General features: G+C 59.2%; 90 protein-coding genes and 2 pseudogenes. 29 read left to right on the top strand and 63 right to left on the bottom strand.

Annotated features, from left to right (window positions below):
• Both PHU01S_RS13140 and PHU01S_RS13135 read right to left on the bottom strand, forming a co-directional pair.
• Window positions 1–413: 5-oxoprolinase subunit C family protein (locus tag PHU01S_RS13140; RefSeq protein ID WP_507763350.1), on the bottom strand; the 413-nt coding region annotated here is incomplete at its 3' end.
• A 294-nt stretch (window positions 414–707) separates the two neighbouring features.
• The gene (locus PHU01S_RS13135) at window positions 708–1,604 is read right to left on the bottom strand and encodes a helix-turn-helix transcriptional regulator (RefSeq protein ID WP_127507943.1); all 897 of its coding nucleotides are present in this window, start codon (window positions 1,602–1,604) and stop codon (window positions 708–710) included.
• Window positions 1,605–1,730: 126 nt separating this feature from the next.
• Between PHU01S_RS13135 and fabF the strand changes: the two genes are divergently transcribed.
• A complete protein-coding gene (gene fabF / locus PHU01S_RS13130; protein ID WP_127507941.1) occupies window positions 1,731–3,059 on the top strand; it encodes a beta-ketoacyl-ACP synthase II in 1,329 nt (442 codons plus the stop codon).
• A gap of 137 nt (window positions 3,060–3,196) precedes the next feature.
• On the opposite strand, the gene pxpB is transcribed toward fabF, so the two are convergent.
• Window positions 3,197–3,955, bottom strand: a complete 759-nt coding sequence (gene pxpB / locus PHU01S_RS13125; protein ID WP_127507939.1) for a 5-oxoprolinase subunit PxpB — start codon at window positions 3,953–3,955, stop codon at window positions 3,197–3,199.
• A gap of 266 nt (window positions 3,956–4,221) precedes the next feature.
• On the opposite strand from pxpB, the gene PHU01S_RS13120 reads away from it, so the two are divergent.
• Genes PHU01S_RS13120 through PHU01S_RS13100 form a run of 5 tightly spaced genes read left to right on the top strand, consistent with a single transcriptional unit; the run spans window position 4,222 to window position 9,633 of the window.
• The gene (locus tag PHU01S_RS13120) at window positions 4,222–5,103 is read left to right on the top strand and encodes an ATP-binding cassette domain-containing protein (protein ID WP_048744749.1); all 882 of its coding nucleotides are present in this window, start codon (window positions 4,222–4,224) and stop codon (window positions 5,101–5,103) included.
• The gene (locus tag PHU01S_RS13115; RefSeq protein ID WP_127507937.1) at window positions 5,094–7,352 is read left to right on the top strand and encodes a hypothetical protein; all 2,259 of its coding nucleotides are present in this window, start codon (window positions 5,094–5,096) and stop codon (window positions 7,350–7,352) included. The genes PHU01S_RS13120 and PHU01S_RS13115 overlap by 10 nt, the downstream gene beginning before the upstream one ends.
• A gap of 3 nt (window positions 7,353–7,355) precedes the next feature.
• Window positions 7,356–7,943 carry an RNA polymerase sigma factor gene (locus tag PHU01S_RS13110; RefSeq protein WP_021881956.1) on the top strand — a complete coding sequence of 196 codons (588 nt, stop codon included), beginning with the start codon at window positions 7,356–7,358 and terminating at the stop codon, window positions 7,941–7,943.
• Window positions 7,927–8,772 (top strand): hypothetical protein, encoded by an 846-nt coding sequence (locus PHU01S_RS13105; protein ID WP_048744746.1) that lies wholly within the window; start codon window positions 7,927–7,929, stop codon window positions 8,770–8,772. The genes PHU01S_RS13110 and PHU01S_RS13105 overlap by 17 nt, the downstream gene beginning before the upstream one ends.
• Before the next feature lie 18 nt (window positions 8,773–8,790).
• Window positions 8,791–9,633 (top strand): ATP-binding cassette domain-containing protein, encoded by an 843-nt coding sequence (locus PHU01S_RS13100; protein WP_021882385.1) that lies wholly within the window; start codon window positions 8,791–8,793, stop codon window positions 9,631–9,633.
• Here the strand turns inward: PHU01S_RS13100 and PHU01S_RS13095 are convergent.
• A complete protein-coding gene (locus tag PHU01S_RS13095; protein ID WP_127507935.1) occupies window positions 9,614–11,068 on the bottom strand; it encodes a vWA domain-containing protein in 1,455 nt (484 codons plus the stop codon). The two genes, PHU01S_RS13100 and PHU01S_RS13095, sit on opposite strands and share 20 nt — an antisense overlap.
• Window positions 11,069–11,260: 192 nt before the next feature.
• Between PHU01S_RS13095 and PHU01S_RS13090 the strand changes: the two genes are divergently transcribed.
• A complete protein-coding gene (locus tag PHU01S_RS13090; protein WP_127507933.1) occupies window positions 11,261–11,563 on the top strand; it encodes a hypothetical protein in 303 nt (100 codons plus the stop codon).
• 279 nt (window positions 11,564–11,842) lie between these two features.
• Here PHU01S_RS13090 and PHU01S_RS13085 read toward each other — a convergent pair whose 3' ends face one another.
• The 9 genes from PHU01S_RS13085 to PHU01S_RS13045 form a co-directional block, all read right to left on the bottom strand.
• Window positions 11,843–12,451 (bottom strand): hypothetical protein, encoded by a 609-nt coding sequence (locus PHU01S_RS13085; RefSeq protein ID WP_127507931.1) that lies wholly within the window; start codon window positions 12,449–12,451, stop codon window positions 11,843–11,845.
• Window positions 12,452–12,523: 72 nt separating this feature from the next.
• Complete coding sequence (locus PHU01S_RS26325) at window positions 12,524–12,763, bottom strand: hypothetical protein (RefSeq protein ID WP_218032448.1); 240 nt, start codon at window positions 12,761–12,763, stop codon at window positions 12,524–12,526.
• 107 nt (window positions 12,764–12,870) lie between these two features.
• Window positions 12,871–13,794 (bottom strand): amidoligase family protein, encoded by a 924-nt coding sequence (locus PHU01S_RS13080; protein WP_164763062.1) that lies wholly within the window; start codon window positions 13,792–13,794, stop codon window positions 12,871–12,873.
• A gap of 426 nt (window positions 13,795–14,220) precedes the next feature.
• Window positions 14,221–15,264, bottom strand: coding sequence for a galactose/methyl galactoside ABC transporter permease MglC (gene mglC, locus PHU01S_RS13070; protein ID WP_048744764.1), 1,044 nt, complete (start codon window positions 15,262–15,264; stop codon window positions 14,221–14,223).
• A gap of 31 nt (window positions 15,265–15,295) precedes the next feature.
• Window positions 15,296–16,807 (bottom strand): sugar ABC transporter ATP-binding protein, encoded by a 1,512-nt coding sequence (locus tag PHU01S_RS13065; protein ID WP_049869380.1) that lies wholly within the window; start codon window positions 16,805–16,807, stop codon window positions 15,296–15,298.
• A gap of 237 nt (window positions 16,808–17,044) precedes the next feature.
• Window positions 17,045–18,091 carry a galactose ABC transporter substrate-binding protein gene (locus PHU01S_RS13060; protein ID WP_048744733.1) on the bottom strand — a complete coding sequence of 349 codons (1,047 nt, stop codon included), beginning with the start codon at window positions 18,089–18,091 and terminating at the stop codon, window positions 17,045–17,047.
• Between the two features lie 120 nt (window positions 18,092–18,211).
• Complete coding sequence (locus tag PHU01S_RS13055) at window positions 18,212–19,183, bottom strand: substrate-binding domain-containing protein (protein ID WP_164763061.1); 972 nt, start codon at window positions 19,181–19,183, stop codon at window positions 18,212–18,214.
• Window positions 19,176–20,984 carry a sensor histidine kinase family protein gene (locus tag PHU01S_RS13050; protein WP_246029223.1) on the bottom strand — a complete coding sequence of 603 codons (1,809 nt, stop codon included), beginning with the start codon at window positions 20,982–20,984 and terminating at the stop codon, window positions 19,176–19,178. The genes PHU01S_RS13055 and PHU01S_RS13050 overlap by 8 nt, the downstream gene beginning before the upstream one ends.
• A gap of 8 nt (window positions 20,985–20,992) precedes the next feature.
• Window positions 20,993–22,648 carry a response regulator gene (locus PHU01S_RS13045; RefSeq protein WP_048744730.1) on the bottom strand — a complete coding sequence of 552 codons (1,656 nt, stop codon included), beginning with the start codon at window positions 22,646–22,648 and terminating at the stop codon, window positions 20,993–20,995.
• Between the two features lie 401 nt (window positions 22,649–23,049).
• On the opposite strand from PHU01S_RS13045, the pseudogene PHU01S_RS27015 reads away from it, so the two are divergent.
• Window positions 23,050–23,412 (top strand): annotated as a pseudogene (locus PHU01S_RS27015) (YdeI/OmpD-associated family protein); the annotation flags it as partial.
• 158 nt (window positions 23,413–23,570) lie between these two features.
• Here PHU01S_RS27015 and PHU01S_RS13035 read toward each other — a convergent pair.
• The 7 genes from PHU01S_RS13035 to PHU01S_RS13005 form a co-directional block, all read right to left on the bottom strand.
• On the bottom strand, window positions 23,571–24,533 hold the full coding sequence (locus PHU01S_RS13035; RefSeq protein ID WP_048744728.1) for an aldolase catalytic domain-containing protein: 963 nt from the start codon (window positions 24,531–24,533) through the stop codon (window positions 23,571–23,573).
• A gap of 114 nt (window positions 24,534–24,647) precedes the next feature.
• Window positions 24,648–26,177 (bottom strand): leucyl aminopeptidase, encoded by a 1,530-nt coding sequence (locus PHU01S_RS13030; protein WP_048744726.1) that lies wholly within the window; start codon window positions 26,175–26,177, stop codon window positions 24,648–24,650.
• A gap of 75 nt (window positions 26,178–26,252) precedes the next feature.
• On the bottom strand, window positions 26,253–27,626 hold the full coding sequence (locus PHU01S_RS13025) for an ATP-binding protein (RefSeq protein ID WP_048744724.1): 1,374 nt from the start codon (window positions 27,624–27,626) through the stop codon (window positions 26,253–26,255).
• Window positions 27,626–28,114 (bottom strand): ATP-binding protein, encoded by a 489-nt coding sequence (locus PHU01S_RS26140; RefSeq protein WP_174806367.1) that lies wholly within the window; start codon window positions 28,112–28,114, stop codon window positions 27,626–27,628. The genes PHU01S_RS13025 and PHU01S_RS26140 overlap by 1 nt, the downstream gene beginning before the upstream one ends.
• 103 nt (window positions 28,115–28,217) lie before the next feature.
• A complete protein-coding gene (locus PHU01S_RS13015; RefSeq protein ID WP_127507915.1) occupies window positions 28,218–29,498 on the bottom strand; it encodes an anti-sigma factor domain-containing protein in 1,281 nt (426 codons plus the stop codon).
• Window positions 29,495–30,310 (bottom strand): RNA polymerase sigma factor SigI, encoded by an 816-nt coding sequence (sigI, locus tag PHU01S_RS13010; protein WP_232312799.1) that lies wholly within the window; start codon window positions 30,308–30,310, stop codon window positions 29,495–29,497. Before sigI ends, PHU01S_RS13015 begins: the two co-directional genes overlap by 4 nt.
• Window positions 30,311–30,427: 117 nt before the next feature.
• The gene (locus PHU01S_RS13005) at window positions 30,428–30,853 is read right to left on the bottom strand and encodes a hypothetical protein (protein WP_049869367.1); all 426 of its coding nucleotides are present in this window, start codon (window positions 30,851–30,853) and stop codon (window positions 30,428–30,430) included.
• Between PHU01S_RS13005 and PHU01S_RS26320 the strand changes: the two genes are divergently transcribed.
• Complete coding sequence (locus PHU01S_RS26320; RefSeq protein WP_218032449.1) at window positions 30,734–31,081, top strand: hypothetical protein; 348 nt, start codon at window positions 30,734–30,736, stop codon at window positions 31,079–31,081. The genes PHU01S_RS13005 and PHU01S_RS26320 overlap by 120 nt on opposite strands.
• Here PHU01S_RS26320 and PHU01S_RS13000 read toward each other — a convergent pair.
• The 4 genes from PHU01S_RS13000 to leuB all read right to left on the bottom strand — a co-directional run bounded on the left by PHU01S_RS13000 (window position 30,991) and on the right by leuB (window position 33,722).
• Window positions 30,991–31,206 (bottom strand): hypothetical protein, encoded by a 216-nt coding sequence (locus tag PHU01S_RS13000; RefSeq protein ID WP_021878421.1) that lies wholly within the window; start codon window positions 31,204–31,206, stop codon window positions 30,991–30,993. The genes PHU01S_RS26320 and PHU01S_RS13000 overlap by 91 nt on opposite strands.
• Window positions 31,207–31,229: 23 nt before the next feature.
• Window positions 31,230–31,682 carry a hypothetical protein gene (locus PHU01S_RS12995; RefSeq protein WP_127507913.1) on the bottom strand — a complete coding sequence of 151 codons (453 nt, stop codon included), beginning with the start codon at window positions 31,680–31,682 and terminating at the stop codon, window positions 31,230–31,232.
• A gap of 219 nt (window positions 31,683–31,901) precedes the next feature.
• Complete coding sequence (locus tag PHU01S_RS12990) at window positions 31,902–32,450, bottom strand: peroxiredoxin (RefSeq protein WP_021878419.1); 549 nt, start codon at window positions 32,448–32,450, stop codon at window positions 31,902–31,904.
• A gap of 195 nt (window positions 32,451–32,645) precedes the next feature.
• On the bottom strand, window positions 32,646–33,722 hold the full coding sequence (leuB, locus tag PHU01S_RS12985) for a 3-isopropylmalate dehydrogenase (protein ID WP_048744718.1): 1,077 nt from the start codon (window positions 33,720–33,722) through the stop codon (window positions 32,646–32,648).
• A 216-nt stretch (window positions 33,723–33,938) separates the two neighbouring features.
• Here leuB and PHU01S_RS12980 point away from each other — a divergent pair, with 216 nt between their 5' ends.
• Window positions 33,939–34,514 carry a GNAT family N-acetyltransferase gene (locus PHU01S_RS12980; protein WP_127507911.1) on the top strand — a complete coding sequence of 192 codons (576 nt, stop codon included), beginning with the start codon at window positions 33,939–33,941 and terminating at the stop codon, window positions 34,512–34,514.
• Between the two features lie 162 nt (window positions 34,515–34,676).
• Here PHU01S_RS12980 and PHU01S_RS12975 read toward each other — a convergent pair whose 3' ends face one another.
• The 4 genes from PHU01S_RS12975 to ilvB form a co-directional block, all read right to left on the bottom strand.
• Entirely contained in the window at window positions 34,677–36,221 is a 1,545-nt protein-coding gene (locus tag PHU01S_RS12975) for a 2-isopropylmalate synthase (RefSeq protein WP_048744715.1), read from the bottom strand.
• Window positions 36,222–36,372: 151 nt separating this feature from the next.
• The gene (gene ilvC, locus PHU01S_RS12970) at window positions 36,373–37,365 is read right to left on the bottom strand and encodes a ketol-acid reductoisomerase (RefSeq protein ID WP_048744713.1); all 993 of its coding nucleotides are present in this window, start codon (window positions 37,363–37,365) and stop codon (window positions 36,373–36,375) included.
• Window positions 37,366–37,598: 233 nt separating this feature from the next.
• Window positions 37,599–38,090, bottom strand: a complete 492-nt coding sequence (ilvN, locus tag PHU01S_RS12965) for an acetolactate synthase small subunit (RefSeq protein WP_049869364.1) — start codon at window positions 38,088–38,090, stop codon at window positions 37,599–37,601.
• Window positions 38,087–39,835, bottom strand: a complete 1,749-nt coding sequence (gene ilvB / locus PHU01S_RS12960; protein WP_048744711.1) for a biosynthetic-type acetolactate synthase large subunit — start codon at window positions 39,833–39,835, stop codon at window positions 38,087–38,089. The genes ilvN and ilvB overlap by 4 nt, the downstream gene beginning before the upstream one ends.
• Before the next feature lie 642 nt (window positions 39,836–40,477).
• Here ilvB and PHU01S_RS12955 point away from each other — a divergent pair.
• Entirely contained in the window at window positions 40,478–40,936 is a 459-nt protein-coding gene (locus PHU01S_RS12955; RefSeq protein ID WP_127507909.1) for a GNAT family N-acetyltransferase, read from the top strand.
• A gap of 32 nt (window positions 40,937–40,968) precedes the next feature.
• Here the strand turns inward: PHU01S_RS12955 and PHU01S_RS12950 are convergent, their stop codons facing one another.
• The 5 genes from PHU01S_RS12950 to PHU01S_RS12930 all read right to left on the bottom strand — a co-directional run bounded on the left by PHU01S_RS12950 (window position 40,969) and on the right by PHU01S_RS12930 (window position 44,272).
• The gene (locus PHU01S_RS12950) at window positions 40,969–41,358 is read right to left on the bottom strand and encodes a hypothetical protein (RefSeq protein WP_176587493.1); all 390 of its coding nucleotides are present in this window, start codon (window positions 41,356–41,358) and stop codon (window positions 40,969–40,971) included.
• A gap of 230 nt (window positions 41,359–41,588) precedes the next feature.
• On the bottom strand, window positions 41,589–41,948 hold the full coding sequence (gene rplT, locus PHU01S_RS12945; protein ID WP_048744710.1) for a 50S ribosomal protein L20: 360 nt from the start codon (window positions 41,946–41,948) through the stop codon (window positions 41,589–41,591).
• Between the two features lie 49 nt (window positions 41,949–41,997).
• Window positions 41,998–42,198, bottom strand: a complete 201-nt coding sequence (gene rpmI / locus PHU01S_RS12940; RefSeq protein WP_021881591.1) for a 50S ribosomal protein L35 — start codon at window positions 42,196–42,198, stop codon at window positions 41,998–42,000.
• 28 nt (window positions 42,199–42,226) lie between these two features.
• Window positions 42,227–42,790 (bottom strand): translation initiation factor IF-3, encoded by a 564-nt coding sequence (gene infC, locus PHU01S_RS12935; RefSeq protein ID WP_083436217.1) that lies wholly within the window; start codon window positions 42,788–42,790, stop codon window positions 42,227–42,229.
• Between the two features lie 240 nt (window positions 42,791–43,030).
• A complete protein-coding gene (locus PHU01S_RS12930; protein ID WP_049869842.1) occupies window positions 43,031–44,272 on the bottom strand; it encodes a glycosyltransferase family 2 protein in 1,242 nt (413 codons plus the stop codon).
• A 612-nt stretch (window positions 44,273–44,884) separates the two neighbouring features.
• Here PHU01S_RS12930 and PHU01S_RS12925 point away from each other — a divergent pair.
• Window positions 44,885–45,451, top strand: coding sequence for a phosphatase PAP2 family protein (locus PHU01S_RS12925; protein ID WP_049869363.1), 567 nt, complete (start codon window positions 44,885–44,887; stop codon window positions 45,449–45,451).
• Between the two features lie 97 nt (window positions 45,452–45,548).
• Here PHU01S_RS12925 and trmB read toward each other — a convergent pair whose 3' ends face one another.
• Together trmB and PHU01S_RS12915 are read right to left on the bottom strand one after the other, a co-directional pair.
• Window positions 45,549–46,340: a tRNA (guanosine(46)-N7)-methyltransferase TrmB gene (gene trmB, locus PHU01S_RS12920; RefSeq protein WP_048744707.1), complete on the bottom strand. Its 792-nt coding sequence runs from the start codon at window positions 46,338–46,340 to the stop codon at window positions 45,549–45,551.
• Between the two features lie 154 nt (window positions 46,341–46,494).
• On the bottom strand, window positions 46,495–46,689 hold the full coding sequence (locus PHU01S_RS12915) for a hypothetical protein (protein ID WP_048744705.1): 195 nt from the start codon (window positions 46,687–46,689) through the stop codon (window positions 46,495–46,497).
• A 315-nt stretch (window positions 46,690–47,004) separates the two neighbouring features.
• Here PHU01S_RS12915 and mnmL point away from each other — a divergent pair.
• The 4 genes and pseudogenes from mnmL to PHU01S_RS12895 form a co-directional block, all read left to right on the top strand.
• Window positions 47,005–47,961 (top strand): annotated as a pseudogene (gene mnmL / locus PHU01S_RS12910) (tRNA modification radical SAM protein MnmL/YtqA); the annotation flags it as partial.
• A gap of 176 nt (window positions 47,962–48,137) precedes the next feature.
• Window positions 48,138–48,731 (top strand): tRNA 5-(aminomethyl)-2-thiouridylate-methyltransferase MnmM, encoded by a 594-nt coding sequence (mnmM, locus tag PHU01S_RS12905; protein WP_127507907.1) that lies wholly within the window; start codon window positions 48,138–48,140, stop codon window positions 48,729–48,731.
• Window positions 48,732–48,748: 17 nt separating this feature from the next.
• Complete coding sequence (locus PHU01S_RS12900) at window positions 48,749–49,147, top strand: VOC family protein (protein ID WP_048750048.1); 399 nt, start codon at window positions 48,749–48,751, stop codon at window positions 49,145–49,147.
• Window positions 49,148–49,211: 64 nt separating this feature from the next.
• Window positions 49,212–50,186: a type I phosphomannose isomerase catalytic subunit gene (locus tag PHU01S_RS12895; protein ID WP_049869361.1), complete on the top strand. Its 975-nt coding sequence runs from the start codon at window positions 49,212–49,214 to the stop codon at window positions 50,184–50,186.
• 211 nt (window positions 50,187–50,397) lie between these two features.
• Here the strand turns inward: PHU01S_RS12895 and PHU01S_RS12890 are convergent, their stop codons facing one another.
• Window positions 50,398–52,188: a B12-binding domain-containing radical SAM protein gene (locus PHU01S_RS12890; RefSeq protein ID WP_127507905.1), complete on the bottom strand. Its 1,791-nt coding sequence runs from the start codon at window positions 52,186–52,188 to the stop codon at window positions 50,398–50,400.
• A 250-nt stretch (window positions 52,189–52,438) separates the two neighbouring features.
• Window positions 52,439–53,983, bottom strand: a complete 1,545-nt coding sequence (locus PHU01S_RS12885) for a stalk domain-containing protein (protein ID WP_049869360.1) — start codon at window positions 53,981–53,983, stop codon at window positions 52,439–52,441.
• Window positions 53,984–54,164: 181 nt separating this feature from the next.
• Between PHU01S_RS12885 and PHU01S_RS12880 the strand changes: the two genes are divergently transcribed.
• Window positions 54,165–54,638, top strand: coding sequence for a cupin domain-containing protein (locus PHU01S_RS12880; RefSeq protein WP_127507903.1), 474 nt, complete (start codon window positions 54,165–54,167; stop codon window positions 54,636–54,638).
• Window positions 54,639–54,779: 141 nt separating this feature from the next.
• Here PHU01S_RS12880 and PHU01S_RS12875 read toward each other — a convergent pair whose 3' ends face one another.
• On the bottom strand, window positions 54,780–55,886 hold the full coding sequence (locus PHU01S_RS12875; RefSeq protein WP_127507900.1) for a M24 family metallopeptidase: 1,107 nt from the start codon (window positions 55,884–55,886) through the stop codon (window positions 54,780–54,782).
• Window positions 55,887–56,056: 170 nt separating this feature from the next.
• Between PHU01S_RS12875 and PHU01S_RS12870 the strand changes: the two genes are divergently transcribed.
• A complete protein-coding gene (locus PHU01S_RS12870) occupies window positions 56,057–56,266 on the top strand; it encodes a hypothetical protein (RefSeq protein WP_049869355.1) in 210 nt (69 codons plus the stop codon).
• Between the two features lie 166 nt (window positions 56,267–56,432).
• Window positions 56,433–57,182, top strand: coding sequence for a type I methionyl aminopeptidase (gene map / locus PHU01S_RS12865; protein ID WP_127507898.1), 750 nt, complete (start codon window positions 56,433–56,435; stop codon window positions 57,180–57,182).
• Window positions 57,183–57,317: 135 nt separating this feature from the next.
• Here map and PHU01S_RS12860 read toward each other — a convergent pair whose 3' ends face one another.
• Window positions 57,318–58,736, bottom strand: coding sequence for a S41 family peptidase (locus PHU01S_RS12860; RefSeq protein WP_048750005.1), 1,419 nt, complete (start codon window positions 58,734–58,736; stop codon window positions 57,318–57,320).
• A 264-nt stretch (window positions 58,737–59,000) separates the two neighbouring features.
• On the opposite strand from PHU01S_RS12860, the gene PHU01S_RS12855 reads away from it, so the two are divergent.
• Complete coding sequence (locus tag PHU01S_RS12855) at window positions 59,001–59,801, top strand: Cof-type HAD-IIB family hydrolase (protein ID WP_021880578.1); 801 nt, start codon at window positions 59,001–59,003, stop codon at window positions 59,799–59,801.
• A gap of 74 nt (window positions 59,802–59,875) precedes the next feature.
• Here the strand turns inward: PHU01S_RS12855 and PHU01S_RS12850 are convergent, their stop codons facing one another.
• The 3 genes from PHU01S_RS12850 to PHU01S_RS12835 form a co-directional block, all read right to left on the bottom strand.
• Window positions 59,876–60,940, bottom strand: a complete 1,065-nt coding sequence (locus tag PHU01S_RS12850; protein WP_049869841.1) for a sulfate/molybdate ABC transporter ATP-binding protein — start codon at window positions 60,938–60,940, stop codon at window positions 59,876–59,878.
• Window positions 60,941–61,264: 324 nt separating this feature from the next.
• Entirely contained in the window at window positions 61,265–61,900 is a 636-nt protein-coding gene (locus tag PHU01S_RS12840) for a YigZ family protein (protein WP_127507894.1), read from the bottom strand.
• Window positions 61,901–61,926: 26 nt separating this feature from the next.
• A complete protein-coding gene (locus PHU01S_RS12835; protein ID WP_127507892.1) occupies window positions 61,927–63,276 on the bottom strand; it encodes a glucose-6-phosphate isomerase in 1,350 nt (449 codons plus the stop codon).
• Between the two features lie 262 nt (window positions 63,277–63,538).
• Here PHU01S_RS12835 and PHU01S_RS12830 point away from each other — a divergent pair, with 262 nt between their 5' ends.
• Entirely contained in the window at window positions 63,539–64,438 is a 900-nt protein-coding gene (locus PHU01S_RS12830; protein WP_127507890.1) for an NAD(P)-dependent oxidoreductase, read from the top strand.
• A 374-nt stretch (window positions 64,439–64,812) separates the two neighbouring features.
• Here the strand turns inward: PHU01S_RS12830 and ppnP are convergent, their stop codons facing one another.
• The 4 genes from ppnP to PHU01S_RS12810 form a co-directional block, all read right to left on the bottom strand.
• Window positions 64,813–65,130 carry a pyrimidine/purine nucleoside phosphorylase gene (ppnP, locus tag PHU01S_RS12825; protein WP_021879478.1) on the bottom strand — a complete coding sequence of 106 codons (318 nt, stop codon included), beginning with the start codon at window positions 65,128–65,130 and terminating at the stop codon, window positions 64,813–64,815.
• A gap of 203 nt (window positions 65,131–65,333) precedes the next feature.
• Complete coding sequence (gene tkt, locus PHU01S_RS12820) at window positions 65,334–67,352, bottom strand: transketolase (protein WP_049869349.1); 2,019 nt, start codon at window positions 67,350–67,352, stop codon at window positions 65,334–65,336.
• Window positions 67,353–67,523: 171 nt separating this feature from the next.
• On the bottom strand, window positions 67,524–68,420 hold the full coding sequence (gene purU / locus PHU01S_RS12815; protein ID WP_048747081.1) for a formyltetrahydrofolate deformylase: 897 nt from the start codon (window positions 68,418–68,420) through the stop codon (window positions 67,524–67,526).
• Window positions 68,421–68,652: 232 nt separating this feature from the next.
• Window positions 68,653–69,780, bottom strand: a complete 1,128-nt coding sequence (locus tag PHU01S_RS12810) for a deoxyribonuclease IV (protein WP_048747083.1) — start codon at window positions 69,778–69,780, stop codon at window positions 68,653–68,655.
• Window positions 69,781–69,980: 200 nt separating this feature from the next.
• Here PHU01S_RS12810 and PHU01S_RS12805 point away from each other — a divergent pair, with 200 nt between their 5' ends.
• From PHU01S_RS12805 to PHU01S_RS12795, 3 genes are all read left to right on the top strand, one after another.
• Window positions 69,981–70,418: a DUF2621 domain-containing protein gene (locus PHU01S_RS12805; RefSeq protein ID WP_048747085.1), complete on the top strand. Its 438-nt coding sequence runs from the start codon at window positions 69,981–69,983 to the stop codon at window positions 70,416–70,418.
• Between the two features lie 67 nt (window positions 70,419–70,485).
• A complete protein-coding gene (locus PHU01S_RS12800; RefSeq protein WP_048747087.1) occupies window positions 70,486–70,986 on the top strand; it encodes a LytA/YqiH family protein in 501 nt (166 codons plus the stop codon).
• A 24-nt stretch (window positions 70,987–71,010) separates the two neighbouring features.
• Window positions 71,011–71,916, top strand: coding sequence for a TIGR01777 family oxidoreductase (locus PHU01S_RS12795; RefSeq protein WP_049869347.1), 906 nt, complete (start codon window positions 71,011–71,013; stop codon window positions 71,914–71,916).
• Here PHU01S_RS12795 and PHU01S_RS12790 read toward each other — a convergent pair.
• The 11 genes from PHU01S_RS12790 to fsa form a co-directional block, all read right to left on the bottom strand.
• Window positions 71,913–73,805, bottom strand: a complete 1,893-nt coding sequence (locus PHU01S_RS12790) for a DUF6382 domain-containing protein (protein ID WP_127507888.1) — start codon at window positions 73,803–73,805, stop codon at window positions 71,913–71,915. The two genes, PHU01S_RS12795 and PHU01S_RS12790, sit on opposite strands and share 4 nt — an antisense overlap.
• Before the next feature lie 19 nt (window positions 73,806–73,824).
• Window positions 73,825–74,430, bottom strand: a complete 606-nt coding sequence (locus tag PHU01S_RS12785) for an A24 family peptidase (RefSeq protein ID WP_127507886.1) — start codon at window positions 74,428–74,430, stop codon at window positions 73,825–73,827.
• Between the two features lie 94 nt (window positions 74,431–74,524).
• Window positions 74,525–75,508, bottom strand: coding sequence for a TadE/TadG family type IV pilus assembly protein (locus PHU01S_RS12780; protein ID WP_048747089.1), 984 nt, complete (start codon window positions 75,506–75,508; stop codon window positions 74,525–74,527).
• Between the two features lie 89 nt (window positions 75,509–75,597).
• The gene (locus PHU01S_RS12775) at window positions 75,598–77,871 is read right to left on the bottom strand and encodes a hypothetical protein (protein WP_218032447.1); all 2,274 of its coding nucleotides are present in this window, start codon (window positions 77,869–77,871) and stop codon (window positions 75,598–75,600) included.
• Between the two features lie 100 nt (window positions 77,872–77,971).
• A complete protein-coding gene (locus tag PHU01S_RS12770; protein WP_048747092.1) occupies window positions 77,972–78,628 on the bottom strand; it encodes a hypothetical protein in 657 nt (218 codons plus the stop codon).
• Window positions 78,621–78,821 carry a Flp1 family type IVb pilin gene (locus PHU01S_RS12765; protein WP_049869340.1) on the bottom strand — a complete coding sequence of 67 codons (201 nt, stop codon included), beginning with the start codon at window positions 78,819–78,821 and terminating at the stop codon, window positions 78,621–78,623. The genes PHU01S_RS12770 and PHU01S_RS12765 overlap by 8 nt, the downstream gene beginning before the upstream one ends.
• 54 nt (window positions 78,822–78,875) lie before the next feature.
• Window positions 78,876–79,757, bottom strand: a complete 882-nt coding sequence (locus PHU01S_RS12760) for a type II secretion system F family protein (RefSeq protein WP_053086988.1) — start codon at window positions 79,755–79,757, stop codon at window positions 78,876–78,878.
• A gap of 17 nt (window positions 79,758–79,774) precedes the next feature.
• A complete protein-coding gene (locus PHU01S_RS12755; protein WP_246029222.1) occupies window positions 79,775–80,620 on the bottom strand; it encodes a type II secretion system F family protein in 846 nt (281 codons plus the stop codon).
• A complete protein-coding gene (locus PHU01S_RS12750) occupies window positions 80,595–81,788 on the bottom strand; it encodes a TadA family conjugal transfer-associated ATPase (protein WP_083436470.1) in 1,194 nt (397 codons plus the stop codon). Before PHU01S_RS12750 ends, PHU01S_RS12755 begins: the two co-directional genes overlap by 26 nt.
• A 113-nt stretch (window positions 81,789–81,901) precedes the next feature.
• Window positions 81,902–83,023, bottom strand: coding sequence for a P-loop NTPase family protein (locus PHU01S_RS12745; RefSeq protein ID WP_127507880.1), 1,122 nt, complete (start codon window positions 83,021–83,023; stop codon window positions 81,902–81,904).
• A 143-nt stretch (window positions 83,024–83,166) separates the two neighbouring features.
• The gene (fsa, locus tag PHU01S_RS12740; RefSeq protein ID WP_021880812.1) at window positions 83,167–83,829 is read right to left on the bottom strand and encodes a fructose-6-phosphate aldolase; all 663 of its coding nucleotides are present in this window, start codon (window positions 83,827–83,829) and stop codon (window positions 83,167–83,169) included.
• Between the two features lie 104 nt (window positions 83,830–83,933).
• On the opposite strand from fsa, the gene PHU01S_RS26315 reads away from it, so the two are divergent.
• Window positions 83,934–84,158 carry a hypothetical protein gene (locus PHU01S_RS26315; RefSeq protein ID WP_127507878.1) on the top strand — a complete coding sequence of 75 codons (225 nt, stop codon included), beginning with the start codon at window positions 83,934–83,936 and terminating at the stop codon, window positions 84,156–84,158.
• A gap of 70 nt (window positions 84,159–84,228) precedes the next feature.
• Here PHU01S_RS26315 and PHU01S_RS12730 read toward each other — a convergent pair whose 3' ends face one another.
• Window positions 84,229–86,025 carry a M3 family oligoendopeptidase gene (locus PHU01S_RS12730; RefSeq protein WP_048747564.1) on the bottom strand — a complete coding sequence of 599 codons (1,797 nt, stop codon included), beginning with the start codon at window positions 86,023–86,025 and terminating at the stop codon, window positions 84,229–84,231.
• Between the two features lie 164 nt (window positions 86,026–86,189).
• Here PHU01S_RS12730 and PHU01S_RS12725 point away from each other — a divergent pair, with 164 nt between their 5' ends.
• Window positions 86,190–86,393 (top strand): YycC family protein, encoded by a 204-nt coding sequence (locus PHU01S_RS12725; RefSeq protein ID WP_021880809.1) that lies wholly within the window; start codon window positions 86,190–86,192, stop codon window positions 86,391–86,393.
• Complete coding sequence (locus PHU01S_RS12720; RefSeq protein WP_021880808.1) at window positions 86,380–86,616, top strand: hypothetical protein; 237 nt, start codon at window positions 86,380–86,382, stop codon at window positions 86,614–86,616. The genes PHU01S_RS12725 and PHU01S_RS12720 overlap by 14 nt, the downstream gene beginning before the upstream one ends.
• Window positions 86,617–86,796: 180 nt before the next feature.
• Here PHU01S_RS12720 and PHU01S_RS12715 read toward each other — a convergent pair whose 3' ends face one another.
• The 4 genes from PHU01S_RS12715 to PHU01S_RS25775 all read right to left on the bottom strand — a co-directional run bounded on the left by PHU01S_RS12715 (window position 86,797) and on the right by PHU01S_RS25775 (window position 88,315).
• Entirely contained in the window at window positions 86,797–87,519 is a 723-nt protein-coding gene (locus PHU01S_RS12715) for a DUF2225 domain-containing protein (protein ID WP_127507876.1), read from the bottom strand.
• Window positions 87,520–87,534: 15 nt separating this feature from the next.
• Window positions 87,535–87,933, bottom strand: a complete 399-nt coding sequence (locus PHU01S_RS12710; protein ID WP_049869336.1) for a globin domain-containing protein — start codon at window positions 87,931–87,933, stop codon at window positions 87,535–87,537.
• A complete protein-coding gene (locus PHU01S_RS26310) occupies window positions 87,926–88,078 on the bottom strand; it encodes a hypothetical protein (protein ID WP_218032446.1) in 153 nt (50 codons plus the stop codon). Before PHU01S_RS26310 ends, PHU01S_RS12710 begins: the two co-directional genes overlap by 8 nt.
• A 75-nt stretch (window positions 88,079–88,153) precedes the next feature.
• Window positions 88,154–88,315 carry a hypothetical protein gene (locus tag PHU01S_RS25775; RefSeq protein WP_157054040.1) on the bottom strand — a complete coding sequence of 54 codons (162 nt, stop codon included), beginning with the start codon at window positions 88,313–88,315 and terminating at the stop codon, window positions 88,154–88,156.
• A 54-nt stretch (window positions 88,316–88,369) separates the two neighbouring features.
• Between PHU01S_RS25775 and spoVV the strand changes: the two genes are divergently transcribed.
• The gene (gene spoVV / locus PHU01S_RS12705) at window positions 88,370–89,437 is read left to right on the top strand and encodes a dipicolinic acid transporter SpoVV (RefSeq protein ID WP_127507874.1); all 1,068 of its coding nucleotides are present in this window, start codon (window positions 88,370–88,372) and stop codon (window positions 89,435–89,437) included.
• A gap of 81 nt (window positions 89,438–89,518) precedes the next feature.
• Entirely contained in the window at window positions 89,519–90,316 is a 798-nt protein-coding gene (locus tag PHU01S_RS12700) for an NAD kinase (protein WP_048747565.1), read from the top strand.
• An 84-nt stretch (window positions 90,317–90,400) separates the two neighbouring features.
• On the opposite strand, the gene PHU01S_RS25770 is transcribed toward PHU01S_RS12700, so the two are convergent.
• On the bottom strand, window positions 90,401–90,606 hold a 206-nt coding region (locus PHU01S_RS25770), incomplete at its 5' end, for a hypothetical protein (RefSeq protein WP_048747559.1).

The following is a 90,606-nucleotide window of genomic DNA, read 5'->3' as shown; positions in this document are numbered from 1 at the left end:
GCGCGGACATCGGCGCTCCGGCTGCCGAGCACCGGCGGCTCGGCGATGCCTCCGGCGACGGCGAGATAGGCGCGGCAGCCGCGGGGCGCCCTGCCGATCTCCAGAAGCCGGCCGGGCATCACATAGACGGTCCGCCACGGCGGCAGCGGAACGCCGTCCACGCTTGCCTCCATGTCCGCGCCGGCAAGGGCGCAGAGCAGGCCGTCCTTGCCTGCCCGTAGAGAGGGTCCCGACATCGTCATCTCGAGCGCCGCGGCATCCCTTCGGTTGCCGGCCAGCAGATTGGCGGCCTGCAGCGACCAGCAATCCATCGCGCCTCCAGCCGGCACTCCCTGCGAGCGCCAGCCCGGCCTTCCCCGATCCTGGACTTCGAGCAGCATGCCCGCCTTGACGATTTCAAGCTCCGTTCGCACAGCCCCCACCTCCCGCAACGATTCGACGGCCCAAGCAGCCTGCCCCGAAAGCATCGGCCGTCTGTCCAACTTCGCCAGCATCCGCTCCGGACTCTGCGGAGCAGTCGGCATCTGCAGCGGCCGACAGCTCATCCGCTCGCCTGCGCCCTGCCTGCTCGGATGGCAACAGATTCCACCTTACCAGTGTAGCTCAGCCTCTCCGGATAAGCTATCCAAGGCTGCGGCCGATCGCCTGTGCGGCTGCCCGCAGCTCCATCCCGGCTGCCGTTCCGGCACCTGCCGCCACGGCAGCGCTCATGACTCTCCATCGGACGCTTGCCGTCCATTTCCCCCGCTCGCCAAGCTCCTGCCTGTCTCCATCAGCCGAGCCATCTTGCGGTCCGTCCCCGTATCCGGCGCCGGCGTATAAATGCTGCAGCGAAGATCCTGCCCGCCTTGAACGCGCAGGCTCGTCAGCTGGAACTGCATCCGTCCCGCCTTGGCATGCCGGAATTCCAGGATGACCTCCGGCGCGGTGCTGACCCGGCTCTCCTCCCACAGCTCCCCGAACCGGGGATGCTTGGCCTCCATTTCCCGAATGAAGCCCTCATACCAGTCGTCATCCGCATACTGCCCGTAATAGGAACGGAAGATAGCCAAGTAGCCGCGCACGAATTCATCCCAGTTGACGGCCAGCCGCTGCAGCTCCGGACGGGTGAACAGCAGCTGGATCATGTTCCTCGCGTCGGGCGGAATAATCCCGAAGTCGAGAAATACTTTGGCGGCGGCTTCGTTCCAGCCGACGATTCGGCATCTCCGGTCCGAAAAGACAGCCGGACAGCTGACAAGCTGGTCCGCAATCAGCCGCAGCGCGGGCGACAGCTCCTGCGGACGGGATTCGGGGGCGAGCTCCTCGCCCTCCGCTGTCCCCTCCATCGCCAGCGCAGCCAAATACCGCCGCTCGTCGGCATTCAGGCGCAGCGCCTTGGCGACCGCATCCAGCACCGAAGCCGAGACGCGGATATCCCGTCCTTGCTCTAGCCAGGTGTACCAGGTCGCGCTGACGTCAGCCAGCTGAGCCACCTCTTCCCTTCTCAATCCAGGCGTGCGCCTGCGGCCCCCTGCCGGCAGTCCTGCCGCCTCGGGAGAGAGCGCCATCCGCCGCGATTTCAAAAAAGCCGATAAAGCCTCCAGCCTTGCTTTCCGGTTCATTGATGTCTCCTTTCGCCCTCCATATGCCTTATCCGGGTAGTGTTTATTCTAGTATAAACGACAACTTGTACTAGGATAACAGCTATGCCAAACTGCATGTAAAGCAAAGCCGAGGAGGAATTTCACATGAAGCCAGCTACATCCGAAAACCGTGAATACAGGGCCGCGGAATCGCCATCCCGGCCTGCGGAGCATCAGCGCGGTACGGCATCCGGCGGCCGCCGCGTCGTCATTACCGGCATGGGAGCGGTAAGCCCGCTCGGCTGCAGCGTGCCGGCGCTCTGGGAAGGCTTGTCCGCCGGACGCTCCGGAATTCGGCGAATCGATGCTTTCCCGTCGGAGACCGGCCGCGATGCCATTGCCGGAATCATCCCGGAGTGGGACGGCGAAGCCCGTTTCGGCCGCAAGGAAGCCCGGAAAATGGACCGTTTCGTCCAGTTCGCCTTGGCCGCGGCCGAAGAAGCGGTCCGCCAGGCAGGCCTATCGGCGGAGCAGCTGTCTTCGGAGCGGGCAGGGGTATATGTCGGCTCGGGCATCGGCGGCATCGGCACGCTGATCGAGCAGGCCCGCATCCTGGAGGAGAGAGGTCCCGGCCGCGTCAGCCCGGCGCTCGTTCCGATGATGATTGCAAATATGGCGGCGGCCATGATCAGCATCCGCTACGGGACGCTCGGCCCGTCGCTCGCTCCCGTAACCGCCTGCTCGATCGGCAATACGGCAATCGGCGAAGCCTTCCGTCTGATCCGCTTCGGCGGAGCGGACATCGTGCTGGCCGGCGGCGCCGAAGCGGCGCTGACGCCTGTCGCGCTCGCCAGCTTCGGCAACGCGACTGCCCTCGCCTCTCCTGTAGGCGATCCCGCCGCGGCCAGCCGTCCCTTCGACGCGCTCCGCACCGGCTTCGTCATGGCCGAAGGAGCCGGCATCGTCGTCATGGAGCCGCTGGAGCATGCCTTGGCGCGCGGAGCGGAGCCGCTGGCCGAGGTGATCGGATACGGCGCCACCTCCGATGCCTATCATATCGTAGCTACGGAGCCCGCCGGCCGCGGGGCCGCCGCCGCGATGAGGCTGGCGATGGCCGAAGCCGGTCTGGCGCCTGACGATATCGGCGTCATCAGCGCCCATGCCACCGGCACCGGCGTCGGCGATCTGTCCGAGACCGCAGCGATCAAGAGCGTCTTCGGAGACGATGCCTACCGGATTCCCGTCACGGCCAACAAATCCATGACCGGGCATATGCTCGGAGCGGCAGGCGGCGTGGAGGCCATCGCCCTGGTCCAGATGCTGCGCGAAGGCCTCGTCACGCCCACTGCGAACCGGACCCACCCCGATCCCCAATGCGATCTCGACTATGTGCCTCTTCACGCGCGCAAGGCGGAGCTCCATGCCGGCCTATCCAATTCCTTCGGCTTCGGCGGACATAATGCGGTCATTGCGCTGTCCAGATACGAGGAATAACGGCTCTTCCAATATGGCGCAGCAGGGACGCGTTCGGTACCGCCGGAATCCGCTGGAGCCGGGCTGCCGGCCGCTCCTGCGAGCTGTTCGACGTCATACCATCCAATGAAGCGACGGACCGGTCTTGCGCCTGCGGCTTATTCCGGTACGAACCGGACACGGTCGCCCGCTTGCAAAAGCGAAGGCCTTTCCCTTCCAAAATCCGCAAGCCTGGCTTCTGTGCGTCCGATCAGCTGCCAGCCGCCGGGAGATGCCGACGGATACACGCCCGTCTGCCCGCCGCCGATGCCGACCGATCCTGCCGGCACCAGCGGACGGGGCGAGCTTCTGCGCGGCTGGGCCAGCTCCGGCGGCAGCCCGTCCAAATAAGCGAAGCCCGGCAGGAAACCGATCATGACGACCCGGTAGAGGGGAGCGGAATGAAGACGGACGAATTCCTCCGCCCCGAGGCCGCTGCGGAATGCCGCTTCCTCCAGATCGGGACCGTCTGCGCCGCCGTAGCGGACCGGAATCCGGACGATGGCGGCTTCCTCCCGACTTCCCCTTGAGGGCTGCGCCGCCAATCGTTCCCTCATCATCTCGCCGGCAAGCTCATAAGGAAGAAGCAAGCCCGTGCCCGGATAGTCCGGGCCGGGCTTCATGCTTTTCATGAGCCGAACGGGATCGTACACGGCAAGCAGAGTTTCGTAGGCGGGAACGGCGTCGAGCAGCCAGCTCCATCGCGCCTCCTCCAGCCAGCGGGCGGCGGAGGCCAGTCGATCCTGCAGCGGCGCTCCATCCGGATCTGCCTGATGCAGGCTGATCATCATCGCACGGTCGCCCGCCGGCTCGACCTTATGGGCGCAAGGAGCCGGACTTCGCCTGCCTATTGCTTTCTTCTCCTGTTTTTCATCCATTTTCAACTATCCTCCCTGCAGCTTCCCGCTATCCTTCAGCTCCCCAAAAGCCTGCTTTCCAAGCCGGTCCGCAACGTCGATCTCTTTCTTCTATTCTTATATTAGTCCTTGCCTCGGCCGAATCCTTCATCCCGGAACGGCCGGCATCGTCGCCTGGCAGCCGGCTGGCCGCTCCCTCCCCACTGGCAGGCGGCGGAATGTTATAATGGAGGACAAAGAAACTTTTTGACACGGACAGTCGTCATTTGCGCAGGAGGATCAACACTATGCTTTCCGTCCATACGCTTGGAAAACAATATAAAGACCGGTGGGCTCTTCGGCCCCTGTCCCTTGAGCTCGGCAAAGGCATGCACGGCCTGCTCGGACCGAATGGCGCCGGCAAGTCGACGCTCATGCGCCTGCTGGCTGGACTGCTGCCGCCGACGACCGGCGACGCGATGCTCGGAGGAAGCTCCGTCCGGGATTTCAAGGTCAACGGAAGCAGGATCGGCTATTTGCCGCAGACGGTGCGGATGCTTCCTCAGTTTTCCGCCCGCAAGTGGCTGGCCCATGCCGCCTCTCTTCAGGGAGGCAGCCGCGCCGAGCGGATGCGGCGGGTGGAAGAGGTGCTGGAGCAGGTCAATCTCCGCCAGGAAGCCGACGAGCCGGCGCGCTCCTATTCGTACGGAATGATCAAGCGCTTGGGCGTCGCCCAGGCGCTGCTCGGCTCCAAGGATCTGCTGATCGTCGACGAACCGACGGCAGGGCTCGATCCCGAGGAGCGGATCCGTTTGAGACGGGTGCTGGCCGAGGCGGCCGCGACCCGGGTCGTGCTGCTCTCCACGCATGTGCTCGGCGACATCGGGGCAAGCTGCCGCGAGGTCATCGTGCTCGGCGAGGGCAGGCTCCTGCATCATGGCAGCACGGAAGGGCTGGCCGGGTTCGCGGAGGACCGGACCTGGTCCTGGGAAGCATCCGAAACGGAATGGCGCCGGATGCCGCTTGAAGGCCTGTTGTCCGCGAGACGCACCGAGGAAGGCATCCGCTGCCGGGCGTTATGCGACCGCCCTCCGTCTCCGTTCGCGGAGCGGGTGGCGCCGACGCTGGAGGAAGGCTATCTTGCGCTTGTCAGCCGCAGCAAGGAGGACGCGGACGCCTCATGGCTGTGATTTTCAGGCAAGCCGCATTGGAACTGAAGTCTCTGCTGCTGCTGCGCTGGACGCTGCTGCTTCCGTTCGGAGCCGGCATATGGATGCTCCTGCATACGTATTCGCCCAATCCGTTGTCGTCGCAGGACGTCAATCTGTACGCCTCCTCCACGCATGCGATGCTGCTGACGCTGACCACCGCGATTCCGCTGCTGCTCGGCGTCCTGCTCGTTCGCAGAGATCTGCTGCATCCTTCCGGCGAGTGGCTGTTCCGGCTTCCGCTGAGCGCATGGGGCTGGATGTGCGCCAAATGGATCGGCGGCTTCCTCTACATGTCTCTCTATATCGCCGCCATCAACGCCGCTTATGCGGTCTCCGCACTCCGCCACGCCTTGCCGCTGGCCTCCATGGCGTCGGAGATTGGAAGGTTCGCCCTCCTGTATGTGCAGTCCTACGGAATTTCGCTTGCCCTCGGGCTGTTTCTCGGTTCCCTGCTGCCGCTGCGTTTCTCGCTTCCCGCCGCGTTCTGCGCATGGGTGTTCGGCTCGCTGTTCCTTCAAGCCTATGTCGTGAAGGTTTATCAATGGGTTTGGCTGAAGGCGTTCTACCTCCAGCCGCTGCTGGATTCCGATCTGGCCGGGCATGAGGTCTGGTCGTCCGTGCTGGCAGGACCCGAGCTTCGCCGCCTGGCCCCGTTCATGGCGTTCTCCGCGCTGGTCCTGCTGACGGCGGCAAGCGCCTTGCTCGGCAGGGCCAAGCCGCCCCTTCGCCCAAGAAAGCCATGGCTCGTCTCCATCGCCATGCTGCTTGCGGCCGGAGCCGCCTTCATTCCCTATGCCTCGCTTGTATCCGATCGGACGGAGCATATGGAATCGCTGGCAGCAGCAGCTCCCGCTCTCGGCCAGGTGAAGGATCAGAACGCCTACCGGTTCCAGTTGGACAGCATGAAGCTTCATATCGCTCGCCGGGCGGGAGGAAGTGTGGAAGCCGATGCGGAGCTGTCCGTTCCGACCCCCCGGGGCCGGCTCGAGGCGGCGGACGGCCGAAGCAAGCTTCAATACAAGCACCCGGGCGAGATGACGCTGCTGCTGTATCCTTCGATGTCTGTGCGGTCGGTCCGGATCAACGGCAACCCCGTCTCCTGGGAACGCACCGGGGATCAGCTCCGAATCCGCGAAAGCCTGCTTGATCCGGCCCTGCCCGTCCAAAGCGTGGAAGTCGGCTACGAAGGGGATTGGAACGAATGGCTGATCGGCAGCAGCGGCAGCGAAAGCTTCCTCGCCTTCTCCCGGGGAGACGGGCTCTACCTGCCGGCAAGCATCGGATGGTATCCGCTTCCCGGCGGCGACAGCCTGCTTGCAAAGGATGCCGACGGCTCCCTGATGGATCGGCCGGGCTCCTCCCTCGTCAAGCCGATTGCCTACGACCTGACGATGGAAGGCTTCCGCAGCTCCCTGTTCGCGACGATTCCGCCAGCCGGCGGCAGCGGCAGCAAGCTTCAATTCCAAGGAAGCGCCCGGGACGGCATTACCGTCATCGGAGGCCGCTTCTCGGTCGTGCAGGATCCGGAATCCGCGCTGTCCATCATCACGACTCCCGGCAATATCCGGGAAGCGGAGAAGTTCCTCGACCGGTTCCGCCAGAGGCGGGAAGGCCTGCTCGAGGCAGCAGGCAGCTTGGCTCCGCTGCGCCAGGTCTTTTTCTTCCCGATGGATCTGATCGGCTCCCCTGCCGAATCCGCCATCAAGACCCGCTCGTGGTATGCGGAGAACGACACCTTCTTCATCCCCGAGACGGAACACCGCAATCTTGACAGCTACGCGGAGGACGCGATGAGCTCTCTGCTTCTCTTCGGCGATACGGGCCGCGGAGCCGAGCCCGTGCGCAACAGGCGCGGCAGCGTCCCGCAGGAAAAGGAATCCATGGCGCTCGAGATCCGGACCGCTTATGCTTATCTGTACAACCGGGAACGGGGGTCGGCATCCGCCTACCGCCTTGAAGCGGCCGGCACTCCTTATTGGGAAGCCATCCGCAAGCTGATCGACGCCGCATACGAACGAGGCCATGCCTCGCTGATCCGGGAGACGCTGTCCCGTCTCCGGGAGCGCGGACTCGCCTTGCCCGAGCCGGCTCGGACGCCGGCGGGAGAACGTTCCGCGGCTTCGTACACGCCCCGGATTACATTGAAGGAATTCATGCAGGAATGGAACCGGCTCATGCCGGAGGACAGCCTGCCGACCATAAACGATCAAGCCGGCAAGGAGGAATGAACCGTGACGGACGAAGAGCTGGTCCAGGGAATGATGGAAGGAGACCAGGCCTGTTTCGAAGCTTTGGTGCACCGCTACCACGCCCCTTTGTCCGGGTTCCTGCAGCGGCAGCTGAAGGATCCCGGGAGGGCGGAGGATGTTGTGCAGGAAACGTTTCTCAAGCTGATCCGGCAGCTCAAGGACCGGAGAAATCCCGAGAACGTGCAAGCCTGGCTGTATCGGGTGGCCATGAACCAATGCCGCGACTATTGGAAGAGCTCCGCTTACCAGACCGACCGCAACCGTTTCGGAGAGCCTCCGGAACGCAAGGACGAGCGTCCTTCGGTCGTGGAGCTTGCCGAACGGCAGGAAACGCGCCGCGAGATCAGCCAATCGCTCGAGGAGCTGCCGCAGGTGCAGCGGGAGGTCGTCATGCTGCGCTTCTATCAGGATTTGAAGCTGCAGGATATTGCCGACGTGCTTCAGTTGCCGCTCGGATCGGTCAAAACCCATTTGTACAAAGCGCTTCGCAGGCTGAAGACAAGGCTGGCGGGCGACAAGAACGCGCGGGTGCGCGCAGAGGGAGGGAAGCAAGATGGAATTGCCGAATGACAAGGAATGGATGGAGCTGGAGAAGGAACTGCGGGAGCCTCTGTCTTCCCTGACGGTCCGTCCCGTGACGGCCCAGGATACGACCCGCCTGCTCGCGGCGCTGCAGCCGGCCTTCGACGGGCTGAAGCCGGCGCTCGGCGGAGGCTCGGCGGCCGATTGGCGGGCGGAAGCCTCCTCGGCGCATAAGCGCCCGTCTCTGGCCAAGCTGCTTCGCACGCAGCTGAGCGCCTACTCGAGAGCATACTGGCTGGCAAGCCTCGGCGTATTCCTGATGCTGCTCTATGTGCTCCCGGCAGGCATGGAAGAGGAAGGCTGGTCCGGCCTGACGGACATCAGCAGCAAGCTGTCGCTGTTCCTGCCGATGATGTTCCTCTCCGGACTGCTGTACAGCTTCCGCAGCTGGAACAAGGAAATGCGAACGGTCGAGAGCATCACTCCCTACCCGCCGGCTCTGCTGCTCATGGCCAGAGTCATGATCGTCGGCGGATTGAACGTCCTCTTCGGAATCGCTGCCTCGCTGTACATGGCTACCAGAATGGACAGCTTTCCCGTCCTTCCGTTCATGCTGCAATGGATGTCGCTGATTCTGCTTATCGCGGGAGGAGCCTCCTACGTCATGCTGCGCGCAGGCGTCAAGATGGCGTTTGTCATGGGATCGGTGTTCTGGATGGCGTGGAATGTGATGGAGTATGCGCTGCGCTCCCCCGTCTCCGGGCAAGCGGCTCCGGATGCGATCCGCAACGCCATCTACTGGAGCTGCCTTGGAGCGGGCGCGCTCATGACGCTGCTGTCCTACAGACGCAGCCTCGTCATCAAAAGGGTCGTATAGGGAGGCCGTGACTTCGCCATGATCGAACTGAGCGGCATTCGCTGGCAAAGGAGGAGCTTCGTCCTTCAAGTTCCGCGTCTCGTGCTGAAAGAGGGCATTACCGTGCTGTCGGGATCCAACGGTTCGGGCAAGTCCTCCCTGCTCCAGCTGCTGGCGACGGCCGAATTCCCAGACCGGGGCTCCATCCGCTACGGGACGCTGACTCCCGACAGGGACCTTGCCTCCATCCGGGCTTCGATCGGTTATGTGCCTACCGGCCTGGAGCTGTACGAGGATATGAAAACCGAGCGTCTGCTCAAGTATTTATCCGAGCTCAAGGGAGAAGCCGGAATGACGGAGACGGACAAAGTGATTGCCCAGTTCCAGCTGGAGCCTTACCGGCGCCGCGCCATCAAGACGCTGCCGCAAGGCATCCGCCAGCGGATCGCGCTCGCCCAGTCCGTCATCGGCTCGCCGGATTATCTGTTTCTGGACGAGCCGCTCAACGCGCTGGACTCGCTGGAGAGGCTGCGCTTCATTCGTTTTCTTGCCTTGTATGCCCGCAAGAGAACGGTCGTCGTGTCCTCGCATGAGCTGAACGAATGGGAAGCCTGGGCTACCCGCGTGCTGTGGCTTCATGAAGGCAGGCCGGGATTTCTCGGCTCTGCCCGCGAATGGACCGGAGGGCTTCCCCTCTCGGTCTGGCAAGGCACGGTCGATGCCTCCCGCTATGCCTTGCTGCCTGCGGAATCGATGCTTCAGGTACGACCCGAAGGAAATTGCCGCCGGGTCCGCATCATATCCGCGGAATCCCCCGGACCGGAGTTCGAGGCCATGGAGCCGACTCTGGAGGATGCGTATTTCATCCGATCGAGGCGCTGACGTAACGGCCGATCAGATCCGCAAGCAGATCGTTGAGCGGCATGATCTGCGGGGTGACGCCCTCCGGCTTCTTGTGGCTGTCGCCGATGCCGCTGTCGTCCGTCAGGAACACATAGGTTCCTCCGGTCGCGACGGCAAGCGTGCGCATGAGCATCTCCGTCTCCAGATCCGCCCCGCTGGCGGCGACCGGAATGATGCGGATGCCTTGCTTCGCCGCCTCGGCCGCCATCAGGCGGATCCGCTCCGCCGCCGCTTGTTCCCGATGCGGCGGAGCGTCGAGCACGAGCAGAAGCAGGCGCGCCCTCGCGCTCTTGCTCCAATCGTGGCCGGAGACGGCGTTCTCCAACGCCTCGTCCACTGCCTCCGGGTAGTCCTGGCCGCCGTCCGCTTCCTGGGCCGCGATGCGTCCCTGAGCCTCGACGACATCGGTCGTGAACGGGAACGGCCTCACGACGTATTCATCATGCCGGTCCCGGTAAAAATTCGGGCTTACCCTGATTTCGAGGGTTTGCCCGTTTTTCTTTTTCACCTGACGGACGACGTTGCTCAGCTCTTCCGACAAATACTTCAGCTCGTCGGCCATCGAGCCGGTCGCATCGACCATGAGCATGAGATCGAGCACCTCGGACGGCTGCGTGCCGCTTCCGTCCAGGCTGATCGCCGCCGTCCCGGCTTTCCAGTCCGATTGCTCCAGCGTCCGGGACGCCGGACTGCCGCCATCCGGAGAAGCCTTGACCCGGCAGGAGGAAGCTTCCGGAGAGAAGCCGCCATTGGACTGGCCATTGTCTTCCAATTCGCCTGTGCCTTGCGGAGCGGCCGGTTCATCCCCGAAGCCCTCCCGCCCGATCAAGTCCCGGGAAGACGCCAGCGCCGCGAACAGATACGCTCTGCCCGTATTGTCCGTCCGGGCCGACCAGCCGTCATCCTGTCCGCATTGGAGCCTGACCGGAACGTCGACGGCCGGCGAGCCGTCCCGTGTGACGCTGACGACCATCCGATAGCGGGTATCGAATCCCCAGAGCCGGATGTATCCGCTCCCTTCTCCGCCGCTGCTCAGGTCCTTCCACTTGCTCCAAGCCGCATGATCATTCCATTCGCCGGCCGTCAGCATGCCCGGCTGAGGCTCGGGATTGCTTTTTTTGTTTTCTGCCGGAAGGCTTTCGCCCATCTCCGACTGGGCGATGCTTATGTCCTTGGAACCTTTGGATTTCTTCGAAGGTCCGTTGTCCATGGCTCCCTCTCCGGCTGAAGAAGCCATTGCCTGAGAGGCTGCATCGCCGCTTACTGCCGCAGGCGCACGGCTATGGGAGCCGGTATCTGCGGATATCCCGTGCCGTTCCCCGCCGGCCTCCGAAGAGCATCCGGCCAGCAGGATCAGGACGGCAAGCCCTGCCGCCATGCTGCCTTTCGCGCGTTTTTCTCTCTTCAGCCGCATCGTGAATCCCCCCAAAGCTCAGCAAACAATTGGATTCTCCATCCATATCCGCTGTTTTCGTCCAGACGCCCCGGGCAGCCAAAAGGTTGCAATGCGGACTGTCCGTCCTTACAATCGGAAACAGATCTAATCGCGGGTCCATCCTGAAAAAACAAACCTGCACCTGAATCCATTTCTAGGAGAGAATGCGCAATGGAAACCTACCGGCTGCTGACGCTTGAGATTGAACATGGGGAATGGACACGCCGCCTGAACATGGAATCGGCCGATCTGGTCGTCGTGACGGAGGCTGGATCCCGCCTTTGGTATGTCGATGTGAATGGAATCCGGGACGAGGAGCTGCTCGATTATTTCTATACAGCCGCCGATATCCAGATCAGCCTGATCGCACGGACAACCGACGGCAGGGCGCTCCAGGGCCTGGCCTACTTCCATGCCAACAAAGCCCACCATGCCGCCGCTCTGCGCGGGGATGGTGAGCTTCGAGGACTGTAGAATTCATGGGGCAGGCCAGATGCCCTTTAATGCCTGCCCTGCTGAACTAAATGCAGCGGCGTATCCGTGCGGATCGTCGCTTCGGATTAGCCTAGATACGAGAATCCAGGGAGGCAGGGATTAAGAATCGTGCTCAGCGCTGTTCCAGCTCGCTGACCTTGTCCTCCAGCTCCCTCACTCTTCGGGTCAGCTTATATACCGGCCAATACAACACAATCAGCATGACCACCGTAGAGATTATTTGCCCGGTCGAATACATCTCTTTTCCTCCCCTGCAAGCTATGCCAACCTGCTCCCAATCCCGGCCAGACGGTCCAGCAAGGCCGACAGCTCCAGCGCCTGAAGCTGCTCCAGCAGCTGCGTCTTGGGACTGGCGTGGCCGGTCAGCGACGAAGCCGCCGATAAATCCGTCAACAGGGCTGCATTCCATTCCGCGCCCCTCTTCAGCTTGCGGACAAGCGCTTCATCCGCGATGCCGCCTCCGTCAGCCAGCTTGATTGCCTCCGCCTGCAGCCGCTGCGCGTCGGGATGGCCTCCGGCCACACGAAACCAATAGTTCGCGTTGCCGTAATCCCCTTCCATCCGATGCATCATCCCGTGCAGATAGCTTCCTTCGGTCGTATCCAGATTCTGCGCCAGCTCATGGGAACGATCCAGGCTGCCGTTCCACAGATGCAGGCCGGACACAAGCGCCAGCAGGCGCAGCCGTTCCTCTCCGCCGGTTTCGGCGGCCTCCGGTTCGAGCAGCTCCGCCTCGGCGCGATCAAGCAGGCGTTCCAGCTCGCCGCTGCCTCCGGCTCCGTCCGGAGCTAGCGGAAGCCGGCTGCGCTGGCCGCGCAGCTCTTTCCATGTCGATGCCAGCTCTTCCTTCCTCTTGCCGATGTCCATATTCAATCGCTCCTTTTTCGTCCTTGAATTGAAGCCGCATCCGCATAGCCCGGAAGCGGATGATCCATCGATTTAATTCAAGTTATTCTCGAGAACGAAAAAATGGCCGAAAATGCCTACAACGCTGATCTCGCCGCCGTCTTCGAGCTGCGTCCGCGCTTGCATGTACGCAATGTAGTTGCCAATCTGCTCCGAACTGGATTTTTTGGAGCCCGGCAGGCACTCCGGATCATACACCAGGCATTTGACTCCATGCTCCTGGCTCAAGTAACGATGATAATCATCATCCGACGGTACGGTAAAAGCCGCCATCAACAGCAGGATGATGAATAGATACCCCAGATGACGAGCCTTGATTTTCCGTCCCTCCCATGCTGCTAGGCGTCTGCATTCTCGAATTGAATCGATTGTATCGAAATCTATCGGATTTGGATTCTTTCATTTGGATGGAATCTTTCCCATCCCGAAGCCGTGGGGCGCCAATCATATTCCCATTGCTCTCCTCCCGGAAATTCAATGACCGTTCTCAGACCGTCCGGTACGGGAAGGATGTGGTGCAGCTCCGCCTCTGGCGCCAGCATGGCGATCAAAGGCGTGAATACGGGAATCATGGCTTCCTCCAGCCACATTCTCTCCTTGAACCAGCGCGGCGGCTCGATAGGAGGAGGATATCCGCCAAACGGCGCGTTCAGCGCGGCTGCCAGCTCCTCGGGATTATCCGGCAGAGCGGCTCCGGCTCCTACGGCTGCGACGAAACGCAGGCAGAGCTCCACCGTGCGCATGATTTCCCCATAATCAAGAGAGCCGTTGGCATAACGGATCTCGACCGTTCCGATGTCGAACCAGGGCCGGATATTAATGCCGCAGCGATGCGATTGCGGCCTGCCGAAATGCCTGACGGCTAGCGGATCATGGCTGGATCGGAATGCTTCGGCCATGGCCTTCGCGACAGGCGGGCAGTACAGCCTTCGATGCGGACTCGACCCAAGCAGCCTGGCAAGCGCATCCTGGCATCGCAGCGCCGCTTCAAGAAGAGGCAGCAGGATGCTCTCGCCGTATGCAGCCAGCTCCACATGCACATGGAGTCCGCAGCTCCAGTTCGCGGCGGCGCCTTGAGCGGCCAGCCGATCCAGCATGATGCGGAGCTGGCCGCGGTCCTCCCAGCGCAGCGGCGGCGGCTTCAGCTCGCTGCCCGACTTCATGCCGGTCTCGTCGATCTGCTTCTCGTCCAGCGACATGATCCAGCCCGGCAGCAGCTCCAGCTCCTGCGGCCTGCCTCCGATAAATTCGATTTCAACTCCAAAACGCAGCTCTTTCCACTGGTTTTCCAAGTCCGTTGTCATGCTTCTCCTCCTTTTTTTGATCCTCCGGTTAATAAGAGAACCAAATAGGAAGGCGGGCCTCGAGATTAACGAGGAATTTTGTCTCTCATCATCGATCGCACCTCCTGCCTGCATGAAGAAGCATTCTTTCTTCTTTATCGAGCTTCTCAGCCGTTTGTGAAGATCGTTGTCCCTTAAAGGATTCTTTGCCTTCCGATTCAATCCCTCGTGTTTTTTCGCCGCCGCCGAAAAAGTTCATATTTTCTTCCTTGTCTCCAGGGTTCCAGCATGCTTTTACCTTATTATACCATCCCAAGTCTTGTAAGTGGCCATCGCCATTTTCGTCGAAGCCTGATTCTTTGGAGAGGCTGACCTCTATTGATCTCCATAATCGAAAACGGCAGCCGCATGGCTGCCGTCTCCCGTTCCTCTACGCCGGAATTCCGATTAGCGTTTCGCTACATACTTGCGGATGTCGAAAGCGACCGCCGCGACGATGATCAGCCCTTTGATGATCAGCTGCCAATACGGGCTGACGCCGATGAACGTAAGGCCGTAGTTGATGACGCCGAAGATGAGGACGCCGGCCATGATGCCCGGCACGGTGCCGATGCCGCCGGCCGTCGATACGCCGCCGACGACGCAGGCTGCGATGGCGTCCAGCTCGTACATGTTGCCGGTGTTGTTCGTCGCTCCGCCGGTACGGGCAGCCTCAAGGACTCCGCCTACGCCATACAAGGCTCCGGCGATCGCATAAATGAAAATCAGATTGCGGGCAACGTTGATGCCCGATACATGTGCGGCTTGGACGTTGCCGCCGATGGCGTACATGTTTTTGCCCAGCCGTGTTTTGTTGAACAGAATCCAGCAGACGATGCCGATTCCGATGGCGATCAGGACAATATACGGCAGCGTGTAGCCGCCTCCGAAGTCGATATAACCCGAGCCTAGCTTCTTGAAGTCATCCCGCAAGCCGGCGATAGGCTGCGAGTTGTTGGGATCGCTGTCGAAATACAGCGAGTTGAGTCCATACACCGCCACCATGGTGCCGAGGGTAGCGATGAACGGAGGCACCTTCAGCTTGGCGATGATGAAGCCGTTGACGCAGCCGACGAGCACGCCGGCCAGGATGCCGATGAGAATCGGCCAGCCGATCCAAATTTCATGCAGGTCGGGATAGAACTTGCTCGCGTATTTGTCCATCTGCAGCATGGATGCCGAGACGACAGCCGTGAGGCCGACGACCCGTCCCGCCGACAAGTCGGTGCCGCCTGTAATGAGGATGAAGCCTGCTCCAAGAGCGATGATCGCCCGGGTGGAATTCTGCTGCAGAATATCCCGCAGAGTCGAGTAGGCGAGGAAGTTCGGGTCCATGATCGCGATTGCCACGACCAGCAGGATCAGGACGAGGAAGATCGCTCTCTGCGTGACGAGATATTTCAGGTAGTCAAGGACGGCCCGGCCGGCCGGTTTCTTGGCTGGAGTATTCATTTGCGTGCTCATAGTCGTTCATTCCTTTCTGCTAAGCCATCCGCTGCTGCGCGGCGAGGCGCATGATTTCCTGCTCCGTTGCCTTGCGGCCGTCGAGAATGCCGGTCATCCGGCCCTCGCTCATGACCATGATCCGGTCCGACATGCCGAGCAGCTCCGGCATCTCCGAGGAGATCATGATAATGCTGCGGCCCTGCTTCGCGAGCTCGGCGATGATCGTGTAGATTTCGAATTTGGCCCCGACGTCGATGCCGCGGGTAGGCTCATCGAGCAGCAGGATATCCGGATCGGTAAGCAGCCATCTGGCGAGCAGCACCTTCTGCTGGTTGCCACCGGACAGGTTGCGGATCTGCGTGTCCACGTTCGGTGTTTTCGTACGGAATCGGGCGACATTCTCAGCCGCCTCCCTGCGTCCCTTCTTCTCGTCGATGAGGCCGAAGGCGTTGCGGTAGCGCCCCATGTTGGCGACAATCGTGTTCTCATAGACGGATAGCACCGGGAAAATGCCGGTCGTGCGGCGCTCTTCGGTGAGGAGCGCGATTTTATGCTTTTTGGCGTCAGCCGGCGATTTGATGGCTACTTTCTTGCCGTCGATGGAGATCGTGCCCGTCTTGAGATGCCGCAGGCCGAACAACGCTTCGATCAGCTCCGTGCGCTGGGCGCCGACCAGGCCTCCGACTCCGAGGATTTCCCCTCGGCGCAGCTCAAAGCTTACATCCTTGAAAGACATCGGATTGGAGGAGGTCAGCCCCTCGGCCTTCAAAATGACCGACGATGGCGTATTCGACCGCTCCGGGAACCGCTCGCTCAAATCGCGGCCCACCATGCGGCTGATGATCAGATCCGTCGTCAGTTCCTCGGCATCCCAGGTGCCGACGTATTTGCCGTCCCTCATAATGGTGACTTCATCCGAGATCCGCAAAATTTCCTCCATTTTATGCGAGATATAAATGATGGAAACGCCGCGGCTCCTCAGCTTGTGGATGATTTCGAACAGCTGCTCGACTTCGTTGCCCGTCAAGGAAGAGGTCGGCTCGTCCATGACGATGACCTTGGAATGGAAGGAGACGGCTTTCGCGATTTCCAGCGACTGGATTTTGGATACGGACAGCGACCCGGTCAACTCATGGGGGTCGATGTCCAGGTTCAAATCCTGCAGCAGCTCTTTCGTGTCGCTCAGCATGCGCCTGTGGTCCACGAACATGAGCCAGTGCATCGGAAAACGGCCCAGCCAAATATTTTCCATGACGTTGCGATGCGGAACGGGATGGAGCTCCTGGTGGATCATGGACACTCCGTGCGAGAGAGCAGCTTTGGAGTTGGGAATATCCACCCTCTCGCCGCCGAGGAGAATTTCTCCTTCATCCGGCTTGTAGATGCCGAACAGACATTTCATCAGGGTGGATTTGCCGGCTCCGTTCTCTCCCATCAGCGCATGCACTGTGCCGGGCCGAACCTTGAGGTTGACCTTGTCGAGCGCCTGCACGCCGGGGAAGGCTTTGGATATGCCTCTCATTTCGAGCAAATAGGGTGAGCTGATCATCGCTGCACCTCCTTGATTACGTTCTAGGTTCTGGCGCGGGCCACAGCCCGGCCATTTCCAGCCTGCCATGGCTGCGAACGCGTCGAACGGCTCCGCCGTCTGCAAGACGGCAAAAGACGATTTCATCGCCTGACCGAATCGCCGCTCGGGGACAGGCTCCCGTCAAGAGAGCAAAAGGGCCCGCTTGTTCAAGCCGCGAGCCCTTCGCGTTTCTATTTCCTGCATGGAGACTCAGAATTACTGAGCGTCGGCTACATTGTCCTTGGTGATCTTTTTGTAGGCGATCCAGACGTATTTGCCGTCCGTAATGTCGTAGCCCGTATTGTCCTTCGTAGGCGTCTCGCCTTTGGCCAATGCCGTCGCCAGCGCAACCGTAGCCGCGCCCTGGTTTTTGGCGTCGTTGAGCACCGTGCCGAGCAAAGTGCCGTCCTGCAGCGCCTGAATGGCCGGGGCCGTCGCATCCACGCCTACGACCGGCATGAACTTGCTGCCTGTGAAGTAGCCGCCTGCCTTGAGGGCTTCGATCGCGCCCAAGGCCATGTCGTCATTGTTCGCGAGAACCGCTTCGATTTTGTCGCCGCGGGCTGCGAGCCAAGTCTGCATCTTATCCTGGCCTTTGGTGCGGTCCCACATCGCCGTATCCTGCTCCAGCTTCTCGACCTTGATGCCTGCGTCCTCGATCGCCTGGATGGAGTACTTCGTGCGCAGCTCGGCATCCTGATGCCCCGGCTCGCCCTGCAGCATGACATACTGCAGAATGCCGTCCTTGTTCTTGTCCGCTTCCGGATGGGCTTTCCAGTAGTCGACGATGAGCTGGCCTTCCAGCGTGCCCGATTCCTCGGCTTTGGCGCCGACGTAGTAGACTTTATCCCATTTGTTCATGTCTTCGGCGACCGGCTCCCGGTTCAGGAAGACGACCGGGATGTTGGCCGGCTTGGCTTTGTCGATGATGACGCCGGCTGCCGTGCGGTCAACCGGATTGATCGCCAGAGCCTTGTATTTCTTGGAAATGAACAGATCCACTTTATCGTTCTGCGTCGCCTGGGCATTCTGGCTGTCGACGATATCCAGCTCCGCCTTGTCCTTGGCCGCGTTCGTCATCGCATTCCGGACGCCTGTCATGAAGGTATCGTCGAACTTATAGATCGCCACGCCGATTTTCGGCTTGTCGCCGCCGCCGTTGCCGCTTCCGGCGTCGCTGCCGCTGTTGTTGTTCGAGCCGCAGCCCGCAGCCGTAACCATGACCGCCGCCATCACTATGGCCAATGTCGCTCTTTTTTTCATATCCTTTGACCTCCCGGTTCTGTTCTCCTCTTTATTATGAAAGGGTTTGCAGAAGATTCGAATAGAAGATTTTCATCTGTTTTATCAAAATCTTCATGTGATTCGGCTCGGATCCTCCTTTCACTTTACGAAAGGGAACAGAAGCTTCTGATTGTCCATCCAGAACATGCTGTCCGGATTCACGACCTTCGTATCCAGCGTGACGGTGCGGTCGGCATGGCCGCCTTCCAGCAGCTCATGCGCCTGCTGCATGCCGAGATACCCGGCGTTGAAGCCGCTCTGCACGACGAGAATGTCGATGATTCCGTCCTGAAGCAGCTCCAGCTGAGGAACCTCGCTGCCGAAGCCGACGATCTTGACGCGGCTGGACAGCCCCCGCTTCACGGTTTCCTGCGCGGTGCTGAGCACTCCCTGCTCCTGCAGGGCGACTACGCCGTCAGCCTGCTCCATCAGCAGGCGCGCCGCTTCGGCGCAGCCGTCCGGGGAGCTTCCGCAGGAATAGCCGGTATGCACCGTAATTTCTTTGTGTCTCCCCAAAGCCTCCACGACCCCCAGCTCCCGCTGCTCATATCCCGGAGCCGCGGAATCCGAGCCGAGCAGCGAAACGATTCCTTTGCCATGCAGCAGCTCCGCCATCGCCTCGCCGGCCATCCTTCCCGCTTCGCGGTTGTTGATCGATATGCTGCTCGCGACCCCCTCGACCGGGTAGGTGTCGTTCAGCGTCACGACCGATGCCCCCGCCTTGCCCGCTTCCGCGGCAATGAGCCGGAGCTGCTGCTCGCTGTCGGGGTCAAGCAGAAGGACCGACGCGCCCAGGGCGATCGCCCTTTGCGCAGCCTTGAGCTGGCCCTCCTCGCCGGAGTCGCTGACGTTGGCGTCCATATAGAGGAGCTGGCTGCCGTATTCCTTCGCCGCCGCCTCCGCCCCAAGCCGGATGGAATCGGCAAGCGCCCCGCTTCTCTGCGGAGCGATGAGCGCGATCTGCGCTTCGGCAGGCTTCTCCTTGCTTGCGGCGCCCGCGCATCCCGAGGCGGCAGCGGCCAGCAAGAGCAGAGACAGCCATCCGCACGCCGCGGCCAAACTTCTATTCATGGTCATCGACCTCCTTGATCGCCGGCATCCGGACCCATACGACCGTTCCTTCCTCCAGCTCGCTCTTGAATTCCAGGCCGTACGGCGCTCCGTAATAAAGCCGGATGCGGTCATGGATGTTCCTCACCGCCACTCCGGAGCCTTTGCCCGTCGCCGAAGGCTCGCGCCCCGCATCCGGCACGGAAGCTCCGTGCAGCAGCAGGGCTGCCTTGACGGAATCCATCCCGGCTCCGTTGTCCTCGATCCGGAACACGAGCATCCCGTCCACGACGTCCGCGGAGATGTCGATCGTTCCCTCCTCCACGGAATATTCCAGTCCATGCTCGATCGCGTTCTCGATCAAGGGCTGGAGCACGATTTTCGGCGTCATGCAGGCTTCCGCTTCCTCGGTAGCGGTAATGGAGAACCGGAACTTGCGTCCGAAGCGCATCTGCTGGATGACCAGATAATGATGGGCGTGCTCAAGCTCGTCGCGGGCCGAAATGACATTCTGCCCTTTGCTCAGGCTGATCCGGAACAGCTTGGAGAGCGAGGTGATCATCGTGACGACCTCTTCTCCCCGGCTCATCGCGGCCATGCGGACGACGGAGTTCAGCGTATTGTACAGGAAATGGGGATTGATCTGGGCTTGCAGCGCTTCCAGCTCATGCTTGCGCTTCGATTCCTGCTCCTGGACGATCTGCTTCATCAGCTGGCGGATCTTATGGATCATCAGGTTGAACCGGCGAGACAGCCGCTCCACCTCAAGCGGCCCCTCGACCGGCAGCTCCACGTCGAAGTTGCCCCTCTCCACGGCCCGCATCGTCCGCTCCATGCGCTTGATGGGACGGACGATGGACATCGCGAGCAGCATGCTGACGAGCACGACAAGCACGAGAACGCCGGCCACGACGCGGACGAGATAGCGGTTGACCTCCTCGCGGCTCGTCAGGATATCGTCCATGTACGAAACCCCGATGATTTTCCAGCCGATATTGGCGACGGATTTGACGGTGATGAGACGCTTGTTCCCGTTCATGTCCTCCACATAGTCCGAAGAAGCGACGAGCGCCTGCTCGACATTCTCGCTTTTGAGCCCCATATAGATGAGCTGCTGCTGGGGATGGTAGACGATGTTGCCTGCGCCTTCGTCGATGATATAGGCATAACCGCGATGGCCGAGGCTGATCCGGCTGCACAGCTCGTCGATCTGCTTGAAGTTCATGTCCACGAGCAGGATCACCTCCTGCGGCTGGCCGTCGCGGACGACGGTGATCCGCTTGCTCATGGATACGACCCACTGGTAGGAGCCTTTGTATAAATTCTGGATATGGGGGAGCGAAAAGCTGAGATGATCCGGCACCCGGACCGCCGCCTGGAACCATCCCTGGCCGGTCGCGTTGGCGCTCGGCCTGAGAGCGGCTGCAGGACGGTTCTTGAGCAGCTTGCCGCCGCTGTCGAACAGCGTGATCGAGACGATGTCGTCGCGGCTGCCCATCAGCGTGTCCAGCTGCTTGTCCACCTGCTGGCCGTCCCATTCGCCGTTCTTCAGCATGTTGACCTCGATGGCTCTGTAAAAACCGGCCATGCCGCTGATATAGTCCTCCAGGTTGTAGCTGACCTGGTCGACCGTCTGCCTGGCGGCAAGAAAGGCGCTCCGCTCGGTGGAAGCCGAAAATTTCTCGTGGAGAAGGACGGCTACGGTCGTAATCGCGACCACGATCATGATGGAGAAGGACCAGATGACGATGGACTGGATGCTGCTCACCCGCGATTTCCGCAGCTTCTGCTTGATCCAGCCCGGCATTTCCAGCCGGAACATTCCGCCCCTCATCCTTCCTGTCCGGACGGACTGACGTCCTTCATCCGGCTCCGGTATTCCTTCGGCGTGCTGCCGGTATGTTTCTTGAAGCAGAAGCTGAAGTAATTCGGCTCGGAGAAGCCGATGCGCTCGGCGATCTCGAACGCTTTGAGCTCCGTCGTCCGAAGCAGCTCCTGCGCCCTTTCCATGCGAAGCTGCATGACGTATTGGAGGAAGGTCAGCTTGACCTCCTTCTTGAACAAGCCGCAGAAATAGCCGGCGCTGATATGAAGATGGGAGCATACCATCGGAATCGACAGATCCGAGTCATGAATGCGTTCCCGTGTAAAGGACATCGCCTCTTCGATCAGATCGCGGTAGGCATGCTGCCGCTTCCCGGAGATTTTGCCCATGACGGCCCCGCACATCTCCGTTATCCAGCGGCGGGCTTCGGCCAGCCCGGTCATCCGGACGAGCTCGGCATAGGGCTGGAAGCCGGCGCCGAGCACATCCTCCATGTCGACGTCGGAGGACTGGGCGGTACGCCAGACCGTCGTCAGCACCTCGCTCAAGTAGAGCTGGATGCCGCTCGAAGCATGCTCCGCCCTGATCTCCCCGAAGATCGTCTCAAGGACCGTTTCCAGCTCCTCCGGGGTTCCGACCTTCAGGCAGCGGGACAGAGCCTGCTGCCGCAGCTCATCGAGCAGCAGAGGAGAGGAGCCTCGCCTCTCCACATCCTCGATGAACAGAATTCGGCCGGTGCCGGGAACGAGCCGGTAATCCAGCGCGAGCAGAGCCTCGTCGTACGATGACTTGATGCCGCTCAGCCCGCCCTTGGCCGCTCCGGAGCCGATCGTGACAGGCATGCGCAAATAATGCTCGACGCTGCGGACGATATGCTCCAGAGCGTTTTGCAGCCTCTCCTTCCAGGACTCGTCCGTCTTGCCGAAGCCAAGCAGAACGACATGGTCCTGATGGATGAACGCCGTTCCGAATTCCCTGCCCTCCCATATTTCCCCGGCAATATTGAGCACGGCGAACAGCTTGAGATCGACATCAGGAGAAGTTCGCAGAGATTGGACCGCCTGAGCAGGCAGCTCCGCCTCCGCTGCGGCGCTGTCCAGACTGATGACCGAAACGGAGCAGCCCTCTCCTTCCAGGCTCAAGCCGTAATGGCGGGCCTTATCCCGGATGACCGGCTCCGGAAGCTTTCGGTGCAGCAGGGAGGAAAGGAAGTTGGCCTTCAGCAGGGGAAGGCTCGTATGATAATGCTCCTTGAGCTTGCGCATGTCCTCCCGCTCTGCGATTTCAAGCTCCATGCGCGTTTGCAGCTTATGCAGCAGCTCGGTCAGGCTCGCAGCCGAGAACGGCTTGAGCAAATATTCGTCCACGCTGAGAGAGACGGCTTGCCGGGCATAATCGAACTCGTCGTAGCCGGTCAGGATGACCGTTTTGACAAGAGGCGATTCGGCCTTCAGCCTGCGGACCAGCTCCATCCCGTCGACGAACGGCATCCGAATGTCTGTAATGACGACATCAGGCTCCAGGCGCTGGGCAAGCTCAAGCGCTTCCAGGCCGTTCTCGGCTGTGCCCGCTACGGTGAATCCGCAGGCTTCCCAATCGATCTCGCTCAGCAGGCCTTCCCTCACGTCGGCTTCGTCATCGGCCAGCAATACGCGGTACATCCCGATTCCTCCTTATGGCAAGCGGCTCGCCTTAGGTCATGAAGCCGCTCTCATTTTGCTTTTGCAAGCTTCCCGTGGGAAGCTTCATCAAGATATCAGGTTATGCCGCGGCTGTAAATCTCCTCTTTTTCGTCGGGCGGGACCGCTTCCATCCAGAAGGCTCCCTCTGACTCGGACTAAAGTTGCGGAACGGGCTTGGACCCGCTTTAGATTTGCCGGTTTGCCGAACTCGGCGGTATTTTCGGGAGTTTATACGGATGCATGACAGACTGTTGTCCTCGATCTTTTTTAATACCTATAGGAATAAAATCCAAATCAATGAACAGTCGAAGGAGTTTATTGTATGGAAATTGAAAATCCCGTTCAAATAAATTCGAGAGAAGAGTTGAGAATCTGGCTTCAGGAAAAGCTCATGGACGGAACTGAACAACGAACGTGTTCGCCGCCTCGCAAAGCTGGGGTTGATGAGAGACGAGGGAAGAAAGGCTCTTCCCGATGTGGACCCTGACTCTTTTCGGATAGATACGGAGATGGAGCAGCGGCTAAAGGAGGATAAACAGGCATATGAGAATTTCAGGCGGGTTCGAATCGATACGACACAGAGCCATAAAAATCAGTCCGAATCGTTCAAGGACAGATTGGACAAATTCATAGCCTGCGCGAGACAAAACAAAAGGTACGGTCAGTGGCATTATAATGACGGCTGCGGGTTGATTAAAGATGCGCTGGAGTATGCTTCTTGCATTAGAGAGCCCACACATTGAAGAAGCTCCCTTCTTGCGCAAAAGATATCATAGAAAAAGCCCGCCTGCGCTTTCGTCATGAAAGCACAAGCGGGCTGTACCTGCAAATCATGGGCCCATCCATCGCGGTCAGCCATTCCGGCACGACAATCACCAGAATCGCATGCCCTGCCGGGAGATTACTTGGAATGAAGAATCTCCGGCGTTGTAAGCTGATCGTAGAAATCGACGATGTTGTCCTTGTTGTCGGAGCTGCGCAGCGCCATCGCGGAACGCGGATGCTCGTCGAGCAGGCCGGTGATCATGTACGGCATGATGTAGCCCCATTCTTCCTTCTCGCGAAGAGGAATCATGTGCTTCTCGATCATTTCGAGCACGGGGCGCACTTCGTATTTCGTATTCGGAAGATGCGATACGAGCAGCTCCGTGTTGCAGTTGCCGGCGGCGCGGCCCATGCCGTATACGGAGGTGTCGAGGAATTCCACGCCTTTGTCGACAGCGAGCAGCGTATTGGCAAAAGCAAGCTGCTGATTGTTGTGCGTATGCACGCCCAGCTTCTTGTTCGGCAAATGCTGCTTGAATTTGTCGATCAGGTAAGCCATGTCGTTCGGCTTGAGGCTGCCGTACGAGTCGACGACGTAGACCACGTCGACGACGCTCTCGCGGATGGCTTCGAATGCCTCGATCAGCTGATTTTCCATGACGTTCGACAGCGCCATGATGTTGAGCGTCGTCTCGTAGCCGCGTTCATGGAACAAGGACACGAGCTCCAGTGCCTTGTCCACATCCTGGATGTAGCAGGCGACGCGGATCAGATCCAGCATGCTGTCGACGCGAGGCAGAATATCCGCTTCGTCCACTCGGCCGATGTCCACGAGCGCGGACAGCTTCGTATTCCCTTTGTTCGGGATGACTTTGCGCAGGAAGTCATCGTTCAGGAAGCGCCAAGGACCGGCAGAGTCGGCACCCTTGAGCAGCTTGGGCGAATTCTTGTAGCCAATCTCCATATATTCAACGCCGGCCTCATCCAGGCTGCGATACAAATCTTGCACAAACTCAATGCTGAAATCCCAGTTATTGACAAGACCTCCATCACGGACCGTGCAGTCGACGATTTTGCTGATGCTGTTTTTGGAAGACATGGGCACAGAACTCCTTCATCATAAACTTTCTTACTATAATACGGGAAAACGGTGAAGAACGCAAAGGCAAACCGAGTCCCGCATGCCGGCATCCCGGCATGGTGATGTCCGTCTCTATCCTCGGAGCAGCAGCTCCGCAAGCGTCCGCGTCATGACTCCGGTCGCGCCCTTGGTTTCCCAGCCTCGTGCGCGGCTGATCCAAGCCGTACCGGCGATGTCGATGTGAAGCCAAGGCTTCTCTTCCGCGAAAGCCCCGATGAACATGCCGGCGATGCTGGCCGCAGCGTAGCTGCCGCCTTTGTTCTTCAGGTCGGCGGCCTCGGAATCGAGCTGCTTCCGGTACTCCGGATAGGCCGGCAGCGGCCACACCCGCTCGCCGGACCGCTTGGAGGCTTCCTGCAAGCCGCTCAGCAGCTCGTCGTCGTTGCCCATGATGCCGGAGGTGATATCGCCGTAAGCCGCCACGACCGCGCCGGTCAGCGTCGCGACATCGACAAGCTTTGTCGCTCCCCGCCGAATAGCTGTCGTAAGGCCGTCCGCCAGCACGATGCGTCCCTCCGCATCGGTGTTGACGATTTCCACCGTCATGCCGTTCATCATCGTCACGACGTCTCCCGGCTTGAAAGCCCGGTCGGAAATCATGTTCTCCGCCGCTGGAATGACCGCCACCACGTTGACCTTCGGCTTCTCGATTGCGATGATGCGCATCGCTCCGAGCACGGCTGCCGCCCCGCCCATATCCATGATCATGTCTTCCATTCCCGCGATCCGCTTCAAGGAGTATCCGCCCGTATCGAAGGTGACCCCTTTGCCGACGAGGCCCCATTTCTCCTCGCTGCCGGGATCGCCCTCATAATGGAGCACGATCATTCGCGGCTGATGCTGGCTTCCCTTGCCTACCGCGAGCAGTCCGCCCATGCCCTGCTCGTGGGCGCTCCACTCGTCGATGACTTCGCAGTCCAGGCCGTACTCGGCTGCAAGGCGTTCCGCATGTTCGGCGAGCGCCTCCGGAATCAGCTCATTCGCCGGAAGATGGACGAGATCCCTGGCCTCGGCGACCGCTTCGGCCATGACGATGCCCCGTTGGACGCCCGCTTCCCACTGCTTCCGCAGATCGGCATCGACGCCGTCTGGAAGATGGACAGCCAGCTCCGCCGAAGCCTGCTCCTTGGGAGCTCCCGTCGTTTTGGTCCGGTCATAGGCCCCGAGCAGGATGCCCTCCGCCAGAGCCTGGCCGGCTTGAGCCGTCGTGCAGCCGCTTGTTCCGCCGTACAGCTGCGCCGTTACGAGCAGCCTTGCGGCAGAGGCGCGGCTGGCGCGGACTTCCTTGGAAGCCAACGCTCCGAGGCGGCGGATGTCGTCCGCATCCAGAGTGCCGGAGGACAAGCCGATGAATGCCGCGCTGCCTGCGGGATGAAGCCCGAGAAGAGGCATCGTCTGCCCGGGCTGGCCGCTTTTGAGCAGCCCTTTGGACGCCAGTGCCTGAACCGCTTGCCGAATGGCCGGAACGGAGAGCGGATCCTCTTCCTGGCCGGCTGCTGTTGCATCGTTCTCTTCCTGCAGGCCGGCAGCATCCACCGGCCGAATGATCAGCTCCCAATCCTGGTTGGATTGAGGCTCCGTATATTTCAACTTGATTTTCATTGTTGTCATCCTTTCCCTATCCCGTCTATTAAAAAGCAAAAAAACGGGAGCTTGTACCCTCCCGATTTTAAGCCCTTACTCTGCGATTGGCAAATAAACGGTGAACACCGTGCCTTGACCGGCAGAGCTGGTAACGCGGATCGTGCCGCCGTGATTGCGGATGATCCGGTAGCTGACCGACAAGCCGAGACCCGTGCCGGACTCCTTGGTCGTAAAAAAAGGATCGAACAGACGGTTTAGCGTCGAACGATCCATTCCTTTGCCGTTGTCCTTGACGGTGATTTCGGCAAATCCGGCTTGTCTTCGCAGCACCACATCGATCCTTCCGGGCCTCTCCCCGTTCAGCTCTCCGATGGCATCCATCGCATTCTTGAATATATTCAGAACGACCTGCTTGATCTGCTTGACGTCGATGGAGACCAGCATGTCGACTTCATGCGATTCCAGGTAAATCTCGCAATTGTGCAGGAGCGCCTCGCTCTCGCTGAGCAGGCTGACTTCTTTGAGCAATGATGTCAGGGAGATGGTTTGCTTCATCGGTGCCGTAGGCTTGGAGGAGTTGAGGAACTCATAGATGATGTCGTTGGCCCGGTCGATCTCGGCCACCATGATCTTGGCGTATTCTTCTTTGCCCAGCTCGACCAGATGAGGCCGGAGCAGCTGGATGAATCCCCGTATCGAGGTCAGGGGATTGCGTATTTCATGCGCGATGGATGCGGCGATCTTGCCGAGCATCGCCAGCTTGTCGTTCTGGTATGCCGTCTGCTCGATCTGCTTGTACTCGGACACGTCCTTCATGCTGATCAGATAATCGCCGTCCAGCTGCTCGCTGGAGGTGGCCGTAATCAGCAGATGTCGTCCGCTGCTGTCCTGGAACTCGAAGTATTTGTTTCGGCGAAGGATGATTTCCCGGTAGAGCCTCACCAGCAGCCGCCTCGTCGTGCGGCTCAGCTGCTGATGCCTCAAAATATCGAGGATGCTGCAGCCGATCAGCGTTTTGCGGGGAACGTCCAGGAATCTCGCCATCTGCAGATTCATGAACGTCAGCATGTTGTCGTTGTCGAAGAGGGCGATGCCGCTGTCCATATGCTGCAGGACATTCTCATACTTGCTCTTGACCCTCTCGAAGGAACGATAAGAGCGGGAGAGCATCTCCCGCATCTCCGTGTACCTCTGATCCGGCGTCCGCTCCTGCTGATGCCGGAACCGGTAGGCGACCATCAGCTCGATCAAAAAAAGAAAGGATCGGTTGTACAGTTCCAGCGCTTCCTCCGACTCTACGTTGAGGACGATGTTGCGCATGCATTCTTCATGGACGGCTATAACCTCTTCGGGACCGATATTGTGAAAGGTCTTCCCAAGTTCCGTAGCTTGATAGAGCGAAGCCTCGCTACCGCTGCGGATGTATTCGGCAAGCGCCGGAAAATAGCGCTTTCGAATTGCCTGCATTAACTCTGCTCCTCTCCTGTGGCGAACAGCTGAAGCTGCACCGGCGTAGAGTCCATGTAGTAGGAGGGAGGCAGCCACTTGCGGAAAGTAATGCAGGTGCCGACTCGGCGGGTAATGGCCATATCCCATTCCTCGGACCAGAGCGATTTCCATTCTTCCTCCATCTCGGGGGAAAAATCGCTGCTGCCGATCAAGGACCATTCCATTCCGGTTTCACCGGAATCGCCCCTTACCCGTCCCATCAGCATTTGGCTCCTTTGATGCATTTCCACGAAACAGCCTGACAATTCCGATATGGCGTACGCGATCCGCGTCTGGTCGATGATACCGAAGCCGAGATCCCTCGCAAGCTCTCTGCCTCTCTGGCGAGCCTTGATGGCATCCTTGACATTGTTGATGTTGAACAATTCCATCTCCATGTACGAGTCCGCCCCCCCCGTTCCATTCTGGATGCTTGGATACGTGTTCAAGCCGTCGTATTCGTACATTTATCATAGGTTTCGCCAATATCAGTGTCAATCGGAAATAATGTCGAATATTGCTAGTTTCGGAAGCATCAGGATAGGTGCGGAGCGGGCTTCCGGCGCGGGGTCAATTCGGCTTGCGCTGTTCGTTATGGCCGCGCTGCTGTCCGGCATGCCGTTCCATTTCTTCATGACGGCGCTTCAAGGCTTCCTCAATCTCTGCTCTTCGTTTCTCCCTTGCTTTGCGCGCCTTGTCATCCAGTTTTGCGCGTGCGGCTTCAGCTTTTTCCTTCAGCAGCTTTTCGGCCTCGAGGCGCTTCCGTTCCGGATCGCCGAACGATTTATGATCTCCGCCCTGCCAATGCCGATGCTCCGCCCGCTGTCTGGAATCGCGAATCCGCTCGGCGCCCGACCTGTCCCCTGCCCCGGCTGCATCCCGCTTGAATGCCTTCGCTGACGGCTTGGGAGACGCTGACGGCTTGGGAGACGCTGACGGCTTGGCCGATTGCTGGCGGACGGCTGCGCCGGCAGGCCGCTCCTGGGGAGCTGGAGATGCCTTTCGTACGGGAGATGCGGGAGGAAGCGCGGTCGCAGCGACTTTCTTCTCGCGTTCAAGCTGCTCCTGCAGCTTCTCGCTGCCGATTTTTTGGCTGTCGCCGACCAAAGCGTCCACGCCTCCGTCCCAGGAGAGGACTTCCCGAATCGCCCCGCTGCGGAATTGATCCAGACTGACATTGTAGCCCTGGCTCTTGGCCAGCAGATACACCGTCATTCTGCCCGTGGACAAGCCTTTGGCGGCCGCCGCCTCCCGAACCGCCTCGGTGGATTCCAGCGAGGTGACATGGATTCCGGAAGCTTGGGCGGAACCGGCTGCGCTCAGCAGCGCCTGCTCGGCCTGCCGGCTCAGCTGCGCCACCGCATTGCCCGCTCCCGCATCCAGCTTGACTCCGGCCAGGATGACTTCCGCTCCGCCGCCGCTGCCCAGATAGGAAGATTCCGCCAGTCTCCGGGCCAGCAGCTCCATGACCTTTTCGGCGGGCAGCCCCTCGTATTGAAGTCCTTCCACGAACGGAAGGGCATCGTCGTTCATCGCCTCCAGCTTGCGCACGTTCAGTTCGCGGTCCACGCCGATTTCAAAGCTGGGATTCACATCCAGGCTGAGGTAAGCGACCACCGGGTGAGCCTCGGCCCGAGCCGCCCAGAAAGCAGGCAGGGCGATCAGAATCAGAATGACGGCGGCGGGAATGAGGCCCTTGGGCATTCTGAGCAGCTTCCGCTGTGCTGTAAGGACGATCTCTTGGCCGATTCTCTCGTCTCCGAGCCCCCTCACTTTCCGGAAGCCGCCTTCTTGCGTCAGCACGACCAGCTTGTTGCCTCTGGCCTCCATGACGATGCCTCTGCTGCTCACAGCCCTGTCCCTCCTGCCTTCTTCTCGATTTGCTCCTTGAGCGCTTCTATATGTATATAATGCTTCAAATAGGGGTACCGCCCGTGGACGAGCAGCGATACGGCGATCAAATATTTCCGGTTGCGCTCGATCGTCTTGCGCGACACGCCGGATAGTTCCGTAAGCTCCTTGACCGGCAGCCGCCGGGTAGCCAGCAGGACGCTGAACAAGCGGTCCTGCTTGGCCAGCTTCGCCGCGATTCCCTGCAGAAGAATCCGGGAATCCTCATGCTTCGGAGATGATTCCGCCAGATCCGCGAATCGGATTCCGTAGGCTGCCAGCTCAGCCGTGAATTCCATGATTTCCTGGCGCCTCTCCTCTGCTTCCTGATCCTGGTTGAAGCGGAGCACCGCCTGCCTGTTGAACGCGAGGGAATAAAACGTCTCCTCTTCTTCCTCCATTTGGAAGGAGCCGGCCGGCAGGGAGCGGATATGCCGCTGTTCCTTGCGGACATGATCGATAAGCCGCCGGCGGATGACCGTCTCGGCGAATCCCGCGAACGAACGGCCGGATTCCGGCGAGAACTGGCTGATCGCTTCATCGAAGGCGATCAGCGAAATGCTGAACTCGTCATCCCGGGAAGGATCGACATATCGCTTGCAGAATCGGCTTGTGACCTTCAGGATAAAGGGCCGGTAGTCGGCGATCAGGCGTTCCCGGGTTGTCCTGTCCCCATCCTGCGCTTGCTTGATCAGCCGGTTCAGCGAATCCGCCTTGTGCCCGGACTCCTCTTTGCGCCTGGCTGAAAGCCCAAGCCATCTTTTGAACAGCATCAGCAGCAAGGGCTGCACCTCGCTTTGTCTATATCATTCGGAGGCAACGCTCCGTTAATGGGAGTGGACGAAAATAAAAAATGCCTCCTGCATCCAGGAGGCATTGAATGGCATCGGTCAGCAGAATCCCTCGGAAGCCCGCTTGGCTTTGAGCTTGTTGCGGCGAAGATTCAAAATCGCCAGCCGCTTCTTCAGCTCTTCTTCCCATGCGTGGTCCCCGAGCTGCTTGGAAAAGCTCAGCAGGTCCAGAGCCATGTCGATCTGGCTGGCCACCACGTCCATCGGATCCTCATGATCGTGGTTGACACAGTTCTCGAAGATGGACTTTCCTTTCTGGTCCACGTAATCCTGGAAGTCGACTTCCGTCACTCCGTCGCCATGCGCATATTCAGCCAATATTTCATATTCGCTCTCTATCATATAATGAATATCCACACGATGGCAAACCGGGCAGAACAAAATAGGGACGTTATGGATGTGAGTCCGGTAATGCCTGAGCGTGCCTTTGGTTCCAATCATGCTTGCTCCGCAGCAGAAACTCATGGTATTTCCCTCCTTGAACTGCCTTTGGCCTATACCTTCCTAGCTTCGGTTTCTTCGCAACAGGTATGGAAATTGTATTCGATGCGGCACCGCATCATTCCTGCGCCCTCTGCTGCTCCTTTGCCGCTGAATTCCGCTCAAAGCGGATTGGGCGGCGGGACTTCGGTCGGCGAATCCGGAATCGGTCCCGGTTCGGACGGCAAGTCCGGAATCTCCGGCACCGGCTGAGGGCCGGGTTGAATCTCCGGAGCGGAAGGCTCGGGCCGAATCTCCGGCTCCTTTGGCGGTTCGACTTCTGGCGAGGCCGGAGGGGCGATCTCCGGCTTGGGCTCTTCCCGGTTGTAGTCCGGCATGACAGTCATTCCTCCCTGTCCAATCATTCGTATTGGTTATCTTTAACCGCCTGGCGCCCGCCGGACGCAGCCTCGCTCAAAAAAGGCATCCGTTCCCTTTGGAGCTCGCGTATTTCCCTCGTAATAGCCCGCACGAGCTCCTCGATTTCTGCCGCTTCTTCCAGCCCGACGCTGATCGGAGCCGTGTCCATGACCGTCTTGTCCGCTCCGCCCTCCGGCAGCAGGACCGATTCATCCGATGCAGCCTTTTCAGCCGCCTTCAGCGCCTCTGCTCCCTCTCTCAAAGCGCCCAGCAGCTCCGAGGCCCTTTGGGTCAATTGCTCCACGCGGCGGGTTCTTTCATCTGCCGCTCCCATCAAATGCTCGGTTTTGGCCAGCATTTTCCTGACACGCTCCAAGCCGCTTCGAACCGCTTCGGCGCCATCCGCATGCCGAGCGGAATAGATGCCGGTCGGTTCGGCCGGTTCTGAATGCAAGCTGCCCGCCTCCTTCTGAGTACAAGGTCTAGGTCTATATAGAAAGACGTTGAAAAGGCCAAAGTGGATGTTTTGTCCTGTCTTCAACTATACTCAAATACCCTTTCGATATCCAGATTAACCCAGATGGGCGTTCTCCATAGCTGGAATGCCCGAGGCGGGTCGACAGCACGAACAAAAAAGCCAGGGCGTATGCCCTGGCTTGTCTGCTTGCGAAGGTCAGTTCGTGACGAGGTTCTTGTCGCCCGGCTTCCAGTTCATCGGGCAGAGACCGCCGGATTGGAGCGCTTGAAGGACGCGAAGCGTTTCTTCTACGCTGCGGCCTACGTCGTTGTGGTTGACGACTTGGTATTTCAGCTCGCCTTCCGGATCGATGATGAAGAGACCGCGCAGGGCAATGCCTTCCTCTTCGATCAGGACGCCGTAGTCGCGGGATACCTGCTTCGTGATATCGGCGGCGAGAGGGAAATTCAGCTTGCCCAAGCCGTTGTCGTTCTTAGGCGTGTTGATCCACGCCTTGTGGCTATGGATGCTGTCGATGGATACGCCGAGAATCTCGGTGTTAAGCTTCGTGAATTCGGAAGCCGCATCGCTCAGCGCAGTAATTTCAGTCGGGCATACAAAGGTGAAATCAAGCGGATAAAAGAAGAACACCAGCCATTTGCCGCGATAATCCGAAAGGGATACCTTGCCGAATTGCTGTCCTTGGCCGTCAACGGTCTCCATCGTGAAATCCGGAGCCGGGCGGCCGACCAAACGTTCTGCCATAGGTCTATTTCCTCCTCGACGCGTGAAGCGTGCAGTTTCTTGTCCTGTTCAAACAAGATGATATCATTCCATCCGAACGGAGTCAAAATCGGTTGAAAGGATGACTTGACCGACATAACAAGCTGGAATTCGGAATTCTTGACTCTATTCTGCAAGGCGGGCTTCAGTATTCGGGTTCCATTCGGAAAGGCGGGATCAGCGGATCGCTTCTACAATAAGCCGTCCCATTTCTTCCGTTCCGATCGCCTTGGATTTGTCCACAGCGATATCGCCTGTACGGTGGCCGGCATCGAGAACTTCCTTGACCGCGTCCTCTATCGCCTGCGCCGCGTCCGCATAGCCGAATGTCAGACGGAACATGAGCGCGACGGACAGAATGGTCGCGATCGGGTTGGAGATGCCTTGGCCAGCGATATCCGGCGCCGAGCCGTGGACCGGCTCGTACAGGCCGAAGCTGCCTTCGCCGAGGGAAGCGGAGCTCAGCATGCCGATGGAGCCCGTCAGCATGGCAGCCTCGTCGCTCAGGATATCCCCGAACATGTTCTCCGTCACGATGACGTCGAAGCTCGACGGACGGCGAAGCAGCTGCATGGCGCAGTTGTCGACGAGCACATGCTCAAGCTCCACCTCCGGATACTCCGGCGCGATCCGGTTCACGACCTCGCGCCAGAGGCGGGAAGTCTCCAGCACGTTGGCTTTGTCGACGGAGGCAAGCCGCTTGCCGCGCGTCATGGCGATGTCGAACGCCTGGCGCACGATGCGCTCCACCTCCTGCACGTTGTACACGCAGGTGTCGACCGCCTCTTGGCCATGCTCTCCCTCGCGGCGGAATTTCTCGCCGAAGTAGATGCCGCCCGTCAGCTCGCGCACGACGATCAGGTCGGTACCCTCCAGCACTTCCGGCTTCAAGGTCGAGGCATCCTTCAGGCAGTCGAACACTGTCGCCGGGCGGATGTTGGAGAAGAGCCCGAGCGCCTTGCGGATGCCGAGAAGCCCGGTTTCCGGACGGAGCTCCTTGGTGTTGTTGTCCCATTTCGGCCCGCCTACCGCGCCGAGCAGGACGGCATCCGCCTTCTGGCAAATTTCCAGTGTTTCCTGTGGAAGCGGAGTTCCTTTCTCGTCGATGGCGATTCCGCCGAACAGGCCATGCTCGAATTCAAAGCGGTATTCGTACAGCTCTTCGACTTTCTTGATCACCTTGATGGCTTCGCCGACGACTTCCGGTCCGATTCCGTCGCCCGCGATCACCGCGATTTTCTTTACTTCTGCCATAATGGACACGCTCCCGTCTTCTTCTCAACGATTGATAATCACTATCAACAGTTGTACCACATCGCGCTATAAGGCTCCAAGATAGGATAGCTATCGGTTTGATAGGCATAACCTATAGGTACCGTCAGCCGCCGACCTTCCCCTTTTGTCAGCGGCATTTGTTTCCAATTGTCTCTATCGGAAGTATAATCAGCTATAAAAAAGGCGGTCGAAACGATGAACCCGATCCTGATTGATTTCCCGACAAGCGTCGAGACGGAACGCCTCGTAATGAGGATGGCGCAGCAAGGAGACGGCCCGATGATGAGCGAGACGATCAACGCCTCCCTCGACGAGCTCAGAGCCTGGATGTCCTGGGCTCAGTCCCCCCATAGCGTCGAGCAGGCCGAGCTGAATTCGCGGGAATCGGCGATACGGTTCCTCAAGCGGGAGAAGCTCCGTTTTGTCGCCTTGGAGAAAGAAAGCGGGCAGATGGCGGCATGCGTCGGCCTTCATCATATCGACTGGAACGCCCGCGCATTCGAAATCGGGTACTGGGCGGACAGCCGCCGCGCCGGCAATGGGTACGTGACCGAAGCGGTAGCCGCCATATGCGGCTTCGCCTTCGTCCACCTGGAAGCACGCCGCCTGGAAATCCGCTGCGACAGACTCAATGCGCGGAGCCGGGCGATTCCGGAGAAGCTCGGCTTCCGCCTCGAAGGCATCCTGCAGCAGAGCGAGCTGTCGGCGGACAGGACCGAGTGGCGGGATATGTGCGTTTACGCGAAGCTGAAAGCGGACCCAAGCAGCTGACGCTAATTTTACAAGCAGCTCACGACTTATTTTCAAAAGAGCTTGCAGCTTGTTTTCAAAAGCAGCTGACAGCTCGATTTCATAAGCTTCTGAAGCCACGCGCAAAAAAAGCGCCTGCCCCGATGGGCAGGCGCTTTTGGCCTTCATACCGTTCAGCAAACGTCAGATCAGGCTCATCCGGTCGCGGCGGCCCGGCGCCTTGCGCTTCTCGATAAGGCGGTTGAGCGCATCCGCGTAGGCGCGCGCGCTCGCTTCAAGAATGTCCGTGCTTACTCCGCGGCCTTGCGCCGACACGCCATCCTGCAGCAGCACGACATGGACCTCGCCGAGCGCGTCCTTGCCATGGGTAACCGACTTGATGGAGTAGTCCTCCAGCTCGACCGCTTCTCCGGTCACGAGGTCGATCGCGTTGAACAGCGCGTCGACAGAGCCGTTGCCCTCCGCCGTGCGCGTCTGCACGCCCTGCCCCTCGACCTTGATCGAGACCGTGCCCTTCGGCGTAGAGCGGTTGCCGTAATGGACCTCCACCGTCTCCAGGGCATAGATTTCCGGCGTGTCGACCAGCTTCTCCTCCAGCATCGCCAGCAGATCGTCGTCCGTCACGTTCTTCTTGCGGTCGGCGAGATCCTTGAACTTGGCGAAGGCCGCATTCAAGGCTTCGTCCTCCAGCTCGTAGCCGAGATCGATCAGCTTCTCCCGGAACGCATGGCGGCCGGAGTGCTTGCCCATGACGAGCTTCGATTCCTTCACGCCGATCGTATCGGGAGAAATAATCTCGTACGTCGTCTTCTCCTTCAGCATGCCGTCCTGATGGATGCCCGACTCATGCGCAAAAGCGTTCGCCCCGACGATCGCCTTGTTGCCCGGCACGACCATGCCGGTCAGCTTGCTGACCAGACGGCTGGTACGCGCGATTTCCTTGAGATGAAGCCCGGTCTTGGCGCCGTACAGCGCCGCTCTCGTCTCCAGCGCCAGCGCGACCTCTTCAATCGCCGTGTTGCCGGCGCGCTCGCCGATGCCATTGATTGTGCCCTCGATCTGGTCGGCTCCGTTGAGGATGGCAGCCAGAGCGTTCGCCGTCGCCATGCCGAGATCGTCATGGCAGTGGGCGCTGAGCTGGATGCCGTCGATGCCGGGTACGGTTTCCTTCAGCGTCTTGAAGATATGGCCGAACTCGGCCGGAGTCATATACCCGACCGTATCGGGGATGTTCACGACGGTAGCGCCCGCCTTGATCGCCATCTCGGTCACTTCGCACAGGAAATCCAGCTCCGTGCGGCCCGCATCCTCCGGCGAGAATTCAATCTTGGCGAAGCGCTGCTTCGCGTAGCGGATCGCTTTGTCCGCCGCCGCCAGCACCTGCTCCTTCTCCATCTTCAGCTTGTGCTTGCGGTGGATCGGCGAGGTCGCGAGAAAAATATGGATGCAAGGGTCGGCCGCGTCCTTGAGAGCTTCCCAGGCCGCGTCGATATCCTTTTCCACCGCGCGGGCAAGGCCGATGACCGTTGCCTGCTTGACTGCTGCGGCCACGGCCTGCACGGCGGCCAGATCCCCTGGCGACGCGGCCGGAAAACCTGCCTCGATGCGGTCCACGCCCAGCTTTTCGAGCTGAAGGGCGATTTCCACCTTTTCCTTGGTATTCAGGTTGACTCCGGGCGACTGCTCGCCATCGCGAAGCGTCGTATCGAAAATATAGATTTTGCGCACGCCGGCACCTCCGTTTCTTGAGTATATGCGGATTTAATCCATTGAAGCGGCGAACGCGCCTCTTTCCTTGGGGAAGAAGCGCGCGGCCTGTGGGAAGCGGACAAGTCCGCTTCTATGGATGCGCCTGCGGGGCGCTTCTGATGCTTGTTCCTTACTTCTTGATCCAGTGCATCAGCTCGCGAAGCTGCGCGCCTGTCTTCTCGATCGCATGCTCCGACTCGTTGCGGCGGGTAGCCGTAAGCATCGCGCGGCCGGATTTGTTCTCAAGGATGAAGTCGCGTGCGAATTTGCCCTGCTGGATGTCGGAAAGAACTTCCTTCATCGCTTTTTTCGTTTCGTCGGTCACGATGCGGGGACCGGTGACATAGTCGCCGTATTCGGCCGTGTTGGAGATGGAATCGCGCATGGACGCAAGGCCGCCTTCATACATCAGGTCGACGATCAGCTTCAGCTCGTGGAGACACTCGAAGTAAGCCATCTCCGGAGCGTAGCCGGCTTCAACGAGCGTTTCGAATCCGGCTTTGACCAGGGCGGAAGTACCGCCGCAGAGAACGGCTTGCTCGCCGAACAGGTCGGTCTCGGTCTCTTCGCGGAAGGAAGTCTCGAATACTCCGGCGCGCGTGCAGCCGATGCCCTTCGCGTAAGCAAGGCCGATTGCTTGAGCGTTGCCCGTAGCGTCCTGCTCGACCGCGATGAGTCCAGGAACGCCGAAGCCTTCCACGTACGTCCGGCGGACCATGTGGCCCGGGGATTTAGGAGCGACGAGCAGTACGTCGGTGTCCTTGCTCGGCACGATTTGGCCGAAGTGGACGTTGAAGCCGTGGGAGAACATGAGAGCCGCGCCTTTTTTGAGGTTGGGAGCGATCTCGTCGTTGTATACCTGGGCTTGCGTTTCGTCCGGCATCAGAATTTGGACAACGTCCGCCTTGCGGGTCGCGTCGGCCACGGATACGACTTCGAAGCCGTCATTGCGGGCTTTGTCGGCGGACTTGCCTTCGCGCAGGCCGATGACGACCTTGACGCCGCTGTCGCGCAGGTTCTGCGCCTGAGCGTGTCCTTGGCTGCCGTATCCGATTACTGCTACCGTTTTTCCTTGCAGAACACTGAGGTCCGCGTCGTTTTCGTAGAATAATTTAACTGCCATGATGAGATGATGCCTCCTTTGGATTGAAACCCCTTTGAGCGGGTGTTTAAAGAGATGACGCATTAAAGCTGGCTTTTGCTAAAGCTAGTTCATGCTTTGTCTCAGGTTCTCGCTGCTGCAGAAGCCAGAACTTGCTTTGTCGTCGATCTCCCTAAACTCCCGCTCAAAGTCGGCTTTATAGGTAGAAGTTATAGCATTATAGGCGCGTTGTCGAACTTATCAAAAAATTCAAACTAGGATCGGACAGCTCCGCGATTCATCGCGGTTACGCCGGTGCGGCTGAGCTCGCGGATGCCGTAAGGGCGCAGCAGCTCGATCATCGCGTCGATCTTGTCGGGTCCTCCGACGGCTTGAACGATGAGAGTGCTCGGTCCGATATCGACGACGGCAGCGCGGAATGTCTCGACCACTCCGAGAATTTCCGGTCTCGCGGACGGCTCGGCGGTGACCTTGATCAAGGCCAGCTCCCGCTCCACCATCGGATTGGCGCTCACATCGACGACCTTGATGACGTCGATCAGCTTATAGAGCTGCTTGGATACCTGCTCGAGGAGCTTGTCGTCTCCGCCGGTGACGATGACCATGCGTGACAGTCCGGCCTCTTCGCTGGCGCCTACCGTGATGCTTTCGATATTGAAGCCGCGGCGTCCGAACAATCCGGATACGCGCTGCAGCACTCCAGGCTGGTTGTTGACGAGTACGGCGATCGTGTATTTGCGGTTCATTGTTCATCCCCCATGAGCATGACGTCAATGGTGTTGCCCTGGGTTACCATCGGGAATACATTCTCATGCTTGCGGACAACGAATTCCACGACTGCAGGACCGGGATGCGCGAGCGCTTCTTTCCACGCCGCCTCGGCTTCTTCCTTGTTGGAAGCCCTGAAGCCTTTGACTCCGTATGCATCGGCCAGCTTGACGAAGTCCGGGCTGCCGGCGAGGTCGATATGGCTGTACCGGTTGTCGTAGAGAATTTCTTGCCACTGGCGGACCATTCCAAGCACCTGATTGTTGATGATGGCGACCTTGACCGGAATGTTGTTGATGGCGCAGATCGCGAGCTCCTGCGCGCACATCTGCATGCCGCCGTCTCCGTTGATGCTGACGACGACACGTTCGGGATTGGCCATCTGGGCGCCGATCGCGGAAGGGAATCCGAAGCCCATCGTGCCGAGACCTCCCGAGGTGACCCAGGAACGAGGCTTGTTGAAACGATAGTACTGGGCTGCCCACATTTGATGCTGGCCGACGTCGGTCGTCACGATTGCGTCGCCGTTCGTCGTATCGTGGATCATGCTGATGACCCATTGCGGCTTGAGCTCGGTGTCGGAATCCTGGTAGCGGAGCGGCTGCTCCGTTTTCCAAGCCTGGATCTGGGCTCTCCATGCATCCGCTTTGGCGGCATAGCCGACTTCTTCGTTGAGCAGGCCAAGCGTGATTTTCACATCGCCGACAATCGGAATGTCGGTCGGCACGTTTTTGCCGATTTCGGCCGGGTCGATATCGATGTGGACGATTTTGGCCTTCGGCGCAAAGCCGTCCAGCTTCATCGTCACCCGGTCATCGAAGCGCGCGCCGATATTGATCAGCAGGTCGCTCTCCTGAATAGCCTTGTTTGAAGCATAGGCTCCGTGCATGCCCGGCATGCCGACCCACAGGTCGTTGCCGCTCGGGAATCCGCCGAGGCCAAGAAGCGTCGTCGTGACCGGGATGCCGGTCTTCGTGACGAATTCCAGCAGCTCTTCATGCCCTCCGGAGTAAACCACTCCTCCGCCTGCCAGGATGAGCGGACGCTCCGCTTCGCCGATCGCCTTCGCCAGCTTGTCGAGCTGAGGCTTGCGAGGCGTCGTATTGGGGTTATAGCCTCTCAGGCTGACTTCGCCGCTCACCGGCTCGAACATGGTCATCGCGGCCGATACATCCTTCGGAATATCGATCAGCACCGGTCCTTTCCGGCCCGTGTTCGCGATGTGGAACGCTTCGTGAATGACACGCGGCAGCTCTTCGGCCGTCCGCACCAGGAAGCTGTGCTTCGTGATCGGCATGGTGATTCCCGTAATGTCCGCTTCCTGGAAAGCGTCCGTGCCGATGAGATTGGTCGCTACGTTGCCCGTGATGACGACGAGCGGCACGCTGTCCATGTAAGCTGTCGCGATTCCGGTGACGAGGTTCGTCGCCCCCGGTCCCGAAGTGGCGATGCACACCCCGACCTTGCCGGATGCCCTCGCATAACCGTCGGCCGCATGGATCGCTCCCTGCTCGTGCCGAGTGAGCACATGGTGGAAATCCGAGAACCCGTGCATGGCGTCGTAGATATACAATACCGCGCCGCCGGGATAACCGAATACACATTCCACGCCTTCGAGCACCAGGCTGCGGAGAAGAATTTCGGAGCCGCTGATCACTTCCGGCTTCCTCATTTTTTCCATGATTTCTTCCTTGGATTTCAGAGCCTCGCCCTGCATAACCATCATGTGTTCCTCCCTTCGTGAATGACGGCGGCGGTGTCGACGGTCCGCCTTCGTCTCCTTTCAAGTCCAATGACGCAAGCGTTGCGTTGCGCCGCCCGCTTACACGGTGAACGCAGCGCGGAAAACAAAAAAGTCTTTCGCCCGCTATGCCGAAGCATAGGGACGAAAGACTGTATCTTCCGTGGTACCACCCAGGTTTGCTGCCGCATTTCGCAATGCGGAGCCTCATGAAGTAGAAAAGGGCGTGCACGCCTGATCATTCTACTTCGGCATTTTAACGCATGCCATGCGATTCTCCCTACTAAGACCAGTGTCTTTTCAGGAAAACAGCTCCGAGGTGAGCTCGTTGGAAAGGGATGCTGGCGGCGGTTGCAGCGGGATCCGTCGCTCTCTGTACAGTAGGGCCCTTAACACTTCGTCCTCATCATAGCCGATTGGGTATAAGCTTGAGACTTATTATAGGTCTGTCATTACCATCCGTCAATACCAAGTGTATGCACAAACGAGAAAAGTTATGTACAAGGCTCCTCAAGCTGCTGTTTCGCAACCTCGGGGGCCGCTGCATAGAATAAGGTTGCGGAAGCCGGGTTTCGATCGCCCGCGCCATCCAGCCTCGTCCAGCCAGAAGGGAAGACGGCTTGCGTGAAAACCTCCATCCACTACCGCCCGATGAACGAGCGCAAAGATCTCGATGGGCTTGTCCGCCTGATCCGCACGGAATTGCTGCCCTTGTCCTACAGCACCGAGACCGATGATCCGACCGTCATCCGTTCCTTGCCCGGACGATTCCGCGATGGGAGGACGATCGTCGCCATCGCAGGCAAAAAAGGCGAGCCTGCGGGATTCGTCCACTACCAGTTCCTACAGGGCATTCTCCATATCGACATGCTGGCTGTCCATCGCGACTGCCGGAATGCCGGAGTCGGCGGCAGTCTGATGAAGCAAGCCGAAGCCGCGGGAGCTGCCGAGGGCTGTGTCCTCGCCCTCCTCTTCGTGGACGACGCCAATGATAAGGCGCGCCGGTTCTACGAACGCATAGGGTACGAACCGGTGCGCCATCATGAGAGCTACAAGGTGACCGAGCTGCTCAAGCCGCTATAGTCCTTGCACCGGCGGGCGAGGCAGCACAGCGCTTAGTAGAATCCTTTGCCGCCGCCGTATGGCGGGCAGCATCCGGGGCCGTACGGACCGGGGCCGCCAGGGCCGGGGCCGTACGGACCGTAAGGGCCGGGACCGCCGGGACCGCCGGGACCGTACGGACCGTACGGACCGGGACCGAATCCGCCTCCGAACCCTCCCCCCGCAAAGAAGGGAATGGTTCCGATCGCGAGCAGGTCGAACAGGACGAGAGGGAGAATGAATGCTCTCGTACCCGCCTTCTGTCCAGACTCTACGGGGCGGATATACAACCGGTCATTCGCGAATTTTTCCAGCTTTCCGCTGGCGACGGTTCCGTCCTTGCGCATGACATATACTTCTTTGCCCACCAGGGCGCGTACTTGTTCCTTGGAAATCGCAGACAACGCTATTCCTCCTTTCCCGTTCCTTTCAGCTTATTCAGGAAAGGAGCCCGACGCCTGTACAGATGTCTATGCCCCGGGCAAATTCGTGGAACGGCCTGCTGCCGGCTATGCGCCGGCTTCGCCTTTCTTCGCCGCAGCGCAGGTCGAAACGAGTGGATACCAGCAGAGGAGGAAACAAAAAAAGAGCCGGCTGCCCGGGGATTCGCATCCCGGACAACCGGCTCTTTATATTAAGCGTTCAGCTTTTGCTTGGCAACGTCAGCCAGGCTGTTGAACGAACCGATGTCGTTCACGGCCAGGTCGGCAAGAACCTTGCGGTTCACTTCGACGCCGGCTTGCTTCAGGCCGAACATGAATTTGCTGTAGGAAAGGCCGTTAAGACGCGCAGCAGCGTTGATGCGCACGATCCACAGCTTGCGGAAGTCGCGTTTTACTTGGCGACGATCGCGGTAAGCGTAAAGCAGGGATTTGCCTACCTGCTCCTTTGCTGTTTTAAATAGACGGTGCTTGGAACCGAAGTAACCTTTTGCGAGCTTCAGAATCCGTTTGCGGCGACGGGCGCGAACGAATCCGCCTTTTACTCTTGCCATGATGATACCCTCCTGTAAGTTCTAATATCAATAAACCGGTAAAAATGGACTATTTCAGTTGAGCGAGGCCTTGAGCCAGACGACGAATGTCGCCCGCCGCCATGTTCGGCTGGGTAGCCAGAACGCGCTTCGCACGGCCGGATTTGTGGGAGAGAAGGTGATTACGGTAAGCTTTGTAGCGTTTAACTTTGCCAGTTCCCGTAATTTTGAAGCGGTCTTTCAGACTGCTATGAGTCTTCATCTTTGGCATGTCGATATCCTCCTTGAATTAATCTAGCTTAGTTGGTGTTCTTAGGTGCCAAAATCATGATCATGCTGCGTCCTTCCAGTTTCGGCACACGTTCGACGTTGACGATGTCGTTGACTTCCTTGAGCAGACGCTCCAGGATGCGCTGACCGACATCGGCATGCGCGATCTCGCGGCCGCGGAAGCGGACCGAGGCTTTGACCTTGTCGCCTTCGCCGAGGAACTTGATGACGTTGCGAAGCTTGGTCTGATAATCGTGCTCGTCGATGTTGGAGCGGAACCACACTTCCTTCAGATCAACCGTCTTCTGGTTTTTGCGGGCTTCCTTGTCCTTCTTCTGCTGCTCGTAACGGAACTTGCCATAGTCCATGATCCGGCATACCGGAGGCTTGGCCTGCGGGGCTACGTTGACGAGGTCCATGTTGGCGTCGATGGCCATCTGCAGGGCTTCGCGGAGCGGCTTGATGCCGAGCTGCTCGCTCTCGGGACCGACCAGGCGTACTTCACGTGCCCGGATATCGTCATTAATTTGATGATCTCTGCTAATAATCGTCCACCTCCGAATGGGATTGGTTCCAATGATGCCTTCAACCATAATAAAAAGCGGATCCGACAGATCGGACCCGCTTGACACTCCGTATGGGCGGATGCGCCTCTCGCAAGGAGAGCCATCCGGCTACAGGTATCGCCGACCAGCCGACAACTATCGGTCAGGTGAGAAGCGGGTGCTTCTGCTTATGCGAAAGATATTGGAAAACAACTTTGACTACTATATCATGCCCTGCAAGGCATGTCAACCACCATTCCAGATTGCATAAAGGCCAGCACCGAACAATCAGGAAGCCTGCTTGCTCTGCACTTCCTCCAGACGGATGACGCGCGTATGCTGCGTATGGCTCCACTGCTTGTTGTTCTGCGTGAAGAACGCATAGAACGTGATCGGCAGCCAGCTCAGCTGGAAGAAGATCATGGAGACGAGATGGGCATACATCTTGCCGGACTTGATGCCTTCCAGAGCCATGACGAGCGGGAACATCAGCGCAGCCGCGAGGAATGCGGCTCCAGCCGCCCAGACAGGCAGGTACGCGTAAATGGAAGTAAAGATGTTGTCGGCCGGAATGATGTTGTCGATCCAGATCAGCGCCGTGCCGACGAAGCCAAGGAACGTCGTGTAGGCAGAGATCGAATAGAGCGCCGCATCGAACTTGACGAAATTGCGTTCCTTGATGCTTGCCCAGAGCAGCGGGAAGAAATAATGGCGGGCAACCGTGAAGTGCCCTTGCATCCAGCGGAGACGCTGGCGGGCCGAAGCCTTGAAGCTGACCGGCTTTTCGTCGTAAACCTTGGCGTCGTAGTTGAGCACCGGATGGACGCCCCGCTGAACGCAGCGCATGGAGAACTCAAGGTCCTCGACGAGGCTGGTGGCGCCCCATCCCATTTCTTTGAGCAGCGCGGTGTCGAACGTCATGCCCGTGCCGCCGAGGAAGTTGGCCATGCCGAGATTTTTACGGGACAGCTGCCAGAGGCGGTTGCAATACCAATACGTGATGCCGTACGAGGCTGTAACCCAGGAGTCATCGGGGTTTTTCGTATCGAGATAGCCCTGGATGACCTGATGGCCTTCGACGAGATCGTTGTTCATATGGGTCAGGAAATCCGTTTTGACGAGGTTGTCGGCATCGAACATGACGACAGCATCATACTGGCGCGGCATTGCCCACAGTTCCTTGAGCATCCACTCGATGGCGTAGCCTTTGCCCTTCAGCTGATTGTTGCGGCGCTCGCAGGCATGGACGCCCATGCTCCGGGCGATGTCCGCCGTGCCGTCCGTGCAGTTGTCGCAGATGACGAACACATCGTAAAGCTCTTTCGGGTAATCCAGGTTTTTCAAGTTCTCGATCAATGCGCCGACGACTTTCTCTTCGTTGTGCGCGGCAACCAGGACGGCAAACGATTTTTGCGGCTTGTGCTGGACGCGGTTCTTTTTCCTGCGGATGCCGAACAGCGCCAGAACGAACTGGTACACCCCGATAAAAGCAAGGAAAATCTGCAAAGCGATCATAACGGAATTAGCGATCATGCGAGTGTTGCCCCCTTGAGACCCCAATTTTAATATTCTCTCTGTACGTTCGGGCTCATTTTCTCTTTGTCGTTTTTTTGTCTGTGTCTGCTTTTTGTAATGTGTCTCTGTCTGTGTCAGCTTTTTGTAAAATGACCATTCTGATTTTCCACGGTTCCCCGCTCTTTGTCAAAAGCAGAAAAACGTTCCTAACGCCCCAAACAAACAAGAAAAACGCTTGCATCAGCCGCTAACGGGTAGGATACCCTTATTTGCGTGCCTTAACCGCCGTTCTCGTGCATTTGCTGGCGTTTTGATGCTTTCGTCCTTAACTACGACTGTCATGCGGGAAAAGTTCCGGACAAGCGACAGCAGGTCTTGTCGAAGCTGTGAACAACGGGGATCCCAAGTCCCACGCGGCCCGGACCTTCCTCCATCATTACCATCCCGACAATAGAATAAAACCTTTTCCGGGACACAAAAGCGTCTTCCATTAATAATTCTTAATCCTCTTCTAACAATCGAAGGATAAAATAAGTCCAGGCAAAGGATAAATAACGCCAGAGGTTGTTCCATTTGCGTCGGTGTAGGTTATCATAGGATAACGCCATTTTCGGGGAGGACGAATGCATGGGCGAAATTATCGGATGGCTCCGGACCAAGGAGCGGCGGCTGCTGTTGTGGCTCAACCGCGGACCTGCCGATGCCAGGCTGCGTGCGGTTACCGGCCGCTGGCTGTCGACCGTCACCCATATGGGCGGAGCCACGTTCACGCTGGCCTCCTCCGCCCTGCTCGTTCTGCTGGGCTCGGGCTCTTGGAGGCTCGCCGGCGTTCAGAGCCTGATCGCCGTCATCGCGAGCCATCTGCCCGTCGCGCTCGTCAAGCGCACGATGAAGAGGCTGCGGCCTTACCAGGCGCTCGAGGGGGTCCGTACCGGCAAGAGCCCTCTGGAGGATTCATCCTTCCCTTCGGGACATACGACAGCCATATTCGCCTGGACGGTCCCTTTGCTGTATGCCGCAGCGTCGGGAGCCGCGTTCCCGCTTGCCCTGTTCGCCGGCCTTGCCATCGCCTGCTCGGTCGGCTGGTCGAGAATGTATCTCGGGCTCCATTATCCGTCGGATGTCGGGGCGGGCGCGCTGCTCGGCACGTTCACCGCTATGCTGGCGGTCGTATTCATAGGCAGCTCCATCTGAGCGCCGGATCAGACGAACAAAGGCTGTCCCTCCGGAACGCATTCCGGAGGGACAGCCTTTTCTCCTGAGTCAGGGCCTGCGGCCCTGACCGATACCGCTATTCGCTGCCGGTTCCGAGCGGAACGCCGGCCTTCTGCCTTGCTTTCTCGGCATCCTCGCGTTCCTTGGCGGCTTCGCGGCTGCGCCTCGCTTGCTTCTCCTCGCGGTAGGCGGCCAGCGCCTTGGCCCCGACGACGGCCTCGCAGCGGTGGATCGGCATTCCCTGCTTGATGAACTTGCCCTCGTACTCCGTCAGAACAAGGTCTTCGCGGACCTCGTCGCGGTGGAGATCCAGGGAGATGTTCCGCAGCTGCAGCTCGGTCTCCGCATAGCTGTTGAGCGAGAATTCGAACAGAAGGCGCGAGTCGGTCTTCTGATGGATTTCCCCATACTCGTTGAGAATGCTTGAGTATTGCTCCAGGAAGCGCGGATGCGTGAGGCGGCGGCGCGCATGCTTCGCTTTCGGCCAGGGATCGCTGAAATTCAGATAGATCCGCTCGATTTCGCCGGGCGCGAACATCTCGCCGATTCCCTCGATGTTCGCCCGGAGCAGGGCCAGGTTCGGCGGATAGCCTTCTTGTCCCGCTTCGGCGCGTGCCTCCAGAGCCTTCTCCGCCGCTCTGCGGATCAGCTCGTCATACATGTCGACGCCGATATAGTTGACCTCGGGATTCAGCACGCTGTGCCGGCTGATGAAGCGTCCCTTGCCCATTCCCAGCTCGATATGGATCGGCTTGTCGTTGCCGAAAAACTCATTCCACTTGCCCTTGAGGCCGGACGCGTCCAGCACGACCAGCTGCGGGAGCGCCTCAAGCTCCTCCCGGATTCCTTTTCTTCCACGTAAACGCATTGATCTATGCCATCCTCCACTGTCTCTTCTATGAACTATCTTATTGTGCCGAATCCGGAGAGCGTTGTAAAGGCGGCTGCTCCAAAAAATAAAAGCGGCTCCCGTGCCGGAAACCCGGCTTGGTGCCGCTCTGCGATCTGCCGGGCAAGCCGGCTTAATTAAGCAATTGGTACGGAATCGGCTGCTCCAGCTCGTACGTCTCGGACAAAACGGAATTCAGCTTCCTGCGCGCGTCGATTCCGAGCCTGCGGTCTCCGTGGAACCGGATCCCCGCCAGCGCCATCAGTTCCTTGACCGTCAGCTCAACCGTGACCTTCTCGTCCCCGTGGGGAATTTTGACTGTGCTCATTTCCATCACCTCATGGATTTTTTTACAGCGTTCCCTAATTGGCCGACGCTTATGAAAACCAGGGCTAAAGTAGGATTGGAGAGCTGAAAAACCCTTGATTTAACTGGCTTCTTTCCTTTTCAATTTAACACATCATGTAAGGTATTGCAAGCCTAAATTAACCGCTTTCAAAATCTTTTCTGCCAGCTTCTTCCTTGCGCCCGGATTACTTCCGGACCATGGCTTTCACGAGAGATTTCATCTAAAATAGAACGTATGCGCAAGGCGGTGTTGTTCAGCCGCCTGATTCCGGCGCACAGCAAGGAAGGAGCAAGCATGGATCCACTGCATTCAACGCCGCTGTCCCCTTCCCCGATGGTATGGGGAGACAAGCGGTTCCATACATGGAACTACGAGATGAGAGACCATTTTGGCGGCAAGATCTTCAAGGTCATGCTCGATGCCGGCTTCACTTGCCCGAACCGCGACGGCACGATCGCCACCGGCGGCTGCACGTTCTGCAGCGCGCGGGGCTCGGGCGACTTCGCGGGCAAGCGGCGCGACGATCTGGAGGTGCAGTTCGCCGCCATCCGGGACCGCCAGCACAAGAAATGGCCGGACGCCCGCTATATCGGCTACTTCCAGGCCTATACGAACACGTACGCGCCTGTCGAGGAGCTGCGGGACTATTACGAGACGATTCTCGCCCAGCCCGGCGTCGTCGGACTGTCGATCGCAACCCGGCCGGACTGCCTGCCGGATGACGTCGTCGATTACCTCGCCGAGCTGAACGACCGCACCTATCTGTGGGTCGAGATGGGGCTGCAGACGATTCACGAATCGACTTCAGACCTTATCAACCGCGCCCACGACACGGCCTGCTACCTCGATGCGGTGGCGAGGCTGCGGGCGCGCGGAATCCGTGTATGCGCCCATATTATCTACGGGCTTCCGCAGGAAACCCATGAAATGATGCTCGCCACCGGACGCGCGGTCGCCGCCATGGACGTGCAGGGAATCAAGATCCATCTTCTTCACCTGATGCGCAAGACGCCGATGGTGAAGCAGTACGAGGCCGGCCTCCTCCGGTTTCTGGAGATGGACGAGTACGTCAATCTTGTCGTCGACACGCTGGAATTCCTCCCCCCGGAGATGATCGTTCACCGGCTGACCGGAGACGCTCCGCGCGACCTGCTGATCGGGCCGACCTGGAGCCTCAAGAAATGGGAGGTGCTGAACGCCTTCGACGACGAGCTGAAGCGCCGGGACACCTGGCAGGGCCGTCTTTGGCAGCCGGAAGCGGCGGTGCCGCTCGTGGCGGCCGCAGCGGCGGGTCCCGCGCTCACGAAGCCGGCCCGCAAGATGAATTCGGCGCGTTATGCGAAGCTGATGCAAGCCGCCGCGGATGCCGCGGAGCCCTGCACGGCGCCGGCTCTCTCCGCGCAGCTTCCCGAAGAGGCGAATAGCTGATGGGCTTCCTGTCCGTCATCGGCGCGGCCCACGGCTGGGTTAGGGAAAGAGTGCAGCCTGGCGACGCCGTCATCGACGCGACGCTCGGCGGCGGAGCGGATGCCCGCTTCCTGGCGGAGCTGGTCGGACCTCGCGGCAAGCTCATCGGATTTGATGTCCAGGGTGATGCCATCCGCCGGACCGAGGAGCGGCTCGCTCCGCTGGGCGACAGCGGCAAGCTGCCGGCGGTCAGCCTGTATCTGCGCAGCCATGCCGAGATGGGCATGGCGGTGCCGGATGGGGACCGCGGCCGGATCGCCGCCGTTCTGTTCAATCTCGGCTACCTGCCCGGCGAGGGCTCCGACCGCAGCATCGTGACGCAGCCCGCTTCCACCCTTGCCGCCATGGAGGCGGCGATGGAACTGCTTCGTCCGGGAGGCGTTCTCGCCTGCGTGCTGTACCCCGGCCATCCCGGCGGCGAGGCGGAAGCCGATGCCGTCCTGGCCTGGGCATCCGCTCTTCCGTCCGGCCGCGCGCAGACCGTCCTGTACCGGATGGCGCAGAAGCGCTCGGCGCCTTATGCGCTCGGCATCGAGAAACGGCAACTAACTTAAGGAGGCAGATGAACAAGATGGCAATCCGCAAATTGGAGCATGTCGGCGTCATGACCGCATCGCTCGAAGCATCGATCGACTTCTACAAGCAGGTGCTTGGCATGGAGCATACGTACACTCTTCCCCACTCCGACGGCAAGATCCGCCTGGCATTCCTGAGATTTCCCGGCTCGGAGGAAACGGAGCTGGAGCTCATCGAGGGGTATGACGACAGCCTTCCGGCTGAAGGCAAAACCCACCACATCGCGTTCACCGTCGATGACGTGGAGGGCGAATTCGCCCGCATCAAGCGCATGGGCATTCCGCTGAGGGACACCGAGCTGACGACGCTTCCGAACGGAGCCCGGTACTTCTTCTTCTACGGTCCCGACGGAGAGCTGCTGGAGCTGTTCCAGCCGGGAACCCGTCCCGAATAACCCGATCCATTCATAGACCCCGAGAAATCATACTTAGCAGATAGAGAACAGGAGCGGATGAACGATGACTGTCAACCCTTATCCATTGCAATTCAAACCTGAAATGAAAGAACGCGTATGGGGCGGACGGGCGCTGGAGCAATTCGGCCTGGAGCTTCCGGAAGGCCATATCGGCGAAGGCTGGATGATTGGCGACCACCCGAACGGCACGACCAAAGTGCTCGGCGGGCCGCTGGACGGGCTCGGCCTGGACGAGATCCGCGAGCGGTACGGACGGGAATGGTTCGGCAGCAAGGGCTTCTCCGAGAAAAACGGCCGTTTCCCGCTGCTGATCAAGCTGCTCGACTGCAATGACGATCTGTCCGTGCAGGTCCACCCTACCGACAGCTACGACCGTCTCCCGGCCGGCGAGCTTGGCAAGACCGAGATGTGGTACATTCTCGACGCCAAGCCGGGCGCCAAAATCATCTACGGCCTCAAGGAAGGCATCGACCGTACCGGACTGCAGCAGGCCATCGACGAGGACCGCGTCATGGACGCTCTGCAGGAAGTGACGGTCAAGGCGGGCGACGCCTTCTACATTCCGGCGGGAACCGTCCACGCCCTGTGCGCGGGCGTCGTCGTGGCGGAAATCCAGCAGAACTCCGATACGACCTATCGCCTCTATGACTACAAGCGCCCCGGCCTTGACGGCCAGCTTCGCGAGCTGCATGTAGAGGATTCTCTCAACGTCATTGCCTATGAGGGAGCCGGAGCGACACGCATGAGCACGGAGGACGCGCAGCCGGGCAGCTGGCTGACGATTGCCGAATCCCCGTACTTCCTGGTGGACAAAGGGGTCGTTCGGGGGTCCTGGGAGCTCGCCACCTCCGCCGACAGCTTCGTCATCCTCGTCATTGCCGAAGGCCAGGGCAGCATTGCCTGGGGCGAAGGACAATCGCAAGCTGTCAAAGCCGGCGAATGCTTCCTGCTTCCGGCCACTCTCGGCAGCTACGAGCTGGACGGCGAGATGACCGTCATCCGCAGCCTCGTTCCCTGACCCGGGGTCAAGCCGCCATACAATCAAAGGAGCTGTACGCGAGCAGGCCATCCTGCTCCGTACAGCTCCTTTTTTTGCTGCCGGAAAAAACCGGCGGGAAGAAAAAAAGACCACCCGGCTCCCGCAACGGCGGCAAGCCGGATGGTTCTCCTATTACTCTCCGCTCAGCGGGATTGCTGTCCTCCAGCCAAGCCGATCAGCCGTCAGACGCTTACCCGGCCGCTACCGCTCCCTGACTCAAGCGCAGGCAATAAGCCGACCCGCCTCGCTTGCCGGACACTCCATACAGGACGACCAGCAGCGTGCCGGAACTGCGGTCGATCTCTCCCGTCGCCAGGAACTGCTCCAGATCGAACGGCAGCTTCTCCAGCACCGCATGCTTCTGGAGCTCCTTCTCTCCGAGGCCGAGATCGGCGAAGGCCGGCGATACATCCTCAGGATGCTCCCCGAGCAGGCGCATCCAGCCGCCCAGCTCCTGCTTGTCCATCGTGAAGTCCCACCATACCTTGCGGGGCTTGTGGTTATGGCCCAGGAAGTAGTCGTACTTCATCAGACCTTCCACGACGTCGCGGTCAAATCCGGCCGGAGCCTCTCCGGAGTTCAGGAAGCCCTTCAGGCGGGAGAACAGATCCTCCAGCTGATGGCCGATCCGCTCCCAGCCTCTGCGCTCCCAGTAGTCGCCGTACTGCTGGAAGAAATCGAAGGCCGAAGGGAATACCCGCTCGATCAGATACAGCAGCGTGCGGTCCATGCGATGGGCGTTCCAGTACTTCTCCAGCACGTCCTCCACCCGCTTGATCCGGATCAGGTCGGAGAACGGCATCAGGTTGTTGCCAAGAATTTCGTAAGGCGCCTGATCCGCGTACACATACCCGTATTTGTCGGCGTCGATCCGCAGTCCGGTGCCTCGCAGCATTTTAAGGAAGCCCAGCTGGAGCTCCTCCGGCCGCAGGTCGAAGACGTCGTTGAACGTCTTGCGGAACGTATCGTAATCTTCATGCGGGAGACCGGCGATGAGATCGAGATGCTGGTCGATCTTGCCCGATTCCTTGACCTTGGTCACCGTGCGCACGAGCTTGTTCCAGTTCTGGCGGCGCTGCACCGCCTCGTTGGTCACGTCGTTGGTCGATTGCACCCCGATCTCGAAGCGGAAGATGCCCGGAGGCGCATGCTCGGCGAGATAATCCAACACCTCGGGACGCATGATATCGGCCGTAATCTCGAACTGGAATACGCAGCCGCCGTGATTCTCGATCAGGAACTTGAACATCTCCAGCGCATAGTCGCGCTTGATGTTGAACGTGCGGTCGACGAACTTGATCGTCTTGGCTCCCGCCTCGATGAGGTAGAGCAGGTCGGCCTTGGTCCTCTCGATATCGAAATACCGGACGCCGACCTCGATGCTGGACAGGCAGAACGAGCAGCTGAACGGGCAGCCGCGGCTCGTCTCGAAGTAGACGACCCGATTCGCAAGCGATTCGCGGTCTTCCGGGAACCGGTGCGGACTCGGCAGCTCGGCCAGATTCAGCTTGGGACGGCCGATGTTGACCCGCACCTCCGGCCCGTTCTCCCGCAGCTTGCGGTAAGCAAGTCCGAAGACAAGATGGTATTTGCCCTCGCCGTCGATTTCCTGCAGGAGATGGTGGAACGTCTCCTCCCCTTCACCGAAAATGATGAAATCGACCTCAGGCAGCTTCTCCATCCATTCGGCCGTATCGTAGCTGACTTCAGGTCCGCCCATCACGATCCGCACGTCCGGAGCGATCTTGCGCAGAATCCGGATGACCTTGATCGTCTCCTCGATGTTCCAGATGTAGACGGAGAAGCCGATGACATCCGGATTTTTGCTGTACAGATCGGATACGATGTTCATCACCGGATCCTTGATCGTATATTCGGCAATCTCGATCGGGAAGTCCTTCTCCGCATAGGCCTTCAGGCAGCGGAGCGCGAGCGAGGTGTGGATGAATTTGGCGTTGAGTGTCGTTAATACTACTTTCATGGAATCCCTCTTTGCAATCGTCATTCTCCCATTCTACCCAACTTCGGAGCGAAAAAGAAGAGAGGGCTCCCTGGAAGCCGTCTCTCCCGCGTCAAAGTCAACGAGCTATAGACGCTGAACATAGGATCCAGCCGAATCAGCCGAGCAGATGGAATGTTCCCCGGAAGCGCCGGCGTTCACCTTCAAGCCGGGATTCCTCCTATAAAAAACCTCCGGACCTGGGGTCCGGAGGCGGTATGAGTCCGATGGATCAGCCGCGAAGCTTGATGAGCATGTCTTCCTTGAACTGGACATCCAGAACCGCATAACGGATGTTCCACTTGCCGTCTGCCGAAGCCGTCGCTTCGCCGGCCGCATAACCGCGCGGCTCGAAATCCACTTGCTTGCCGTACATCAGAACAAGCTGGATCTTCTCCTTCGGCAGCATGCCGTGCAGCTCGTAGGATGTGTTCGCTCCCCACATGCGGAGATCCTTCTGCATCTTGGAGCCGTAATAATCATAGAAATCCGGATTGACGTCCGCCTGGATGACCAGCCAGCCTGCCGCATCCCTCTCCGCCTTCCAGCCGGTCAGCGCCAGATTGCCGTCGCTGCCCTGAATGCTGCCGAATTCCTTCTTCATCAATGCCGCGATTTCGTCCAGCGAAGCCCCTTCCAGACTGTCCGGCAGCGTCGGCTTGAGGAAGCCGACTTTGGCCGCATCAAACTTCGCGGTACGCAGCAGATTCTCGGCGTCCTCTGAAGAAGTCGCAAAGTTGAGGTCTGCCGTCGTGTCGTCATAGCCGGAGGTCGTCAGGCCGATGAGCTCCCCGTACTGGTTGAACAAGCCTCCGCCCGAGCTGCCATGGTCGATCGGCGTGCTCACTTGGTAATAGAAGCTTCCATCGTCATAGCCGATGTTGCTGATCAAGCCTTCCGACACGGTGTTCTGCAGTCCGAGAGGGCTGCCGATCGCTACGACGGTATCGCCCTTCTGCACGTCGTCGAAGCTTCCGAATACAATCGGAACCAGATCCATATCCTGCTTGGTCAATACGAGCGCAAGATCGTTCTTCTCATCCGTGGCGGCGACTCCCTGGATGTCGATCGAGCGGCCGTCGTTCGTCATGATCTTGCCGGACTTGGCGTCCTTCATGACATGCAGATTCGTCAGGATGAGGCGCGGACCGGCGACAACGCCGCTTCCTTGTCCGTAATCGGTCTGGATCAGAACGACGCTGTCGTCGTTCTTGGCGACAATCTGCGCCGTCGTGAGACGCCGCGACGCGCGTTCCTTCTCGGCTTTTGCGACAGCGGCCTCAAGCTGGGCTTCCTCCGAAGAGATGCGGACGATGCGGGATTTGGCATCCCACTTCACCTCGGCTCCCATCGTCTCGCTGACGAAGCGGATCGGGACGAATGTAGTCCCGTTCAGAATTACGGCCGGGCTATCCAGCTTCACGGATTTGCCGTTCACGACGGCATGGGAAGCCCCAACCTTGAGGGACATGCTGAAGTAGCCTCCGCTGCTCGCAAGCAGCGTCCTCGTCTTGGGATCCCAGCTCAGCTCGCTTCCGAGCGCCTTGAAAATATCCTTCATCGGAACCAGGATCGATCCCTTCAGGATGACCGGACTCATCCGCACGGCAAGCTTCTTGCCGTCGAGCATAATAACGATCGGCTGAGCCTGCGCGGTCACCGCTTGGGCAGACGCCGCAGCCGCCGGAGCGGCAGGGGCTGCAAGCAAGGCTGCAGCCAGGACTGGCGCTGTCAGCAAGGCAGCGGCTGGACGGAGACGTTCTCCGATTAATTTCATGTCTGGACTCAACCTCTCTCCCAACCAGCGATTAGTAAACTTCCAGTATCTTACCATCGCTTGTCCGAAGTTGTCTATGAGAACGTGTGCCTGAAACGATCAAATCATTCTTGGTTTGGAATCGCTGCCGCGCCCATGCTATAGTAGAAAAATACGCATTCCAACGCGACAAGGAGAATGAATGGCCATGACCGTCCCGACATCCCCGTCTCCCTTTGTGGAGCTTCTTGACATGGACCGCCATATCGAAGGCGGCTGGTTCAAGGAAATTTGGAAAGCTTCCTATCAAATTCCCCATGAAGTGCTTGGAGACCGCTATTCCGGCGCGAGGGCAGCCGCCAGCTCCGTCTACTTCCTGCTGCATCCGGGCGAGGAATCCGCGTGGCACAAGGTGCTCTCCGACGAGCTGTGGCTGTTCCACGCAGGCGGGCCGCTCGAGCTGACGATCGGCGGGCATGGAGACAAGCCCGAAGCTGCGGAGACATTCATCCTCGGCCTGGACATCGCTTCCGGACAGACTCCGCAGGCGCTTGTCCCCGCAGGCGCCTGGCAGACCGCCCGGCCTGCCGGAGACGAGCCTGTGCTCGTCACCTGCATCGTGGCGCCGGCTTTCCACTACGACGATTTTTCGATGATCGCTCCGGACGAAAAGTAGAACCGACGAAAAAGCTGTTCCCTGCAAGCCTCAAGCAAGAGGCCCCGGGAACAGCTTTTTTCATTAAGGATCGCCGGCAAGACGCGCCGCGGCTGCCATGCAGCCCATCAGCCATGCAGCTCAAGCTCAAGCGGGCAGACCCTACAGGTGGGTGAGCTCCCGCGGATACGACGTCAGGACGACAGGCTGCCCGTCAAGTCCGATGTAGACGTCATCCTCGATGCGGACTCCGCCGATCTCCGGAATGTAAATGCCTGGCTCGATGGTGAAGAGCAGGCCCGCCTGCATGAGCGTCTTGTTCTCTCCATGCACGGACGGCTGCTCATGCACGTCGATCCCCATGCCATGGCCGGTGCGATGCGTAAAGTAGAAGCCGTATCCGTCCCCTTCGATCACGCTGCGCGCTCCCCGGTCCACCTCTGCGAGCGGCCTTCCCGCCTTCACGGCGGCCAAGGCGCTGCGGTTGGCCTTGAGCACCGAATCGTAGATGCGATGCTGCGAGTCCGTACCTTCCCCGATCAGGAACGTGCGGGTAATATCGGAGCAGTATCCATCCTTGTAGACGCCCATGTCGATCAGAAGCAAGTCGTTCTCCTGCAGCTTGTAACCGCTGGACCGGCCATGCGGCAAAGCGGTTCTGACGCCTCCGAGAACGCTCGTCTCGAACGCAGGCTTGTCGCCCCCGAGAACGCGCAGCCGATACTCGATCTCGGCATTGAGCTCCAGCTCGGTCACTCCGGGAGCGGCTTTGGCTACCGTCTCCGCAAGCACTTGCTCCGCGAGGGCGACGGCTTTCTTGACGAGCTCGATCTCTCCTTCCGACTTGACGAGACGAAGCCCCATGACGAGCGGCTCCGCATCGCGGAAGGCGGCTTGGCCGTACAGCCGCGCCAGCTGCAAGTAACCGGAGTACCGCAGATGCGCGCTCTCTACCCCGACGACCGACGCCTGCGTCCCAGTCTCCTTCTCCAGCAGAGCGTAGGCATCGTCCGTATCGCCGATCCCTACCAGCCTGCCCACCTGGACCGCCCCGCGGGCGCTCTCCTCGTCGAGGGCAGGCACCAGAAGCGTATAACCGTCCTTGCCGGGCTCGATGACGAGCGCCATGAAACGCTCATGCGGATCGCTATAAAAGCCGGTCAGGTAAAATATGCTGGCCGGCGAGGTCAGAATGGCCAGATCCATTCCGGACGCATTCAGCGCCTCTTTCATTTTGAGCCAGCGATGCTTGTAGGGCAGCGTATCCATCGTTCATTACCTCCGGTTCTCATCTGCGGTTAACTTCTCGTCTGCCATTGTATCATACCGAAGGCGGGAACGACCTGTGGATTTCGACACACATCAGCCCTATATGCACCGGGAAGCTCAGAGTAGGCGGAGTTGAACAAGGGTAAGGTAGGTGCAAGAGGTGAATGCAAGTGGAATTTTTGAAAAATGCCTTTCTGTTTCTTGGCGGCTTCCTGAATGTCGCCATTCTGCTGACGATCGCGATCGTCGTTATTCTGGTGCTGTGGGCTCGCCGCCGGGGGGACCGGCGTCGCGGCAGCTACTTGTCCGACCATTCCGAGCAAGCCCGGGAAGCGGAGAGCCGTCCGCAGAAGCAAAGAGATCGGGCTCGCGGGGAATGATCCCCCGGCCCGAGGCCGAACGAAGAACTGCCGGGACGCTCCGGCGGTTTTTTTCGTCCTTCTCCGCAGCAGGCGCAGTTGACCGGACATCCCCGGCGGGAGTAACGTAAAGGGAAGGGCAAGGAATGAACAAGGAGAGCGCACGGAAAGAGAGGCTGACCAAGCAATGTCAATTAAGATAAGAACACCCGAAGAAATTGCTCAGATGAGGCGTGCCGGCGCCATCGTGGCGGAATGCCACAGGCAGATTGCGGCCATGATCGCGCCAGGAATCACGACCATGGACATCGAGCGCCATGTCGAGGCCTACATCCGAAGCCAGGATGCGATTCCTTATACGATCGGATATAAAGGATACAAATATGCCACTTGCGCTTCGGTCAACGACGTGATCGCCCATGGCTTCCCGAGCGATGCGCCGCTTGCCGAGGGCGATCTGTGCACGATCGATATCGTTGTTCAGGCAGACGGCTGGATCGGCGATTCGGCATGGACCTATGCGGTAGGCCAACTGCCGGACGACGCCCGCCGATTGATGGAGGTGTCCAAGGAATGCCTCGATATCGGCATCCGCGAAGCGCAGCCTGGCAAGAAGATCGGCGACGTCATGCATGCGGTGCAGAAGCATGCCGAGGAGAACGGCTTCTCGGTCGTAAGGGATCTGCTCGGCCACGGCGTCGGGCGAGAGCTTCATGAAGAGCCGAACTTCGCCCATGTCGGCAAGCCCGGCAAAGGCTTCCGCCTGAAGGAAGGCATGGTGCTCACGATCGAGCCGATGATCAATGAAGGCACCTGGCAGATGTTCATCGACTCCGACGGCTGGACCTGCCGCACGATGGACGGCAAGCGCTCCGCCCAATACGAGCATACGCTTGTCATCCAGGAAGGCGGACCGCTGATCCTGACGCAGCAGTAGCCTGTGCGCATGCTCCATGCAGCGAGCAAAAGCCCGTTGTCCGGAATAGCCGGACAACGGGCTTTTTAGGTTCAAACGGATAGGACGATCTGCCTGGAGCGCATAATCCTCTCCACTGGCAGGGAAAACATGGGGTCAGCCCGCGCCGGATATGGCCTTGAGAGCGGCCTTCTTTTGCGGATCCTCCTGCTGCAGCTTGGTCCGCAGCTGATCCATCAGCATATAAGCCGTCCGGTCCGTAACGACGCCGGTAGCGTCGATTTTGCTGCGGGTCTGGAAGCTCCTGATGTCCGCGTCGGTCTTCTCCCCGAACACGCCAGGCTGGTCCGCCGGGCCGTATCCGAGCGCCTCCAGCATGGACTGGAGCGTCTTGACGTGGTCGCCGTAGTCGCCTTTCTTCAGTTCCTCCCCGGATGGAAGAGCCGGAAGGGATGCATACGCAGGAAGATCGACCGATTCATCCGGCTTCACGCCCTTCTTGTGGATCCATTCTCCATTCGGCGTTTTCCACTGAGCCTCGGTCAGCTTGAGCACGGAATTGTCCTTGTACTGCCCGAAGCTCTGCACGATGCCCTTGCCGAACGTCGTCGTGCCGATGACCTTGGCGCCTGCCGATTCCTTGAGAGCGGCCGAGAGAACCTCGGCCGCGCTGGCCGTCTGCCCGTTGACGAGAACGACGATCGGAAGATTCAAGGCGGTCTTCTGCTTGGAATAGTATTTCTGAACTTTCTTGTCGTCCTTGTAGTCGACCTCCAGAATCATCTTGCCCTTCGGAATCAGCTTGTTCGCGATGTCGATCGTCGGCACGAGCAGGCCGCCCGGATTGGAGCGGAGATCGAGGACGAGCTTTTTCATCCCCTTCTTCTGCAGCTCCTCGAACGACTTGTTGAATTCCTTGGCCGTCGATTCGGCAAAGCGGCTGATGACGATCTCGCCGACGCCGTTCTCCAGCATGGCATGGGTAACGGTCGTAACCGGAATCGGCGCGCGCGTGAGCTCCACCGTCAGCGGCTGGCTTCCCGTCCGGGACAGCGTGACCTTGACCTTGCTCCCCTTCTCGCCGCGCAGCAGGCTGACGAGCTTTTCCATCGTGACGCCCTTGACCGGCGTGCCGTCGACAGCCGTAATCTCGTCGCCCGCCAGCACGCCGCCCTTCTCGGCCGGGGTGTCCTTCATGACGCTGTCGATCAGGTAGCGGTCCTCCTCTTGGCGCACCTGCACCCCGATGCCGACAAACTCCGGCTGGTAGCTCTGGATATAATCCTCGCCTTCGCTGCCCGGCATATAGGTCGAGTAAGGGTCGCCCAGCGCCGCCACCATACCCTTGGCCGCCCCGTTCAGCAGCTCGTCGGGCTTCGTTCCGAACAGATAATCCTTCTTGATTTCTTTATAGGAGGCGTTGAAATTGCCGAATACCTTTTCCTTGATCACCGGATACTGGATGACCATCGACAGCCTTCCCGCTCCGAATCCGATCGCCAAGGCCGCGATCGCCCCTGCGACGCACCAGGTGACAAAGCGCTGCCTGGCAGCCTCGCTGCGCATTTGCTTCATGTCTGATCTCTCCGCTCCGCCCGCCTGGGCTGTTGTTCTCCTGTCCGAATCGGTATCCCGACCGGTGGATCCACGATCTTCCCTCGCATGCGCGCCCCGTCCGTCAGCCGGATTGAACCGCTTGCTTGTGCTACCTACTTTATCCTATTTGGGCGGAGCATTTCAATTTTCGTCCCCTTGAAGGCATCGGGGCGACTCCGGTACAATGAGGGATAGCTTGCCGAACCAGATAAAGAAAAGCGACAGGAAACGGAGAGAAAGCCGATGTACAAGCTGATTGCCATCGATGTGGATGATACGCTGCTGAACGACAGCCTTGAAGTGACCCCCGCCACACGCGCCGCTCTGACGGCCGCGCTGGACCGCGGAGTGACCGTAACGCTCGCCACCGGGAGGATGTTCGCTTCCGCCCGCCAGGTCGCCGAGGGGCTGCGGCTCAACGTGCCGATCATTACTTACCAAGGCTCCCTCGTCAAGACGCTGCTCGACGGACAGGTGCTCTACGAGCGCTATGTGCCCTCGGACGCCGCTGCCGAGCTGGACCGGTACTGTGTCGACAAAGGGCTGCATCTGCAGCTGTACGTGGACGACAAGCTCTACGTCCGCGAGGAGAACGAGAAGGTCAAGGACTACGCCCGCCAGTCCAAAATCCCGTATATCGTCGAGCCCGACTTCAGCTCCCTGCTGAAGCAGCCTCTGCTCAAAATGCTCATCATCGACGAGCCGGCCTATCTCGACCAGATCGCCCTGGACCTACAGCCCCTCATCGGCGGCACGGTCCATATTACGAAATCCAAACCGCATTATCTGGAGTTCATGCATAAGGAAGGAACCAAGGGACATGCCCTGAAGTTCATGGCGGAGCATATCGGCTGCTCCATGGAGGAGACGATCGCCATGGGAGACGCCTGGAACGACCGCGAGATGCTGCAGGCGGCCGGCCTCGGCGTCGCGATGGCGAACGCTCAGCCGGCTCTCAAGGAGCTCGCGGATTATGTGACGCTGTCCAACAACGAGGACGGGGTCGCGCATGTCGTCGACAAGTTTATCTTGAACCCGGCTTGACCGGGCAGGGGATGAAAAAGAGCGTGCCGCAGCTGCGGTACGCTCTTTTTTTGACGATGCTGTCGGCCTGACGGCTAGATCATGACCGGCATCGGATCGGTCTTGAGCTTGTTCTCCATGATCCAGCTGTCATCCGCATTGAACAGGTAGGCCCGGTGCACGAGCACATCCACCTCGTCGCCCGGCTTGAGCACTTCCTTCTCCAGCGAGCGGTACGTGATCAGCTTGCGGCCTCCGATATCCAGCTCCACCATCCATTCGCTGCCGCGGAAGTGGATATGGCGCACCTGGGCTCTCATCGTCGCGGAGGCAAGCGCGATTTCACCCGGCTTGCCGATCTCGATGTACTCCGGACGGATCAAGCCCTTGACTCCGGCCCAGCTCGACGCTTCCTCGAAGCCTTTGATGGATGCCACATCCTCGATCGTCGTCGATTCGCCGATGAACTCCGCGACGAACTGCGTCTGCGGCTTCTTGTAAATATCCCAAGGGGAGCCCTTCTGCTCCAGCCGCCCCTTGTTGATGATCATGATTTCGTCCGCGACCTCGATCGCCTCGTCCTGGTCATGCGTGACGAAGATCGAGGTAATGCCGACGCGCTCGATCATCTCCTTGAGCCAGGTGCGCAGCTCCGTGCGGATCTTGGCGTCGATCGCCGCGAACGGCTCGTCGAGCAGCAGCAGCTGCGGCTCCGGCGCGAGCGCCCTTGCGAAGGCGACGCGCTGCCGCTGACCGCCGGACAGCTGGGCCGGATAGCGGTGCTCGAAGCCCTTCAGCCCCGTCAGCTCGATCAGGCTCATGACCCGCTCGCGGATCGCGCTTTTGGACAGCTTCTTGACCTTCAGGCCGAAGGCGACGTTGTCAAAGACGGTCATATGCTTGAACAACGCGTAATTCTGGAACACGAAGCCGATGCCTCTCTCCTGAGGCGGCTGATCGTTGACCCTATTGCCGTGAATGATGATTTCGCCGGAGGTCGGCGACTCCAGACCGGCCAGCATGCGCAGAATCGACGTCTTGCCGCCGCCGCTCGGGCCCAGCAGACCGATGAGCTGCCCCTTCTGGATGCCGAAGCTGACATCCTGCACCGCCTGAAAGTCTCCAAAGGACTTGGTCAAACCCTTTACCTCAATATGCATGATCATGCACTTCCCTTCGCTAGCCGGCTTCCGTTCGAGCTGCTTATCGATAGAATATTCCTATTAGGTTACTTGGTATTAATGCTAATGTAGCAGAAGCCTTCCTTTCCCGTCAATGGATATGTCAGATCGAACGGCAAAATAGGCCAGGCTGGGCGAGGATGGTTCCAAACATGCAGAGCTGCAAATGCTGCGTTGCATATGGCAGCGCCATTTCGGCAGCGCCATTTCGGCAGCGCCATTTCGGCAGCGCCATTTCGGCAGCGCCAAAAACGCCTGTCCATATGGACAGGCGTTTCCGGTTAAAACGATTTCTATGCGGCTTCATTCCGTCTTCTCGGTCACGTAAAGCTCTTCGCCGCCCAGGATGACGCTCTGGCCCTGGGTCAGATCCGTCATCCACGCTGTGAAGCGCTCCGCCTCTCGGGAGGCCGGCAGGCAGCGGACCCGCACGCGGTCGGTGAACTCGACGCCGTCCACGAGGATGCCTCTGGCATGCAGCTCGTTCTCGAGCTTGCCGTACCAGGTGTAGTCCACGTCGACGAAAACCTCGCGGTGAAGGACATTCGTAATCGGGCCGGCTGCCTCGATCGCAGCGACGGCTCCATCCGTATAAGCCCGGATAAGGCCGCCCGCGCCAAGCATGATGCCTCCGAAATAGCGGGTCACCACGATCGCGACGTTTTTCAGCCCCTGGTTCTTGATCACCTCGAGGATCGGCTTGCCGGCGGTGCCGCTCGGCTCCCCGTCATCCGACTGCTTCTGGAATTCGTCCCTCTCGCCGACGATGTAGGCGGAGCAGTTGTGCGTGGCATTCCAGTGCTGCTTCTTGATCTCCTCGATGAAAGCGACCGCTTCGGCTTCGCTCGCGACGGGCCGGCCATGGCCGATGAAGCGGGATTTCCTGATGACGATTTCCTTGACGCCGGGCTCCCTCAGCGTCTTGTAGCGTTCAAGCATGGAATAGGAAGCGGTCCAGGCGGCCCTTACAGGCGCGCTTCGAGCTCCGCTTTTTCCTTCTCGTAGCCCGGTTTGCCGAGCAGCGCGAACATGTTCTTCTTGTACGCTTCGACGCCCGGCTGGTCGAACGGATTCACGCCGAGCAGGTAGCCGCTGATGCCGCAGGCTTTCTCGAAGAAGTACACCAGGTAGCCGAAGGTGTACGGCGACATATCCTTGATGCCCACGACAAGGTTCGGCACCTGGCCGTCCGTATGTGCCAGCAGCGTACCCTCGAATGCTTTTTTGTTGACGAAGTCCATCGTCTTGCCCGCAAGGAAGTTCAGGCCGTCCAGATCGTCCGTATCGGCTTCGATCTTGATCTTCTCGGTCGGTTCGCCGACTTGGATGACGGTCTCGAACAGGTTGCGGTTGCCCTCCTGGATGAACTGGCCCATGGAATGCAGGTCGGTGGAGAAGTCGACGGCAGCAGGGAAGATGCCCTTATGGTCCTTGCCTTCGCTTTCGCCGTACAGCTGCTTCCACCATTCCGACACGAAGTGAAGGGAAGGCTCGTAGTTGACGAGAATTTCGGTCGCTTTGCCTTTGCGGTACAGGGAATTGCGGGCCGCGGCATACTGGTAGGCCTCGTTCTCATGCACGTTTGGATTGCTGTATTCCTTGGAAGCATCGGCTGCGCCTTGCATGATGGCGTCGATGTCGATGCCGGCAGCGGCGATCGGCAGCAGGCCGACAGCCGTCAGCACGGAATAGCGGCCGCCGACGTCATCCGGAATAATGAAGGATTCGTAGCCTTCCTCGGTCGCGAGCTTTTTGAGCGCGCCGCGAGCGGCATCCGTCGTGGCGTAGATCCGCCTCCGCGCTTCCTCCTTGCCGTATTTCTTCTCCAGCTCGCCGCGGAAGACGCGGAAGGCGAGAGCAGGCTCGGTCGTCGTGCCGGATTTGGAGATGACGTTGATCGACCAGTTTTTGCCCTCAAGCGCTTGAAGCAGGTGAGTCACATAAGTGGAGCTGATGTTGTTGCCGGCGAAGAAAATCTGCGGGCCCTTGCGCTGTCCGTCCGGCAGAATGTTGTAGAAGGAATGCGACAGCATCTCGATCGCAGCGCGAGCGCCCAGATACGAGCCTCCGATGCCGATGACGACGAGCGCCTCGGAGTCGGATTTGATCTTTTCGGCGGCCGCCTTGATGCGGGCGAATTCTTCTTTATCGTAAGCGTTCGGCAGGTCGATCCAGCCCAGGTAGTCGGAACCTGCTCCGGTTCCGTTGTGCAGCTGCTCGTGCGCGAGGCGGATCGGGCCCTCGAGATTGTCGATCTCGTTCTGGCCAAGGAATCCAAGCGCTTTGCTGTAGTCGAATTGAATGGTTTTGCTCATGACTGGTACAGCCTCCTCATCTCGTTCGGGTCTTTATGTCGTCTTCCGGCAGCGGCGTGCCGCGCCGGACCCATACGCCCTCAGGCATGTCCTAAGGATACTGGATTACGGTATCGAAGACAAGCAACCGGAGACTCCTTCATGCAAGATTCACGAAGCCCGTAGTAGTCCGCTGGAGGCAGGCTTATGGTATGATGAATGTGGTTTCCGTCTCTGCCGCAGCGCAGGCGCGGATCAGTACGAAGAAAGTCGGTGAATCGCCATGACAAAACCTTCGATCGCCTTTATCGGCCTCGGAACGATGGGTGCCCCGATGGCATCCAACCTGCTGAAAAAAGGATTTCCGGTCTCCGTATGGAACCGGACGCCCTCCAAATCGGAGGAGCTTGCCGCCGAAGGCGCGCGCGCCGCGCAATCGCCCGCCGACGCTGTCGCCGAAGCGGATGTCGTCATCACGATGCTGAGCAACGACGACGTCGTGCGGGAGCTGTACCGCGGAGAAGGCGGCATTCTCGCCTCTGTCCGTCCAGGCACGGCGCTGGTGGACAACAGCACCATCTCCCCCGCCCTTGCCCGGGAGCTGGCGGATGCGGCGGTAGAAGCCGGATGCGGCTTCCTCGACTGCCCGGTTACGGGCAGCAAGCCCGCTGCCGTAAGCGGCACGCTCGTGTTCATGGTCGGCGGCGAAGCCGAGCTGCTGGAGCGCGTCCGTCCCGTTCTGGAGGCGATGGGCCAGAAAATCGTCCATCTCGGTCCTTCCGGCAGCGGCTCGGTCGCCAAGCTCGGCCATAATGCGATTGTCGGCATCAACAATCTGGCCCTCTCCGAAGGCCTCTCCATCGCCGTCAGCGGAGGCCTCGATCCCGCCAAGTTCCTGGATATCGTCAAGGCCGGAGCTGCGGGCAGCAAGGCGGCGGAGCTCAAATCGCCGAAGCTGCTGGAGCGCGACTACAGCGTGCAGTTCTCGCTGGCACTCATGCTCAAAGACCTCAAGCTTGCTTCCGCTTTGTCGGACGGGCTCAGCGTGCCCACCCCGATGCTGGAAGCGGCCAAAAGCCTGTTCCAAGCCGCGAACGCGGCCGGATACGGCGACGAGGACCTGATCGCGGTATCGCGTGTGTACGAGCAATGGATCGGCCGCGGGCTCGACGGCGGCGAATAAACGGACCCAAACAGGCTCCAGAGCGGCTATGCCGCCCTGGAGCCTGTTTGGTTTTCAATTTCAAAACGCAGGAGGCCTGATGGCCTGCGCTAGGCGCAGCCGCGCCAGGACAAGCGCGGCCGTGAGGCTTTGAGCTGCCAGGATCGCGCTTAGCGAGACGCAGCCGGCCCTGCGCTTAGCCAGGCTAAGCCGACCTGCGAAGCAGGCGGAACCCTTCCGTAGAAGCGTCAGCGTTCGCCTTTGAAGACGGATTCCTTCGCCTGCCTATTCAATCAGGGAATCCGGCTTCAACCGCGATCGGAGGAAGGGTCCGCACGTGCAGCCCGGGAGGCCCTGCCTGTACTTGGCAAGGCGCAGCAGGAAGCTGCCCGCGCTTATTCGCTAATATAGCTGCAGCAGTAATCCGTCACGCCGAGCACCTCGAGCTTGAAGCGGCTGTGCGCCGGCACCGTGAACTCGCCCTCGCCCTGGATATGAATCCATTCATCGGAGCCCGGAAGCTGCACCTTCAGATTGCCGGCGAGAATCTCCATGATTTCCTTGCTGTCGGTGCCGAACTCGTATTCTCCCGGCAGCATGATGCCGAGCGTCACTTTCGAACCGTCCGGAAGCAGCACGGTGCGGCTGGTGACTTTTCCTTCAAAGTAGACATTCGCTCTTTTGACAGCGGTAACGTTTTCGAATTGGGACATGACGGTATGAGCTCCTTCATTAGGTAATGGAAATGATCAGGATGGATAACAGCTCCGTTCGGAGAGCGGCGAGGATCAATCCGTTCCCCCTTCACCGCTTTAGCATATCACATCAAATGAGAAACAAAAAGCCGCGGAAGGCAAAATGCCTGCCGCGGCTGACCGATTTCTTGACGGCTCGCCGGCAAGAATCGTAGATCGGTTTACAGAAGCTCTTTGACCTTGCTCACGACGTTCTCGACCGTGAAGCCGTATTCCTTGATGACGCGGTCGCCAGGAGCGGATGCGCCGAAGGTGTTGATGCCGAGCACGGCGCCGCCGTCGCCGACATAACGCTCCCAGCCGAACGGATGCGCCATCTCGATGGCCAGGCGGGCTTTGACTTCCGGCAAAATGACGGAATCGCGGTAAGCCTTGTCCTGCTTGTCGAACAGATCCCAGCTCGGCATGCTGACGACGCGAGCCTGGATGCCCTCTTCGGCAAGCGCCTTCTGGGCGGCTACTGCAAGCTGAACCTCGGAGCCGGTGGCGATAAGCTGTACCTGAGGCTTGCCGTCGGCCGCGTCGGAGATGACGTACGCGCCTTTTTTGATGCCTTCGCGGGCTTTTTCCGCAGAGCCTTCCAGAATCGGCAGGTTCTGACGGGTCAGGACGAGAGCGACAGGGTTCTTCGTATTCTCGACCGTGTAGGCCCAAGCTGCGGAAGTCTCGTTGCCGTCCGCCGGACGGAGCACCGTCAGATTAGGAATGACGCGGATGGACGCCAGCTGCTCGATCGGCTCATGGGTAGGGCCGTCTTCGCCGACCGCGATGCTGTCATGAGTAAGCACATACGTGACCGGCAGGCTCATGATGGCGGCGAGGCGGACAGCCGGGCGCAAGTAATCGGTGAAGACGAAGAACGTGCCGCCGAATACTTTGAGGCCGTGATGCAGCGCCATTCCGTTCATCGCCGCAGCCATGCCGAACTCGCGGATGCCGTAATAGATGTTGCGGCCTGCGTAGTTGTCGGCATGGAAGACCGGCAGATCCTTCAAATGCGTCATCGTGGAGCTTTCCAGGTCGGCAGAGCCGCCCAGCAGGTTCGGAACGTTTTTGGCCAGGCCGTTCAGCGCGTTGCCGGAAGCGACGCGAGTCGATACGGCTTTGTCCGAGGTGGAGTAGGCCGGAAGATCCTTGTCCCATCCTTCAGGCAGCTCGCCTGCGATGGCGCGCTCGAATTGAGCGGCGAGATCCGGATGAGCCGTTTTGTACTTGGCGAACAGCTCGTTCCAGGCCGCGTTGGCCTGCTCGCCTTTTTGCTTCACTTCGGCGAAATGGGCGCGGACTTCATCCGGTACGAAGAACGGCTCTTCGGATGCCCACTCGTAGAATTTCTTGGTCAGAACGGTTTCTTCCGCTCCGAGCGGGGAGCCGTGGGTGCCGCCGTGGCCGCCTTTGCCGCCCTTGTTCGGGCTGCCGTAGCCGATCATCGTCTTGACCTCGATCAGGGTCGGCTTGCGCAGCTCGGCTTGTCCCTTCGCGATGGCCTCGGCCAGCGCATCCAGATCGTTGCCGTCTTCGACGCGCAGCACCTGCCAGCCGTAGCCCTCGAAGCGCTGCTGGACGTTTTCGGAGAAGGAAAGGCTCAGCTCTCCGTCCAGCGAGATGTTGTTGGAATCATACAGCATGATCAGCTTGCCGAGCTGCAGATGGCCCGCCATGGACGCCGCTTCGTTGGAAATGCCCTCGGAAAGGTCGCCGTCGCCGCAGATCGCGTACGTGAAGTGGTTCACGATGTCGAGGCCGTCCTTGTTGTATGTGGCGCCGAGCTGCGCTTCCGCCATTGCCATGCCGACAGCCATGCCGATGCCCTGGCCGAGAGGTCCGGTCGTGGCGTCGACGCCTGCCGTATGGCCGTATTCCGGATGGCCCGGCGTTTTGGAGCCCCACTGGCGGAAGTTCTTCAGGTCGTCGATCGACAGGTCGTATCCCGACAGGTGAAGAAGGCTGTACAGCAGCATCGAGCCGTGGCCTGCGGACAGGACAAAGCGGTCCCGGTTGATCCAGGTCGGATTCGCCGGGTTGTGGTTCATCGCTTTGGCGAACAGCTGGTAGCCCATCGGTGCGGCGCCCATCGGCATGCCGGGATGGCCGGAGTTGGCTTTCTCGACCGCATCGATCGAGAGCGTGCGAATCGTCGTAACGGATAGATGGTCGATGGTTTGTTGGGTTGTAGCCATATTTTTTCTCCTCCTAATATCGGACGGTGCGTTTCTCCTGGTCTTGCCTGTTGAACATCTTATCGGAGCTCAAGCCCCGCGGATGTGAAATATTGTACCACTCAGCTTGTATCATTTCCATCTGCTCCATGCTTTTAGCCGGATGAAGGTTTCATGAAACGGCGGAGAGAATCAACCGTGAAAGACGACGGTTTTGTTCTGATGGACGAGAATCCTGTCCTCGGCATGCCACTTCACGGCCCGCGCCAGCACGACCCGCTCGATCGTGCGGCCGATCCGCTTCAGGCTCGGCACGTCGTCCCGATGGCTGACGCGCTGCACGTCCTGTTCGATGATCGGTCCTCCGTCCAGCTCTTCGGTCACATAGTGGGCCGTCGCCCCGATGATTTTGACGCCGCGGTCGTAGGCTTGCGCATAGGGCTTGCCTCCGACGAAAGCGGGCAGGAACGAATGGTGGATGTTGATGATTCGGTTCGGGAACTGCTCGATCACTTTAGGCGATACGATCTGCATATAACGGGCGAGCACGATGAGATCCGCATTGCGGCCGATGATTTCCAGCTGCTTGCGCTCCGCCTCGGCTTTCGTCTCCGCCGTGACCGGAACGTGATGGTACGGAATGCCGAACGATTCAACGAGCGGCTGCATGTCGGGATGATTGCTGATGACCATGGCGATATCGACATCGAGGTCGCCCGCCTGCCACTGCCAGAGAAGCTCAAGCAGGCAATGGTCTTCCTTCGAGACAAATACCGCCAGCCTTTTCTTGCGGCTTGCCCTGAAGGTATGCCACTTCATTTCGAAGCGGTCTGCAACCCGGGCGAAATCCTCCTGCAGAACCGGAAGCTGGGCGTCCATGTCGCTCAGGTCGAATTCAAAGCGGATGAAGAACATGCCTCCCTCCGGATTCATCGTATATTGGTCGGATTGGACGATATTCGCTCCGTGCTCGTACAGAAACTGGGATACCGCGGAGACGATGCCCGGCCGGTCCGGACAGGAAATAAGCATGCGCGCGCGTCCGGATTTGGACGGGGCGTCGACAGAAGAGTTGGTTGGCAATGGCATGAGAGAATTCTTCCTTCCGTGTGTATAATGCTGACGATTCACAGCGTGCTTCGGCCGGATATTCGCTGATGCGATGCACTCCAGCACTAAAGCAGCCGGCTGCAAAATCAGGCAGGAAAGGCTTCTCTCCTGCCTGATGGCTCTTTGTGATTTTGATGCTTCGCAGCCAGCCCGCTTTCATCATTCTTTTTTGGAATTTTGGAAACGGGATGCTGGCGATGATGTCCGTCGATCAAGCGTTGACGAGAACCTGTTTGCCGGCGAACCAGAACGTTATCAGCTTGTTCAGCTCTTCTTCGGTCAGATCGGCAAATTCGCCGCCTTCGCGGGCCAGATCGTAGAGGCGCTCCAGCGGCTCGCGAGGATCCGCCTTGCGTGCCTTGGCGTCGCCCTTGAGCGTCTCCCACACCGAGAGCACGTACGTGCGGCGGTCGATCTCCTGCTTGCCGAGGAAATGATGCAGGCGCTCCAGCTGGTCGAAGAACCGCTCTCCAAAGCGCTCCATGCCGTCTCCGCGAAGCAGGGCGATCTCGGCGTCGTACATCGGACGCTGCTTCTTGGCATCCTTGCCGATCCACGGCGTTTCGAGAATGAAAGGCCTTCCCGCGAGCGCCTCGTGATGGACGATCGCTTGGATCGCGTCGTAGCCGAGCCAGCCCGAGCCGATCGGGGTATGGCGGTCCTTGCCGGAACCGACCGGATTTTTCGTATCGTTGACATGGACGACAGCGACCTTGTCTAGGCCTACGATCCGATCGAACTGCTCGAGAACGCCGTCCAGATCGCCGGCAAGATCGTAGCCGGCGTCATTCATATGGCAGGTATCCATGCACACGGTAAGGCGATTGTTGGCCGATACCTTGTCCATGATCTGGGCAATTTCCTCGAAGGAGCGGCCGATTTCCGTCCCTTTGCCCGCCATTGTTTCCAGTGCGATGTTCACGTCGGTCTCCTCGACTCCGGAAAGAACTTCGTTCAGACCTTCCGCGATACGGTTGATGCCGAACTCGGCATCCTTGTCCGTGTAGGCGCCGGGGTGCAGAACGATGTTGCGTACGCCGATGGCATGCGTGCGGCGGATTTCCTCCTGGAGGAAGCGGACCGCCAGCTCGAACGTATCCGGCTTGTAGGAGCCGAGATTGATGATGTATGGAGCGTGAACGACGATCTCGCCGATGCCGGCGCTCTCCATGAGAGCCCTGCCCTCTTCGATATATAGCGAATCGATCGGCTTGCGCCGGGTGTTCTGAGGCGCGCCGGTATAAATCATGAACGAGCTGGAGCCGTAAGAGATGGCTTCCTGTGCAGCCGTGACGAGCCCCTTGTCGCTGAACGACACATGGGATCCGATTTTCAACATGCTTGAGCTCCCCTTTATAAGCATTTGTCTTGCGTGAAATCATTCCTGCAGGAATGAAGTCATTCTTGTCATCGCCGAACGATCGCTTGCCCTTAATTGCAGCTGGAACCGTTCAGCTCGTATAATCAGTCTTATTTTACAGGGTGCGTCGAAATAAATCTAGGAATAGGCTATAATTTGGATGAGGTGACATCACTACGATGAAAAATGCTCCGGATTGGTTTATGTACATGATTGTGTTTTGGGCATTCGTCATGATTGGAGCCATGTCGATCGGCGGCTTCTTCATGTTCCGCAAGTTCCTTAAGGTTCTTCCCAAAAAAGACGGCAAGTCGAAGCTGGACTGGCAGAATTACTGGGTCGACCGCAGCCGCAGCCTGTGGACGGACGATTCCAAGGCGCTGCTGGACGAGCTCGTCGCTCCGGTGCCGGGACCTTTCCGCGATATAGCGAAACATTCCATCGCCGCCCAGATCGGCCAGGTCGCGGTAGAGAGCGGAGCCAGCGAAGTAACCCGCAGCCACTGCATTGAAGGCTATATCCGCGCCACTCCGAAGCGGGATTACAGGAGCCTGGTCACGTTCTTGAACAAGCAGGGCATCGACTATTCGGCCTACACGCATCTGCTCAATCGTTGACCGTTTGGTTCCGACTGCTCCGGGGTAATGGGAACTACTTGAACGAACCCAACGGAGGTGCTTCAACATGAACCCGATTCAAAAACGCCAAAAGGGAGCCCGCTCGCTGAGCCTCGCTCCGGCAAGCCTTGCCTTGATGTCGATGCTCATGCTCGCATCGGGCTGCGGCGCGAAAAGCGATGCTCCGGCAAATGCAAGCGCAGCCAACAATGGCGGAGTCGTGGACTCCTCGCAAGGTGTGTCGCCTGATTCCGTCGGCGATCCCGTTGCCGAGGCAACTCCATCTCCGGACAAGGACGGCAGCATGCCCAAGGACGATCCAACGACCCAGTCCCAGGAGCAAAAAGGTTCCGGTACCTATAACGGTCTTGCCGACGGTCATTCCGTCGAGATCACGACAGATACGGACACGGTCGTCTTCCAAGCCGCCACGGATCAGATCAAGACGCTCCAGGATATCGAGACCGGCGAGAAAGTGGACTTCACTTATATTGTAAAAGAACTCGATACGGACAGCAGCGGCAAAGTCCAGCAGCGCTGGATCACATCCATTCAAAAATCTTCTTGACGGAGAGGCGGCCTGGTGCGCGCGATGAAGATTGCTATTGCGGGAGGAAGCGGATTTATCGGACAGGCGTTGACGAAGGCGCTGACTGAACGAGGCCATTCAGGATGGATATTGACCCGATCCCCCAAGGGGAAGGCTTCCACCGGAACCATTCCGGCAGGAAGCTTTTCTTCTGTGGCTTGGGATGAAGCGGAGAACAATCCCTCCCTGCTGGAGGGCGTCGATGCCGTCGTGAATCTAGCCGGCTCCTCCATCAGCCAGCGATGGACAGCCTCGGGAAAACAACGGATCTTGAACTCCAGGCTGGAAACGGCCAGCAGGCTGGCAAGGATACTCGGCAGCCTTCCCGCCAAACCTGCCGTACTCATCAACTCATCCGGAGTCAATGCTTACGGCAACTCCAGCGAGGAGACGTTTACCGAGCAGAGCCGGGTACGCTCCATGGATTTCCTTTCTTCCGTCGTGCAGAAATGGGAGCACGCGGCAGCTTCCATTCCTGCGGAGCGAACCGTGTATCTCCGAACAGGCATCGTTCTGGACCGAGACGGAGGCATCCTGCCCAAAATGCTCCTGCCCGTCCGATTATTCGCAGGAGGCCCTCTCGGCAGCGGCAAGCAATGGATTTCGTGGATCCATCTCGAAGACATCGTCCGAATGATCGTGTTCATTCTGGAGACGGCAACGATTGAAGGCCCCGTCAACGCATCGGCCCCGGAGCCGGTTCGCAACGAAGCCTTCTTTAAAATCGCCGCTGCCGCCATGAAACGGCCTTACTGGTTTCCTGTGCCGGCTCCTCTGATCAAGCTGGCTCTCGGGGAGCAGTCGGCGCTGCTTCTCGAAGGACAGCGCGTCATTCCCGTCAAAGCTCTCGAAGCCGGCTTCTCGTTCCGATATCCGACGCTAGAAGCCGCTATGGAAGAACTCCTTTAACGAGGAGCTGCATATTCATAGGAATAACCATTGACCCCCGCAAGCTGGAGAACATCCCCGTTCTCCAGCTTGTAGCTTTTATAGGGGACCATCGGCCTTCCGTTAAGAAGTGATCCGTTGCGGGAGCCGAGATCCTTGGCCAAGCATCCGGATGGACCTGCCTCCAGCTCCAAATGAATTCTTGAGACCCCGTGAGAGCGATCCACTACGGCTACTCTTCCTTCCGCACGCCCGATCTGATTCCGCGACTCGCTGAGCTCAAGCATTTCGGAGCTTCCATCCTTGGACCGGAGCAGCATATGAGGAGATGAATTGCCCTTCTTCGCAACCGTTCCGCCGCTGGCGCCCAGCCATACGGTTTTGTCCGCAGGCGGCGCATCGGGCGAAACTTCATCAAGGGGATGGCTTGTCCCATCGCCGCCATGAACCCCATCGGAAGAAAACCTCGCTTGGATGTCATGTGCAGGGGAAAGCGATTCCAGCCTGCTGCCGACAGCCTGCTCGCGAAATTTTGGCTTGGATGAAATTTCGAATGGCTTGATTGTAATGTCTAATGGCTCGCCGGATGGCTTGTCGGATGGCTTGTCGGATGGTTTGTCGGATGGCTTGTCGGATGGGTTATTGGACGGCCTGTTGGATGGGTTGTTGGACGGCCTGTTGAATGGGGTGTCGGATGGCTCTTTGAGTGAATTATGGGAATGAATCTCGGATAATGATGGCATCCAGCGCCGGCCAGATCCCAGCTTCCCTGAATCCGGCACGAAAAGCAGACCGGCTTCCGCTTCCGCTTCCTCCATCCGTTCCACACCTATGCCTCCGCCCCTACCCCAGAGCCAGATAAGAACGCCAGCAGCGACAGCAGCCGCTCCGCAGCAAAGGAAGAGAGAACGATTGCCGGGATCCGGCATGTAAATAACCTTCCAGGGCAAAGCTGCAGCTGCGACAACAGCGAGAGTGACGATTCCTTTATTCGGTTTGCTTTGTCCTTTGAACCGCGACGAATCCGCTTTTGACAAGCTGGAGGCTTCATCAGCCTCTGCAGAGCCTTTCCGCTTGCCTGGCCGCGCATCGGGACTGTGAACAAAAGCTGCCTCACCTCCGTCACGCTGCCCGGAAAACAAATCATTTCGGTCTGATCTTTGTCTCAGATCCGAGACCTTCTCATCCCCCCACCTCAGCGGCTCTCTTACCGCTGTGCCGCTCCATCCGGCAAAACCTTGCCGTCCTATTCGGTCGTGACTAATTGGAAAGCGCTCTTCCCCATCCGCCCCGGTGCGCAAGGAAGCCTCGCCGCTGGTTGGCACGGATGCGCAAGCTTCTTCATCAAAGGAGGCTGCATCCAGCAGCAGGGATCTGAGATCAGTCATCGGCACATTGTCATCTCCTATCGCCTGCATCAGCGCAGCGAGCCGTCCATCGGGCTGAACGGCTGCCGAGGCGCGGGCTGCCAGCGCCAGAAAGCGGATGCGCAGGGGAGGAGCCGATTGGGGGAGAGAAACGAGCGGCAGATAGACCAGTCCGATATCGTCCCAGCTGTCGCCCACGAAAATACAGCTCTCATCCAGCACCAGGTTTTCCGGCTTGAGCATATAAGGGCGGCACTCCTCGCAAATGGAAGCGACCGCCAGCATCAGGCTGTAGAATTGGGCGGCATCTCCAGCTCCTTCAGTCAGCTTGTGCTTCAGCATTTTTTTGCCGCCAAGCTTGTAGCGGAAGCGGACTTGTCCATTCCACATTTGCCATTCGACAGGAAGCAGGCCCGGCGGGATGCTGCTCTCCAGCATAGCCAGCTCAACTTCATCCAACTCTTCCCGAAGAATGCCTCCTTCCGTGGCAAGAAGCATTTCATGCTCCCGGTTCCATTCAAAATCCGCCTGAAGCGGTCCCATGCTCAAACCCTCCTTCGAATCAAGATAGCCATAATGTCATCAAGCCGGGGAGGACGGCCAGCATGAAGGGAAAGCGGACCGGCGACGTTGCCTCTCCTCCGTCGGCTGGTTCAGCTGGGGCAAGTACGGGACTCGGCAGCCCGTCTTTGCCATTGTTATCCTCCGGTGTTTGGCTTGAACGAGAATGGGGAGATTGGCCTGCCGTCCACGCTAGGACGGCGGCTTCGCCGGACAAAGCCTGCGTACCGGCCGCTGCTTTTCGAATTCTGGAGATTCTCCTCGCTATCAGGAACGCTGCCCCTCCGAGGCCTCCGTACAAAAAGGAATACAGCATCAGCTCCGTAACCGCCAGCCAGCCCAGCCATGCGCCTGCCGCGCCGAAAAGCTTGACGTCGCCGGCACCGATTCCTCCACATGCGTATAGGGCTAAGAGGGGTAGAAATCCCGCAGCCATTCCCACAGCCGCATGCAGCAAACCTTCCATCCCGGAATCGAGCGCATGCAGAAGAAAGCCGGCCGGAGCGAATGTCAACGGCAGCCAGTTCGGAATTCTCATGCTCCGGATATCCGTGCGGAAAGCGATGCCTACCAGCAGGAAACATCCCCATAGATTCCATGCTTCCATTTGAATTTCCCCTCCTCAAATCTGCGAAGGCCGAATCAGCCAAAGCCTTTTTCACGCCTTTTTTTTGCCTTTTTCAGGCCTTTTCATGTCTTATTCATCCCTTTTTCTGGACTATGAAGGGCATGGATGCCGAGGCGCCGTCCGAAGTCGTGACCACGACTTCCCATTGTCCGGGAGTCGTATTGCCGGATACGAGCCAGGTCCATTCCACATGTCCCGAGGCATCCGCCATCTGCGTGCCCACGTGTTTGGATACGCTGTTGCCGCTTTTGTAGCGGACTTCCAGCGTGACCTGAGCTCCGGGAGAGGCGACCGCTTCAAGAGTGGCTTTGCGTCCGGGCCTAGCCGGAATCGGATAAAGCTCTGTTATTTGGACTGTCGAGGAGGAATCGGGAACACCGGCTCCGCCTTGGGATGGAAGCGGGTCCGGTATCCATACCCTCTCGGCCGCCGTTCGATGCAGGATGATTTTTTTGCCCAAAAAAGGAACTCTGATCGGAAACTCATACTCGGCCTCCAGCTTCAGAAAGCCGCTCTCTCCCCCTTCGAGATCCGGAAGAGAGAGGCTTGCCAGCGAGATTCTCGAAGGCTCCAGCGGCGTATCCTCCGCAGCCTTGCGCAAAAAAGGCTCGAACACTGCAAGGCCGACAGGCTCAGCGGCCATATCGGCGAGCGCCTTCCAGTCTCCCTGGAGCACGGCTGAGGCAAGCTCTCCTGCCGGATCCGGCAAATATGCCGCTGCCTCGGCAGCCGCCTGCCTCCAGTCGGGAAGCTGCGGCCGCGACGGGGAATCCACTTTCCGGACCGACTCGGACGTAGACTCATAGCCCGCATCTATAGAGTCTTTCGGAGCCGATTCCGGGAGCTTGCTTCCTTCCTGCTGAAGCAGCAGCATCGCCGGTCGGATATGCGCCGCCGTCTGTCGAGCCGCCCGATCCGCGGCTGCCTGAAGCGCAGTCTCTGCTGCCGAAAATTGAACGAATGCGGCCAGCAACACCAGGAACAGCAGCAGGACGGGCATGACAAGCGCGGCTTCCAAAAGGATGGAGCCTTCTTCGGCTCGTGCGGCTCCATTCATTCGTGGAGACTTGCTCCCCCTTTCCAAGGGAATGCGAGGAGAAGCGGGCTGCCGCCAAGGAGCCGAACAACGAAATCTCCTGAAGGGTTTCAGTAGGACCAGCCTGCTCGAGTAGACCATTCATACCGTCCTCCATCTCCATGTTCAGGGCCGCCTCTGCCAAGCAGCCTCGCTGCTCCCGTCAGGAACCACAGCCGCATGGAAGCCTGCACCTCCACCGTCGCGCCTGTCGGCACGGAAGCCAGATTCGTCCCCGTGTTGAGCTCGATGATCGCTATCATCCGGCTGAGACGGGAATCTTCGGAACCATGCAGCAAAAAAAACAGCCTCAAGTAATCCAAATAGGACAGCTCTGCCGGAACATATTTGGATATAGGAGCCTGGCCGGTTGCAAGAATCGCTCTCACATCCCCGATTGCTTCTCTCAATCCATAAACCGCAGCCATCGCCAGCACCAGCAGCGGATGTCCGGCTGCGCGACTCTCGATCAATCCCTCCATGGTCCGGACTGCCAGGCGGAAAGCAAACAGCTCGCCGTATGCGGCTCCAAGATTTCCAGATGGGTGGCTGAAGCCATATAGGATGTATTCCATTTCCTGGTTTTCCAGCGATGTCATAGCCGTCAAAGCCGGATCTTGCCGAACTCCTTCCCCGTCTTGCCGCCGGGGTTCTCCGGCGGGTCCGCTCAAGCCCGAAATCAGGCTGTCGAGCATGCGCGGGTCCGCAAAGCTGAACCGCTGGGCTGCATACTGCGCCGTGAACAGCCGCTCCCCGCCTTGGGACAGCAAAGCCCCCATGCCGGAGAATACGCCTCCAGCCAGCTTTTGCGAGCCTATTACGGCTTCATCGGCTCCGCCGCTGCCAAAGACTCCTTCAAACGATGATTTGTCCCCGCCGGCCTTTCCGTTGCCGGCCTCGTCAGTGCCGTCTCCCTCTTCCTGCAGCCGATTGAAGTCCATGCTGGCCTTGAACAAGCTGTCTGCATGGCGGAAAGCTTCCAAGTCCTCCTCGGTTCCCTTCAATCCTTCCACTGCATTCAGCAGCTGCTCTGCTTCCCTCCAGAGTGAAGCGGCTTTCTTCTTTTCAGCTTTCCGCTCTTCTTTTCGGCTGTCCGCATTGCCGATGCTCCTGGCCTGTTCGGCCAGCATAACGCCTGGCGCGATCCATTTCTCCTCATAAGATCTCCATTGGCGGTACAGCTCTTGCTCATGAATGGACAAACGGCTTGCCCATGACACCGAACGCTCCTCCAATGCCCGACGAAGTCCGATTGCCGCAGCTTGAGCAGATGAAGAAAGGCTGCGGAAATTGTCGCGCTGCTCCAGAACGTTTTTTTCCGCTTGGGAAAACCAGTTCTCTCCAAGCAGCATATCCGATGCGCCATCCAGCACGGACACCGTTCCAGGAACGGAGCCGGCGGCAGCAGAGCTGCCGGCTGGCAGCCGGTAGGATGAATTCCCGGCCCCATTGCGCCCATCCAGCACGGCTTTCATCTCAAGCTCCGCCCTCCTGGCTGCTCCAAGCTGTCCTAAAGCTTCATCCAGAACGGAATCATGGCTTCCAGCTGCATCCGCAGCCAGCTGAAGCTTCGCGGACACTGCCGCGGCTCTGCTTTCGTAGCTCGCAATTTCGGACGAATGGGAATATGGCGGCGGCAAAGGAATCGGCGTTGCGCCCGGACTGGGCGACGGAAGGCCAGCAGCCGCCTCCTGCCATGCTCGGGCTGCCGCTTCATCCAGAGAAATCCATTCCAAATAAAGAGGATATTCGGCAGATATCGAATGGAGCTCAGATGCTTCCGCTCCATTCGAGCCTCCCGTTCCGATCAAAACGCCATAGCCGCTTCGGCTTGCATGATTCGCTGCCGTTTGCTGCTGCTTCAGCAGCATGTTCTCAAGCGCTTGCTGCCTCCTGTCGAATGCCTGCTCGAGACTTCCCAGCTTATCCACGGCGGCAGCCGTTTGACCCATCGCTTCGGAGAGCGGACGGAACTTATCGATCAGCTCCAGCGTCAGATCGATAGGGGCTTTGTATTTCATCTCCTGCATGATCTGACGGCCGAAGATGCGGCGGTCTCCCAGAAAAGCCGCAGGCTGCAACGAGCTTTCGGAAACCTCCATATCAAGCCATTGCAACCGGATGGAATCGCCGGGAGCATTACGCCCCGAGCCGGTTGCGAGACCAAGCTGCACCGCTTCGGCCAGCAGCGCTCCGCCGTCGGTGCCTCCGCGGCCGAACAATCCGTATCGCTCGTAGAGCGCCTCATCGTAAGCGGATAAGACGGAGCGGACGCCGGTCTGCGCCAAGCCTTCAAGCTTGTGGCGGAAGGAAGAGATTCTCGAATAGTCAATCAATACCGCCATCAACAAAAGCAGAGCTGCCGAAGCTGCGCATGCCCAGATCGTAACAGCGCCTTGAGTGCCGTCTTCCTGCAGCCTTTTTTTTCGGAAGGCTTCTTCATTCTTATTGGGCTCCTCCATAATTCTGCAGCACCTTTCCGGCCTTGTCCGGGGAGATATCCTCCGAAGTTCGGAATTTCGCCGTGTAGTATCGGACAAGATCGATCGAACGGATAAATTCGACCGGGTCGGAAGGCTGAGCCTTGGCGGCCGCGCCGATCTTCCTGCCGCCCGGTAGATCAATCGGAACAGAAGGATAAAGTCTTGTCTCGATCATGCCGTGCACGCCGCGCAAGTAACGCATCTCTCCCGTCCATGATTCGTTCAGCCTATCGCCTGCCTTGGCGAGCTTGACGGCAGGCAGATCATAAGGTACGGCGCCTCGGCGGTCCAATGGGTAGGCCGATATAGACTCCGCCGGCTGGCCCATATTCATCATGCCTCGTAGAAGTCCATCCTCCGTCAGCCTCCAATACAACCCGTCGTCTTCGCCTGCCGGCGGCAGGCCCGAAGCCGCATCGCGCCTGCTGTTGTCCCAGCGGAAAGCCGCCGCTTCGGATGCCATGACCGCTCCGGAGTAGAAGACTCCTTGCTGAAAAAGGTACAAAGCAACGATGAAATACAGAAACAAGGCGCCGAATAGCAGCGGGAAGACGGTGCTCGCCTCCAGCGTAAAGCTTCCTCCGGTGGAGCTGCAGAGCTTACGGATACGGTCATTCAAAGATCGTATTGGCCTGATCATCCGCTTTTCCCATCAGATTATTGATCAGCTCGATGATCCAGTCCTTGAACAATAGCGCGATAATAATGACGACAGCGATAATCAGAATGACCTCCAGCGTACCGAGACCGTCCTCCGACCTCCCGAATTTTTTTGCCGCCTTTTTGCAGCTGTACCATACTGCTGTGCTCATCCAGACCGCCTCCAATTAATGTAATGTTGACCATAAAAGATTCGTAGCCTAAAGTCAGTTCATCAGCAGCATCGCGGGAGCTCCGACAAGGACCATGAGCAGAAAGAAAATCCCTGTCAGCGGAAACACCAGCTTGGAAGAAGCTTCCTCTCCGCGAATGCGGGCCAGGCTTTTGCGTTTCTCCCACAATGGATGGGAGATCTCGCGCAAGGATAGAGCGAGCTGTTCGCCGCCGCGACGATAATTGAGCAAAAGCACCGTCGTAAAGACCGACACTTCCTGAACGGCGCAGCGGCGGCTGAACGCTTCCATGGCGGCGGCGAACGACAACCCGTTGCCCATGGCATGGACGGCGCGTCCCAGCTCTGCATGCAGCAGCCTCTCCAGACCTCCCCCTGCCTCGCAGGCTGCGCATCTCGCCAATGCTTTCTGCATCGTTTCTCCGGCTCCGACGAGCAGCATCAGCTTGACCAGCAAGTCAGGCAAGGCAAGCAGCAAGGCTTGTTTTCGCTTGTTGAGGGATTCCCGGATGCCCCGGATCCTGGAGGCCGGAATCAGCGCTCCGCATGCAAGCCCCAGCCAGGCGACAGCCTGCTCTCCGGCGGCAGCGGCGAGCAGCAAGCCGGCCAGAGCGGCCCCGCATCCTTGTAAGCAAGCCAGCGCCAGAAAGTGCCGGGTACGGTCCGGAGTCCATGCTTCTCCATTCAGGATGATCATGGAGGCGTGCAAGCCCGCTACATGCTCCTCGATGCGCGGCATCAGTCCGGCCTCTTCCACCGCCTGGAGCAACGCTGGGGCTCCGAAGCAAGCGGCAAGAGCCGGCTTGTCCCAGCGGAGCAGGACAGCAGGCAGCGGCCTGCCGCCGGCCGCCGCATGCCTCCACGCGGCGGTCAGCCATGCGGAAGCCATCAATCCAGCCATCCATAATGTCCACATGGATTTATTCCTCCTTTTCACAATCGGATAGCCATGATCCTCATCATCAGCCACCCGCATGCCGCCAGCATCAACAAGGCGGCTGTAATCACGATATACCCTTCAGGCGCTGCGTAAAGGGGGGCCATATAGTCCGGCGCCGAACCGTGCAGAAAAGCCATGAAAGCGAAGGGAACGCCTGTCATGATTCTGGCTTCGAAACGCTTGCGGGAAATCATGACATCAATCTCCTGGTTGATTTCGATTTTCTCCCCGATCGTTTGGGAGGTGCGCCGTATGATCTCGATCAGGTTGCCGCCTGTCCTCTTGCATGTAATGAAAACGTCGGCGAACTGCCGGATCTCCTCCACCCCGGACCGCGAGGCGAAGTCGGCAAGCCCGGCCTCCAGCGGGTCGCCGTTGCCGCATCGATGCCGGATCGCTTCCAGCTCGAGCATGAGATCGGAGCGAGACTCCGGGTACATGAGACGCAGGTCGTCAAGCGAGGCGAAAAAAGCGTTCTCTACCGACCTCCCGGCCGCTAGAGAGGATGACAGCGAAAACAGCATTTCCTTGAATTGCAGCCTAAGCTTGGCTTGGCGTCTGCGCCGCAAATAGTCCCTGTATTTCCTCGGGACCAGAAGCCCCGCAATCGAGCAGGCGGCGGCGGCCGGTACGGACAAATAGAACAAATAAACGGCGGCGAATACTGCCGTGAACCCCGCTCCCGCGGAAACGGCGAATTGCTTGCGTGTCAAGGAGAAGACGGAATAATCCGGCAGCCGGATGCGGCAGGCAGATTGTGATCTTGCGGGCTCCCAGCCGAGCCGGGCTGCCAGCAGCCCCGCCTTGACGGGATCAATTCTTTTCAGGCGGCTGTTCAACTGCTGACACCCCCGCTTCTATCGGATCGAAACCGCAGCGAACCCATTTGTCCATGCGGGCCAGCGGAATGGGCAGCCGTCGGAGCCGGCCTCTCCCCGCTCCATCCTCATACCGGAACAAGGTCTCCAGCTGGATGTCCCCGTCCTTCATTCCGGTCACCTGCACGACTTCCTGCACTTTGCGGGAATGATCGCGCATCCGGGACAAATGAACGATGATATCCAGCGCGGAAGCGAGCTGCTGCCGGATAGCCGCGAGCGGAAGCTCAGCCGCACCGCTCAATACCATCGTCTCAAGCCGGCTCAGCATGTCCTTGGCGCTGTTGCTATGGCCGGTACCCATGCTTCCCGAGTGCCCGGTATTCATGGCAGCCAGCATGTCGAGCGCTTCGGCTCCTCTCACTTCCCCGACGATGATCCGATCCGGACGCATGCGCAGGGAAGCTCGGATCAGCTGTCTCATCGGAATCTCCCCCTTCCCCTCGGTATTGGCATTCCGCGTCTCCAGAGACACCAGGTTCGGCGCCTTCAATTGAAGCTCAGCCGAGTCCTCGATCGTGATGAGCCGCTCATCCGGCGGGATGAACCTGGACAAGGCGTTCAGAAAGGTCGTTTTGCCCGTACCGGTGCCGCCGCTGATGAAAAGGTTGAATCCCGCTCGGACCAGCTGCGCCAGAAATGCTGCCGCTTCCTCGTCCAGACAGCCGGCCGCGATCAAATCGTCCATGAGCAGAGGCTGCTTGGGAAATTTCCGTATCGTCAGAACCGGGCCCTGCAAGGCTATCGGCGGCAGCACGATATGAACTCTCGATCCATCGGGCAGGCGCGCATCTACAATCGGGGAGGATTCGTTGACGACCCGGTTAACAGCGGCTACGATCGATTGGATGAGATCCTCCAGCCGCTCGCGGCTCTCGAAGGAAAGAGGCAGGCATTCCAGCTTGCCGGACCGCTCCGCAAAAATCGTCTCGTGCCCGTTGATCATAATCTCCGTAACCGAGTCGTCATTCAGCAGCGGCTGAAGCACATCCAATCCCCGGAAGGAATGATAGAGCCGCTTGACCAGCGCCAGCCTGTCGGTAGAAGTCAGTCTGGCGCCTCCCGGCCATTCGGCCACAGTCGCCTCTATCGCCGCCGTCAATCCCGAGTCGCTGATCTCTCCGCTCATGTCGACCAGGGAGCGGACCCTGGAGCGAAGCGAGGCGATTTCCAGCCGCAAGTCTTGTTCCCGGACATAACCAGGGCTGCCTGTCCCGTATCGTGCGCCAGCCTCGGAGCGGTTCATCCGGCAAGCTCCGGAAGCATTCGCCGCAGAAGCTGCCGCACCGTGTTGGCATAAGCGGGACTTACGGTCCCGCCCTCGCGGTATTGGGCCATGACGGGAAGGGCAGCCGCATAGTCTAGCTGCGGATCCCTGGCGGCCGGCCCCCGGCCGCCCGTCAGCTCCGCCGCTTTCTGCGAATCTGGCCTTGCCATGGCTTGCACGAACAATACCTTCCGCTCTTCCATCCTGAGCCCGTCCGGGTATGCTCTCGCCGCGTAGTCCAGCGCCGAGCGAGTTTTCGCGATTGAGGATTCCGATGAGGGGACAAGCCAGACGATGCGGCCGCTCCGCTGCCAGATCGATGCAGCGGCCTCGTCCAGCCGGCTGTCCATATCCGCTACGATGAAATCGTAAAACCCGCCGCCGGCAAGAAAATCGAGCAGCAGGACAGCATCCTCGCCGGTCATGGCCAGCCGTTCCTCCGGTCCCGGAGACGGCGGGAAATAGTCGCATTTCACCGCGCTGCTGAACGTACGGATTTGCCCAAGCTGCCGGGCCGCATCCTGCTTGCCCGCCTTGAGGCAGTAAAGCAGCCTGCCGACTCCTCCTTCCATTTCGGGGGTGCTGGATCCTGAGCCCAGAAAAACCTCCGAAGCCTCCCATACCTCGAAGTTGAGGTACAGCACCCGCTGGCCCTGCGCCGCCGCTTGTCGGGCAAGCTCTATGGAAAGCACCGTCTTGCCCTGCCCTCCTGCCGGATCGTAGACGGCTGCTACAAACGCTCTCCCGTCTGCCGATGTCCTGAGCGCATCTGTCCCCGCATGCACCGCTTCCATAGATGCGATCAGCTCCGGAAGCGGTCTGAACTGAAGCAGCTCCGGATGTCCGCCTCCCTCCCCCCGCCTTCTGACAAGAACAGCCAGCCTGGAAACCGGACAGGCTTTCTCGGCTTCATGGATGAATGCGGGCTCGACCAGAACCAGATCTACCGGATACCCTCCCTTCAAATAACCGCGAAGACTATCCGGCGTCGTGCAAGCCGTTACCCGCCATCTGCCGCCGGGCATATCCCGCATATATTCGCTTAAGCGCCTGGCGTACTCGCCGTCGGCAGCCAGAATAAGATCAAGCTTTCCCATGGAGTCCTCCTTCATGGAGACGCAAAAAAGCACCGCAAACGCAACAGGGGGTACCCTGATCGTTCGCGGTGCTTCCGCATGACCAAAATTTAGTTGAATTCACTATATCACGGAGATTAAAATCCCGTCAATCTTCTTTCTCGTCAGCCTTTGGCGGAGAGGCTGGCCTGCATCTTGTTCCAGTCAGCCGTAAATCTCTCGATGCCGATATCCGTCAATGGATGCTTCCACAGCGACGGCAGCAAGGAGCCCGGGATCGTAGCGATATGCGCTCCGGCGACCGCAGCCTGCTTCACATGCTCCAGATTGCGCACGCTGGCTACGATGATCTCGGTCTGGAACTTGTAATTGTTGATAATCGTCGTCAAATCACGCACAAGATCCATGCCCGTCATGCCGATGTCGTCCAGCCTGCCGACGAACGGACTGATGAACGTCGCTCCCGCCTTGGCCGCCATGAGCCCTTGAGCGGCGGAGAATACGAGCGTCACATTGGTTTTGATTCCTTTTTGGGAGAGTGCATGGGTCGTGAACAGGCCGTCTTCCGTCAGGGGGACCTTGATGACGACGTTCGGCGCCCATTCCGCTATTTCCAGCGCTTCCTTGAGCATTTCATCGCTCGTGGAGCCCGTGACCTCGGCGCTGACCGGACCGGATACGATGCTGCAGATTTCCTGCACGACTTCCTTGAATATGCGGCCTTCCTTGGCAACCAGCGTCGGATTCGTGGTCACTCCGTCTACAAGACCCAGCTTGGCGATCCGTTTGATTTCCTCGACATTGGCGGTATCCAAAAAGAATTTCATGCTTCTCCTGCCTCCTGTTCATATGTCCATCCGTTTTTTTACCCTTTCGGCCAAAAAGACAAACCATGAATCCGCCGGCTGTGCCGCCGTCAAGCGCAGCCGGAATGTCCAAAGCCCCGACCTTTAACATGCTCGTCTACACCGGCAGCTTATTCCACCTTTTCCGCCGCCGGGTTCAACTTTTTCAGAGCTTTTTCCTCCGTCCGCTTGAAGCTCGAAAAACTTTCGCCCGGGTCAAGCATACTCCCGACGCCAGCGGCGATTCAAGAGCCTTTATGGAATCTTCATGGAGAGCGGAATGGCTTGCTTATGAGCGGGCATACCGCTGAGAGCAGCTGCAGCGATGAAAGGAAAACCCCTTTCCTCCATCCCGGCGGGAATGGAGAAAAGGGGTTCGAATTATTCTTCCGTCAGCTCCATGAACTGGCGGATGTCTTCGCTGGTCAGCGCGACCGCGCTTTGCCAGAATCCGGCCTGCTGCAGATTCACTCCCAGATGCTTGAGCGCCAGCTCCTCTACGGTCATGCTGCCCGTATCACGGAGAAGGTCGACGTAGCGGGACGCGAAGGAAGGGCCTTCCTCCTTGGCTTTGGCGTACAGGCCTGCGCTGAACAGGTAGCCGAAGGTGTACGGGAAGTTGTAGAAAGGAACATCCGTAATGTAGAAATGAAGCTTCGCAGCCCAAAAATGAGGATGCGCCTCGTCAAGCACGCCGCTGAACGCTTCGCGCTGGGCTTCGACCATCAGTTCGTTCAGGCGCTCGACGGATACTTCGCCGTTGCGGCGCTCTTCGTAGAAGCGGACCTCGAACAGGAGCCGGGCATGGATGTTCATGTAGAACGAAACGCCGTTCTGGATTTTCAGCTCCAGCAGCGACAGTTTTTCTTCTTTGGTCTTCGCCTGCTCGAGCTGGGATTCCGCCACAATCATCTCGGCGAAGGTCGAAGCCGTCTCGGCCACGTTCATCGCATAGTTCTGAGAGAACGCCGGCAGCCCGTCCATGACGTATTGATGGTAGGCATGTCCGAGCTCATGGGCAAGCGTAGACACATTGTCCTCCGTCCCGGAGTAGGTCATGAAGATACGGGTCTGTCCCGTCGCGGGGAACGAGGTGCAGAAGCCGCCAGGACGTTTGCCGGGGCGGTCTTCCGCCTCGATCCAGCCTTCGCGGAAAGCCTTGTCGGCGAACTCGGCCAGCGCCGGGTCGAACTTGGCGAATTGCTCGCGGATCAGGTCGCAGCCTTCCTCGTATGGAATATGCTTCGAAGCACCGCCGATCGGCGCCGTGATGTCATGCCAAGCCAGCTTTTCAAGCCCGAGCAGCTTGGCCTTGCGCTCGAAGTAGCGCACCAGATCCTGCTTGCCTTCGTTGATCGCTCCCCACATGGCATCCAGCGTCGACTGTGTCATCCGGTTGACCTTGAGCGGCTCCTTGAGGACGTCGCTCCAGCCGCGGCGGTCATACAGCTTGAGCCTGAAGCCGGAAATATGGTTCAGCGCATCGGCGCAAAGCTGGGCATGCTCCGCCCATTCGCGCTCCCACTCGGCGAAGGACTCGGCCCGCACGGCACGGTCCGCCTCGAACAAACGGTTGAACATCTGGCCTGCGGAAAGCTCCTTCTCCTGACCGTCCTTGTCCTTGGCGCGGAACTTCGCGCGGGAGACGATGCGGCTGTACAGATTGCCCCAGCCATGGTAGCCGTCGACGGCCAGGTCGGCCGCCAGCGCTTCCAGCTCCGGACTCAGCTTGTCCTTGGCGTTCTGGCGCCGCTCGTTGAGGTAGAAGCGGACCGGAGAGCTCTGTACCCAGCCGTCCCAGATGGAATCCGGAGTGCGGCTGATGAGGTCGTCGAAGCGGGTCAGCGCGATGAGATAGTCGGCTTCCAGGGACTGGATGCGGCCATTAAGAGCGGTAGCCGCTGTATTGTCCACATTTTCCGCCATCAGGCAGCCGACGAAGGAAGCGGCCTCGTGCAGGCGCACCTGGATGGATTGGAGGGTATCCGTCCACTCCTCCAGCTGTTCCGGCCTGGCTCCCGGAACGCCTTCCGAACCGGAAGAAGCCAGCATCGTTTGGCTGATGCGGGCAATGTCGGCCTTCACGCCCTTGAGAACTTCCTCCAGCTCCGGGGATGCGGCTCCCCCTTTGAAAAAGACATCCAAATCCCATGTCAGCGGGTATGTATTGGTTTCCATGGACGGTCTCCTTTCGGCAGGCAGCTGCCCGCCATGGGCTATCCGGCAGAAGCATTCGGTTTGCACCGCCGGCGTTCCCGTTGTATAACTGAATTATATCGCCAATCCGCTCCGACGCGCTACCCTGTTCTGCGGAGACGGAACCGGCCTGAGGAGGCACCGCCATGTCCAGACCCCTGCAGCTGTCAGCCGAAACCGCGGTTCGGCTGGCCAAAGAGCTTAACATTCCGCTGGAGCATCTCATGCATATGCCCCGCCACATTCTGCTTCAGAAGATGGCCGAGCTTGCCAAAAATACGCCGGATACCGCGAACGAGGCGGAATCCGCACCCGATCCGCAGCAAGGCGATACCCATGATCCCGTTTGAAAAGGCGTTGCCTTACGACGTGATGATGAAGGACGTCTATGTAACCTGTCCCTTCTGCGGAACCGACCATGTCCTGCTTCCCTTGAAGCCCGCCGATCTGAAAAGCGTATCTTCCGGAGCCAAAAGGCTGCTCGTATTTCCATGCTGCCACAGCAGGGTCACGCTTGTCGATGCCGACAAGGACTACCTGCTCACCGACACCGATCTTCGCCGCCTTCACTAATTTTGGAAGTCCCTATCAGCCTTGCTGCTGCTCAGGGACTTCTTTTTGCTGTTCAAGTCCGCCGCTCCTGCCTTCAAGCAAAAGAGGCTGGAGTCATTTTGCGCCCAAGCAATGAAAAAAAGGCGCGCCCGTCACCATGACGGGCGAACGCCCTGCTTGCATTTATACAAGGAATGAACCTCAGCCGATAGCCTGCGCTTCATAACCTCCGCTTGTTTGCGGAATGCCCCCCATCATCCATTCAGGCGCATCCTCGTTTCCTTCGCGCACCAGCTGCCACTGGCTGCGGCTTGCCTTGATCATCGCGGCGTCCACAATCCGCTTGTCGTTCACCACTCTGGAGAACCACCACACCGCCTCCTTCCGTTCGCCGAGACGCCTGTGCAGCTCTCCGATCAGGTACATGAGCTTGGCGTCATTGTCCACTTTCTCGGTTTCGTACACCCGCCGATAAGATTCCAGCGCATGCCGGAGAAACCGCATCTCCTGGCCGCTGTCGCCCTCATCCCGGTACAGCCAGGCGATATGATGGAGAAGTCCGGCGATCAAACGATCCTTGTCCTGCGCGGCTACGGCACTGAGCAGGGCCAGCTTGTAGCAGTCCAAAGCCTGGCTGCTCGTGCGCGCACCGCTATAGCTGCGGGGCTGCCACATCCGTCCATACAGGGAATAATAGTTCTCCTTCTGCGCATCGGTAAGGCTGCTCAAGCTGTTCTCCGTCGTTGAAAAGCCGCATTGCGGGCAAACCCGGACAACATAATAGTCGGCATGAATTCCCTTGAAATGAGAACAGAAATCGGTGTCGACCGCTACGGCCCGCTTGAAGCTCGGGCGGACACGGGGTGTCTCGAATCCGTTGCCGCAGCAGGGGCACAGTGCTGCGGTCTGATATAGCGGCTCCATGTGGAGATCATCTCCTTAACTTTCGTTGCCTCCGTCCGAAGCGGTATTGACGAAATGATGGGCAGGTCCCGACAGCCGCTCGAGCACATGGGACTTCAAATCCTCCGGCATGCCGATCTCCTCCAAAGCTCCGCTCATGCAGGCGAGCCAAGCATCGGCATGTTCCTTCGTAATCGCGAAAGGAAGATGGCGGGCGCGCATCATCGGATGGCCGTGCTGGTCGGAAAACAGAGAAGGTCCGCCGAAAAACTGGGTAAGGAATTGGATTTGCTTTTCCATAACCGGCCCGATATCCCGCTGAAACAGCGGAGACAGCAGCTCGTTCTTTTGGACTCTAGGATAAAAGGCCTCCACCATTCTTGCTACGGTCTCATGACCGCCCATCAATTCGTATAGGCTGTTATATCTATTCATCGGCAATAATTGCCTCCCTCATTAGTTCTTTAGTCTTGTTTTCATCTTCTTCACGAAAGCCTTTACATACAAAAAAACGCCCGCTTCCGCGGGCATTTGGAATGTGGTTATAGTAGGATTCTTCAGCTATCGTATTCTTCTTCACCAGGAGCCATAAGGGACTCGCGAATCACATACACAAAAGCACAGACCAGAATGCCGGCGACAATACTCATGTCCATCACTCCAAGCATGGTAAAGGTAATGCTATTGTACCATATCGCCCCGTAAATGCCACCCCTTTTTGCAAGCGTTTTCTAATGATTTTTTTCATCATTTGGATTTTTCCGACTTCTCCACCTTTGCCTTCAGGCTGCCTGCGATTCGGCTTCTGTTTGTCCATCGCTGGTCATATCTTAAAGCAAACCAGGCTTCATAAGGAGGAACGGATCGTTACATGGCAAGAATGCTGCTACACCCCAGTACCGTGACCGCCTTCTGCGCGGCGCTGCTCGCAGCGCTGATGGCCGTTTTTCCCGAACCGGTCCTCCACTCTTCCCTAAGAGGACTAGCCATCTGGTGGGAAGTCCTTTTTCCTGCGCTCTTTCCTTTTTTCGTCATCTCGGAGCTGATGCTCGGCATAGGAATCGTCCACTTCATGGGCAAGCTGATGGATCCGTTCATGCGCCCGCTTTTTCGGATTCCCGGCAGCGGCGGCTTCGTGCTTGCGATGGGCTATCTGTCAGGGTATCCGGTCGGCGCCAGGCTCACCTCCCAGCTGCGGGATCAGCAGCTCCTGACCCGAGTGGAAGGAGAACGGCTCGTCGCCATCACGACGACCTCGGATCCCATTTTTCTGATCGGAGCCGTGTCGGTCGGCTTCTTCCACCAGTCGGCTCTCGCCCCCATTCTTGCAGCCGCTCATTATGGCGGCAGCCTCATCATCGGCGTGCTCATGCGTTTCCACGGTGCCACGGAACCTGAGACAGCCTCCCGAGCCGGAAAGTCCGGTACCGGAAAGCCGCAGCGCGGCCTAAGCGCGGCCTTGAAGGCGATGCACGAAGCAAGGCTGCTCGACGGACGCTCCTTCAGCGTGCTGCTCAAGGATTCCATCGCTTCCGGCCTCAGGCTCATGGTCGTTGTCGGAGGTCTCGTCGTCGTGTTCTCCGTGTTGATGGAACTTCTGCGCCAAGCCTCGGTGCTTGGGGCGCTGGAGCATTTCTTCGCGGCCTTGTTTGTTCGATTCGGCTTGTCCGGCGATATGGCCGCTCCTTTCGTAAGCGGCCTGTTCGAGGTCACTCTCGGCGCCAAGGCTTCCGCCGAAGCCGGAGTTCCGCTCATCCATCAGGCAGCGGCCGCCGCATGGGTGCTTAGCTGGGCCGGTCTGTCCGTCCACGCCCAGATCGCCAGCCTGCTCAGCCATACCGGCTTGCGCTACCGTCCCTTCCTGCTCGCAAGGCTCGCGCACAGCCTTATCGCGACGGCGCTTGTCTATCTGCTGTGGGGGTGGCTCGGACCGGGCTGAAGTGCGTTCGACATTGTTTTCACGCCGGTTTTCCGCTATCATCAGGTTATCCTGTTTGTTTCGGAAGGAGCGCCATTCTTGATCAATTATGTGGTACTCAGCAGAGGCGACCGGTATTCCAATGAATTGACGGAGCGTTTCCACCTGCTGGCTGCGTCACGAGGCTTCGTCCGCAACGACAAGAAGCCGGATACCGTCGTTTCCATTGGCGGGGATGGAACCCTGCTCCATGCTTTCCATACTTATTTGGACCGAGTCGACGACATTGCCTTCGTCGGCGTCCATACCGGCCATCTCGGCTTTTATGCCGACTGGAAGGCCGATGAGATCGAGCAGCTCGTGGAGATGATGGCCGAGCAGAAGCCGCGCATCGTCCGTTACCCCATTGCCCAGATCGAGCTGGATACTCCGGAGGGAGCAACCGGATATTTGGCCTTGAACGAATTCACGCTCAAGGGCGTCGACGGCACTCTCGTCGTGCAGGTCAACATCAACGACGAGCCCTTCGAAACCTTCCGCGGCGACGGCATGGTCATCTCGACGCCGTCGGGCAGCACCGCTTACAACAAGAGCCTCAACGGAGCAGTCATCCACCCGTCCATTCCTTCCCTGCAGCTTGCGGAGATCGCATCGATCAACAACCGCGTCTACCGGACGCTGGGCACCTCGGTCATCCTGCCCGAGCATCACCACTGCGACATCGTGTCCAAAAAGGATCAGAGGCTGCTGCTCACGATCGATCATCTGAGCATCGAGAGGGCCGATATCCGCTCCATCCGCTGCAGCGTCGCTCCTGCCAAGATCAGCTTCGCCCGCTACCGTCCGTTCCCTTTCTGGAACCGCGTGCGCGATGCATTCATCGACTTCAGCGACAACTGAAATCGGACGAGCAGGCAACGATAAAAAAGGATGTTCCCGAAGCACGGCATAGCCGGCTTGCAGGGAACATCCTTTTTTTGACGCTCAGCTGGTCGGAGGCGGTGTCGGAGGCGGAGACGGACGCTTCTTGCTTCCGCCGGACTTCTGCTCCGCTCCCTGGCCTGCGCTCGCCGAGTCGCCGTCGCGGCGGGGATAACCGCCGCTCCTGCCGGAGCGCCGCTTGCCCCCCGACTGATGCTCGCGCCGTTCGCTGCGAGCTTCGGGGGCCGCTTCGCGCGGGCGTTCCGCAG

It is taken from the genome of Paenibacillus humicus NBRC 102415 (assembly GCF_004000905.1).
Lineage (GTDB): Bacteria > Bacillota > Bacilli > Paenibacillales > Paenibacillaceae > Paenibacillus_O > Paenibacillus_O humicus.
This window is presented reverse-complemented; position numbering and strand designations above follow the sequence as displayed.

What these genes read in the sequence shown, in the direction of transcription:
- PHU01S_RS13135 (WP_127507943.1), bottom strand. Translation starts at nt 1,604, where the DNA reads ATGAACCGGAAAGCAAGGCTGGAGGCTTTATCGGCTTTTTTGAAATCG.
- fabF (WP_127507941.1), top strand. Translation starts at nt 1,731, where the DNA reads ATGAAGCCAGCTACATCCGAAAACCGTGAATACAGGGCCGCGGAATCG.
- pxpB (WP_127507939.1), bottom strand. Translation starts at nt 3,955, where the DNA reads ATGGATGAAAAACAGGAGAAGAAAGCAATAGGCAGGCGAAGTCCGGCT.
- PHU01S_RS13120 (WP_048744749.1), top strand. Translation starts at nt 4,222, where the DNA reads ATGCTTTCCGTCCATACGCTTGGAAAACAATATAAAGACCGGTGGGCT.
- PHU01S_RS13115 (WP_127507937.1), top strand. Translation starts at nt 5,094, where the DNA reads ATGGCTGTGATTTTCAGGCAAGCCGCATTGGAACTGAAGTCTCTGCTG.
- PHU01S_RS13105 (WP_048744746.1), top strand. Translation starts at nt 7,927, where the DNA reads ATGGAATTGCCGAATGACAAGGAATGGATGGAGCTGGAGAAGGAACTG.
- PHU01S_RS13100 (WP_021882385.1), top strand. Translation starts at nt 8,791, where the DNA reads ATGATCGAACTGAGCGGCATTCGCTGGCAAAGGAGGAGCTTCGTCCTT.
- PHU01S_RS13095 (WP_127507935.1), bottom strand. Translation starts at nt 11,068, where the DNA reads ATGCGGCTGAAGAGAGAAAAACGCGCGAAAGGCAGCATGGCGGCAGGG.
- PHU01S_RS13090 (WP_127507933.1), top strand. Translation starts at nt 11,261, where the DNA reads ATGGAAACCTACCGGCTGCTGACGCTTGAGATTGAACATGGGGAATGG.
- PHU01S_RS13085 (WP_127507931.1), bottom strand. Translation starts at nt 12,451, where the DNA reads ATGGACATCGGCAAGAGGAAGGAAGAGCTGGCATCGACATGGAAAGAG.
- PHU01S_RS26325 (WP_218032448.1), bottom strand. Translation starts at nt 12,763, where the DNA reads ATGGCGGCTTTTACCGTACCGTCGGATGATGATTATCATCGTTACTTG.
- PHU01S_RS13080 (WP_164763062.1), bottom strand. Translation starts at nt 13,794, where the DNA reads ATGACAACGGACTTGGAAAACCAGTGGAAAGAGCTGCGTTTTGGAGTT.
- mglC (WP_048744764.1), bottom strand. Translation starts at nt 15,264, where the DNA reads ATGAATACTCCAGCCAAGAAACCGGCCGGCCGGGCCGTCCTTGACTAC.
- PHU01S_RS13065 (WP_049869380.1), bottom strand. Translation starts at nt 16,807, where the DNA reads ATGATCAGCTCACCCTATTTGCTCGAAATGAGAGGCATATCCAAAGCC.
- PHU01S_RS13060 (WP_048744733.1), bottom strand. Translation starts at nt 18,091, where the DNA reads ATGAAAAAAAGAGCGACATTGGCCATAGTGATGGCGGCGGTCATGGTT.
- PHU01S_RS13055 (WP_164763061.1), bottom strand. Translation starts at nt 19,183, where the DNA reads ATGAATAGAAGTTTGGCCGCGGCGTGCGGATGGCTGTCTCTGCTCTTG.
- PHU01S_RS13050 (WP_246029223.1), bottom strand. Translation starts at nt 20,984, where the DNA reads ATGTTCCGGCTGGAAATGCCGGGCTGGATCAAGCAGAAGCTGCGGAAA.
- PHU01S_RS13045 (WP_048744730.1), bottom strand. Translation starts at nt 22,648, where the DNA reads ATGTACCGCGTATTGCTGGCCGATGACGAAGCCGACGTGAGGGAAGGC.
- PHU01S_RS13035 (WP_048744728.1), bottom strand. Translation starts at nt 24,533, where the DNA reads ATGTCTTCCAAAAACAGCATCAGCAAAATCGTCGACTGCACGGTCCGT.
- PHU01S_RS13030 (WP_048744726.1), bottom strand. Translation starts at nt 26,177, where the DNA reads ATGAAAATCAAGTTGAAATATACGGAGCCTCAATCCAACCAGGATTGG.
- PHU01S_RS13025 (WP_048744724.1), bottom strand. Translation starts at nt 27,626, where the DNA reads ATGCAGGCAATTCGAAAGCGCTATTTTCCGGCGCTTGCCGAATACATC.
- PHU01S_RS26140 (WP_174806367.1), bottom strand. Translation starts at nt 28,114, where the DNA reads ATGTACGAATACGACGGCTTGAACACGTATCCAAGCATCCAGAATGGA.
- sigI (WP_232312799.1), bottom strand. Translation starts at nt 30,310, where the DNA reads ATGCTGTTCAAAAGATGGCTTGGGCTTTCAGCCAGGCGCAAAGAGGAG.
- PHU01S_RS26320 (WP_218032449.1), top strand. Translation starts at nt 30,734, where the DNA reads ATGAATATCCACACGATGGCAAACCGGGCAGAACAAAATAGGGACGTT.
- PHU01S_RS13005 (WP_049869367.1), bottom strand. Translation starts at nt 30,853, where the DNA reads ATGAGTTTCTGCTGCGGAGCAAGCATGATTGGAACCAAAGGCACGCTC.
- PHU01S_RS13000 (WP_021878421.1), bottom strand. Translation starts at nt 31,206, where the DNA reads ATGCCGGACTACAACCGGGAAGAGCCCAAGCCGGAGATCGCCCCTCCG.
- PHU01S_RS12990 (WP_021878419.1), bottom strand. Translation starts at nt 32,450, where the DNA reads ATGGCAGAACGTTTGGTCGGCCGCCCGGCTCCGGATTTCACGATGGAG.
- leuB (WP_048744718.1), bottom strand. Translation starts at nt 33,722, where the DNA reads ATGGCAGAAGTAAAGAAAATCGCGGTGATCGCGGGCGACGGAATCGGA.
- PHU01S_RS12980 (WP_127507911.1), top strand. Translation starts at nt 33,939, where the DNA reads ATGAACCCGATCCTGATTGATTTCCCGACAAGCGTCGAGACGGAACGC.
- ilvC (WP_048744713.1), bottom strand. Translation starts at nt 37,365, where the DNA reads ATGGCAGTTAAATTATTCTACGAAAACGACGCGGACCTCAGTGTTCTG.
- ilvN (WP_049869364.1), bottom strand. Translation starts at nt 38,090, where the DNA reads ATGAACCGCAAATACACGATCGCCGTACTCGTCAACAACCAGCCTGGA.
- ilvB (WP_048744711.1), bottom strand. Translation starts at nt 39,835, where the DNA reads ATGGTTATGCAGGGCGAGGCTCTGAAATCCAAGGAAGAAATCATGGAA.
- rplT (WP_048744710.1), bottom strand. Translation starts at nt 41,948, where the DNA reads ATGGCAAGAGTAAAAGGCGGATTCGTTCGCGCCCGTCGCCGCAAACGG.
- rpmI (WP_021881591.1), bottom strand. Translation starts at nt 42,198, where the DNA reads ATGCCAAAGATGAAGACTCATAGCAGTCTGAAAGACCGCTTCAAAATT.
- infC (WP_083436217.1), bottom strand. Translation starts at nt 42,790, where the DNA reads ATGGTTGAAGGCATCATTGGAACCAATCCCATTCGGAGGTGGACGATT.
- PHU01S_RS12925 (WP_049869363.1), top strand. Translation starts at nt 44,885, where the DNA reads ATGGGCGAAATTATCGGATGGCTCCGGACCAAGGAGCGGCGGCTGCTG.
- trmB (WP_048744707.1), bottom strand. Translation starts at nt 46,340, where the DNA reads ATGCGTTTACGTGGAAGAAAAGGAATCCGGGAGGAGCTTGAGGCGCTC.
- PHU01S_RS12915 (WP_048744705.1), bottom strand. Translation starts at nt 46,689, where the DNA reads ATGAGCACAGTCAAAATTCCCCACGGGGACGAGAAGGTCACGGTTGAG.
- mnmM (WP_127507907.1), top strand. Translation starts at nt 48,138, where the DNA reads ATGGGCTTCCTGTCCGTCATCGGCGCGGCCCACGGCTGGGTTAGGGAA.
- PHU01S_RS12900 (WP_048750048.1), top strand. Translation starts at nt 48,749, where the DNA reads ATGGCAATCCGCAAATTGGAGCATGTCGGCGTCATGACCGCATCGCTC.
- PHU01S_RS12895 (WP_049869361.1), top strand. Translation starts at nt 49,212, where the DNA reads ATGACTGTCAACCCTTATCCATTGCAATTCAAACCTGAAATGAAAGAA.
- PHU01S_RS12890 (WP_127507905.1), bottom strand. Translation starts at nt 52,188, where the DNA reads ATGAAAGTAGTATTAACGACACTCAACGCCAAATTCATCCACACCTCG.
- PHU01S_RS12885 (WP_049869360.1), bottom strand. Translation starts at nt 53,983, where the DNA reads ATGAAATTAATCGGAGAACGTCTCCGTCCAGCCGCTGCCTTGCTGACA.
- PHU01S_RS12880 (WP_127507903.1), top strand. Translation starts at nt 54,165, where the DNA reads ATGGCCATGACCGTCCCGACATCCCCGTCTCCCTTTGTGGAGCTTCTT.
- PHU01S_RS12875 (WP_127507900.1), bottom strand. Translation starts at nt 55,886, where the DNA reads ATGGATACGCTGCCCTACAAGCATCGCTGGCTCAAAATGAAAGAGGCG.
- map (WP_127507898.1), top strand. Translation starts at nt 56,433, where the DNA reads ATGTCAATTAAGATAAGAACACCCGAAGAAATTGCTCAGATGAGGCGT.
- PHU01S_RS12860 (WP_048750005.1), bottom strand. Translation starts at nt 58,736, where the DNA reads ATGAAGCAAATGCGCAGCGAGGCTGCCAGGCAGCGCTTTGTCACCTGG.
- PHU01S_RS12855 (WP_021880578.1), top strand. Translation starts at nt 59,001, where the DNA reads ATGTACAAGCTGATTGCCATCGATGTGGATGATACGCTGCTGAACGAC.
- PHU01S_RS12850 (WP_049869841.1), bottom strand. Translation starts at nt 60,940, where the DNA reads ATGCATATTGAGGTAAAGGGTTTGACCAAGTCCTTTGGAGACTTTCAG.
- PHU01S_RS12840 (WP_127507894.1), bottom strand. Translation starts at nt 61,900, where the DNA reads ATGCTTGAACGCTACAAGACGCTGAGGGAGCCCGGCGTCAAGGAAATC.
- PHU01S_RS12835 (WP_127507892.1), bottom strand. Translation starts at nt 63,276, where the DNA reads ATGAGCAAAACCATTCAATTCGACTACAGCAAAGCGCTTGGATTCCTT.
- PHU01S_RS12830 (WP_127507890.1), top strand. Translation starts at nt 63,539, where the DNA reads ATGACAAAACCTTCGATCGCCTTTATCGGCCTCGGAACGATGGGTGCC.
- ppnP (WP_021879478.1), bottom strand. Translation starts at nt 65,130, where the DNA reads ATGTCCCAATTCGAAAACGTTACCGCTGTCAAAAGAGCGAATGTCTAC.
- tkt (WP_049869349.1), bottom strand. Translation starts at nt 67,352, where the DNA reads ATGGCTACAACCCAACAAACCATCGACCATCTATCCGTTACGACGATT.
- purU (WP_048747081.1), bottom strand. Translation starts at nt 68,420, where the DNA reads ATGCCATTGCCAACCAACTCTTCTGTCGACGCCCCGTCCAAATCCGGA.
- PHU01S_RS12810 (WP_048747083.1), bottom strand. Translation starts at nt 69,780, where the DNA reads ATGTTGAAAATCGGATCCCATGTGTCGTTCAGCGACAAGGGGCTCGTC.
- PHU01S_RS12805 (WP_048747085.1), top strand. Translation starts at nt 69,981, where the DNA reads ATGAAAAATGCTCCGGATTGGTTTATGTACATGATTGTGTTTTGGGCA.
- PHU01S_RS12800 (WP_048747087.1), top strand. Translation starts at nt 70,486, where the DNA reads ATGAACCCGATTCAAAAACGCCAAAAGGGAGCCCGCTCGCTGAGCCTC.
- PHU01S_RS12795 (WP_049869347.1), top strand. Translation starts at nt 71,011, where the DNA reads ATGAAGATTGCTATTGCGGGAGGAAGCGGATTTATCGGACAGGCGTTG.
- PHU01S_RS12790 (WP_127507888.1), bottom strand. Translation starts at nt 73,805, where the DNA reads ATGGGACCGCTTCAGGCGGATTTTGAATGGAACCGGGAGCATGAAATG.
- PHU01S_RS12785 (WP_127507886.1), bottom strand. Translation starts at nt 74,430, where the DNA reads ATGGAAGCATGGAATCTATGGGGATGTTTCCTGCTGGTAGGCATCGCT.
- PHU01S_RS12780 (WP_048747089.1), bottom strand. Translation starts at nt 75,508, where the DNA reads ATGAATGGAGCCGCACGAGCCGAAGAAGGCTCCATCCTTTTGGAAGCC.
- PHU01S_RS12775 (WP_218032447.1), bottom strand. Translation starts at nt 77,871, where the DNA reads ATGGCGGTATTGATTGACTATTCGAGAATCTCTTCCTTCCGCCACAAG.
- PHU01S_RS12765 (WP_049869340.1), bottom strand. Translation starts at nt 78,821, where the DNA reads ATGAGCACAGCAGTATGGTACAGCTGCAAAAAGGCGGCAAAAAAATTC.
- PHU01S_RS12760 (WP_053086988.1), bottom strand. Translation starts at nt 79,757, where the DNA reads ATGTGGACATTATGGATGGCTGGATTGATGGCTTCCGCATGGCTGACC.
- PHU01S_RS12750 (WP_083436470.1), bottom strand. Translation starts at nt 81,788, where the DNA reads ATGAGCGGAGAGATCAGCGACTCGGGATTGACGGCGGCGATAGAGGCG.
- PHU01S_RS12745 (WP_127507880.1), bottom strand. Translation starts at nt 83,023, where the DNA reads ATGGGAAAGCTTGATCTTATTCTGGCTGCCGACGGCGAGTACGCCAGG.
- fsa (WP_021880812.1), bottom strand. Translation starts at nt 83,829, where the DNA reads ATGAAATTCTTTTTGGATACCGCCAATGTCGAGGAAATCAAACGGATC.
- PHU01S_RS26315 (WP_127507878.1), top strand. Translation starts at nt 83,934, where the DNA reads ATGTCCAAAGCCCCGACCTTTAACATGCTCGTCTACACCGGCAGCTTA.
- PHU01S_RS12730 (WP_048747564.1), bottom strand. Translation starts at nt 86,025, where the DNA reads ATGGAAACCAATACATACCCGCTGACATGGGATTTGGATGTCTTTTTC.
- PHU01S_RS12725 (WP_021880809.1), top strand. Translation starts at nt 86,190, where the DNA reads ATGTCCAGACCCCTGCAGCTGTCAGCCGAAACCGCGGTTCGGCTGGCC.
- PHU01S_RS12720 (WP_021880808.1), top strand. Translation starts at nt 86,380, where the DNA reads ATGATCCCGTTTGAAAAGGCGTTGCCTTACGACGTGATGATGAAGGAC.
- PHU01S_RS12715 (WP_127507876.1), bottom strand. Translation starts at nt 87,519, where the DNA reads ATGGAGCCGCTATATCAGACCGCAGCACTGTGCCCCTGCTGCGGCAAC.
- PHU01S_RS12710 (WP_049869336.1), bottom strand. Translation starts at nt 87,933, where the DNA reads ATGAATAGATATAACAGCCTATACGAATTGATGGGCGGTCATGAGACC.
- PHU01S_RS25775 (WP_157054040.1), bottom strand. Translation starts at nt 88,315, where the DNA reads ATGGACAAACAGAAGCCGAATCGCAGGCAGCCTGAAGGCAAAGGTGGA.
- spoVV (WP_127507874.1), top strand. Translation starts at nt 88,370, where the DNA reads ATGGCAAGAATGCTGCTACACCCCAGTACCGTGACCGCCTTCTGCGCG.